Raw genomic sequence first — 91,986 nt, forward strand, 5'->3', positions numbered from 1 at the left:
GATTGGTAGCGGGAGCTGGATTTGAACCAACGACCTTCGGGTTATGAGCCCGACGAGCTACCAGACTGCTCCATCCCGCATCAACAGATTTGCTGCACACACCAACTTATGTTCTGGATTACAAGTTGGTGCGGAAGGGGGGACTTGAACCCCCACGCCCGAAAGCACTACCACCTCAAGGTAGCGTGTCTACCAATTCCACCACCACCGCAGCAGTGACGCATTCTAGACGCATCACCTCAAAAAAGAAAGAGCTAAATAATATTATTCGGCTGTTTTTGGCGCAGTTGGTGAAGTTTCAGCCGATTTAGCAGGCGCTGCCGGCGCAGAAGAAATTGATTTCAGGCTGTATGCATCGGCAGTTTGCTTCTTCGCATAAACAGCCAGCGTTAAGCTGGTTACAAAGAATAATGCAGTTAAAATCGCAGTTAAGCGGGTCAAAAAGTTAGCCGAGCCAGATGCGCCAAATACTGTTGCTGCGCCGCCGCCGCCAAAAGATGCACCTGCGTCCGCCCCTTTGCCATGCTGAACTAAAATCAAAACAATCATCAAAACGGCTAAGATAATATGCACCACCAGCACAAAAGTTTGCATGCTGTACTCCTAATTATTTTGTATTCGCAAATGCTTGGGCAATTTGATAAAAAGCCTCTGCATTTAAAGATGCGCCGCCAACCAATGCACCATTGATGTCTGGGCAGGCTGCTAACTCTACTGCATTTTCAGGTTTTACACTACCGCCATATAAAATCGCGATGCCTTTGCCGGCAGGCGTAATTTGGCTGAGCCCTTCACGGATTTTCGCATGCATTGCCTGGGCGTCTTCCGGCGAAGCTGTTTTGCCCGTGCCAATCGCCCAAATTGGTTCATAAGCCATAATGATATTGCTCCATTGCTCACTCTGGACCACCGCTGCAATGTCACAGATTTGCTGCAGCACGGTGTGCTCAGCTTGACCATTTTCACGCTGCGCAAGGCTTTCACCTACACAATAAATCACTGTTAAGCCAGCGTTTAAAGCATTTTTGATTTTTTCATTAATTACCGCTGGGCTGTCGCCAAAAATTTCACGCCGTTCAGAGTGGCCAATCAGCACATATTCAATTTTACTGTCTTTCAGTAATTCGGCACTGATTTCGCCTGTATAAGCGCCCGTGCCGGCAACACGGGATAAATCTTGCGCAAAGATGCTGACCGCACGGCTGCAATCTGAAAACTGCGTTTGAACAGTTTCCAGCGCAAGCGCAACCGGCGCCACGCCAATATGACATTTAGATTCTTCAATATTTTGATTTTGAAGCAATTGTTTTAATTCTTGAACCAGCTGTTTGGCATCTGCCCGCATTGGGTTCATTTTCCAATTGCCAACAACCCAAGGTGTAATCGCCGAACCCGACATAAATAACCTGCAGAAACTTTAGATGAAAACGGGCACATTCTACACGCAATTGAAAATTTTGATGATAATTTTCAGCTTACAATTTTAGCTAAAAAATAAGAAATACAATTTTCAGCACAATTTTCCCAAAAAAAAGCAGCGATTTAAGGACTGGTTCAAAGTTTTGATCAATACTTAGGTAGTGACAACACTTTAAGATATGGTATTTTTAAATAACAAAAGTATAATTTTCAAATACCAATTATAAACAAACTGAAGTATAGGCCTATTCAAGCATGACAGCACTACAGGGATCTCCAAGATTTACAGGGTTTATTCGGCGCCTGGTCGAAGAAGGACACGTATCTGCAGAAAAAATGCGTGAAGCGCTCTTAAGCGCCCAAAAAGCCAATCAGGACATTGTCGCGTACCTGACCAAAGAACTGAACATTCCGTCATTGACTGTGGCGGAAACCATTTCAGCAGAATTTGGCGAACCGATTTTTGACATTTCCGCTTATGATGCCAATCTGATTATCCGCGAAGATATTGACGAGAAGCTGATCACGCGCTACCGCGTGCTGCCGATTTACAAACATGCCAGCACACTGTATGTGGCAACCAGCAATCCGACCAACATTGAAGCTGTGGATGCAATCCGCTTCAGCAGCAAAATGAACACGGAAACCATTATTGTTGAGCACCATAAGCTGGAAAAGCTGATTGAGCAGCAATTCGCGGAAGAAAGCACTTTTGATTTTGATGATGATTTCGATCTTGATATTGCGACAGATGCCCCTGACCAGAACACCGATGATGAAGAAGAAGAAAAAGGCGAAGAAGCGCCTATTGTTAAATACATCAATAAGCTGCTGGTCGATGCCATCCGCATGGGCGCTTCGGATTTGCACTTTGAACCCTATGAAAAATCTTACCGTGTCCGCTACCGCGTCGATGGCGTGCTGAGATCAATTGCCAACCCGCCCTTGCAGCTGGCGAATCGCTTAGCATCCCGCCTCAAAGTAATGTCGCAAATGGACATTTCTGAAAAGCGCGTTCCGCAAGACGGCCGCATTAAGCTGAAATTATCCAAAAGCAAGGCGATCGACTTCCGTGTAAACTCACTGCCTACGCTGTTCGGTGAAAAACTGGTGCTGCGTATTCTGGATCCATCCAGCGCCATGCTCGGGATTGATGCGCTGGGTTATGAACCTGATCAAAAAGAACTGTTTATGCAGGCTTTAGAAAAACCCCAAGGCATGCTGCTGATTACTGGTCCAACGGGTTCAGGTAAAACGGTATCTTTATATACTGGCCTGAATATTTTAAACCGGGAAGACACCAATATATCCACCGCAGAAGACCCGGTAGAGATTAATTTGGAAGGAATCAATCAAGTCAATGTCAACAATAAAGTGGGCTTAACCTTCTCCGCCGCATTAAAATCTTTCCTGCGCCAGGATCCGGATATTGTCATGGTTGGTGAGATTCGTGATTTAGAAACGGCTGAAATTGCCATTAAAGCGGCGCAGACAGGCCATATGGTAATGTCGACGCTGCATACCAACAGCGCGCCTGAAACGTTGACGCGTCTGCGCAATATGGGTGTGCCTTCATTCAATATCGCAACTTCAGTCAATCTGGTGATTGCACAGCGCTTAGCGCGCCGCCTGTGCTCGCAATGTAAAGAAGCAGTGGAAATTCCACAGCAAAGCCTGCTGGAAATGGGCTTTACAGAAGATGATCTGAAAAACCCAGACTTTCAAGTTTACCAGCCTGTCGGCTGTCCAGAATGCCGTGAAGGCTATAAAGGCCGTGTCGGTATTTATGAAGTAATGAAAGTGACGCCGGAGATTTCACGCATTATTATGGAAGACGGCAACGCGCTTCTTATTGCAGAGGCTGCAAATCAAGCAGGATTTAACAATTTGCGCCGTTCAGGCTTAGTTAAGGTTATGCAGGGGGTGACTTCTCTTCAGGAAGTCAATCGCGTAACCAGTGAATAATGGCTGTTTTTAATATTTAAAATAAGGATAAATTCATGGCTGTCAAAAAAGCGCAGATGATGCCAACCTTCAGTTATGAAGGGATTGACCGTAAAGGGGCCAAACTCAAGGGGGAACTGCCGGCGCGCAACATGGCGCTGGCAAAAGTGACGTTGCGCAAGCAAGGCATTACCATTAAGAATATTCGGGAGAAGCGCAAGAACATTCTCGAAGGATTGATGAAAAAGAAAGTGTCTACACTGGACATCACTATTTTTACCCGCCAGCTTGCGACGATGATGAAAGCCGGTGTTCCTTTGGTGCAGGGTTTTGAAATTGTTGCTGAAGGCCTTGAAAACCCATCTATGCGTGAAGTTGTCTTAGGGATTAAAGGCGAAGTGGAAGGCGGCAATACTTTTGCCGGCGCACTGCGTAAATATCCGCAGTATTTTGATAACCTATTCTGTTCTCTAGTTGAATCAGGCGAACAGTCCGGCGCACTGGAAACCATGCTGGACCGTGTAGCGATTTACAAAGAAAAAAGTGAACTGCTGAAGCAAAAAATTAAAAAAGCCATGAAGTATCCTGCAACAGTTCTTGTTGTCGCAGCTATTGTCACGATTATCCTCATGGTCAAGGTAGTTCCTGTATTCCAAGGGCTTTTTTCATCTTTCGGTGCAGAACTTCCCGCATTTACGCAAATGGTTGTTGCCATGTCCAACTGGTTCCAGCAATATTGGTTTATCTTTATTATCGCTGTCGCTGCGGTCATTGCCTGTTTCTTAGAAGCCAAAAAACGCAGCAAAAAATTTCGAGATTTTCTGGATAAAGCTGCGCTGAAAGCGCCGATTTTTGGAGACTTGGTATATAAAGCGATTATCGCACGCTACAGCCGCACGCTGGCAACCACCTTTGCTGCCGGCGTACCGCTGATTGATGCACTGGAATCCACGGCAGGCGCAACCAACAACGTCGTCTATGAAACTGCGGTCATGAAGATCCGTGAAGACGTGGCAACCGGCCAGCAGCTGCAGTTTGCCATGCGGGTGACTGATAAATTTCCTTCTATGGCGGTACAGATGGTGGCCATTGGTGAAGAGTCTGGCGCTCTGGATGCCATGCTGGATAAAGTGGCAACGCATTATGAAAATGAAGTCGACAATGCCGTTGACGGCTTAACCTCTATGATGGAGCCTTTAATTATGGCCATTCTGGGTGTGCTGGTTGGCGGCTTAGTGATTGCCATGTACCTGCCAATCTTCCAGATGGGTTCTGTGGTTAGTTAAATCTAAAAAGGCTTAAATTAAAATTGTTCTCCAATATTATTTCCTATTTTATCGAAAATCCAACAGCGCTTTATATTGCTGTTGGCCTATTCAGCCTGTGCATAGGCAGTTTTTTGAATGTGGTTATTTACCGCACGCCAAAAATGATGGAACAGGAGTGGCGCACTGATTGCCAGTTTCTGCTGCATCCTGAACAGCCGATTATTGATGAAAGCAAAATCACGCTGAGCAAACCCGCTTCAACCTGTCCAAAGTGCCACAGTCCGATTCGGTGGTATCAAAATATTCCTGTGATCAGCTGGCTGATATTGCGCGGTAAATGCGGCGCCTGCCAAAACCCGATCAGCATCCGTTATCCGCTGATTGAACTGCTGACCGCAGGATGTTCATTGATTGTCGTCACCGTCTTTGGCCCAACGCTGCAAATGCTGTTCGGCTTGCTGTTCACGTGGGTCTTAATCGCCCTGACATTTATTGATTTTGATACTCAGCTGCTTCCTGACCGCTATACGCTCCCTTTGGCGGCTTTAGGCTTAGGCATCAATAGCTTCGCTATCTATACTTCTCCGGTATCATCGATTTGGGGGTATATCATTGGCTTCCTTTGCCTTTGGATTGTCTATTACCTCTTTAAAATTGTGACCGGCAAAGAAGGCATGGGCTACGGAGATTTTAAACTTCTGGCAGCGCTAGGCGCATGGATGGGGCCGCTGATGCTGCCGCTGATTGTGCTCTTATCATCCTTAGTCGGCGCAATTATCGGCATTATCCTACTGAAAATCCGCAAGGAAAATCAGCCTTTTGCTTTTGGCCCCTATATTGCCATTGCCGGCTGGATCGCCTTTCTCTGGGGTGAGCAGATTATGAAAATTTATTTGGGTCAATAAGGAATAGGCATGGCTTTTGTGGTGGGATTAACAGGCGGCATCGGCAGCGGAAAATCGGCGGCCAGCGCTTGGTTTGAATCTCAATGCATCGTTGTGGTAGATGCCGATATCGTCGCGCGTGAAATAGTGCAAAAAGGCCAGCCCGCCTTAAAGGATATCCATCAAGCTTTCGGCGATTGGGTTTTGCAGGCAGATGGTGAACTCAACCGCCGCGCATTGCGTGAACATATCTTTAAAGCACCTGAAGCACGCAAAGTATTAGAGCAAATCACTCATCCAGCCATCCGAAACTCCATTATTCAGCAGCTGGCGCAAGCAGACAGCCCATATGCCATCTTGGTTTCTCCCCTGCTGTTTGAAACCAATCAGCATGAGCTGACTCAGCGCACTTTGCTGATTGATGCATCTGAAGAACTGCAGATTCTGCGCGCATCGCAGCGCGATGGGCAAAATGAGGAGCAGATCAAAAAAATCATTGCGGCGCAAATGCCCCGCCTCCGCAAGCAGCAGATTGCAGATGATATTGTGCTGAATGATGGCCATCTAGATCATTTATATCAGCATCTGCAGCCAATGCATGAAAAATATCTCGCCATGGCATTAAAAAAGCAGTCCTAATCTGGCTGCTTTTTTTGTTCGTTCAATTGCTGCTGGAGCGGATCTTGATGAACCAGCCAGCGCCACGGCTGCAGTGCGCCAATCCCCATCCCCGCCAATCCGCAGACAATCGCGATATTCAATGGCTCATTCAGCAAAGGCACCGCAATAATAGCCGCAATAAAAGGCGCCAAAGTCACAATACTGCCCGTCTTAAATGCACCTAAGCGCTTAATGGCCTCAACATAGGTCAAGGTCGCAATAATCACCACAAAAATGCCATGAAAGAGCACCTGCGAAATTAAATGCACGGGATCTGGCTCAGTAAGATGCTTCGGCAGAAACAGCAGATAGATCGGCACATAAATGATCGCTGACCAAACCGCAACACCGGCCATGGCATGCCATGCCGATAATTTCCACTGACGCAGCAATACAGTGAAAATCCCCCACCAAATGGCGCTGAGGAAAAACAGCAGATCGCCCAAGCCAAATGCCTGCCCTGTTTGCAGATACATCAGGAAGCTCATGGCGCCTAAAGAAATCACCATGATGGCAAGGCTGATCCATGTGTGGCGGTCAAACGACTGCTGAAACAATACATATGCCGCCACGGCAGTGCATAGCGGGATGCAGCCGTTCAAAAAAATAGCCGCATGCGCTGCCGGGGCATAATGAAAAGCGCTGTAAGCCGTTAAGCAGTAAATCACGCCGCCCAGCATCGCTAAAATAAACGGCTCCTTTTTGCATAAAAATGCCGTATCTTTCTTGTAGATCAAGATCGGCATTAAGATGATAAAGGCCAGCACAAAACGCAAGGCGGTTAAATCCCAAGCGCTGATTCCCCAATTTGCGCTCAAGCGCGCCGTGAGGGTAAAACCGCCCCAAATGCACATCGTAATCAGAACGTATAGATAACCTTGCCTTTTCGGGGACATTGCTCTCAGCTTTTTTTGGTTAGATCAATCAGTGATTGCGCTGGCGGCAGGCTTCATACAGCGCCATGCCTGTTGCAACACTCACATTGAGACTTTGCAAATTCCCCGCCATCGGGATATAGACTTTTTGATCGCACTGCGCTTGGGTAATAGGACGTAAGCCTGTATCCTCCGCGCCCATCACCACACATACGGCAGCGCCGGTAAAGTCAAACTGATGAATCGGCAATGCCTGCTCATCCAGCATGGTGCCGACCACCTGAACATTAAACTGCTCTTTGATTTGCCCTAAGGTGCGCGCCAAGTTAGTCACCTGAATGAATTTCACTTTTTCCGCTCCGCCGGCTGCGACTTTACGCGCCGTTGGCGTTAAGCTTGCTGAACGGTCACGCGGCACAATCACCGCTTCAACGCCCATCGCGGCCGCAGTACGGATGCACGCGCCCAAATTGTGCGGATCTGTGATTTGGTCCAAAGCCAGCAATAAAGGCTGTTTGGATACCGTCAGCAAGTCTTCTAAATCTTTTTCATTTAACGTGGGATGCGGGCGCACAGCTGCCACGACACCCTGATGGTACGGCAAGCCCGCCAATTTTTCCAAGGTGTCCCGGCTGGCTTTTTGAATGCTGACGCCAAAGGGTTCCGCCAATTCAAAAATACGCTGCAGGCGCTGATCTTCACGGCCTTTCAAAGCGAATAAAGTTAAAACACGCTCAGGTTCAAGCTCCAGCAATGACTCTACAGAATGTACGCCATAATAATATTCAGGTTTCGCCATGAACGGCCTCTAACTTTAATTGATCATTCAAAAGAAAAATCCTGTAAAGCAAACTTTACAGGATTTATGCTTAATGCGTAGTTTAACTGATTTAGACTGAAATTTCTTAACCTAAGTCAGTTCAGCGCCCAGAATAAATCAGCCTTCTAAATGGCAAACATAATCCAGCACTTCGTCTGTTTCTATTTTAAAGCGGCTATTGCCCGGCACATAAAATGACTGGCCTGCGCGGAATAATTCGCTTTCTTCGCCGTCAGCAATCTGCACGCGGCATTCACCAGAAATAATTTCCATGCGCTCAGGAACATGCGTTTCAAAAGTTAACGCCTGTTCAGTCGGCAAAATCACCCCCAGTGTTTTTTTGGTGCCATCTTCAAATTGCACAGTGTGGCTAATGCAGAGACCGCCAAAATAGACATTTGATTTTTTGATGACTGATACATGATCAAACTGAGCTGACATGCTTATTTTCTCCAGATAAAGCATATTTATAGTATTTGCTAACAGCAGTTTAATGGCGCTGTCTGCACGAATCAATCCATCTTTGATACAGATCGACCAAAGAATTAGATGCCGCCTGCCCGCACTCGATTGCATGCATTGCAGGCGATTTTACCCCAATGGGTATTGAGTCTAAAACAAGTCATTCCGCAGTACAAATTTCTTTTTCCATGCTGCCCTGCAAACTCCCGCCTGCTTCAGATCCAAGCGCGCTTTTGAGGGATAGCGCTGCAATTGATCTGAAAACTGAGCTGCCGACTGGCATGCCATATCAATGAAATGGCCCAGCCAAGCCCAAGCCGTACACACTGGGCTGGAATTTTCCGATGCTTATTTTCAAGCCGGTGTTTTAAAGCAGGCCTGCACATTTTTGCGCTGTATGAGATGATTTACCCGAGGATCATACTGAATGTGTATTTTTATTTTGAAATTAATATAGAATTACGAGGTTTACGGTGATTTAAAAATAAAATCCGTCTTGTGACAAAAACAAAACTTGTCTATCTTAAACTCGAACTTCTCGCAGCTTGGATGCGTTTATGCTGACACATTTAACTCTGATCAATTTTGCTTTAGCCGAACATTTAGCCATTGATATTGAACAAGGTTTCAACGTCTTAACCGGTGAAACCGGCGCAGGAAAGTCTTTGCTGCTGGATGCGCTTTCGGCTTGCTTAGGTGAACGCACAGATACCAATTATGTGCGCTTTGGATCAGATAAAGCGGATGTGACAGCAACCTTCAGCTATCAGCCGGATTCGCCTGAAGCGCTGTGGCTCAAAGAACAGGAACTGGATGATGAATCTGGCGAACTGCTGCTGCGGCGTGTAGTTTTCGCCACTGGCCGCAGCAAAGCATGGATCAATGGCCGCCCGAGCAGTTTAGCAGAGTTAAAAGAAATCGGCCGCTTGCTGGTTCAGCTATATAGCCAGCACAGCCAGCAGCAGCTGCTGGAACCGCCCTACCCTAAACACTGGATAGACCGCTACAGCAATTTTTACGCGCCGGCACAAACAGTACGTGATGCCTATAGCAAATGGCAAAAAGATATCCGCCAGCATCAGGCAGCGCTGGATGCGCAAGCGACCCGAAAACAGCGTATCGACACATTGGAACTGCAGCTGGAAGAGCTCGAACCGATGGTTCAGATGGATTATAAAGACATCGAGCAGGAATTCGACCGCCTGAGCCATCATGAACATATTATGCAAGACTGCAGCTATAGCCTCGCTGCGCTGGATGATGCCGAACAGAATATCAATCAGGAAATTTCATCTATTTTAAGGCGCATTGAGCCTCATGCGGGGCGCAGCGAACAGCTGGCTGAAATTTATGCTTCCATGCTGAATGCACAAAGCGAATTGGAAGATGCAACAGCAAACTTGCGCCAATTTATGGACCGCCAGAGCTTTGATCCGGAACGCATGGAAGAGCTGAATTCACAGCTGGAAATTTTCCACCGCCTCGCGCGCAAGTACCGCGCACAGCCTGAACTGCTGAAAACAGAATATGCAGCATGGCAGGCTGAACTGCAGCAGCTGCATGAGCTGGAAGATCCGGAAACCTTGGCGGAACAAGTTGAAATTTCACATCAGGATTTCTTAGCCAAAGCGCAGCATTTAGATGCCATCCGCCGTGAGGCCGCCGCGCCGCTTGCCAAACAGCTGACAGAGCAGGTAAAACAGCTGGCGCTGCCTGAAGCGCATTTTGAATTTAAATTTGAGCCTCTTGATGATGCATCCAGCGAAGGCCTCAGCTTTATTCAGCTGCTGTTTACCGCCAACAAAGGCATTCCTGCACAGCCACTGGCGCGCGTTGCGTCTGGCGGGGAACTTTCCCGTATCGCCTTAGTTATGCAGGTGATGAATGCTGAAAAAACTGATGCTGAAGTGATTGTTTTTGATGAAATTGATGTCGGAATCAGCGGCGGAACCGCGGAAATTGTCGGTCGTTTGCTGGCTGGCTTGGCGGAACATGTGCAGATTCTGTGCATCACCCATCAGGCGCAGGTGGCCGCGCAGTCCGATCAGCATCTGCTGGTAAAAAAACAGCAGACGGATCCCGCCAGCAGCACCATCTTTGAACTTGGGGAAGATGGCCGCATCCAAGAACTGGCCCGTATGACTGGCGGTGTGGAAATTAATGAAACCACCCTGCAGCACGCCCGCCAATTGCGCCAGCTGAAATTTCAGCACAGTTAAATGCAGTGAAACAGGCGCCTCAACCAATTCGTAAAAGCCTTTGAGACCTTCGAAGGCTTTTTTATGGCATCTTTATTGCACAATGCCTGTATAGCGGCAGCCGGTTTTCTCCAGACTGCACCGCAAGGATTACAGCATACCGGGCAGCCGTACAGCAGGTATGCCGGCAGCATAAAACCCAGAATTCATACAAAAATTCATTGTTGAACCTGACTTAGTCTAGTATGTTGATAAATACATAATTATTAACATTCATCTGATCGAGATAAGGAGAAAGGCCTAGGTGTCTAAACAATATCTGACGCATCGCTGCCTGATTGCTCCGCCAGATATGCAGGATGACTTCTTTGCAAATACAGTCATTTACTTGGCCCGCCATGACCATGACGGCGCTCAAGGCATTATCATTAACCGGCCTTCAGGCATCCAAATTAAAGAATTGCTGAATGACCTTGAAATTGATGCGGATAATGTCAATCCGCATGCAGTACTGCAAGGCGGCCCCTTGCGCCCAGAAGCAGGCTTTGTCCTGCATACGGGCCAGCCGACTTGGCATTCCTCTATTGCCGTCGGTGAAAATGTCTGCATTACCACCTCAAAAGATATTTTGGATGCGATTGCGCACAATGAAGGCGTTGGCCGCTATCAAATTGCGCTGGGCTATGCCAGCTGGGACAAAAATCAGCTGGAAGCGGAAATTTCACGCGGCGATTGGCTGATTTGCGATGCAGACATGGATTTGATTTTTAATTTGCCTTACGATGCGCGCTGGGATGCCGCCTATAAAAAAATGGGGGTAGACCGCATTTGGTTATCTTCAGAGATTGGACATGCCTGATTTAAATACACCGAACATGATTATGGCGTTTGACTTCGGCACACAGAAAATGGGCATGGCGGTGGGCCAGTCCATGATTGAAAGCGCGAACCCTTTGGCGCTGTTTCCCATGAAAGACGGCATTCCCAATTGGGATGAACTGCTGAAAATCATCCGGCAGTATCAGCCGAATTTATTCTTAGTCGGCCTGCCGCTGAATATGGATGATACAGAATCTGAACTGTCTGTCCGTTCCCGCAAGTTTGCCCGCAGGCTGCGCCATCAAACCAATATTGAAACACTGATGGTGGATGAACGGCTGACGACCCGTGAAGCGCGCGGAGAACTGGAACATTATCAAGCGCAAGGCCGCGGCAAAAAATTGGCGGCCGACAGCATTGCGGCGGCGTTATTTATAGAAAGCTGGTACCGCAATCCAGAAGGACTAACGCCGTAAAGGGCTGAGTGCTGAAAAACAAAAAAGCGTCCTTTCGGATGCTTTTTTGTTTTTGAAATGCTGAACTGGCCTTATTTGACAGCAGCATCAATATGCACCGTCGCAGTACGCCCTGCAACAAAAGCCAGCTGATTCTCCGGCATTTCATCCAAAGCGATTTTCACTGGCACCCGCTGCGCCAAACGCACCCAGCTGAACGTTGGATTCACATTGGCCAGCAGTCCTGTCGTTGAAGTCCGTTCGCGGTCTTCAATCCCGCTCGCAATCCCCTGTACATGGCCTTTGATTTTTTTGGAATCCCCCATCAGCTGGATAGTCGCAGGCGCGCCAATGTAGATTTTATCCAATTTGGTTTCTTCAAAATATCCAACAATGTACAGTTTTTGCCGATCCAGCAGCGCAGCGACTGCCTGACCGACTTTGACATAATTGCCTTCCTGCAGTTCAAAATTGGAGAGCGTTCCGTCTGCCGGCGCTAACACTTCAGAACGGTTTAAGTTCAGTTGCGCTAAATGCAGATTGCTGGCGGCTGCCTGAATCAGGGCTTTTTGCTGCACAATATTGGCTTGCGCCTGTTCGATGGCTGCGACCATTTGCTGATGTTCCGCATGAGATTCATCCCGCGCAGCAAAAATTTGATCCTGTTCCTGTTTGGAAATCGCGCCATCCATCAGGCTGGAATAGCGGGCTGCATTTTTATCCGCCAGGTTGATATTCGCCTGTGACTTGACCAGATTGGCTTTGGATTGCGCCAGTGCCGCTTCAGCCTCTGCCAAACCGGCTTTGGCTTTATACAGTTCCGATTTGGCCTGCTCTACATCTAGCGCTTGACGCGCCACATCAATTTTAAACAGCACTTGGCCTTTTTTAACCGACTGGTTATCCTGCACCAGCACTTCCGTCACTAAACCGGAAACATCAGAAGACACCTGAATGACGTCTCCGCGCACACGGCCATCCCGTGTCCACGGTTCAGAATTATAATAATTCCAAATATGGCGCACGACCAGCAAAGCCGTCACTGCAGCTGCCAGCAAGAGAACGGGCCGCACATATTTACGCACATTCACAGACGTCATTTTTTCACCTCAATATTTCAATTTTTTTTACAGCACAGCAGCACAGAGCCAATGCCCGCAGCCCAGCAGAATGATGTACAGGCACAGATAAAACACGCTCGGCATGGCAATCCAGCCCTGTTCGGCCCATTTATCTAACAACAGAATCAGCAGGCGCAGCACGGCATAGGCCGCAGTAGCCTGTATCAGCAGCATGGGGACATATACCCCGTAAATATTCATCTCACCCATGCTGAACTCCTGCAGGCTCGGTATCTAATTCGGAGGACGCAGCTTTCGATGGGTTGCCCGAAGCATGGCACAGGACATGGCATAAACTGCTTTGGATATTGTTCAGCGACACCAGCAGGCGCTCTGCTATTTCACGGCTGTTTAATTCCTTGCTGCGCTGCTTCAAGAGCGCAATTTTCTGTAACACCTTATCTTTCAGCAGCAATTCAGGGCGCATCAATTCTTTTGTCCTGAAGTAATCATCCAGCAGCTGAATCAAGTCTTCCAAGCCGGCTGCCAGTTCATGTTCAGCGGGAAATTCCTGCATCAGCTCCTGCAGGCGCGTTAAATCGACCACAGCGCTGGCCTCAATCAAAGCTAAATTAATATCGCGCTTTAAAGCCTCAGACTGCACAGCTTTGGTATTTAGGATGCCAATCCGGTCAAGCATCGTGCGCAAATGGATGCGGAACGGCACGCCATAAGGGATGTACAGCGCTTGGCGGATCGCTTTGTAATGCATAGACAATATCCGCTGCACTGTCATTTCAGGCGACATTGCGCGCACCAAATGAATCACATAAACCGAAATAATCGGCCCGATGACCGTGCCTATAGAGGCATCGAAAAATAAAACCTGATCTAAACTGTAGCGGTTCTGCAAATTCAGCCCCATAACAGTACCCATCAGCATCGGCAGCCCAATGCCGACTAAAGGCGGATGCGGAAATAAAAGCAGGCAGAAGATCACAAACGGCGCCAGCACCGCTGCCAGCTGCCAAAATGCAGTGACATGCGGAAAAATACCGTAGGCATAAATAAAAACGGCAACCGCTGCATAAATATTGCCGCGGATAAACATTTTTAAAGCAGGCACCGGGTTATCCATTGCCGTTAAGATGCAGGCGCTGATCGCCGCCATTTCCGCCAGCATGAATCCTGTTTTCCAACCGCTGAGAATCCAGAAACCAGTTCCAAGGATAATAATGATAAAAGCTGAAATTCCGCCGCGTACCGCGACGCCATGGTCGCGGTGCAAGTTGGGATAATTTGTCGTCAAGGCGGTTACAGATTCCGGCAATACCGCATCGCCGCAGTTAATGCGCTGCCAGATCAGCTGAATCGCCCGGATATTCTGAATATAGTGCCGAACATCCATTTTCAGACCCGCCAGAATAATCTGCTGTTCATCCGGCGCCGATTGCATCAGCCGATGAAAATCCGGTTCAAATTCCGCCGGCAGCAGGTTTAAATCCTGTTCCTGAATTTCCCGATCATTCTGCATAAACATCTGAATATGCGCATGAATAGAAGCCATTTCTTGCTGAAAATGCTCATCTTTAAACGGCTCATCCAGCTGATTCATCCGTTCCGACATGGCGACTAAATTGCTTAGCAGCATCGTCATCTGATTCAGCATTTCCTGCAGCGGTTTGGTCATGCCTTTGAGCGTTGACTTTTCATAGCTCAGATGCACCGCCATGCCATGAATATCGGCAATATCGCGGGCAAGGCTGCCTAAAGATTCGGCATAATGGCTTTGATGTTTTTCATTCAGTAAAATCTTATTGAAAATATTCTGCGTATCTTGAACGGTTTTATTGACCCGCACTTTCACAGCTGGGCCAATGTGCATCGGAAAAATCGTCGTCGTCACAATAGCGCTGCACACCACCCCAACCGTAATTTCTAAAAAACGGCCGATCGCCATATCAAAAATTGAAATGCTGTCAATGTAATACACAGCGTTATAGGCAATAATGACCGTGGTATAGCCTGCCAGCATAAACACATAGCTTCGCGGTGTTCTGTCCAGCAATGAAAAATACAGGCACCATCCGACCCACGCGGCCAAAAAGAAAGTGAAGAGCCATGGCGTGTTGATCAGTGCCGGCGTCGCAATGACTGAAACAATGGCGCCGATCAGCGTCCCCAAAACCCGGTAAATGCTTTTTGATGAGGTCATGCCGGAATAAGGATTGGCGATCACAAACACCGTACCGATCGCCCAGATGGGATAGGCCAGATTCAGCTCAAATGCGGCATACAGCGCCAGCAGTCCGGCTGCAAACGTTTTAAACGCAAAAATCCAATCCATTTTATTTGGACGAAATGCGAGTAAAGGTTTAATCAGCAGCATATGGATTCTCATCAGTGAATGAAGGCTTATTTTTGAGATGGCTTCATCGCGCCATTTCAATTAATCAAAATGACGTATCCGCTGCCCAAAAGGCAAAGATAGGAAAAATGCATTCAAAATAAGGGCAATGCGTGCTGGAAAACAGAAGACCTGTTTCAGCATTCAGCAAAGAAAAACAGCCAAAAAAGAAACGCCCCCAAGAAAAGGAAAGATCAATTGTTCATCATTGGATATTTTGCATGTTAATTTTTTCAAAAAATAGCATTAATGTCAAATATAATATCTTAATTTGATAATCTAATGATTAATTTTGCGTAAAAATGATCAATTTTACTCCTTTTTATCAGTCTTCTTATGCAGTGCATTGAATGATGAGAATTGCCGCACTGCGCGCATAAAAGTCCTGCAGAATCTTCAGCATTTTGTTATAAAGTAACTGTATATCTCAATTTCTGACTTTCAGTTTAACCAAGCAGGTTCATATGGCGCTCTCCAGTTTTGGTAAAATTCTCACTGTGCTCGATTTATTTTCAGTATCACGCCCAGTGATCAATGTAGACACCATCAGTGCAGAATTGGGCCTTTCCAAACCCACCAGCTACCGCTATCTCAAAGAGCTGGTTTCCGCAGAGCTGCTGCAGCGGCTGAGCGGAACTTCAGGCGATTACACGCTGGGCTCCAAAATTGCCGTTTTAGATTATATTTCCCGCACCACAGACCCGCTGGTGCAGATCAGCATTCCGTTTATGCATGAAATTGTTGAGCGCACCGAATTTTCTTGCCTGCTGACACTGCTGAATCATGATTCCTGTATCGACCTGCATGATGAAGTCTTCAAGAATACCCTGCTGCTGTCCTATGGACGCGGCTGTCCGCGCCCTGTCTTTGTCGGGTCTTCAGCCAAAGTAATGATGTCATATCTGCCGAAGCAGCAGATTCTGGATTACTATCAGCGTTATTCAGCCCAGCTTTCAGAAGTAGGCTTTGCCGATGGCGAAGATGATTTCCTCAATAAAATGAAGAAGATTAAAAAGCAAGGCTATTATTTTTCGAGTGGTGAACTCGACCCGAATGTTGCGGGATTATCTGTTCCGGTTAAGTTTTCCAGTAAAGAGCCGCCTTTAGCACTGACCCTGCTGGCATCAAAAAACCGCTTTGAATTTGTTAATTTGCAAAAACTCATTGAAATTTTGCAGGAAAATGCAGCCTTAATTGAAAAGAAGTTTATGACACTGTCAGATCAGCAGGATATCTGATCATTTCAATAATCCATCCAGCTTTAATAAACAAATACATTGTATTTTTAACATAGTTCTCATAATATGATTATTGTTCTTCACAACCATTATGTTCCATGACATGCTGGCAACGACATGAAGACATCCCTCAGAAGCAAGAAGCTCATGATATTCATGGGCTTTTTTCTTGCCAGAAATTTCCGTCGCTCATCCCGGGAAAAAATAGCGGAACGTTAGGTTAATCCTCGGATCCAGCACCTTGGCTGTTTTGCTGATGCAATGCTTCCAATATTTTTGCGTTTGTCCGCGCATCACAATCAATTGCCCGCTTTGCAGCAGCACATCAATATGTTCAGGCTGAACTTTATGTTTAAAGCGCATCTTGCGCGTAGCGCCAAAACTTAAGGATGCAATCACGGTTTCATGCCCTGCTTTCGACACCAAAGAGGGTTCATCATCGCTGTGCCAGCCCACAGCCTGCTGGCCATGCTCATACAAATTGGCAAGGCATGAATTGAAAGGATGGCCTATCAGGCCTTCTATGTGCTGTTTCAGCCGGAAAAGCCCCGAATTCCATGCCTGCGCCTGCTTTAAGCTGCCGGAATAACGGTATTGATAATGTTCATCGCCATACCAGACGACTTTACGGCCGGTAATATAATGCTGCCCATGCAGGACCACTTCATCCCGCTGCCAAGCCAGATGGTGCAGAAAGTAGCGCAGATACTGATCGCTCTGCGCTTGATTTAAAATTAAGCCATAATCTTCAACAATGCCGTCACGCGGCAAAATATTGCCTCGCCGCTCTGGTTCAAATAATTCCAGCGTCATGGCCCGCACCCAGTCCCTGCATTTCAATCCATAGTGTACTGAAAAATGCCGCTTCACAAATTAATACAAAGTCACAGCTTGTCGCTTTAAATGTTCAGGCTTAGACTCAGCAACAGGATTCACAATAAAAATAACTGCTTATGAATTTATGGCATTTGTTTCAAAAACTTCGGCCTTTTGTCCAGCCTTATCGGGTGCTGGTTATTGCCACCCTTATTTTGACTTTAATTGGCTCTCTCACCGCTCAGGTCAATGCGCTGACGCTGCAATATGCTGTCGACAGCATCAATAAACTGGTAGAAGCCGGCCAAGGCCTAGCAGCTGGCTGGCACATTCTGATCACCATTTCAGCGATTTTGCTGGGCAAGGAAATTTTGAATGCCTTTGTGCAATTTGGGCAAAAATTTTATGGGGAAAAACTGCGGATTTTTGTCTCTCAGGATTTAGCGCAGGGCATCATTGAAAAATTCCTCACCTACCAATTGTCCTTTTTCAATCAAGAAAATAATCAAGCCGGCAAACTGCAGACCCGTATTGACCGCGGCATCGGTTCTCTGACCCGCTTGGTGCAAATCTTCTTTATTGATATTTTACCGTTGTTCACCAGCGCAATCGTGGCGCTGGGCCTCATGTTTTACGCCAATTTTTATGTCGGCTTGGTTGCGCTCAGCATTGTGCCGGTTTATTTTTGGCTGACGTATAAACAGGCGCAGAAATTGGGCGGCTGGCGCCGGAATTTACGCGATGGCCGTGAGAAAAAAAGCCAAGGGATTTTAGGCATCATCAACTCGATTACGGTCATCAAATCCTTTAACCGTGAAAGCATTGAATCAGAAAAACAGCTGAAACTGCAAAAAGAACTGACTGACAATCAAATGCAGACGCGTCAAGTCAGTTTTTTGTTTGATGGCCTGAAAACCTTTATTGAACAGATCGGTATTGTGCTGATTATCATCTTGACTGCTTATTTTGTTTTAGACGGCCAGATGAGCATTGGCATGATCATGTATCACGTCTTGCTGTTCAATAACGTATCTGCCCCGATCCGTTCACTGCACCGTATTTATGACGAAGTCAATGATGCCATGATTTACTCTGAAAGCTTCTTTAAAATACTGGAAGCCGACGATGAAATTGAATCGACTGGCCAGCAAAAACCGGCAATAAAAGGTAAATTTCAGCTGGAAAATGTCGATTTTTATTATCCCAATGGCCATCATGCGCTTAAAAATATCAACATGACCATACAACCGAATAAAATCACAGCACTGGTCGGTTTATCCGGTGCAGGAAAATCCACCCTCATCAGCCTGCTGGATAAATTCTATCAGCCAGACAGCGGGACAATTAAACTTGACGGTATTGATATTCAGGACATAGATACGCATTACCTGCGGGAGCATATTGGATTAGTCCTGCAGAAAAATCATATTTTTCAAGGATCTATTTTTGAAAATATCCGTTACGGCAAAACCAATGCCCGTTTAGAAGATGTGGTTGCCGCGGCCAAAAAAGCCTCGATTCATGAGCAGATTCTGCAATTGCCGCATGGCTATGAAGCGGATGCCCTCATGCTTTCCGGCGGACAGCAGCAGCGGATTGCCCTCGCCCGCATGTTCTTAAAAAATCCGCCGATTATTTTTTTGGATGAACCGACCGCGAGCTTGGATGCGATTGCCACTGAGCAGATTAAGCACAGCTTAGATGAAATCAAGCAAGGCCGTACCGTGATTATGATCTCGCACAGCCTGTCGCAAATTATTGATGCGGATTATACCTATGTGATGAAAGAAGGCTATATTGCTGAACACGGCGAACATGATGCGCTGTACCATCAGGAAGGCGTGTATAAAGAAATTTTTGATGCGATGGCCAAAAGCCTGAATATTGAGAAAATTGCCAAAACCTTTGAAGATGATGCCGAAGAAGAAACCCACAGCTGAAGTCAACAGAGAGATTTCACCTGCAAGCGCCGCCCGAATAAAATCATCAATGCGCGCAAAAGAAAAAAAGCCTATCGATGGATAGGCTTTTTTATATCTCTCAGCTTAACGCTGCACTTTCTGCTCAATTTCTTCGACACTGGTATGGCGCACATCAAAGCCTTTCACCATATAGATCACCTGCTCAGAAATATTGCGCGCATGATCGCCGATGCGCTCTAAAGAACGCAGCACCCACAACACATTGATCACGCGGCTAATATGGCGCGGATCTTCAATCATATAGGTCATTAGAGTACGGGTAGCTGACTGGTATTCACGGTCAATGTCCGCATCCGCCAGCAGCACTTTCAGCGCCTGATCAACATCCAGGCGCGCAAATGCATCTAAAGCGTCATGAATCATCACGCGGACCTGATTGCCAATGTGGCGGGTTTCCATATAGCCGCGCGGCGAGCCACCTTCTTCGCATAGGCTCTGCGCAATGCGGGCAATTTTCGCCGCTTCATCGCCAATGCGCTCTAAATCGGTATTGGCTTTTGACATCGCTATCACCATGCGCAAATCAATGGCGGCCGGATGGCGGCGCGCAAGGATCAGCGTCAAAGCCTCATCAATTTCAGTTTCATAGCGGTTGACTGTATTGTCCTGAAACTGGACATCAACCGCCATGGCGGCATCTGTATCCAGCAGCGCATGAATTGCATTCGCCACTTGCTGTTCGACCAAACCGCCCATGGTCATGAATTTGGTGTTCACATCCTGTAAATCTTCATTAAATTGTGAAGAAATATGGTGATTCAACACAGGATTATTTGGCAAGGGATGTTCTCCACAGCAGCTGAATTGAGACAGATTTTTAAGCCGATATTAAAGCATAATCATTGTTAAAGTTTTATGACGGCTGGCTATTTCTTTACAGCAGCTTCTGCAGGACTGACCAGCCATGCGTTCATTTCAGCTAAATCTTTATCGCCCAGACGCCCGACTGAAGCTTTCAGCTGCAGGACGTGCAGCAGGTAATCATATTTCGAGTTCAGATAGTCCTGCTTGGCAGAGAATGCGTTGCGCTGCGCCAAAAGCACATCCACCATGGTTTTCAGCCCTTCCTGATACTGCGCTTGCGAAGCTTTAGACACAATGGCGGAAGAATCCATGGCCGCTTTGCGCGCCTGAAGCTTGGCCTGATCAGTTTCCACCTGCAAATAGGATTTTTTTACATCCGTTGCCGCCTTCCGCACCGCGGCATCAAGCAGCGCCTCGCTCTTCTGCACATTGATGGCTGCCTGCTTAATGGATTTTTGCGTGCGCCCGCCATTGTATATGTTCCAGTTCATCTCGACGCCTACCTGATCAAACTGGCCGTCTTGCGACATGATGGATTCGGGGCTCTGCTTGCTGTAGCCATAGGTACCGACCGCTTCAACCTGCGGGTAAAGCGCTGCTTTTTCCACACGCTTTGCATCTTCAGCATAGCGGCGCTGGGTTTTGGCCTGCAGTATGCCAAGGTTCTGGCTCATGGCCAGATTTTCCCAGTCTTGCATATTATCCGGCACCGGTTTCTGAAATTGAAAATCCTCACGCAGCACCGCCAAATGATCGCGGTATGACCCAACCAGCTGCTGCAGCTGTTCTTGCGCCAAAATCAGCTGCACATGGGTCGCCATGCGGTTGGCGCGCGCATTTTGATATTGCGCATTGGCTTCGCTGACATCACTTTTAGCAACTAAACCTTCGTTCAGCTTGGCATTCATCATTTTCAGCTGTTCTGACAGCGCCTGCTCTTCCTGTAAATTTGCCGCCGTCAGCGCCTGCTGGCGCAGCACATTAAAATAGGCATCCGCCACTTGCAGAATATGATCCTGTTGCTGCAAGCGCAAATTGATTTCACTCAGGTCAATCGATGTTTTGACTTGCTTCAAGCCTTCCCATGCATCCCAGCGGAAAATCGGCTGGCGTGCCGTCAAAGCAAGCTGCCTGGCGGTGCTGCTGTCCGGCAGGGACAGCCCCATGGCTGCGCCGCTTTGATTGGCATTTTGATTTTTTCGGGTGATATTGCCTGAGAGCGTTACTGTCGGCAGCAGGTTGCCATTGGCAATGCCTAAATTCAATTTATCCGCTTCATATTGCAGCTGATTTGCCTGCCAATTCGGATCCGCCAGCTTTGCACGGTCATAAGCGTCCACCAAATCCATAGCCAGCAATGGGGAACTTGCACAAAGCAGGCAAGCGCTGAATAGAAAACATATCTTCATTTTTTTTCGTAAATCCATCACAGCCAGCCATCTTACGGCAAGGCACTGAATATCAATCTTAAGCAAATCCTAAATTGTTTTACGCTATTTCCAGTATGATTTTTATTAATTTTTATACATTTTTTTCTAACTCTGCCACATTTTTCTGCAATAAATGCTCATACACACGGCGCTGTAACAAACAACTTCACAATACTACACAGTATGATGCAATTTCAGCTATAAAATATCGGCATTCTATCGGACAAATGTATTTTCAACTTTCCTCATTGGGTGCCTGTGCCAAAGCGTTGTTTAACCGCAGCAAAGCGGATCTTTGCATGTTCCTGCATATTCTTGCTGGCGGGCTGTGAGCAGCAGCCTGAACCGCAGCCGTTAAAAGAACCGCTGGAAAATTCGCATGCACGGCATGATGCTGTTGACTTGTCCGCATTATGCCAAAATCTTGAAAAAAACATGAAGGAAATCAACAATCAGCGCACCACTTTTGCATTAGAACAAGTCAATCATGATTTAAAAGTCTGCTTGCCGCTGCAGCCTTTGGCCAAACAGCAGCAGATGCTCCAGCGCTCAAATGAAATGTACCGCAACTTTCTGCAGGTCAGCCGCACAGCGCCTCAGCAAATGGCTTTTGAGCAATATGCCTTTGACATCGCGCAGCACCCAACGATTCATCAAAGCCACTTTGAACAGCTGACAATCCGCGATCAGTATTTGCTGAAACATCAAGGCCAGGCCTATGTGGAGCTGGCGGATTCAGCATCTTCCAATGTGCATTACCGCCGCAGCCCATATTATCTCGCCAAAATTTTTTCGCCCTACATGCCGGAAGCCGAGCGGGTATTTATTGAAAACTTAGCGCTGCAAAATATTGAACCCGCATTCGCCAATCAGTCGCTAAGGATTGAACCTTTTGAAATTGCCCGGCGCGCGCTGTTTTGGGAAGATTATATTCGCACATATCCTCAAAGCACTTACCGGAAGGATGCACAGCACCTGCTGTATCAGTATAAACTCTTCCTGTTCAAAGGCTTAAAAAAAACACCCGTGTCCAGCAATTATGCCGACCCGCAGGATGTGCAGGCCAGCACGATTGAAGAGCTGCATAAAATGTCCAGCCTCCAGCATTCTGAGCTGACCCGCCAAGCCAGCCGTTTCCTGCAATTTTTAGACATGAATGGCGAACAGCGCATTCAGTCCGCTGGCGGTCAAACCGGGTTAAGCCCTTGGCAGCAGCTGGAGCTGTATCTGAATTTGCGCAATCCTGCCCCTCATTATAAACAGGACTGTTTTTCAGACGCCATTTGCCTTTAGCGTCCCTGTCTACAGCAGCAGAGCAATTTATCTGCTTATTGCACAAGTTCAAGCGGCCTGACTATTTTTTATCATCAGACTGCGCTAAAATTTGCCCATCGCTTGACGGAGCGCGAGTAATCCCTCGCTGAGATCACTTAAAAGCATTTGATGTTTTTGAGAGTGAGTACCGTTGAACCTGATCAGGTTAAAACCTGCGTAGGAATCAAGCCAGTCTAAAAACTAAAGCCCGCATTTCACTGTTTCAGAGGCATAGGTCGAAATACCTGTATTCACAGCAAAACCATGCTGGATACACCTTGAAAAGGACGAAATCGCCAGCGTTTTTGGTCGTGCTTGATTCGTTGATGTCATTCATAAGGATCATTGCAATGAACCAGTTAACGAATCTATCCCCCGCTGATCAATTGGCTCAACACGAGCAAGAAGCCAAAGATCTGACCCGCATATTGCCCGCATCGAAAAAAGTCTATATCCAAGGCTCACGCCCAGACCTTCAAGTGCCGATGCGTGAAATTGCACTCACCGATACACCAACCGGCTTAGGCGGTGAAAAAAATCTGCCTATCATGGTCTATGACACATCAGGCGTGTATACCGACCCGAATGTGCAGATTGACCTGAACAAAGGCCTGCCCAATGTCCGTGAAGCCTGGATTGCTGAACGTGGCGATACTGAACATTTGGACACCCTCACCTCAAAGTTCGGACAAGAACGCCTGAAAGACATCCGTACCGCCGGCATCCGTTTCGCCCATATCCAAAAACCGCGCCGCGCCAAAACAGGCCGCAACGTCTCGCAAATGCACTATGCCAAACAAGGCATCATCACGCCTGAGATGGAATACATTGCGATTCGTGAAAATCAGCGCCAGCATGAAGGCGTGGATATGCGCCAGCATGCAGGGCAAAACTTTGGCGCACGCAACCTCATGGAAATCACCCCTGAATTTGTGCGTAAAGAAGTGGCTGAAGGCCGCGCCATCATCCCTGCCAATATCAATCATCCTGAATGCGAGCCGATGATCATTGGACGCAACTTCCTGGTGAAAATTAATGCCAACATCGGCAACTCTGCATTAGGTTCTTCGATTGATGAAGAAGTGTCAAAGATGACCTGGGCAACCCGCTGGGGTGCAGACACCATCATGGACTTGTCTACGGGTAAAAATATTCATGAAACCCGTGAATGGATTATCCGCAATTCACCGGTTCCGATTGGCACGGTACCGATTTATCAGGCTTTGGAAAAAGTGGATGGCGTGGCTGAAGATTTAACCTGGGAAATTTTCAAAGACACGCTGATTGAACAAGCCGAACAAGGCGTGGATTACTTCACCATTCACGCAGGCGTGCTATTGCGCTATGTGCCGATGACCGCGAATCGCCTGACAGGCATTGTGTCCCGCGGGGGCTCAATCATGGCGCAATGGTGCTTAGCGCATCATACCGAAAACTTCCTGTATACCCATTTCGATGAAATCTGTGAAATCATGAAAGCCTATGATGTCTCTTTCAGTCTAGGCGATGGATTACGCCCGGGCTGCATTCAGGATGCCAATGATGAAGCGCAGTTCAGCGAGCTGCGCACCTTAGGCGAACTCACTCACCGCGCATGGAAACATGATGTGCAGGTGATGATTGAAGGTCCGGGGCATGTGCCAATGCACATGGTGAAGGAAAATATGGATTTGCAGCTTGAGGTCTGCCAGGAAGCGCCTTTCTATACGCTTGGGCCACTGACCACTGATATTGCCCCCGGTTATGACCACATTACGTCTGCCATTGGCGCAGCCATGATTGGCTGGTACGGCACAGCCATGCTCTGTTATGTGACACCGAAAGAGCATTTGGGCCTGCCCAATAAGAAAGATGTCAAAGACGGCATTATTACGTATAAAATCGCAGCCCATGCAGCAGACCTTGCCAAAGGGCATCCCGGCGCGCAGGTGCGCGATAATGCCCTGTCTAAAGCGCGTTTTGAGTTCCGCTGGGAAGATCAGTTCAATTTGAGCTTAGACCCTGATACAGCGCGCTCAATGCACGATGAAACCATGCCGAAAGAGGCGCATAAATCAGCGCATTTCTGTTCTATGTGCGGGCCAAAGTTCTGCTCGATGAAAATCACGCAAAATGTCAGGGATTACGCGCAAAATCAACAAAATACCAGACCGGCTGCTGAAAGCCCCGCAACCATTGATGCAGGCATGCAGGCCATGAAAACGGCCTACCATGAACATGGTCAAAAATTGTACCACAAACTGTAACTGCGTAAAAAAAAATTGGTGTTCTTTTAAATCTCAGTTAGGATGAAAACAGCCGTTTTCATCCTTTTGCATTTTTTAAGCATATGAATATTATTAAACAAGCTTCATATAACAAAAAAGATTTCACTGTTGAAGGGCGTGAATATCAATTCAAAGGCTTTATTGAAGTTGAAAAAGTCAGCCTCCGGCACCGCCTGTTCGGGCAAGATCAGTTCACTGCGGTCATTCACAGAGAGCTGATTCACCGTCCGGAAGCTGCCGGCGTACTGATTTATCATGACCGCCAGGAAAAATTTGCCTTAATTGAGCAATTCCGCATCGGCGCAATCGATGATGCCGAATCGCCTTGGCAGCTGGAAATTATTGCCGGCGTATTGGATGGCGATGAATCTGCTGAAAACTGCATCCGCAGGGAAAGCTTAGAAGAATCGGGCTGTGAACTGGATGCGCTGCAGCATCTGTTCAGCTTTTATCCTTCGGCGGGCGCGTGTTCAGAACTGTTCCACTTATATGCCGCGCAGGCGGAATTGCCTGAACATGGCGGCATTTTCGGCATGCCGGACGAAGGCGAAAATATTCAGCTGCATATTTTTAATTATGCAGACCTGCCTGAGCTGCTTGCCAGCGGTCGGTTAAAGAATGCTCCCGTCATTATGGCCTTGCAATGGCTGCAGCAGAAAATTCATACTATAAAGAGTGTCTAAGGGGAAGGACATGCCTTTATCAAATCACACAGATTCATCTTCAGGCTGGACGATTGTCCAAATTTCAGATACGCATCTCATGGATCAGGATGATCTAGAATTTGCAGCCATGAATCCTGAACAAAGCTTTCATGCTGTCATTCAGCATATGAAACAGCACCTGCCCGATATTGACGCCATCATTCATACTGGCGATTTAGCGCAAGTGCCGGTCTCAGAAACCTATGACCGCTATTTACGCTTTATGCAGACGCTGAATCTGCCGCATTTTCAAATTCCGGGGAATCATGACGATACGGCCATTTTCCCTTTTCACCGCCAGCAAGACCGCGCGCACATGCTGAGTTTTGGCAATTGGCGCCTCATTCTGCTGAACAGCGCTGTTGAAGGGAAAGTCGATGGCTGGGTTGCTCAAGAACAGCTGGAGCAGCTGGATCAAATGCTGTCAGAACAGGCGGATCAGCATATCATCATTGCCTGCCATCACCACCCCTTTGCCATGCAGTCCTTCTGGATTGATCAGCATAAGCTGAAAAATGCAGATCATTTGCTGGATGTGATCGCCAAGCATCAAAATGTTAAAGCTGTACTGTACGGCCATGTGCATCAAGATTCCCGCAATGAGCGCCACGGCGTGCAGTTTTTATCCACGCCGTCAACCAGTGTTCAGTTCAAGCCGCATAGCGATTCTTTCGCGCTGGATGAGTCTATGCCGGGTTACCGTGTGCTGAATTTAAAAGAAAATGGTGAATTTTCGACGCACGTGATTCGCGTAAAAATCAATCAGCCCAAAATTAATGTTGAAATTTCAGGTTATTAACTTTTCATTTTGTTTCTTTTGCATTAAGTTATTGCATCTGATGGAAAAGTGATAGTTAGAAACCCGACATCTAAGACTATCAAAATCGAAAAAAAGTCTATATGATGACGACCCCTGCAGGAGGAATCTCCCAAAAGGGTCGATAAAAACTTGCATATCACCATATTTTTTGCGTATAGATAATATGCATATGATGAGGAATGCCCTATATGGCGAATGACAACCAAAATCAAGTCTTAGACGCACAAACTGATACAGCAGATGAAAAATCTGTAAAACGCGTCCGCAAAGCGAAGCCAAAGGCATCTGAAGGTGGTTCTACTGCTAGCTTATTTGGTATTGAACCTTATCAGCCTAAGAAAAATGAAGAATACATGTCTGAAGGGCAGCTTGAGCACTTCCGGCGTATCCTGCTGGCATGGAAAGCTGAGCTGATGTCTGAAGTGGACCGTACTTTAAACACCATGCAGGATGAAAATACAGCGCTTCCAGACGTCAACGACCGCGCAACGCAGGAAGAAGAATTTGCGATTGAATTGCGTACGCGTGACCGTGAACGCAAATTAATCCGTAAAATTGAGCAGTCAATTGAAGCTATCAAAAATGATGACTACGGTTTCTGTGAAACTTGCGGTATTGAAATTGGCTTGCGCCGTTTGGAAGCCCGTCCAACTGCCACTCTATGTATTGACTGCAAAACACTGGCAGAAATCAAAGAGAAGCAAAACAACGGTTAAGCATGCTATTGAATAATCCTCCCCTAGCCCCTTCTTTACCAAAGGAGGGGGACAGCAGGATGGCTTATGTGGGCCGGTTTGCGCCATCGCCAACCGGCCCTTTGCATTTTGGATCTTTAATTACCGCAGTCGCCAGCTATTGCGACGCCCGCGCACATCATGGCCAATGGCTGGTGCGTATTGAAGATACCGACATTCCGCGCATCTACCCCGGCAGTGAAGATCACATTCTTCGTTCAATTGATGCTTTTCAGTTTGACCCTGATGCCGACATCATCTTTCAAAAAAACCGCCTGAATCTCTATGAGTCTGCCATTGAGCAGCTGCATCAGCACGGCTTGGTGTATGCCTGCCAATGCACCCGGAAAATGCTCGGCTCGAATCATATTTACCAGGGCACCTGCCGCAATCTGAACTTGGCTTTAAAAGATCAGGCCATTCGGGTCAAAGTCAGCGATCAGGAGATCTGCTTTACTGACCGCCTGCAGGGAAGACACTGCTCAAACCTGCAGCATGATCTTGGCGATTTCGTGCTCAAACGCCGCGACGGCATTATTAATTATCAGCTGGCAGTGGTGGTGGATGATTATCTGCAGGGCATGACGCATGTCGTGCGCGGCGCAGACCTCTTAGACAATACTGAACGGCAGATTTGGCTGGGTCGGCTGCTGGGTTATCCGCAGCTGCAGTATATGCATTTGCCTTTAGCGATGAATGATCAGGGGCAGAAACTGTCTAAGCAGAATATGGCGCAGGCGCTGGATTTAACACAGGCGCCGAAGCTTTTACAGCAGGCCTTACGCGCTTTGCGCCAGCCGGAAGTCGAGTTAAACAGCCCAGCTCAAATGCTTCAGCAGGCTGTCGCGCAGTGGAATACAGACTTGATCCCGCACAGCACAGAACTGCGCGGCATCTATTTGTAAAGGCAGCCAGCAATACCCCCTGACAGCCGTGCAAAAGATCCGCTGATATCTCTGCTTCCAGACTGCTGTTCAATCAACCCGTCTGCTCAATAAAAAAAACCGGACACCGCCTTTACGCTGTCCGGCCAGAATCTTGCCCATCAATCATTTAAAAGCTGGATTCTTCTTTGCTTGGGTTGGTCTGGCAAGTGGTGGCTTCAATTTTGAGAATCAGGCTGATCATCACCGCGCACATAATCAAAGATGAGCCGCCATAACTGATAAAGGGCAATGTTAAGCCTTTGGTTGGCAGCATGCCCATGTTCATGCCGGCATTCACTAAAATCTGCAGCAGAAAAATAATACTGATGCCATACGCCAAATAGCCTGCGCGCAGGTACTGGTTTTTCAGCGCGCGGTGGCCGATTTTAATGCAGCACACCACCATGGTGAATGACAGCACCAGAACCGTCGTAATGCCAAAAAAGCCGAATTCCTCACCTAAAATAGCCAGCATGAAGTCGGTATGCGCTTCCGGCAGATAGGACATTTTTTGAATGCTATGGCCAAGCCCCACGCCAAACCACTCACCGCGGCCAAACGCCATTAAGGCATTCGACAGCTGGTAACCGGTCCCTAACGGATCTGCCCAAGGGTTAGTGAACGACAGCGCGCGCTGCAGGCGGTAAGGCTCGAACACAATCGCAATCACCAAGCCGGCAATAATAAACGCCATGAAAGCGATAAACTGAATTGCCGGTGCGCCTGCAAGGAAAAACACCCCGAGGATCATTAAGACAATGACAGCGGTCGCGCCTAAGTCTGGCTCCGCCAGAATCAAGCCCACGGTAATAATCATCACCACGCCCAGCCGCACAAGGCCAGAAACACTGGTCCGCACTTCTTCGGCCCTGCGCACGACATAATCTGCAGTAAAAATCGCCATCATGACTTTAGCGACTTCAGAGGCCTGCAGGGTAAAACCGGCTATCCGAATCCAGCGCGTTGAACCATTGACCTCGGTTCCCGCCACCAGCACCACCGCCAGCAGCAGAATCGTCAGCAGCCACAGCGGGAAGGTATTGTTGAACCAGACATTCATCGGCACTTTATAGGCCAAGAATGCCGCAACACCGGCCACAAGAATTGAAATCCCGTGCCGTGTAATATAGTGAAATGCATTTTCATGCAGACGGTCTGCATACGGCATTGATGCCGAAGCCACCATAATGGAGCCTAAACACAACAGCGCCAGCACGCAAAAAATCAGCACATTGCGCATGTTGACTTCGGCAGGCAGCCGAGGCGCCCACCGGTCATAGGCTTCATTTATCTTACTGATGGTCGTCTGAGCTAACCCAGCCATACAACGTTCCTTATCATTCTTTTAAGCCAGTGAATTCACGCAGTCAACAAACTGATGACCGCGTTCGCTGTAACCTTTAAACATATCAAAACTTGCGCATGCAGGTGACAATAGCACGACATCATTGGCCTGCGCATGCTGCTGGCAAATTTCCACCGCTTCTTTCAGCGTTGCCGCATGCAGCAGCGCTGTTGTTCCCGCAATCGCTTTCTCAATGATTGGGCGGTCTTCACCAATCAGCACCGCCACTTTAGCGTATTTGTTGAGCGAGTCACGCAGCGCTGTGAAATCCTGCCCCTTGCCTTGCCCGCCCAAGATAATCGCCACTTTGCCGCCTTGGGCTTCAATGGCAGCGCCTAAGCCATCAATCGCAGCCAGTGTCGCGCCAATGTTGGTGCCTTTCGAGTCATTGTAGTAACGCACACCCGCCAATTCTTTCACGAATTCACAGCGGTGCTCGAGGCCTTTAAACGTCTTCAGGGTATTCAGCATGCTGTCTAAAGGCAGGCCGATCGCTTCACCCAGCGCCAGGCAAGCCAAAGCATTCGCCACATTGTGCGTGCCTTGAATATACATATCCGAGCTTTTCAGCAGGCGCTCACGCCCGCGCGCCAGCCAAATTGTGCCGTCATCATCCCGCAAGATGCCAAATTGATTCATATCCGGCGCATTCAATCCGAAGCTTTGCATCGGCGTTGCGTCCGGCACCAGCGGGCGGGTTAAAGAATCATCACGGTTAAACACCACTTTTTTCACAGCTTGGAAGATGCGGTGCTTCGCAGTGTGATAGCCCATCATGTCGCCGTGGCGGTCTAAATGATCTTCACTCATATTCAATACAACAGCAACTTCCGCCGCTAAATTGGAGGTCGCTTCCAGCTGGAAGCTGGAGAGTTCAAGCACATACAGTTCTGGATCATCTTTGGTTAAATCCAGTGCAGGACGCCCTAAGTTGCCGCCCACAGCGACTTTTTTCCCAGCTTCTTTCGCCATTAAGCCCAGCAGCGTGGTCACGGTGCTTTTGGCATTAGATCCGGTAATGGCGACAATCGGCTTATCTGTTGCCCGGCGCAGAATCTGAATTTCACTGACAATCGGAATGCCTTTGGCGGCTGCGGCCTGAATTTCCGGCAGTTTTGGATCCAGCCCTGGGCTGATGACAATTTCTTCAGCCTGAAGCAGCAGCTCTTCATCTAATTGGCCAAAGCTGGCTTGCACTGCAGCAGGAATCTGGTCATGGCCTGGCGGGGTAGCTCTTGAATCTGTAACAGCAACGCGGTAACCGTGTTCATGTAAAAAATTAACCGCGGCGACACCTGAAATTCCAAGTCCAGCAACGACCTTTAAACCACCACGCTGTATTAACATTTTTGCCCCATTTTATGGTTTGTTTTTAAAACTGACAAAATGTTAGCACTTTGCTGTTTTGAATGCTTTTTCAGTTTTGACTTTCTGGCGGTTTTTTTGTGTCAGCGCGTAAAAAAACCGTCATAAAAATGACGGTTTTTCTATTTTGCTAAAAAGCGCTTTCAGCAATCTGAACTTATTTCCATTTTACAGCCTGCACTTCCGGTTTTTTTTCAGCAGGCGTGTCCGATGCAGAGCATCCACAGCTGCCGCCGCAGCCTGCAACCATGGCAGGCTTTAAGCGTTTCGCCACAGCCGTCCAGCCCTGCTTTTGAGCCACATTCGATAAAGACAGAAAGAACGCGTACGCTGTTTTCGGAAAAACTTTCTTAAACACCACGACAGCACTCCAAATCACCAATGCAGCCACGATTAGAACTTCAATCATTTTAGTCTCCTCTCACGTCGCCTCGAAAACCTAGCCGAAGTAATGTGATGCAATTTGATAGGTTAGAAAGGCCATGAAGTAAGCCAAACCAAACAGATAAACCGTCATAAAGCCGACCGTTTTCCATGAACCTGTTTCACGCTTAACGGTGGCCAATGTTGCCAAGCAATGCGGCGCATAAACAAACCACACCAGCAAAGACAGGCCTGTCGCCAATGACCAGCCTAAATCTCCGCTGCTGATCAATGTCGATAAGCCCTGGGCCACAGCATCATCATCCGCCGCGGATAAGGCATATACGGTGCCCAATGCCGCCACCACCACTTCACGGGCAGCCATCGCAGGGATCAAGGCGATACAGATCTGCCAGTTAAAGCCAATCGGCGCAAAAATCGGCTGCATTAAATGACCCAGCATGCCGGCAAAAGAATAATCAATCGCTGGCAATGCCGCATTTTCTGGCGCCTGCGGGAAAGTGCACAGGAACCACAGCAGAATTGACAGCGCAAAGATAATGCCGCCAACGCGCTTCATAAAGATCTTGGCGCGGTCCAGCAGGCCGATCCAGATGCTTTTAATATCAGGAAAGCGGTAGCTTGGCAGCTCCATCAGCAGCGCATGCTGAGACTTATCTTTTTGGAAAAATTTCAGTATGGTCGCTACGATTAAAGCGCTGACTATGCCCGCCATGTATAAGGCAAACAGCACAAGACCTTGTAAATTAAACACGCCCCACACCATTTTTGCAGGAATAAACGCTGAAATCAGCAGCGCATAGACAGGCAAACGCGCAGAACAGGTCATTAATGGCGCAACCAAAATGGTCACCAGACGATCACGCGGATCACTGATGCTGCGGGTCGCCATCACACCTGGCACAGCGCAGGCAAAACTGGACAGCAATGGAATAAACGCACGCCCGCTCAATCCGGCTTTGAACATCAGCTTATCCAGCAGGAAAGCCGCGCGCGGCAAATAGCCCGATTCTTCCAGTACCAAAATAAAAAAGAACAAAATCAAAATCTGCGGCAGGAACACCACGACACCGCCCGCCCCGGCAATAATTCCATCCACCACCAAACTGTTCAGCAGCGGATGCGAAATATGCTGTCCGATAAATTCACCCAGCCAGCCGAAGAAGGTTTCAATGCCGTCCATAAATGGCGCAGCCCAAGCAAAGACCGCCTGGAAGATAATAAACATCATGACCGCCAGGCTGACTAAGCCCAGCACAGGATGCAGGAATATTTTATCTAGAAAGTCGGAACGCTTATCTTCATGGTCTACAAAATGAACGACATCGTTCAGAATCGTATCAATCTTTTGATGAGTGTCACCCGTCAGGCCGCTGAGTTCGGTATGCGGCGCAGCAAACTTCTCCTGATCAAGCGCACTCATCAGGCTTTCAATGCCTGCATTGCGCACAGCAACCGTTTCCACGACGGGAATGCCTAAACGCTCTGACAGCTTTTGCGTGTTGACCTGCATGCCCCGGCGGCGCGCCTCGTCCATCATGTTCAACACCAGCAGCATTGGACGCCCCAGCGCAATCATCTCCATCACCAAGCCCAGATGCAGTTTGAGGTTTGTGGCATCCACCACGCACAGGAAAGCATCCTGATGGCCTTCCTCAGCAATTTTGCCTTGCACCACATCGCGGGTGATCTCCTCATCCGGACTGGTCGCGTTGAGGCTGTATGTCCCCGGCAAATCCAGCACACGCACAGGCTTGCCTGACGGCAGTACAAATTGGCCGACTTTACGTTCAACCGTTACCCCTGCATAGTTGGCAACTTTTTGCCGGGTCCCTGTTAAATGGTTGAATAATGATGTTTTACCGCAGTTAGGGTTACCAACAAGGGCAATACGCAGCGCATCACTCATGCAGGCGCTCCTTCAATTTCAATTTTCTGCGCTTCCGCTTTACGCAATGCGAACCGGGTAAAGCCAATCTGAATTAAAATCGGGTCCCCGCCAAAAATTCCTTTAGTAATGACTTGCACTTTTGTACCTGGAATAAAGCCTAATGTTTCCAAACGGCCCGCCACCAGATCAGCTTGGGAGCGCTCATCTTCAATACGGTGAACCTTTTGAATGATGGCAGATTGTTTGACTTTCAAATCAGATAAACGCACGCATCTAATCCTAAAAAATTTTGAATATTATACAAGCAAATGAGAATAATTACCAAATCAGATTTGATTTCAATTCTCATTTCCAAACAGCGCATCGACAGGAAAAGCAAATTGCATTACATTGCAGAAAGCCCGCCAGTTGAGGGCGTAGCGCCGATAAGTTGAAAATAGCATGTTAAATAAAAAACCGCGCGTCCCTGCGCCCGTTACAATTCCTGAACAGTTAGGGTTCTTGCAGGGTTTCCGGGATTTCCTGATCGCTCAGACCGTCAGCCCGCATACACGCAATGCCTACCTCTCTGATTTAATTCAATGCAGCGAATGCTGTCAGGCCGCTATGCCGCAGTGGAGCAGCGATGATATTGCCGATGTGCTGCTAAACCTCACTAAGCAAGGCAAGAGCCCGCGTTCCATTGCCCGCTCGCTGTCTGCCCTGCGCTCTTTTTTTAAATTCCTGCAGGAGCAGAAGCTGCGCGATGACAACCCTGTCAGCATGCACAAAACGCCAAAATTAGGACGGGCGCTGCCCAAAGATTTGTCTGAAGCCGATGTTGAAGCCCTGATTCAAGCGCCGGAAACTGCAACCGCCCTAGGCCTGCGTGACCGGGCCATGCTTGAAGTGCTGTACGCTTGCGGCTTGCGGGTGACCGAACTGCTGAATTTACGGCTTGACCTGATCAATTTAAAGCAAGGGTATTTGCGCATTGTCGGCAAAGGCAATAAAGAGCGCCTCGTGCCTTTAGGGCAAATCGCCTGCGAATGGGTGGAGAAATATCTGTCCGAAGCCCGGCCTGCATTGTATAAAACCTCAACCGATTATTTATTTCTAACCCAGCACGGCGGCATCATGAGCCGGCAGAATTTTTGGTATGCCATTAAGCGCTATGCGCTGCAGGCCAATATCCAGTCGGAACTCTCACCGCATACCTTAAGGCATGCGTTTGCCACTCATTTGCTGAATCACGGCGCAGACCTGCGTGTGGTGCAAATGCTGCTCGGCCACAGCGATTTGTCCACCACGCAAATTTATACCCATGTCGCGCAGGTGCGCATGCAGCAGCTGCATGCGGCGCACCATCCTCGTGCATAAAACGCAGCGCGATAAGACGAAGAAATTTTATTGCTCTGCGTTTTTTTTGCTATGCTAATCCACCAGTTTTATAAAGCTAAAAGAAAAAGGGTTGTTTATGTTATTTACCCGTTCAACATTTTTTATTGCATGCACGCTTGCCGCAGGCATGGGGCTAAGCGCGTGTTCAAAATCCAATAATGAAGAAAAACAAGCGCCCTTGACCGCCAGCACCCCCGCAACAGGTGAAGCCTCTACATTGACTGAACGCAATGCGCAGCAGCGCCTGATCAGCACGCTGCAGGACGGCCTGAAAAAAGCCAATATCAATGCCAAAATTACCGATGCGCAGCCGACTGAAGTGCCCAACCTGTATTGGATCAGCTTCGAAGGCATGCCTTCTGTTTATGCGACAGCTGACGGTAAATATATTCTGCAGGGTGAAATTGTGCGCCTAGGCGGCAAAGAACTGCATAATGTCAGCCAGAATCTGCAGGCCGCTAATGCCAAAAAACTCTTTGATCAACTGAAAACTGAAGATTTAATTGTTTATCCAGCCAAAGGCAAAACCAAGCACGTGGTATATGTCTTTACTGATGCCAGCTGCCCGTATTGCCATAAACTGCATGAGCATATGGATGAAATCAACAGCAAAGGCATCGAAGTCCGCTATATCGCATGGCCGCGCGGCGAACAGTTCATTCCGGCAATGGAAAGCGTCTGGTGCAGCAAAGACCGCCAACTGGCGTTCAATCAAGCCATTTCTGGCGCGCAGCTGCCGCCAGCGGCCTGCAAAAATCCAGTGCGCGACATGTATCAAATGGGCCTGAATATTGGCGTAAACGGCACGCCTGCCATCTACAGCACAGACGGTGTTTATTTGGGCGGCTACATGGAGCCGAATGAATTGGCTGAGCGTTTAAATAAATAAATTTTATTGATTAAATTACTGTTTTTTATAGATGGATAGAAAGTTGTGAATCTCCTAGAGTCATGGCATTTTTTTAGCTATGATCTAGGTTCGCTTAATGTTGATGAATATTTGGAGTGTGACGTGAAACCAGTTCGTCTGGCAATCCTCGGTCTTGGTACTGTGGGTGGTGGTGCCCTTAAACTATTAAAAGAAAATGCTGCTGAGATTAAACGTCGCACCGGTCGTGAAATTGAAATTACCCATGTCGGCACACGCCGTCCGCGCCCAGATTTAGATCTGCCTGCATCAGTCAAGCAAAGCTCTGACTTGATGGACATCGTGCGTCAGCCGGATGTTGATGTGGTGGTTGAAGTCATGGGCGGCATTCATCCTGCCTATGAAGTCATTCAGGAAGCGATCAAGCACGGCAAGCAAGTCGTGACTGCCAATAAAGCGCTTTTAGCCGAATACGGCAATGAATTGTTTAAGCTTGCGGATGATCATCACGTACAAATTGCGTATGAAGCCGCAGTTGCCGGCGGCATTCCCATTATTAAAGTCATGCGCGAAGGCCTGGCTGCCAATAAAATTGACTGGCTGGCGGGCATCATCAACGGCACAGGCAACTTTATTTTGACTGAAATGCGCGAAAAAGGCCGCGCATTTGCAGACGTGCTGAAAGAAGCGCAGGAACTGGGCTATGCAGAAGCAGACCCAACCTTTGACGTTGAAGGCATTGATGCTGCGCATAAGCTGACCCTGTTAGCCTCAATCGCATTCGGTATTCCGCTGCAGTTTGACAAAGTTTTCACTGAAGGCATCAGTAAAATTACAGCGCAGGATGTGAAATATGCTGAAGACTTAGGTTTCCGCATCAAGCATTTAGGCATTGCGCGCCGCGCAGAAACAGGCATTGAGCTTCGCGTGCATCCAACACTGATTCCAGAAGATCAGCTGATTGCCAATGTCAACGGTGTGAAAAATGCAGTCTTGGTTCAAGCCAATGCCGTTGGCCCTACCCTTTACTACGGCGCAGGCGCAGGCGCAGGCCCAACAGCATCTGCAGTCGTTGCTGACGTTGTCGATATTGTCCGCGACATTTCATATACCGAAGACGGCGCAGGCACTATTCCGCAATTGGCATTTGAAGCATTAACCGATTTGCCGATTCTGCCGCGCGAAGAAATGACCACAGGCTACTACATCCGCATTAATGCAGAAGATCAAACTGGCGTACTTGCCGATGTGACGACTATTTTAAGCCGTGCCGGCATCAGCATTGACGCCATCATGCAGCAGCCGCGCTTAAAAGACCTTATCCCTATCGTGATTCTGACCGATCCAGTGAAAGAATCAAAAATGGATGAAGCCCTTCAGCAAATTCAAGCATTGCCTGTCATTCATGGCGAAATTGTGCGAATTCGTTTAGAATCGCTTGATAATTAATCACCGGGTCGAGGGGAATATTTTCAATTCCTCTCGCCAAGCTCTACACACAATTGGAACATCATCATGTCGAATGCCAATCGTTATACTGGTTTAGTTGACCGCTATCGCGACCGTTTACCAGTGTCTGCAACCACTCGCGCAATTTCATTAGGCGAGGGCAACACGCCACTGATTAAACTTGAGAACATTCCACGTTTAACCGGCAAAAATGTTGAAATTTATGTGAAGTACGAGGGCTTAAACCCGACTGGTTCATTTAAAGACCGCGGTATGACTATGGCGGTAACAAAAGCAGTCGAAGAAGGCTCTAAAGCCATCATCTGCGCGTCTACAGGCAATACTTCCGCTGCTGCTGCTGCCTATGCTGCGCGTGCCGGCATCAAAGCGTTCGTATTAATCCCAGAAGGCAAAATTGCCATGGGTAAAATGGCGCAAGCCATGATGTACGGCGCGATCACTATGCAAATCCGCGGCAACTTCGATGACGGCATGCGCCTTGTTAAGGAAGTCGCTGACCAAGCGCCAGTGACGATTGTCAACTCAATCAACCCATACCGCCTGCAAGGCCAAAAAACCATTGCCTATGAAATTGTTGAAGCATTGGGCCGTGCGCCAGACTACCACTGCCTGCCTGTCGGCAATGCAGGCAACATTACTGCGCACTGGATGGGTTATACAGAAGCGGTTGCAAACCAATCGAAAGATGAGTTTGAACAAGTGGTTTATGACGCTGAGACTGACCAATTCACAGGCCCTAAACCAGCCGGCTTGCCAATTATGGCGGGCTACCAAGCTGCAGGCGCTGCGCCATTCCTTCGCGGTGCACCAGTAGCTAACCCTGAAACAGTAGCGACGGCCATCCGTATTGGCAACCCGCAAAGCTGGAACCATGCCAAAGCAGTTGTACGTGATTCACAAGGCTGGTTTGACGAACTCACTGATGCTGAAATCTTAGATGCGCAGCGCCTGCTTTCGATGTACGAAGGCGTATTCGTAGAGCCTGCTTCTGCTGCCTCTGTTGGTGGCGCAATCCGTGACATCAAGTCTGGCAAAATCAAAGAAGGTTCGGTGATTGTTTGTACTGTAACTGGCAACGGCCTGAAAGATCCTGATACGGCCATCAAGCAATGCCAAGATGCCGTGATGCTGTCTATTGATGCCACCATGGATCAGGTTAAAGACTCGATTCTGTCAAATATGTAATTCATATTCAGACTGAAAAAGCCCTGCAATTGCAGGGCTTTTTTATGGCTGGCGCGCATTGGCCGCCGAAATAAAAATGCCTGAACATGTAATGTTCAGGCATTCAGTCAAGTGAATTCCATGTACGGTATCAAATGAATGCGCTTAAATGCGTTTTGGAAGCTGAGAAACCCAGGTCATGAGACGGGTCGCATCATTGGTACGCGCTGCCGAAGAATCAGCGCCCAGCAATACAACCACTGCAGGGCGGTTATTCAACGTCGTATGCATCACCACGCAGCGGCCAGCTTCACTAATATAGCCGGTTTTTGAAATATTGATATTCCACCCGCCGTTACGCACCAGTGCATTGGTATTATTGGATTTCAGAACACGGTAGCCTAAATTGAAATCGTAGCTTGGCGTAGTCGAAAATTGGCGGATCAAGCCGTATTGTGAAGCCGTATTCACCAAAATGCCTAAATCGCGCGCAGAAGACACATTGCCTGGGTGCAAGCCTGTTGACTCTACATAACGGGTCGAATGCATGCCCAAAGACTTGGCTTTAGCATTCATGGCAGCAAAGAATGCGGGACGCCCGCCTGGATAAGTGCGCGCCAAAGCCGAAGCGGCTGGATTTTCAGATTTCATCAATGCAAACAGCAAGGCTTCTGCACGGTTCATGCTGTCGCCGGCACGCAGTGTTGAACTGGAACTTTTACAGCCCGAACAAGAAAAATCCCCCTGCTGTAAAGTAATTTTTTCTGACATATTCAAGCGAGAATCTGCAATCACCACCGCTGTCATCAATTTAGTAATGGATGCAATAGGCAAAGCGGTATTGCTGTTTTTGCTGTACAGCACTTCCCCAGTCTGTCCATCCATGACCAGAGCGGCGCGGGCATTTACCGAAGGCTGATGCGCATTGACGCTGGTATCAAAAATCTGCACCGTTTTAGACGGCGCAGACTGCACTGCGCCATTTGAACTGCGTATAGACGTACTGACTTTGGTTGAGCCTTGCGGTGAAGGTTCGTCTGCCAGCTCAGCAGATGCGGATACGTCAGCATTCAGCAGCTGATTGGCTTCTTCTGAAGACCAGCTGAGGTTTGCCTGATTGGGATTTGAATTCATTACGATGTCTGCAAAACTCACCGAGCTCATGCCAAACAGAAATGAAATTCCCAGCGCGCGCATTAGAAATTTATTTGAAGTCTTCACCATATTTACTCAACTCAATAAGGCAATAATTGCCTATTGCCTCTAATATGCCGTACATTGACGCAATAGAGAACAAATTACGTTCAAAGAAAGTTTAATAAGTTCTCCATTTTTGATAAGAATAGCATTGCTAATTTTGTCGTTTCATTGCAAGCTTATTTTGCTTTATGTAACAAAAAAAACGATTTTCAGACAGGGAGAGTACAGGTGATCACAGTTTTAGTTGTAGATGACCATGAATTGGTACGCACAGGGATTTGCAGAATGCTCGAAGACCATGCAGAAATTCAGGTTATTGGCCAAGCTGAATCTGGTGAAGAAGCAATTTCCTTAGTCCGCCAGCACCACCCGAATGTCGTGCTGCTGGATGTCAATATGCCGGGGATTGGCGGTGTAGAAACGACACGCCGTTTGCTGCAGACTGCGCCAGAAACCAAAGTGCTGGCGGTCAGCGGCTTAGCAGAAGAGCCTTACCCATCCTTATTGCTGAAAGCGGGCGCCAAAGGCTACATTACCAAAGGCGCTCCGGTCACTGAAATGGTGCGCGCCATCAATAAAGTCATGCAGGGCGGAAAATATTTCAGTGCGGATATTGCCGAGCAGTTGGCCAGCTCTTATTTGTCGGATACACAGCAATCCCCTTTTGACGCTTTGTCGGAACGTGAAATGCAAGTTGCGATGATGGTGGTGAATTGCATCAGCGCGCAGGAAATTGCGGACAAGCTGTTTGTCAGCGTAAAAACCGTCAACACTTACCGATACCGTATTTTTGAAAAGCTGAATCTTGACAGTGATGTCAAATTGACACATTTAGCCATTCGTTATGGACTCATTAAACCTTAATTCATTACTTTGCAGGTCACATGAGTCAGCGCCCCAATCTTTCAGAACTTAATCAATATCATCTGGGCATTTGGTACAGCGCTTACCGTTTTATTATCAGCAGCTGCCTGCTGATTATTTTTTTATTTACCTATAACCAGCTCAATAATCAGTATCAGTATCCTAAGCTTTATCTCTATGTGTTAACGATTTATGTCATCGTGAACAGCCTGCAATTTTTTGCACTGAATAAAATCAAAACCGCCATCCCGAAGCAGATGATCTTGATTTTTTTTGCCGATGTTACAGCATTAAGCCTGCTGACTTTGGCATTGGATGGCCCTAACCTGCATATCAGCCTGCTGTTTGTCATCACCATTTTCGCCGCATCAATTCTGCTGGATGCGAGAAAAGCGCTGGTGATTACCCTGATTGCTGTGATCAGTGTGATTTATCAGCTCTTTTTAGGCTCTATTTTAGACTTTGCCTCACTGCGCAATATTGGCAACAGCGCCCTGCTGGCCTTCTTATTCTTTGTGGTGTACGGATGCGGGCAAATTGCCGTGCGGCGCTTCCAGATTCTGGAAAATTTGAACTTTTCACAGTCGATCGAATTGCACCAGCTGCAAAATATCAACCGCTATATTTTGGAACAGATTGAAACCGGCTACCTGGTCTTGGACGAAAACTGCCATGTGGTGCTCAGCAACCCTGCCGCCTGCCATTTGCTTGGCATCTCTGCAGCCTACAGCGCAGATAAATATCCCCTGTATATGACTCAGCCTGATTTATTCGAATTGCTGAAATTTGAAGACCTCAAAGATGGCGAAAAGTTTCAGTTTGAATCTCAGCAAAGCCTTTACCATATTCATGTCCATGTGAAGAAACTGATTGTGCCGCATCAGCTGCTGACGCTTTTGGTGCTGCAGGATGCGCAAAAGCTGAACCAGCAGGTGCAGCAGCTGAAGCTGGCCGCTCTGGGCCAGCTGTCCGCCAGCATTGCCCATGAAATCCGCAACCCTTTGGCGGCTATTGTCCAGGCTAATGAACTGCAAAACGGCAGCGGCCCTGCCCAGCAGCAGATGCTCAGCAAAATGATCAGCAAGCAGGCGCAGCGCATTGACAGCATTGTGCAGGATACGCTGAATATGGTGAAAAACCGTGAAACCCATGCTGTGCAGCTCTGCTTGAACCGCTTTATACCGCAGCTGATTCAGGAGGATTTAGCGGATGTGCAAAAGAAAATTCAGCTGAATATACAAAAAGACTGCCTGATTTCTTTTGATGAAGCGCAATTGCGTCAAGTGCTGATTAACCTCATCAGAAATGCAATCCGCCACAATGACGCAGATGCGCCTTTTATTGAGCTCAATATTTATCCGCATGAGAAGATTATCAGGCTGGATGTGCGGGATTTTGGCCGCGGCGTTGCTGTTCAGCACCGCACTTCGCTATTTCAGCCTTTTTTCAGTACCGAAATTACAGGAACTGGTTTAGGATTGTATCTTGCGCACAGCTTCTGTGAAGCCAATCAGGCTCAGCTGGCTTATGTAGAACAACAACGGGGCGCCTGCTTTAGGCTGATTTGCCAGCGTGCAGCGATTTAATTTTTTTGGGGTGAAATTGTGGAAAAACGGCCACTGGTCTTACTGGTAGACGATGAAGAAGACTTGTGTCTGCTCATGCAGATGTCTCTGTCACGCATGGGTATTGATACGCACAGCGCGCATTGCCTCAGCGATGCCAAAAAATGTCTGGCTGAACATGCCTATGACGCCTGCTTAACCGATCTGAATTTGCCGGATGGCAACGGCCTGCAGCTATTGGAATGGATCAATGAACATGGTCCAAGCCTGCCTGTTGCAGTATTGACCGCTTATGGCAATATGGAAATCGCTATCGCAGCCTTAAAAGCAGGCGCATTTGATTTTGTCAGCAAACCGGTGAACCCGAAGCATCTGGAGCAGCTGCTGCAAAAAGCGCTGAACAAGCCTGCTGAGCCTAGACAGCTGCAAACCGATGCGCTGGAGCACAAAATGCTGATCGGGCAGTCACAGCCGATGCAGCAGCTGCGGGTCACGCTGAAAAAGATCGCCCGCTCGCAGGCGCCTGTCTTTATTACAGGCGAGTCCGGCACAGGCAAAGAAGTGGTTGCCAATTTAGTGCACCGGCTAAGCAACCGCAATGAAGGCCCGTTCATTGCCATTAACTGCGGCGCGATTCCCACTGAATTGATGGAAAGCGAACTCTTCGGCCATAAAAAAGGCAGTTTTACCGGCGCCACTCAAGACAAGCAGGGCTTAATTCAGTCCGCACACGGCGGCAGTTTATTTTTAGATGAAATTGCTGAATTGCCGCTCAGCATGCAAGTCAAACTGCTGCGCGCGGTGCAGGAAAAGCGCATCCGCCCTGTCGGTTCAGATGCTGAAATTGATGTCGATTTCCGCGTCATCAGCGCCAGCCACCAAGATTTGGAAGCTTTGGTACAGCAAGGCAAGTTCCGTCAGGATCTGTTCTTCCGCATTCATGTCATGGACTTGATCTTGCCGCCGCTGCGTGAGCGCGGTGAAGATATCTTGCTTCTGGCGCAGCATTTTATTCACAAAATCAGTTCAGAATGGGACATCCCGGCCAAGCAGCTGACCGCCCGCGCAAAAGAGTTTCTGACGGGGCAGTATTACCCGGGAAATGTGCGTGAATTGCGCAATATCATTGAACGCGCCATAACCCTAAGCGATGACGGCAATATCGATTTGCCTCAGCTGCAAAGCGCGCCGCAGCGTCAAATGGCGCAGCTGTTTGCATCATCTGCAGAACCTTCCTTGCACAATGGCTTGACTGATCCGCCTCAGAACGCCAAAAAACTGCCCGAAGAAGGTTTAGAAATTTTTCTGGAAAAAATTGAAAAAGAAATTTTGCTGAATGCGCTGAATTTAACACATTGGAATAGAACTGTCGCCGCCAAAAAACTCGGCATGACGTTCCGGTCTTTGCGTTACCGTTTAAAGAAATTCGGCCTGGATACAGATGAGGACTAAACCCTCATCCGCTTTATTTCTGAAGCAGCAGCAAATCTGCAACATGTTCAATATAGCTCTCCTCCCGCATATCATGCGGGATCGGATAGCTCAGATTGGGCTGAATGCCAGTGCCTTCAATCATGCGCCCATTTGGCGTATAGTACTGCGAAACCGTCATCTGCAGCGCTGCGCCGTTGCTCAGTGGAAATAATTTCTGAACCACACCTTTGCCGTAGCTTTTTTCGCCGGCCACCCATGCGCGCCCATGCTCTTTCATCGCCGCTGTAAACACTTCCGCGGCAGATGCTGAACGGCTGTTAATTAAAATCCCTACTTTCAAATTTTGAAATTCAAAGCTGGGCAAAGCCTGAAACTGCTGATCGCCTTCGGAACGGCTTTTGGTCGACACAATGACGCCTTGATTTAAAAATAAATCGGCCGATTCCACTGCCGCTGACAGCAAACCGCCAGGGTTATTGCGCAGGTCAAACAGCACCGCTTTTAATTTGGATGACGCATGGCTTTCAATCAAGCGCTTCACTTCATTGGCGGTGTCCTGCTGAAACACTTTAATATGCAGCACCAGCACCTGATTATTCAGCAACCGGGACTCAATATCCGTTTCAATTTTAGTATTGCGCACCAAATTCATCGGCAAACTGTTGGCGGACAGCTGCAGGCTGAGCGTCGAGCCAATTGCGCCATCTAAAACATGCTTTACCTGATCCTGATTCAGCTTCTTCAGTTCCTGATCTTCAACTTTATACACCGTCACGCCATTTTTCAGGCCCAGCTTAGCCGAGTCCGCATCCGGCTTTAAATTATGAATCACCCAATGCTGCAGCGCCGCATCAAAGCGCAGATCAAAATCAACCGTGGCTAAATCGCCCTCCGTATATTGCAGGAGCTGTTTATAGTCTTCTGGCGACAAATATCTGGAATAGCGGTCTAAGCCGCTCAATAAGCCTTTGATGGCTTGCTGGAACAGTTCATCGTCATTTTTTTCTTTGACATAATTATCTTTGACGATGCCGTAAATTTGCACAAACTGCTGAATGGATTCGACAGGAACCTCTTGGTAAGTTGCCTCGAACTCCCCGTCAAAATCATCTGAAGCAGGCGCTTTGCCTGCTCCCCATGTCAAATGGCCCGCGCACATCAGTGTGGTAAAAAGTACCGCAGACCGCCAATGCGCTTTCGCCATTCCTCTATCCTTGCATATGCTTAATGCTTAAGCCTTCACGTGTATTAAATTGCGCCCCTGCATTTCTGCTGGAACCGGCACATTCATTAAGCTCAGCAATGTCGGCGCGACATCCGCCAGCACACCGCCTTCATCAATTTCTGCAGCATTTGGCCCGACATAAATAAACGGCACCAGCTCAGTGGTATGCTGCGTATGCACCTGACCGCTGACATAATCCTGCATCTGCTCCACATTACCATGGTCAGCAGTAATAATCATGTGGCCTTTGTTTGCCATGACCGCGTCATAGACCCGGCCAAGGCAAGTGTCTACCGCTTCAACCGCTTTCACAGCAGCATCAAATACGCCTGTATGGCCAACCATGTCGCCATTGGCATAGTTGACCACCAGCAGGTCAAATTCACCTGAATTAATGGCAGCCACCAGCTTATCCGTCACTTCGTATGCGCTCATTTCCGGCTTCAAATCATAGGTTGCCACGCTTGGAGAAGGAATCAAAATACGCTTTTCGCCTGGATATTCTTCTTCACGGCCGCCGCTGAAGAAGAAGGTGACATGCGCATATTTCTCTGTTTCAGCTATGCGCAGCTGCGTTTTCCCCAAGCCCGACAAGTACTCGCCAATCGAATTCACCAGCGCTTCCGGCATATAGGCTACAGGCGCATCAATGGTTGCTTGATAACGGGTCAGCATGACAAATTTAGACAAAGCTGGGACAGTTTTACGCTCAAAGCCAGCGAAGTCTTTTTCCACAAATGCTTTGGTAATTTCACGCGCGCGGTCTGCACGGAAGTTCATGAAGACAACGCTGTCGCCATCTTGAATTTTCGCAACATCGCCAATGCGGGTCGCTTTCACGAATTCATCAGATTCTTCAGCCGCATACGCCTGTTCCAGGCCTTCAACAGCTGTTGCAGCCGTGCGCAGCGCTTCGCCTTCTGTCAGCAGGCGGTAAGCCTGTTCTACACGGTCCCAGCGGTTATCACGATCCATGGCAAAATAGCGGCCAATCATCGTTGCAATACGGCCTTGGCCAGGATATTGCGCAAACAGCGCATCCAATTTTTCTAAAGACGGCTGCGCGCTTTTTGGCGGCGTATCACGGCCATCCAAGAATGCATGCAGATAGACCTTCGCGCCGCGTTTCAGCGCCAGCTCCGCCATCGCCGCAATGTGGTCTTCATGTGAATGCACGCCGCCTTGCGACAGCAGGCCCATAATATGCACTGCGCCATTGGCTGCTTTGGCTTTTTCTACAGCATCCACCAGCACTTCGTGTTCAAAGAATGCGCCGGTACGGATGTCTTTGGTAATGCGGGTAAAGTCCTGATACAGCACGCGCCCTGCGCCGAGGTTCATGTGCCCCACTTCAGAGTTGCCCATCTGACCATCCGGCAAGCCGACGTCTTCGCCAGAACCTGAAATTAAACCATGCGGATGCTTTGCTTCCATCGCTGTCAAATTAGGGCGTTTCGCCGCTAAGAAGGCATTATCTTTCTCTTCAACACGATGTCCCACACCATCCATAATCACTAAAACGTGAGGGATTTTTTTAGCAGATGCATCCGACATAATTGCACACTCTTCAGGTCTATAAATTAATCACGCTATCTTACCGAATTTTCGGTCAAGACTCTATGATCCCGGCACGGTTAATCCTGTTCAGGAACATAGCTTTCCCCGATACTGACCGCTTATCTTGCGCGGTGCAGCAGGTAGCCGCCAGCTGCAAAAATCAGCGCAATCGGCACAAAAACAAACCATGCAGGCGACGGCGAATAAACCAAACTGGCATAGCCGAGGAAATCCTGCAGATAGAAAAAGCCCAAACCGATGAACAAGGCAATCACCAAGCGGAAGCCCATCGACTGCTGGCGCAGCGGCCCGAAAATAAAGGAACAGGCGATCACCACCAAGGCGATCAGCGCCAGCGGCGAAGCGGCTTTTTGCCAAAATGCCAATTGATAGGTTTTAGGCACTTGGCTGTATTCATTCAAATAGCTCATGAAGCTGACCAGCTGGCTTGGCGACAAATCTTCAGGATCCAGCGTCACCATATGCACATATTTCGGCTGCAGCGCCAAAGACAATGGCAGTTTCGCGCTTTGTTCAAGCACTGCATCGCCGGTTTTCAAAATATCCACTTGCTTGGCATTCTGCAATGTCCAGCTGCCGTCTTTGACAAATTGCCCCAGCTCCGCTTCCAGCGTGCCGCGCAGCCGGTAACTGTCATCAAAATCGACCACTTGAACATTTTTTAACTGGCCTTGCGAATTGGCATAGTCGATATAGATAAAGCGCTGCCCTTCACGCGACCAATAGCCTTTGACTTCACCCAGTTCAGCGGCCGTCCGGTGGCTTTTGATGCTTTCTGATTTCTCATTGGTATAGGGAATCACCCATTCGCTCAAAGCAAAAGATAAAATCACCAAAATGAGTGCAGAACGCATAACCCAACCCACGATGCGCCACAGGCTGATCCCGACAGAGCGCATCACAATCAACTCACTGTTCGACGCCAGCGTACCCAGCCCCAGCACAGCGCCGATCAGCGCCGAAATGGGTAAAATTTCATACAGCGCATGCGGTGCGCCCCACAGCACATACAGGAATGCATCCCATGCGCCATAGCCTTCTGTCAATGAACCTAATTCACCTAAATAAGTAAACAGCACCTGCAGGCTGGACAAGACCGCTGTTGCCCCCATCATCGCGAGCGCGGTGGTTTGGGTCACATGTTTGGCAATAATACGGCGCGCTAACATTGTTAAGACCTCACTCGCTGAATTTGCTTCTTAATTTTCGGCGCGAGTTTTTGCTTGCGCGAGAACAGCGCTGCCGCAACGGCATACGCCAATAAAATCACCGGATAGATCCAGATATCCATCTCACCTTTGGAAATTCGGGTTTTGACGGCCATTAAAGCCACAATCAAGCTGGCGAAAATCAATAACGCCGGGAACAGCTTTAAGTAGCGGCCCTGACGCGGACTGACCTCAGACAAGGCAACAGACAGCATCAGCGCCACCACAATAGAAAATGGCACAAAAATACGCCAGCCCAGCTCGCTGGCAACCACGGGATCCTGACGGTTCTTCCATAATTTTGAGGTTGGCAGCGCTTCTACTTCCGCGCTTTCAAACTTGGCTTCAGCATCATTTTCTAAACGCAGGCGGTAGCTTTGAAATTCAGCCTGCGAATAGCGGGCTTTGCCGGGATAAATTTCGTAACGGCGGCCTTCAGTCAAGTCCACTACACTGGCGGCATCATTTTGCATTTCAACACGGGTGGCTTCCTTCGCCAAAATAATCACATCCGGCTTGCCTTCTTTTTCCGCCCGCTGATAAAAGAAAATATCTTTTAAGTTTCTGCGGTCATCCGATAAATCACCGGCATAAATGGTATAAGGGCCTGAGGAAATAAATTCCTTCGGCCGCACCAAGTCGAAGCCCGTGCGCACCGCCTGGCTGGTGGTCAGCGCTTCAAACTGGCGCAGCCCCCATGGCGATGCCCACATCATCAAAAAAGACTGTATTGCTAAGAAGATGACCGTCATTGGAATCAGCAGGCGCGCCAGCTGATGGCGGCTGATTCCGCTGCCGTTCATCACCGCCATTTCATGGTCGACATACATGCGGCCAAAGACCAGCATCAGGCCAATAAAAAATCCCAGCGGAAAAATTAACGTTAAAAACTCCGGCAGGCGGTAGCCAATGATGCTGAACAGAATGCTTGCATCTAAACGGCCTTGCGCCGCCACGCCAAAGTACTTGATCAGCCGGCCACCCATCATGATCAAGGTCAATAAGGCAATCACAACCAAAGATGTCGAAACAACTTGCTTGACCAGATAACGCCGAATAATCAAATTAATTCTTCCAAAAAGATAAGCGGATAAAACTAGCCCTAGTTTACCCGAATGCTGAAAATAAAAAACCTTTCCCTATGTTGCGCATTGAAACTCTGTTCAGGAAAATGTTTCAATGGTTTAATGGTTTGCAAATTTAAAAAGGCACGAATACCGTCTATGAAACTAACGATTAATACGTCATTCCAAGCGAATGCGTCTAGCCAGTCTTTGTTGATATTAGTAGATTCTGAACACGTTCAAAATGCTGCCGACTCATATCAAATCAATGATTTAAATAAAATAATGGAAGCCGTTCAATATAAAGCGGGCTTCAATGAAACTTTAGCGCTAATCGGTTCAGTCAAAGCCTGCCTCAGCACGGCCCTGATCGGAATTGGCAAAGCGGCAGAACTGCAGCCGGCAAAATTAGCGAAAATTGCACAAACAATTATCAAATCTTCACAAAAAAAATTCCAGCACATCAGCATTGATATTTCAGCGCTTCCGCAAGAATTGCATTATTTATTCGCATTAAGCCTGACGCAGGCCGCTTATGCTTTTGATGAGTACAAATCGAAAAAGAATGAAGGCACCCTTGAGCAGATTCATTTGATTGCTGCGCAAACAGCGCTGACAGAACAGCAGTTAGCCCTGATTGCGGCGATTCAGAATGGCCAGAACTTTACCCGCGACTTGGGCAACCGCCCGGGCAATATCTGTTTCCCTGAATATTTGGCCGAACAGGCGCAGGCTTTGGCGGCGGAATTCCCGGACCTGCTGAAAGTGACCGTGCTGAACGAACAGCAGATGGCTGATTTAGGCATGGGCGCATTCCTTGCCGTCAGCAAGGGGTCAGACCGCCCGGGGCGCATCATTACCCTTGAATATCAAGCCAGCCGTCCGGAAGCGCCTGTTGTCTTAGTCGGCAAAGGCGTGACGTTTGATACCGGCGGCATCTCATTGAAACCTGGCGCCGGCATGGATGAAATGAAATTCGACATGTGCGGCTCGGCTTCTGTACTGGGCACGATCCGCGCATTATGTGAATCTGGGCTGCCGATTCATGTGGTTGGCGCAATCGCTGCTGCGGAAAATATGCCGTCTGGCCATGCAACCCGCCCGGGCGATATTGTGACCACCATGAGCGGTCAAACCGTTGAAATTCTGAATACCGATGCTGAAGGCCGTTTGGTGCTGTGCGACACCTTGACCTATATCAAGCGTTTCAACCCTGCCCTGGTTATTGATATTGCGACCTTGACGGGCGCCTGTGTTGTGGCATTAGGTTCAGTGCTCACCGGCATGTTCACACCGGATGATGAACTGGCGGCGGAAATTTCAGCAGCCGGTCAAACCTCATTTGACCGCGTATGGCGCATGCCGGTCATTGACGACTATCAGGAGCAGCTGGATTCGCCTTTTGCCGACATTGCCAACATTGGCGGGCCTAAAGCAGGCGCAGTAACCGCGGCCTGTTTCCTGCAGCGCTTCACACAGGACTACCGCTGGGCGCATTTGGATATTGCAGGCACAGCATGGAATTCAGGCGCCAATAAAGGCGCAACTGGGCGTCCAGTACCTTTACTGATGCAATTCCTGATCAACCGTACTCAAGCCAATGGCTAAAGTCAGCTTTTATCTGTTTGAAAAAAGCCCCGAACGGCAAGTCGAAAGCGCTTGCCGTTTATGCCGTAAGATTCTGCGTCAATCCGCGCGGATTTGGCTATTGAGCCAAGATGCAGAATTGCGGCAGCAGCTGGATGAACGCCTGTGGAGCTTTGATGCGGCAGGCTTCATTCCGCACGGCATCAATCAGCAGGATGCGCCGGTATGCATTTCAGAGCATCTGCCTGAACAGCAGGATTGGATTGTGTTTAATTTTAACGATCAAGCACTTGAACAATATGCAAATTTTAGTCACATTATTGAAATTATTGAAAACAATGAATCGGCTAAAATTGTAGGCCGTGAAAAATTCAAAAAATACCGCCACTTAGGGATTGAACCGCAGACGTTCAAGCTTTAACTGGTGTTCAATTATCAATTTGAGGAGATGCTGCAGTGGCATTAAATGTTGGTCCAGATTTTAAGCAGCGCTGGTTAAATGTGCCTGAAGCTGTGCGTCAGACCTTTATTGATGACCTTGGACGCATCTGTGATGTACTTCAGCCCGACAGCAATGTCCAGCAATGGCTGGAGCATGATCAAAAAAGGCAAGCGCTGTCTTTTGAACGCATTGAAACAGCATATGCGGAACGCAAAGCGCGGCTGATTGAAGAAGCGCGCATCCGCAAACAGCAGGCACTGGAACGTTCGCTGAAAAAAAAGCGCGACGAACAGCAGGCCTATGCGGAACGGCTGCAGCAGGATGAACTGCGCCAATTTGCAGCGCAGGCGCAAACTCTAGCGCTCATCCGCCAAACAATCGACCGCGATACCCAGACGTATACCTCGCGCTATCATAAAAACCCTGAAAGCGCGCCTTTCAATTTTGCCAAAGGCCTGTCGGTTTCTGATCAAGAAATGCTGTCCGAACTGGAAAGTGTGCGGCTGCGCTTAGAATTGGAAGCCGAAACGCAAATTGAGCAGGCTGTTGCCGCTTTCCGCGCCAAACTGCAGGCGGCAGCGCAGGAAGAAATTGAATATATTTTGAAAAACTCTAATTTTTCAAATGAAATTCCAAAAAGTTAATATTAATTATCATATCAATAACTTTATGTCATTAAATTGACATATTTTTGCAGCACGATGTTCATGCACTCAGCAGAATCTTCTTCTGCATGCCTTTAATCAGCGGACGCACCGCTTTGATCAGGACAGGTAAATGGACATTTTGGACCGCATTTCCAGAACAATTGAAGCCCTCCCTGCTGGAGGGCAATGGACTGTCACCGCACAGGAGCTCTGGATGAGCCGCAGCGATTTTCAATCCATTTCAGCATTTTTAACGCTTGAAGCTCGAAAAGGCCATTTCAGCCTTGCGGCAGCGGATGAACCCTCCATGCGCTTAGGCAGCACGGCCCTGCTGGTGACCAAGCATTAACCAACAGCTCGTTTGATACAGCCCGCTTCTTCGGGCTTTATTGAATTATATCAACCCGTGTTGATTTTAGAATGAATCCGCAACCGCATTGACCGTATGGCCCAAGCCATAGCCGACCCCCAGCAGCAAGCCCAGCCAGAACAAGCTGCCCACCACATTATAAAACGTAAAAACAGCGAAATTCATGCGCGCAGACCCTGCGGCAAAAGGCGCGAAAGAGCGGACAAAAGGGACAAAACGCGCCATTAAAATGGTCTTTCCGCCATGCTTCATAAAATAAGCATTGGTTTTAACCATATATGCAGGCTTGAAATAACGCGAATGCTGATTGAAAAATTTCAGCCCCAGCACACTGCCGGTATAGTAATTAACGGTATATCCCAGCACTGAAGCAATAAACAGCAGGCTGAACATATAATGCAGATGCACCGCGTCTGTAGTAGAACATAAGGCACCAATCGCCAGCAGCAGGCTGTCTCCCGGCAAGAAGAACATGAAAACCGAACCCGTTTCTGCAAAAATCACCAGAAACAAAATGGCGTAAATCCATACACCATATTGGTCCAGCAGCATTGGCAGCCATTGTTCAATATTCATTAAAAAATCAATCATCTACACCTGTCCAAGCGATGTTTCAAGCTATTCCGATCAACATTATGACCCAAAAATACGGCTAAAAACAAAAAAACAGTCTAATTTTTCAACCAGACTGTTTTTATTTTCAGTATTCAGCTTATTTCATGAAGCCATTTTCCGCAAGAAATTCCATGCTGATTCTGGACTGCTGCGGCGCTTGCGCGGCTTTATCCCCCAGCAATAAGCGTTCGATATAGCGCGCTAAAACATCGACTTCTAAATTCACTTTTACACCCGCTTTCCATGTGCCGATATTGGTGCGTTCGGCTGTATGCGGGATCAAATTCAGGCTCAAAATGTTGCCGCGCAGGTGATTGATGGTCAAACTGACGCCATCAACGGTAATCGAGCCTTTCTCAGCAAGATATTTGGCAATTTCGGCCGGCGCAGCCACTTCAAAATAAAGAGAGCGCGCATCTTCACGCACCACGGTAATTTCACCGACCGCATCGACATGGCCGCTGACAATGTGGCCGCCAAAGCGGGTGGTCGGCAGCATGGCTTTTTCCACATTGACAGGATGCCCCGCTTTCCAGCTGCCCAGCGTCGTGCGGTTCAGGCTTTCACGGGAAACGTCTGCAGCATACCAGCTATCGCCCCAGTCAATCACCGTCAGACAGATGCCGTTGGTCGCAATGGAGTCGCCCAAATGCACATCAGACATATCCAGATCGGTTTCTATGCGTAGGCGCACATCGCCGCCCACATTTTGCACACTGGCAACTTTGCCTAAACTTTCAATAATGCCTGTAAACATAGCGTACTCAATTTTTTAAATGGGTTACCACAAGTCCAGCTGAGTGCTGACACCGGAAGTGTCAACACCGCCCAGCTCTGCAAAATGATGCAGCTGGCCGAGCAGCTGGCGGATCGGCGGGCCTGATTTAGCATGGGTATCGGTAATCACAATAAATTCCAATACCCGCGCGCGTTCAGACTGGCGCTGCTTGCTGACGCGGTAGCGCGGCACATCTTGCGTTAACAAAGTCACACGCCCGCGCTTTAAGTTGGCCTGCAGCAGATCGGCCGCTTCAATATTGCCGTCTGTAGAATAGCTGGTCAGAATAAAGCGCGCATTAATTGTTTCCAATAATTTTTCATACGCTTCTTTAGCATGCTTAGACGAGTTATAGGGGCTCGGGCGCTCTTTGCGCCATGCGCGGTCAATCCCGCTCTTAAAGCCTTTGGTATCCGGCGTCGGCAAGTCCACCTGATCCCACAATGTCAGCGCATTCAGCACATGATAGTTGCTGCTGTATGCATGCTGGTTATACGGCGGATCAAGATACGCCACATCCACTTCAAAACTGCTCATTTGGCTGGCCAAATGCTGCGCATCTACACACCACATTTCCGCAGCAGGACGTTTTGGATCGCCAATTTCACAAAAACGGCTCGGCGTCAGCCACAGCAGTGATTCAATCCGCTCCAGCGCAGTTTGAGTTTTGCCGCCCCAGCCATGGTGAAAACTTTTAAATACCCCGCTGGTATTGCTGACGAAGCTAGCCGAATACAGCAGCGGCGCCAGCAAAGCGCTCATTTCCACATCGTCAATCGCACCCTGCGCCTGCCATGCGGCAATTTGCTGGCGGATGGCATCAATACGCATGCCGTTGCGGCGTTTAAAGAACAGGCGGTCGCGCGCCGGATCATAAATTTCATCATTGCGCGGACACAAGTTATGCGTTACCCAGCCCTTCACTTCAGGCAAGCGGTTCAAATAATCAATAGCTTTCTGATAGCCGCCCAGCTCTTTAAACGCAGGCGCATCGACACAGGATAAAATCGCGCTGTTTAAGGCGTGGCTATACGGCTCCCAGTCATTGGCAATGACCCGGTAGCCATTTTGACGGGCAAGGCGCGATACGACCCCAGAACCGGCAAAAAAGTCGGCAAATATCGGCGCCCGGCCATCTTCACGGTTCAGCGTTCCCGTACTTTCCAGCGCTTCTAAAATCAGATGCAGCAAGCGGCGCTTGTTGCCTAAATAAGGAACCAGCTGATGGAAAAGATATTCATCGGTAGTGCGTGCCGCGTGACGGCGTTTGTGATAAACCGCAGACTCTGAGTTCATAGTGTCTCTTGTGAAGGAATAAGCATTAAGCGGATGTCGTTACCCACTTGGGCAATATCCATCAGCTTAAAGCGGAGCTGCTCTGCCATGCGGTCAAATTCCGCATTGAACATCGCGCGTGCTGAACGGCCTAAAAATACCGGCGCAACATAGCTGATCAGTTCATCAACTAATTTTTCCTGCAAAAATGCAGTCGATAGCGTCGCTCCGGCTTCCACCAGCACATCATATATCTGGTACTGCTGGGATAAGCTCTGCAGCAGTGTGTTTAAAGGCTGCACGCTTAATTGCGTGACGCCTAAATCTGCCAGTTCCTGACGGAATGGCCCCATAACCATCAGCATTTCAGGCTGCATCAGTATTTTAGCATTCAAAGGCAGACGCCCCTGACGGTCTAAGACCAGCCGTTTCGGCTGCACAACGCCGCTTAAGTCTTCAGTGTCTTTAAGCTGGCGCACATTCAGCTGGCAGTCATCCGCCAATACCGTTTCAATGCCGGTAATCACGACACCGGAAATGGCGCGCCAATGCTGCACATCCAAACGCGCTTCAGCACCCGTAATCCATTTGGATTCACCGGATGCCATGGCCGTGCGGCCGTCTAAACTGGAGGCGATTTTCAAGCGGACATACGGCATTCCCGTCGCAATGGCTTTTAAAAAGCCTCTGTTTTGCGCCGCGGCCTGCGCTTCACCAATGCCCTGTACGACTTCAATGCCAGCATCTTTTAAAATCTGTACGCCTTTGCCTGCAACCAATGGATTGGGATCTGCACAGGCAATGACGACCCGCGCAATCCCCGATTCCACCAGCCCTTTAGCGCAGGGCGGAGTGCGTCCGTAATGCGCGCACGGCTCTAGAGTCACATAGGCGGTTGCGCCGCGGGCTTGCTCACCCGCTTGCCTGAGGGCAAAAACTTCGGCATGCGGCCCGCCCACCGGCGCTGTTGCGCCGCGCCCAATGATTTGATTATTTTTGACAATTACGCAGCCCACTGCAGGGTTTGGCCGTGTCCGGTAAAGAGCCGAAGCGGCTTCCGTCAATGCAAATTGCATCCAGTCCTGATCAGACTTGGTTTCAGACATGTTGATATCTCATTTGAATTTGCTTACTGGCCACGATGCTGCATTTGCTCAATTTGGCGGCGGAACGCTTCGACATCCTGAAAATCCTGATACACCGAAGCAAAACGCACATAGGCCACATGATCCAGCGCAAACAGTGACTGCATGACAATTTCACCAATGGTCAATGAGCGCACATCACGCTCACCCAAACGGCGAATCTGCAATTGAATATCGCTCAGCACTGTTTCAATCTGTTCTTGCGTAACGGGACGCTTCTGCAGCGCGTGCATCAGCGAGCGGCGCAGTTTAGCTTCATCAAAAGGCTCACTCTTGCCGTCTGACTTGATCACGCGGGGCATCACGACTTCGTAGCTTTCAAAAGTCGTAAACCGCTCGCCGCAGCACACGCATTCACGGCGCCGGCGAATTTGACAGCCTTCAGCCGCCAAACGCGAGTCGATTACTTTACTGTCTGCAGCGTTGCAAAATGGACAATGCATAGCGGTTTAATTGAACAAATCCTGATGGATTTAAAGTGTAGCAAAAATTATGAGTTTTGTAGAGCATTACGCAATATATGGAAAAAAAACAGCCCTTTCGGGCTGTTTTACACAATATATTGATATTTTATATGAATTGTTGCGCTGAATTATTATTCTACACGTTCGCCGTGCTGGCTCAAGTCCAGACCCATGCGTTCATCATCAGATTCAACACGGATGCCAATGGCCAAATCAATCACTTTCAGGATGATAAATGTCAAGACTGCAGAATAAGCAATTGTTGCCAATACACCCTCGACTTGCACCCATAATTGATGCATTACGTCTGTTGGCGCTTTGTCACCCATAATGAACGGGCTGGCAAAGAATGCAGTTAAGATCGCGCCCACAATACCGCCAACGCCATGCAGGCCAAAAGCGTCCAAAGAGTCATCGGCTTTCAATGCGCGTTTCAGTGCAGTAATGCCCCAGAAGCAGACGACACCGCCGATTAAGCCCATCGCCATTGCGCCGCCCACCGTCACAAAACCGGCTGCCGGAGTAATCACCACCAAGCCAGCTACCGCGCCAGACGCGCCGCCCAATACTGATGATTTGCCGCGCACCACTTTTTCAGTAATCAGCCATGCTACCGCAGCCGCAGCCGCCGCTACTTGAGTCGCCACAAGCGCATAACCAGCAGAACCATTTGCCCCCAAAGCGGATCCGCCGTTGAAACCGAACCAGCCGACCCATACCAGGCTTGCGCCGATAACAGTTAAAGCCAGATTGTGCGGCGCCATCGATTCGCGGCCCAAGCCCATACGCTTGCCCAGCATATACGCAGCCACTAAGCCTGCAACACCCGAGTTGATATGCACCACGGTACCGCCTGCAAAGTCCAGCGCGCCATCACTGCCTAACCAGCCGCCGCCCCACACCCAATGCGTGATTGGCGCGTAGACAACAATGGACCAAACGGTGATGAAAGCCACAAAAGCGCCGAATTTCATCCGTTCTGCAATAGAACCGGTAATGATGGCAACCGTAATAATGGCAAAGGTCATTTGGAAAATAACAAAGAGAATTTCAGGAATGGTTCCCGTCAGCGCAGCGGTCGTAATGCCGGACAGCATCAGTTTATCCAAACCGCCAATAAAGGCATTGCCTGAACCAAACGCCAGCGTATAGCCAATCACGACCCAAGTGATGCTGACGATAGCCGCAGCGACGAAGCTATGCGCCATGGTGCTGAGCACGTTTTTCTTGCGGACCATGCCGCCGTAGAACAGCGCCAAACCGGGAATCGTCATCAGCAGCACCAGCGCTGTTGAAACTAAAATCCAGGCGGTATCGCCTGTGTCCAGTTTTGGCCCTTCTTCTGCAGGTGCCGGCGCAGGCGGCGCTGCCGGAACTTCTGCAGCTGCAGGCGCAACCGCTGTTTCAGCTGCTGAAGCGGCTGCCGTTTCTGAAGAAGCAGGTGCTGTTACGGCCTCTTCAGCCCACGCAACAGAACCGCCTAAGAGTGCGCCAGACAGACTGAGCGCGAGTAGCATTTTTTTCATTCGTATCCCCCGACCTATTTTGTGAGTTATTAGGTACTCAGCAAACTTCGTGCCAATTTTTTAGACAGCGTCAGCACCAGTTTCACCAGTACGAATACGGATAACTTGTTCTAAATTGGTAACGAAGATCTTACCGTCGCCAATTTTTCCTGTGCTTGCAACACGTGTAATAGATTCGATCACTGAATCCACCATTTCATCGCTGATTGCGATTTCAATTTTTACTTTAGGCAAGAAATCAACAACATATTCCGCGCCGCGGTATAGTTCTGTATGACCTTTTTGACGGCCAAATCCTTTCACTTCAGTGACAGTGATCCCTTGAACACCAATTTCAGACAGCGCTTCACGCACATCATCTAATTTAAAGGGTTTTACAATTGCAGTTACGAGCTTCATGTGTGGTTTCCTTCGGCTTCTTTCACCAGTAAGGTTTTATGTTCAATTTTCATGCCAAAAGTTCCAAGGTCGGGGAAAATAGAAGCTTCCGGCATGAGTTTTATTTATAACCTATTTTAGGCTTCGAATGCTGCTTTAGACGCGAAAATTAGACATATTTATCATAAGAATGATCATATTACCCATCGGAAGCAGCCTTATTTTTAGTTCAAATACTATAGTCTGCAGCAAGGCAATGCTACACTGCCCGCTCATCTGCATCAGACGGAGATCAAAAATGTTTGAAACTTTACTTCAAGCCATTATGGAACAGCTGGATCAGCCCAAAAAAGATCTGGAACATAATGTACGCGCACTGCTGAACGAAGCGGTCAGCAAGATGGATTTAGTGTCTAAGGAAGAAATTGAACGTCAGCGCACCGCTTTGGATAATGCAAATTTGCGTTTGAATGAGCTGCTGAAACAAGTGGAATCACTCGAATTGAAAATACAGAACAAAAAATAAGCACTTTTTTAGTGCAGCATAAGACGCATAACGATTAAAAAAAATGCACTATAACGGAACAATAATATGTCTTTTGCCAAAATTTATAGCCGCGGGCTATTGGGCCTGCATGCCCCTTTAATAGAAGTTGAAGTCCATCTCAGCCAAGGCTTGCCCTCCTTAACCATTGTTGGACTGGCGGAAGCGGCTGTTCGGGAAAGTAAAGACCGGGTCAGATCAGCCATTATCAACAGCGGATTTCAATTTCCCACCAAACGCTTAACCATTAATTTGGCGCCTGCTGATTTGCCCAAAGATGGCTCACGCTTAGACCTCGCCATCGCTTTAGGCATTTTGATCGCATCTGGCCAATTGCCTGAAAACGCCGCAGAACAGCTGGAATTTATTGGCGAGCTGGCATTAGATGGCTATTTGCGCCCGACCACCGGCACTTTAAGCATCGCCATTGCCTGCCAGCAGGCGAAGCATCAGCTGATTTTGCCGGAGCAGAATGCGCAGGAAGCTTCTCAATTGCCTAATTTTGAAGTTTTTGCGGCCACCCATTTAAAAGATGTTTGCGATCATTTGAATCAAATCGCGCCTTTACTGCAATTTAATGCAGTGAAGCCGGCATCTTCCTCCAGCTATCAATTTGATTTGGCTGATGTCAAAGGCCAGCTGCGGCCGCGCCGCGCATTGGAAATTGCCGCAGCCGGCGGGCACTCACTGCTGTTCCGCGGCCCGCCCGGAACAGGAAAAACGCTGCTGGCTTCACGCTTATCCAGCATTCTGCCGCCATTGAATTTGCAGGAAAATCTGGAAGTCGCCAGCATCTATTCGATTGCCAGCGCAAAGCATGAATTTGGCCACCGCCCCTTCCGCGCACCGCATCATACGGCGTCCGCCATTGCCCTGGTAGGCGGCGGCTCCAACCCCAAACCCGGTGAAATCACCTTAGCGCATTTAGGCGTGCTGTTTTTAGATGAACTGCCGGAATTTGACCGGAAAGTGCTGGAAGTTTTACGCCAGCCGCTGGAATCCAGAGAAATTATTATCTCACGCGCATCGCGGCAGATTACGTTTCCAGCCAACTTTCAGCTGATTGCCGCCATGAACCCCTGCCCTTGCGGCTATGCATTCAATCAGGATGCCCGCTGCCAGTGTTCCCCAGATGCGATTAAGCGCTATCAGAACCGGATTTCAGGGCCCTTATTGGACAGGATTGATTTGCATATTGATGTCCCGCCGCTGCAGGCATCTGAACTGCAGGATAAACAGCCCACTGAAACCTCCGCCCAAGTGCGCGAACGGGTGTTAAAAGCCTATCAGCAGCAAATCGAACGGCAAAACTTCGCCAATATGGCGCTCAGTCCCAAACAGCTGGAACAGCATGCTGTTCTGGACAGCACAGCGCAGAACATGATGAATATGGCGCAGCAGCGCCTGAATCTGTCTGCCCGAGCCTACCACCGTGTACTGCGGGTGGCGCGCACCATTGCTGATTTGGCTTTAGAAGAGCGCATTCAAACACAGCATCTTTCAGAGGCCTTGTCGTACAGGGGGCAAGTGCCATAGTGCGGATGCGCAAAAGCCGCACAGCCCAGAGATAAGCATAAAAAAGCCCTGGATGCATCAGCATCCAGGGCTTTTTCAGCACATGCTAAATTAGAAAGTTTTGGTTAAAGTAAAAACTGCGCCTGTTTCCACAGCGCGTGAAGATGGCTCATAGATGCCATCCGTATCCATATTGGTGCCTATGGCTGCCAATTCAGCTGTTGCGCCTGGAATTGATTTAAAGCCGTAAGTCACACCGACTTTCCAGTCAATATAGTTATCATCGCCATTAAATCCATATTTGTTTTCATCATCTACAACGGTATAACCTAAGCCTGCCACTCCGCCAAAGCCTGATGAACCAAATGGAACTGAATAGCCTGCATTGATGTTCCAGCTGCTGGTATCCGCACCTGCGTAGTCATTGGTATAGTTAATGTTGGTTAACAGGCTGTCACCTGAGGCAAGAACCTCTTTAAATGTCAGCTTCCCATACAGTTCTGCCCAGTTTAAGTCGCTCGCGCTTGGGTAATTGTAATACACCACACCTACATCAAGTACTGGCTTGCTGCTGAAGCTTTCTAAAGTTTTCGCATAACCAATTGACGGGTCTAATTCCAGACTTGGCGTGCCTGAACCAAAATTCACATTTGAGCCCCAAAGGCCAAAATACAAACCTGAAGAATGTCCTAATGTAAAACCGGCCTGTACCGCTGGGTCATTTTGAGTTTGCGTCACACCGCGAAAACGGTAATCAGTGGTCACCGCAGCGCTGCCGCTAAAGGTTAAGCCAAATGGCATTGCTGGCGCATCTTCAGCAAATACAGCGCCTGATGCAGCAGTTAAAGCAGTCACAGCAAGTAATTTTTTTAACATTTTGGAATCCCCAGAAGATTTTTGAAACTCACTGAGAAGTAGCAAACGCTGTGCCAACTTTTCAAAACAGCTGGATAAAAAATTCATGGCCGTTTTATAAGCCCCTAATCCAAGACATTACCCTCTTGTTTTTTAATTATTTAATTTTTAATCACGGCAATGCTTAAGCGCATGATTCTTTGGTGCACCGTAAAGCATCTCCACAATGCATGCTGAAAGCCATGCAAAGAGGCAACTTGTAACCAATTATAAAAAATGCCTCTTTTTGAGTACATTTTTTCACCACACCATTCAAAAGTGCTTAAAAAAAGTGCATAAATTTGCATGTATACACTTTTAGAGGATCTATCCGGATTGCGATATCAATTTAGAAGCTGTAATTCAATCCAATCAATGTCTGATCTTCCAGTGATTCACCCATGCGGTCCTGGCCGCCCCAGACATATTCCAGCACCGCTTCAGCGCCTGTCTTGCCCAAGGCCTTTGCCAAGCCAATACGCGCCTCGGAAAATACAGCATGTTCCGCCGTTTCAACAATGCCATCATCGCGGCGGTCATTATAGATAAACCCGCCAACAGAAGTTCTTAAGGCAAAATCCTGCGGCAACGCATGCTCATATGCCGCGCTTAAATAGATATCGCCGGCATTGCTGTAATTGACATCGGCCAGCATGACCGCCAGCCCCACGCTTAAGTTTTTATAATCCAGATTATTCAGCAGCTCTACACCTGTGGTACGGCGCTTTTCACTGCTATCTTCATTATAAACCGCGCCGCCATTTTGGTAGACATAAGCGGTTAGCTGAGTTCTGTAGCTCCAGTCCTCATTCAGCGTACGGCCATAGCCCAGATAAAAATCATGCTCAAAACCCGAGTCTTTGCTTTCATCTGTTGCATCATAATCTAAGGTCGATCCCCAATAGCCGGCAAATGCGCCGCTGCTATGCGCATATTCTAAACCCGCCTGCAAAGCCGCATCATCATTTTCCACACCGCCGCGGTAAATATACTTGCTTAAAATAGACACGCTGCCGGTGAGCGCTCTAGACGCCTCTGCATTGTCTGCAGCGAACGCATGAAATGAAGTCAAAGCCAGCAATAGCGCCATTGCTGTCCGGTGTGAAAATGCAGGCATGATTCCCCTATATGCATATTTGCAAAATTGTTTTTCCCGAAGCTGGATTTTAATTATTTTTATAACTTTTGGTAAACTTATATTTCAGATATGATGAAACTTTAAGCTTGACCGCGCATCTATTGATTTTCACTTTCAGCAGATTCCGGACAGGAAAAATTCAAAATTTAGCTCAATTAATCAACAATATTGATATACTTTTCACGAGAATATTTTAAACACCAGTCAGCAGCTTCAATTTTGCAGAACACCCTATTTTGAGCGCTCACACGGCAAAAAAAGCAATCTGTCAGCCACCGCTTTTAAGCGTTCTGAATTTTGCACTGCTGATACAGCCTCAAGAAAATCAAAGCTGCATCGTGAAATAGCCATTCTGCTTTAAAATAAATATATCTCTATGTTTCTAATTAAAATTAAAAAATAATCTTAGAAATATTTAGTTTTTGTTAGCAGATTTTTTTATACACTTTATCGAAAATATGCGTAACTTTAGTGTAATAAGAACAATAAAAATGATCTTTTTTTATAGAAAACTTATACAATCTATGAACTCTTTAACTATATATTTTCTGCATAAGGCTTTATCCCAATGCTCAAATCAAAACAGCTTACACTGGCGCTGCTTGTTAACGCGGCTTTAATTTCAACAGCGTTTGCAAGCGAACAAAGCGAATCAAAAGGATTTGTAGAAGATGCCGAAGGATCGGTGCTTTTCCGCACGGGTTTTATTGACCGTGATAAGAAAAATGTAGTGCCGGGGAAAGATACTCGCTCTTCAGCACAGTCTGCAATTTTTGATTTAGAGTCTGGATACACTAAAGGTGTTGTTGGCTTTGGTGTAGGTATTGTCGGTGATGCATCCTTCAAGCTGGGTGACAACAAGCATGCCGGCAACAACATGATTCCCCGTGAAACATTAAATGGCAAGAAACAGGCCGGTGATACATATGACCACTGGGCACGCGGCGGCGCCAATGTGAAAGCGCGCATTTCAAATACTGAAGTGCGCTACGGTACACAAGTTCTAGACTTGCCTGTGCTTGCCAGCAATACTGGCCGCATGGTGCCTGAATATTTCGAAGGTGTTTTAGCGACAAGCCGCGAAATCAATGGCCTGGAATTGACTGCCGGTAAATTCACTAAAAACCAAATGTCTGAACAAATCAATACCGACGGCAATCACCTGGAAAGCGCAGTCGTCTGGGGCGCAAAATATAAATTCAGCGATGCCCTGAATGCCTCATACTATGGCTTAGACAGTAAAAATAAATTAGACCGCCACTATGTAAATGCCAACTATAAGCAAGCTTTAGAAAATGGCAGCTCTTTGACATATGACTTCAGCGGCTACCACACTAAATTTGATAAAAATGCTGTAACTTATTCTGCGACGGGTGAATTAGCATCAAATTACACTGATACTGGCGTTGCCGGCGTAGAAAAAACCAATAATATTTGGGCGATCTCAGGCACTTATAATACTGGCGCGCACAACCTCATGCTGGCGTACCAGCAAAATACCGGTAATGTCGGCTATGATTATGGCCAAAATGCGGACGGCTTCCAAAGCATTTACTTGCCGAACTCATACCTGTCTGACTTTATCGGCAACCATGAAAAATCAGTGCAAGTACAGTACAACTTAGATTTCGGAAAATTAGGCGTTCCAGGCTTAAACTGGACAACCGCTTATGTTTATGGCTGGGATATTAATGTTGCCGGCACAGCAGACGAAGGGAAAGAAAACGAATTCTTTAACCAAGTGAAATATACTGTGCAAAGCGGTTTTGCCAAAGATGCCAGCCTGCGCCTGCGCAACTCAATCTACCGCGCAAACAGCGCATATGAAGGCGCTTATATTGGCGATACCAATGAATGGCGCATTTTCTTGGATATCCCTGTGAAATTATTCTAATTCACACGATCTTCAAGCCAATAAAAAAACCTGCACAATGTGCAGGTTTTTTTATTGGGGCTGGATGCATCCGCCCAATGCAAAGCAATTATTTATTTGCTTCTTTATACGCTTCGATAGAGCTGAGCACTTCCTGCTTAGCAACTTCAGAACCTTCCCAGCCGCTGAGTTTAACCCATTTGCCAGCTTCTAAATCTTTATAGTGAGCAAAGAAGTGCTCAACTTGCTTGATCAGCAATTCTGGAAGGTCTGTATATTCTTTGACATCTTTATAAAGCGGTGTCAATTTGTCATGCGGTACAGCGATTAATTTTGCATCTACGCCGCCGTCATCTTCCATGTTCAATTTGCCGACTGGACGGCAGCGGATGACAGAACCCGGCTCTACTGGATGCGGTGTAACAACCAGCACGTCTAGCGGATCGCCATCCAGTGACAACGTGTTCGGCACATAACCGTAGTTCGCTGGGTAGAACATTGCTGTACCCATGAAACGGTCAACAAAAAGCGCATCAGAATCTTTGTCGATTTCGTATTTGATTGGCGCTGCATTTGCAGGAATTTCAATAATTACATAGATGTCATTTGGCGCATCTTTACCCGCTGGGATATTGCTGTAGCTCATAGCATTGCTCTTTAACAAGTTAAATCTTTTAAACCGCGTCAATTATAACGGTTTTTCGGTATTTTTTTTTGATTTTGCCTTTGCGCATTAAAATTTTCATCTAAATGCGATTGGGCTTAAACAATTTTAATAATAATCAGCAGCAGGCATACAGGACACAGCATGGACAGCGTCCAAATAATGGAACGCAAAGTTGCCCAATTGGCCAAATAGCAGATGCCGTAAATAATGCGCAGCACAATATAGGCGATCCCCAAGGTCATAATAAAGCTTTGCGGAATCACCATATATTCAGCCATCAGCACAGCGCCGATAAATAAAGGCAGGCTTTCAAAGCTGTTTTGCTGGACCGCATTGGCGCGGGCGCTAATGCCTGTGGCTTTAGCCAAAGCTTCTCTTGGATTTTGATGGTCTTTTGCTGTCAGGCCTGACGTTTTTTTTGCAATAAAGGTAAAAACATAAGGGAGCAGACAAGCGCCCAAAATGAGATAAATGATCCCACTTATGCTTTGCATGTGTTTTTTCTCTTGATGAATTTATAAGTGCCATCATAGCATGGCAATTCGTCAATAAATTTTGTTAAATAGAGTGTTTTCTTTAATTGTGTATAGGTTGAATATGGTCAGTCCGGATCAAAAAGAAATGTTCGAGGTGCTGGAAAAGCAGCGCCAGAACCAGCTGCAGGTAGACCGCGTTTTAAAGATTGTAACTCCTGTTACAGCTTTTCTGCTGACTGTAATCTGCGCCAATATGAATGTTTGGTCGACCGTCTTTACCTTCATCATGCTTTGGACGGCATTTTACGCGGTATCCATTAAGCAATGGCCGTTATGGCATTGGGCTATTGCCATTCTTGTGTATTGCATCATTGACAATGTGCTGAGCCACGGCACCTTCAAGCAGAGCCAATTCAGCCTGCAGTTTGGCGCCATGTTTATTTTTCTCGGCATTTTTGGCGTTGGACGCCGCTACTTTGACCGCTGGCTGATGAAAAAATAAAAGCGCAGCACTAAAAAAAGCGCCTGAAGGCGCTTTTTTTATGGTGCAGATTAAGCCGTTTTACGCAAATCTTTACGCAGGATTTTACCCACATTCGATTTTGGCAATTCATCCATAAACTCAACATAACGCGGACGCTTATAGCCGGTTAAGTTTTCTTTTGCGAAGGCTAAAACTTCTTCAGTCGTTAAAGACGGATCTTTTTTCACAACGAACAGCTTTGGCACTTCACCAGATTTTTCATCCGGCACGCCAATCGCCGCCACTTCAAGCACTTTTGGATGCTTAGAAACAACTTCTTCAATTTCAGAAGGATAGACGTTAAAGCCAGACACCAGAATCATGTCTTTTTTGCGGTCAACAATTTTAATATAACCGCGGGAATCCATCACACCGATATCGCCGGTACGGAAGAAGCCATTGCTCATGACTTTTTCAGTTTCGTCCGGACGGTTCCAGTAGCCCTTCATCACTTGAGGGCCGCGGATTGAAATTTCACCCTGCTCGCCTAATGCAACTTCATTGCCGTCATCATCAAGAATAGCAACTTCGGTTAATGGCAATGGAATGCCAATCGTGCCGCTGAATTCCATAGATGATGGCGGATTCGCCGTCGCAACCGGTGAAGTTTCCGACAGGCCGTAGCCTTCGATAATATTCGTGCCAGTGACTTTCTTCCATGCCGCCGCTGTGGATGGCAGAACCGCCATGCCGCCGCCCATCGCCATTTTCATTTTGCTGTGATCCAGCTGCTTAAATTCTTCATTGTTGACCAATGCATTAAACAAAGTGTTCACTGCCGGGAAGAAGGTCGGCTGGTATTTGCGCAGCTCTTTAATTACAGCCGGCAAATCACGCGGGTTTGGAATCAGTACATTCGCTTGGCCTTTGTACATGCCGTACAGCGCGCAGACCATGAAGGCAAAAATATGATACAGCGGCAATGCGCAGAAAATACGGTCATCCGGCTGGCCGTCTTGCTGGCCAAACTTGCTTTGGAAAATGCCGTCACACTGAAGCATATTCGCAACAAGGTTGCGGTGGGTTAATTCTGCACCTTTAGAAACGCCCGTCGTACCGCCGGTATACTGCAGTACAGCGGTATCGCTTAAGGTTAAGCTTGGGCGCTTATAGTTGCTTGCACTGACCTTGGACATCGCGGCATTAAAGCGGATATGGCCTGGAATGTCCCAAGCCGGAATTTGCTTGCGCACAGAACGCAATACAAAGTTCACGAGAGTGCCCTTCAATGCGCCCAGCATATCGCCAACGGAAGCCACAACCACATGCTTCACAGGCGTTTTACCCAGAATCGCCTGATAGACCGAGGCAAAGTTTTCAACAATGACCAGCACTTCTGCGCCTGAATCATTAAGCTGATGTTCCAGCTCACGCGAGGTATACAGCGGATTAACGTTGACCAAAACCAAACCAGCGCGGAACACCCCCAAGGCCACGACTGGATACTGCAGAACGTTCGGCATCATGACCGCAACACGCGAACCTTTTGCCAGACCTAAACTTTGTAAATAGGTCGCAAATTTACGGCTTGCCTCATCCAGCTCGCTGAATGTCAGGACTTTGTCCATAAAAATAAAGGCATCACGCGAACCGAATTTCTGAAAATTATGTTCAAAAATATCATTCAGTGATGTGTTTTCCGGCGGTAATTCTACAGTTTCTGGAATACCCGTCTTTTGGTATTCTGCGAACCAAATCTTTTCCATAACGCCCGATTCTCCTGTCAGTAATCCTTAATAATTCAACTGTTTTTCTCAATATTAAGCCGCTCATTATTTAACTTGTGTGAGCCTAATATTGCATCCATTTCACGAATACTTTGCATATATAACGTATTTCGATCCATGGATGCTAGTATTATCTTTGAATGCACAGTTTATTTGCTTTTTGATATCCGCGCGGCAGGGTCACGCCTTTCGAAGCACGCTTGCCCATATATTTCTGCAGATCATCGCCTTTTAATTTTAATTGCTGCTGACCTGCAACCACTTGAATTACATCATCTAAAGTCAACGCTATCATAGATGCGAGCTGATCCTTAGCCTCGAGTTGTATCAATTTATTACCTTTGCCTTTATTCAGGCTTGGCAATTCCGCCAAATCGATGACCAGCAAACGGCCCGCTGAACTGAGCAGCGCAAGATGCGTCGCCTGTTCAATCATCTGCAGGTTCATCGGCTGGGCATCATCAGACAGGCTCAGGAAGGCCTTGCCGGCTTTGGCATTGGTGTCCAGCTGTTTCGCCTGCGTTTTAAAGCCGTAGCCTTTTGTGCTGATGGCCAGCAGTTCAGCGTCATCTTCGGCAATCAGCACTTGTTTAAAGCCCACTCCGCTGGCTGGAGATAATTTTGAACTCAGCGGTTCTCCCAATCCGCGTGCAGACGGCAAGGAATTAATGGCCAGCGCATAGCTGCGGCCTGCATCATCCAGAACATAGACCCGCTGATTGGATTTGCCCTGCGCATGGCTGAGGTATTGATCGCCGGCACGGAAGTTCAGGTTTTCGGCATCAACTTCATGGCCTTTGGCGGAACGGATCCAGCCGGCTTCTGACAGCACCACAGTCACAGGATCTGCCGGCAGCATGTCCTGTTCATTGATGGCCTGCGCATCTTCACGGCGCACAATTGGCGAACGGCGGTCATCGCCGAATTTCTTCGCGTCGTCTTTCAGTTCATTGATGATCAGATTTTTCAGCGACTCAGGATTGGCCAGCTGCTCACGGATAATGGCGGCTTTAGCTTCCAATTCATCCTGTTCACGGCGCATTTCCATTTCTTCAAGCTTGGCCAAATGGCGCAATTTGAGCTCTAAAATAGCTTCGGCCTGAATTTCATCAATATTAAAGCGCAGCATCAGCACCGGCTTCGGCTGATCTTCTTCACGGATAATCTTGATCACTTCATCAATATTTAAATAGGCAATAATCAAACCGCCCAAAATATGCAGGCGCTTTTCAATTTTATTTAAATGGTACTGCAGGCGGCGGGTCACCGTATTTTTACGGATTTCAATCCATTCCAGCAAGATGCGGCGGATGGATTTCACTTGCGGACGGCCGTCTGCGCCAATCATGTTCATGTTGACGCGGTAGCTGGATTCTAAATCGGTGGTGGCAAATAAATGGCTCATCACCGATTCTGCATCAATGCGGTTGGAACGCAGCACAATCACCAGGCGGGTTGGGTTTTTATGATCTGATTCATCACGTAAATCGCTGACCAGCGGCAATTTCTTCGCCTGCATCTGGTCGGCGATTTGGGTAATCACTTTGGAGCCAGAGACTTGATATGGCAGCTCAGTGATGATGATTTCATTTTTCTCAATGCTGTAAACCGCACGGGTGCGGTAGCTTCCGCGGCCTGTGGTCTGCAGTTTCAGCAATTCATCCGGCGCAGTAATAATTTCCGCTCTGGTCGGCGTATCTGGACCCGGAATATACTCAGCAACTTTTTCATCGGTTAAATTCGGGTTGCGGATCAGTGCAATTGTGCCCTTCACCACCTCACGCAGGTTATGCGGCGGAATATCCGTCGCCATGCCCACGGCAATACCGGTGGTGCCGTTTAACAGAATATTTGGCACACGCGCCGGCAGGTTCACTGGCTCCTTCATGGAACCGTCAAAGTTGTCCTGCCAGTCACAGGTGCCTTGCCCCAGTTCTGACAGCAGCAAGTCGCTGTAAGGCGACAATTTGGCTTCGGTATAACGCATGGCCGCAAAGGATTTTGGATCGTCCGGCGAACCCCAGTTGCCCTGGCCTTCAATAAAAGGATAGCGGTAGCTGAACGGCTGCGCCATCAGCACCATCGCTTCATAGCAGGCAGAGTCGCCATGCGGATGGTATTTACCCAGCACATCACCCACCGTCCGCGCCGATTTTTTCGGCTTGCCGCTGGGCTTGAGGCCCAATTCACTCATCGCATACACGATACGGCGCTGCACAGGCTTCAAGCCGTCACTGATATGCGGCAATGCACGGTCCATAATCACGTACATGGCGTAGTTGAGGTAGGCTTGTTCGGTAAATTCCGCTACGGAACGGTTTTCTGTCGCATGATGCGCAAGGCTTGTCATAACAACCTGTAATCCTAATAAATTCGTTTTTATATCTGGGTTCTTATGCTATGTCGCAGCTGGCGCATACACAAGGGTATGTTCTTCAACACAGCGACAAATCGTGTCTTATGATCGATCTATTGCCGTAAAATTATCCATTTTTTTTAAAATGAGCAACTTCTAATTTCCATTTGGCCTGTGGATTTCATCTGAATTCATCACTTCAGCGCGCTATTTCAAAGCAGCATCAGCCAATGGATTATTTCCATTCAGCAAAATCAGCTGAAAATGCTTGTTCAAAAAGCAAAAAAGCGCAGCAGGCTTTTCACCGTGCTGCGCTTTTGCCGCCACATCAATTTTATAAACCCATGGACTCTAAGGTCTTGCCTTTGGTTTCTTCACCCAACACTACAATCACAAAAGCCACGGCCAGCAGCACGGCAGTAAACATGCTGAAGACATAGCTGAAGCCGTTATTCATAACCATCATATGCGTCACCGCCAACGGCGCCACAATGCCGCCCATGCGCCCAACCGCTGCAGCCCAGCCCGAACCGAAGGCGCGGATATTGGCTGGATACTGTTCCGGCGTATAGGTATACAGCACGCCCCATGCGCCTAAATTAAAGAAAGACATCAGGCAGCCGCAGACCACAATCATGGTCACCGTTTCGGCTTGGCCAAAGAAGTAGGCGGAAACCGCACAGCAGCCGATAAAGCCTGCAAGCGTCGCTTTGCGCCCCAGTTTCTCCACCAGCCATGCGGCTGCAATGTAGCCCGGCAGCTGCGCCAGGATCATCACCAAAACATATTCAAAAGACTGCACAATGGTATAGCCCTGCTTCACCAGCAGGCTGGGCAGCCACGTAAAAATGCCATAGTACGAATACACAATGCCGAACCAGATCAGCCACAGCATCAATGTTCTGCGCGCAAATATGCCTGACCACAGCTGTCTGAATGAGGTATTTTGCTTTTCCGCCACAGGTTTGACTTCAAAGATCTCCAGCACCTGCACACCGCATTTGGCCTCAATTTTTTTCACCAGCGCATGCGCTTCTTCAAAACGGCCGCGGTTGATAAGATACGGAACCGACTCCGGCACCATTTTCCAAATGACAATGGCATACAGCGCCGGCAAGCCGCCGACTAAAAAGGCGGCATGCCAGTTGTAATGCGGAATGATAAAATAAGAAATCAGCGCGGCGCACAGCCAGCCCAGCCCCCAAAAGCTTTCCAGCAGCACTATAAAGCGGCCGCGCACGTGCGCAGGAATATATTCACTGACCAGCGTCACCGCCACAGGCAATTGGCCGCCTAAGCCTAAACCGACAATAAATCGGCACACCAGCAGCCAGGTTAAATCCGGCGCAAATGCGCAGGCTGCCGTGGCCAAGCTGTATATGACCAATGTCGATGCAAATACCGTTTTACGCCCCACCCGGTCTGCCAGCGCCCCGGAAAAGACTGCGCCAATCGCCATGCCGACAAAGCCGATCGACACCACCCAGCCTTTTTCAGCCGGGCTCATGGCCCAGTCTTCCGCCATTTTCGCCAAGATAAAGGAGATTAGCCCTGTATCCATCGCGTCAAACATCCAGCCCAGTCCAATGACCCATAGCAATGTGTAGTGAAACTTGCCTATCGGCAAGCGCTGTATCCGTGAGACTAAGTCCATAACAAGATCTCTGATGAGGTGAAAGGGTGCATGCTGCCTTCACAACAGGATTTTATGATTGTGCTCTTTTTAATATGATGCGCAAAACTGCCCCAATGACGCATTTTCCATTGAGGCTTTGCGCTTAATTGCGCAATTTAAGACGGGTCTTTGGAAGAGGCCGACTGCTCATCATGATCCTTATAGATAAATTTCGGCATTTCTAAGCCAAAATAAATCGCGATGCAGCGCAGGGAAAAGCCAAACACCAAGGTTGAGATAACGGTAATTTCCAGCGACAGTCCAAAGTCAATGCAGAACCAGTAGAAGATTACGGCGACAAAAGAAATTGAAGCATACAGCTCACGGCGGAACACCAGAGGCACGTCATTACACAGAATATCCCGCAAAATGCCGCCAGAGACACCCGTGAGCACGCCGGCAACGGCTGAAACCACAAAACCGTGCCCCATTTGCAAGGCAATTTGACAGCCAATAATGGTAAAGCCAATGAGGCCCAAAGCATCTAAAAGCAGGAAAATGGAATGCAAATGCTTCATCCATTTGGCAATGATAATTGTGAACAGCGCGGCGCAGCAGGTCAACACCAGATATTCAGGATGCTTGACCCACGTCAGCGGATAATGACCCAGCAGCACATCGCGCACAGAACCGCCGCCTAATGCCGTCACACAGGCGATTAAAATCACCCCAAACCAGTCCATGCTCCGCCGTCCCGCGGACAGTGCGCCCGTCATGGCTTCTGCCGTAATTGCAATAATGTAAATAACGGTGAGTAACATGGCCCTTCATCCACTGATGGGTAACAGATGCGCGCTATTTTAAGGCATCTTCAGAAAAAAACTACAGATATTGCGCGCAGCAGTGTTTAAATTTTTTGCCTGAACCGCAAATGCACGGCTGTTTCAGGGTGACATGCTGCTCTACCGTCGGGTCGAGGAAAAACCATGCGCCGTTTTGCTTCACAAAATGCGACACTTCATGGTGCACATGCGCCTGCTTGCCGTCATGATAATGCGCTTTAAATTCCACTTGCGCATGGCTTTTATCCAGCTTTTCATTGGCCTGCACCACGTCCAGCTGCAGCCATTGATTGGATCTGCTCCAGTCTGCAATGGCAGGCACATCCAAGGCTGCCTGCTGCCCCGCTGCTGTGGTTTTCACGATGTAATCAATTTCATGCTGGGCAAATGCGCTGTAGCGCGAACGCATCAGCTGTTCTGCACTTTGCGCTTTTTCTTTGCCCGCATGCAGCGGCTGGCAGCATTGGGCGTACCCGCCCTGACCGCAAGGACATTGCTTTTCTGTCATGTGCATCTCAAATAAAAAAATAGCCTGCAATGCAGGCTATTTTAACGGAAGACGGCTCTGAATTCAGAATCTATCTTTCCTTATCATGCAGATTATGGGCAATTGCAGTGACATGCACTTTTTCAATCTTATGGCCATCCATGGTCACCACTTCAAAAATGTGCCCATCGGCTGTGAGTTTTTCACCATTTTCAGGCAAACGGCCCAAATGAAATAAGATATAGCCCGACAACGTAGAATACTGTTCTGAATCATCCACCAAATCGCGGTTCAACAGTAAAGAAACATGGCGGATATCGGTTGAGCCTTCCAGAATCAGCGAACCATCTTCCAAACTTGCAGCTGCCGTTTCCAGTTCGTCTTCATCCGGAAATTCACCCGCTATCGCTTCCAGCACGTCAATAGGCGTTGCAATGCCTTCAATGGAGCCGTATTCGTTCAGCACCAGCGCCATTTGCAGCGGCGCCTGACGCAGCTGCTCCATCACCATCAGCACTTGCGCATTTTCATGCACAATCACAGGCTCGCGCAGGTGCTTTTCAAAGTTCAGCACGCCGGTTTCAATGTATTCATTCATGACCTTATGCGTCAGCACCACACCGGCAATGTTGTCCAGCTCACCGCGGGAAACAATCAGGCGCGAATGCGTCATGCTCAGCAGCTGGTGTTTAATGGACGCTTCGTCTTCTTCCAAATCAATCCATTCCAGCTCCGGGCGCGGCGTCATCACCGACTTCACAGGGCGTTCGGATAAGCCCAGCACCCCCTGCACCATCACACTGTGATATGCCCCGTTGTCTTCATCAAAGACATCATCGGCAAAAGCGCGGGTTGCCAGCACATCTTCATGCTCATCTTTTTGCATTTCTGAACCGCTTTTACCGCCCAGCATGCGCATCACCGCAGAGGCTGTCCGGTATCGCAGATCGGTTGTCGTGACGGTTTTTTCCTGATTGTGGCGCATAGTCTGGTTCAGGAATTCAATCAGCACAGAGAAGCCGATGGCAGCGTACAGGTAGCCTTTCGGAATATGGAAGCCGAACCCTTCGACCAGCAAGGAGAAGCCGATCATCATCAGGAAACACAGGCACAGAATCACCACCGTCGGATGGCGGTTGACGAAGTTCATCAGCGGTTTAGACACCCACAGCATAATGCCGACCGCAATCACTACGGCAATCATCATGACCGGCAGATGTTTCACCATGCCGACCGCAGTAATCACACTGTCTAAGGAGAACACCGCGTCCAGCACCACAATCTGAATGATCACCATCCAGAACGTTGCATGCACGGGATTTTCTTCTTTCAGCATCGGCTTGTTTTCAAGGCGCTCACGCAATTCCATCGTGCCTTTGAACAGCAGGAATACCCCGCCGAACAGCAGAATCAAATCGCGTCCGGAGAACGGATGGCCAAAGACGTGAAACAGCGGCGCAACCAGCGTCATAACCCAGGCAATGGAAGCCAGCAGCACCAAGCGCATGCACAGCGCCAGCAATAAGCCCACAATCCGCGCGGCATTGCGCTGTTCCGGCGGCAATTTTTCCGCCAGAATCGCAATAAAGACCAGGTTGTCGATACCCAATACAATTTCTAGAATCACGAGGGTCAGCAAACCGACCCATGCTGAAGGATCTGACATCCACTCAAAGATCATGCAGTCATCTCCTGAGCAGAATGCCGTCTTGCATCAATGTTTGGCATATTCGAATTGAAAAAGGTGCGCGCTTCAGCACCAAGGTGATTAATTTTTAAGAAATTTTTTTTTGCGGAGCGACAACAACCACTGCCCATGACGATTCATTTGTGGAAAAACAAGGAATCAGTATAGCAAGCTGGGACAGAATTTCATCTTTTTTTGCAGCAGTGCACCGCCGCAGCGTGAAATTTTGCTGCGCAATGCAAAGGCTGCATCTTGCTGTCATATTTCCGCACTATGCTAGAGCGATAAAAAATAAAGTGATAAGGTGAATAAAACGAAATGAATAGCGTATTAAAAATGACAGAATCATTGAGTCTCTCTTCTCCTCAAACTACGCAGCCGCTGATTGCCCTGTATTGCGGTTCGCGCTCGGGCAACAATCCAATTTATCAAGAAAAGGCCATTGCTTTGGCCAAAGGCATTGCTGATGCAGGTTTTGGCTTGGTCTACGGCGGCGCCAGCATTGGCCTGATGGGGCAAGTGGCGGATGCCGTGGTGCAAAATGGCGGTGAGGCCGTCGGGGTCATTCCTGAATTTATGCTGGACTATGAAATTTCCCATAATGGCTTAACGGAACTGCATGTGGTTCAAACCATGCATGAGCGCAAAGCCATGATGGCGGAACGTGCCAGCGCCTTTGTAGCCTTGCCGGGCGGCTTAGGCACTTTTGAAGAAATTTTGGAAATTGCCACTTGGGGGCAGCTGAACCAGCATCAAAAACCAATGATGCTGTATAACGTGAATGGCTTTTACAATGCATTGATTGCACAGCTGGACCATGCTGTGCAGGAAGGATTCTTGCCGCCGCAGCACCGCGCCAAGCTGATTGTCTGCAACTCATCAAAGCAAATTTTCAGCGCGTTGAGAAATTTGGATTCCCCGGAACACTTTGTGGTTTAAGCACGCCTAAGCGTAAAAAGCGGACTGCACCGTCCGCTTTTTACGCTTTAAAATTTGAACTGAAGGCTTATCTGCCGGACACCGCGTGATAAAACCACGGCAAAGTTGTGGCCAGGAAAATACTGATCACTAAGCCGAACATTAATTTCATGGCATCTTTACTGACATTGCGGGAAGTTTTGTATTTATTGACCTCATGCAGATGCATGGCCATGGCAAACTCGCGCCCTGCCAGCAAGCCCAAAAACACCCACGTGGTGCTCATGGGAATATTGCTCCACTCCTTAAATACCAGCAGAATTGTGGCGTAAATGAAGTCAATAATGGTCGCTGAACGAATGTCCGCCACCCCTGTCTTAGTATCAATAATGTTTTGAATCGCGCCGCCGCGCCGGTACAGAATAATCCCCAGCAAAATGACAAAAACACTGATGGCGAAGAGCAAGAACCACAGCGGTACGGCGCGCGGCACATAGACAAAAATATTCGCCAAGTCCTGAATCAGCCATTGGCTCCATAAAAATGCCGTAGAAACCCACTGCAGGCCCACCCAAATACGGGAATGCGGTTCATGGCGGGTTTTGCTGAAATGGATGGAAATCTGCTTGATGACAAACCGGTAAACCACAATAGCGACAAGAAACGCCACCGCGTAGCCCATCATCGATTTGGTCAGCATGGAACCCAGGCTGCTGGGCGAGAAAATGGTCAGCACTAAAAAAGTGGTGCTGACTGGAATGCCGTATTTCGTCAATATAATCAGCAGAATCGGCGGGACTATATACAGCCATGTGACGCCGTCTTTCGGAAATGGAATCGTGTTCAGCCGTCCATAGGACGCATCCCCCACCCCAGACGCAAACCAGCCGTACAGCAGCACAGCGGTTAAAATTGAACTGACATACAGCCACAGCAGCCACCAGGGGCGGTGCGCATTGGATGAAATAAATGTGCCCAGCGTTTGCGGCACATCATTGCCGACAATGGAATAAGCCGCTAAACAGAAACCAATGACCATTAAAATTTCAATTGTCATCGTATTGCAAAGACCTGAATCAAAAAAGCCCCCATCCTGCAGCCAAGGCATCTCAAAAAGTGAGCCCATGATATTTCATTTGCCTTGCGCTGGGGGAATATTTCTTTTTGCCTGATCCGTTTTTGCCCTGCCAAAAAACGGATGATTTTATGAAACTGCAAGGAAAAGACTGCAGTATTGCAACAGCCGCCGCACTGAATTTCAGCTAAACTGCTTAAAACTCTAAATTTTAAAATACTATGAATGCCACGCCCTCGCATCAGGCCTTGCAGCCTGAATTCAGACTTTTGGTTCTGCTGGTATCGATTGGCTTTTTTATGCAGGGGCTGGATACCACCATTGTCAATACCGCCATTCCCTCCATGGCGGCGCATCTAAATGAAGACCCGCTCAATATGCATAGTGTGGTGGTGGCCTATGTGCTGTCTGTAGCGGCCTGCATCCCGTTAAGCGGCTGGCTGGCTGACCGCTTCGGGGTGCGCAATACGTACTTCAGCGCGATTATTATTTTTACTTTGGCGTCCTTGGGCTGCGGCCAGTCTGACAGTTTAAATGAACTGCTGGCTTACCGCGTGCTGCAAGGCATTGGCGGCGCATTGCTGCTGCCGGTTGGCCGTTTAGCCATGCTGAAAGTCATTCCGCGCGCGCAGTTTCTGTCCGCTATGAGCCTGATGAGCCTGGCAGGCTTGATCGGCCCGCTGATTGGCCCAACACTGGGCGGCTGGCTGGCCGAAGCGGCCACATGGCACTGGATTTTCCTGATCAACATTCCCATGGGGATTTTAGGCTGCCTGATCACCTTTAAGGCCATGCCGAATGTCACGGAACCAAGTGTGCAGCGCTTTGATTTATGGGGCTTCCTGCTGCTGGTCATTGCCATGGCTGGCCTGTCACTCGGGATTGAAAACTTTGCCAGCACCTCGCTGTCTTTGTATTGGAGCCTTGGCCTGATTTGCGCAGGACTGGCCGCTGCGGTGCTGTATGCCCTGCACTCGCATACTCATCAAAATGCGCTGTTCCGCAGCAAGCTGTTTAATAACCGGGTTTACGCTATCGGCATCATCGGCAACTTCTTTGCCCGCCTCGGCGGAAATGCGATGCCCTTTCTGATTCCGCTGATGCTGCAGGTGGCATTCGGCTTTGAACCGTTTGTCACAGGCCTGATGATGATTCCAACCGTGCTGGGCTCACTGGCGTCCAAACCGATTATCCGCCCGATTATTCAGCGCTTTGGCTACCGCAATGTGCTTTTGCTCAATACCCTGCTGGTTGGCGCCTGTATTGCCAGCTTTGCCCTAAGCGGCGCCGATACGCCGCTCTGGCTGCGCGCCCTGCATTTTTTCATTTTCGGCGTGCTGAATTCAGTGCAATTCGTGTCCATGAATACCCTGACGCTGAAAGACCTCCCGCAGCAGGATGCCAGCAGCGGCAACAGCTTTCTGTCCATGATCATGATGGTATCCATGAGTATCGGCGTGGCTTTGGCAGGCACGCTAGTCAATGTGTTCAGCGCTTTTTTTGAGGCTGCGCAGATAACTTCCGCCTTTCATGCAACCCTGATTTGCCTGGGCTGCATCAATTTAATTACCGCCATGATATTCTGGCGCATTCCAAAAGATACGGCGGTTTAAAGCATGCTCCGCAGAAAGCGCATAGTGTCCAAACCCGCATCGCGGTATGATGTCCATCTAATATCGGCATGAATCCGCTGCACATGAAAAAACGCAAATCCGCCGCATCCGCACTGCAAACCTACCGCCGGCCGGCGCTGGGACTGTTGGGCTTTGCAGTCACGGCATTGCTGGCCTATGCGCTGATCATGCCGCACCGCTTTGCCTCTGCAGAAGCATATCCCGTGAAAGGTTTTGATATTTCGCACCATCAAGGCGATGTGCAGTGGACAAAAATTTCGCCGCGCGCTTATCAATTTGTCTATTTAAAAGCCACGGAAGGCGGCGACTTTAAAGACACCAAATTTCAGGAGAATTGGCTGCAGGCCCGTGAACAGGGCTTTCATGTCGGCGCCTATCATTTTTACCGCCTGTGCCGGGACGGCAGCATTCAGGCGCAAAACTTCATTGAAACCGTGCCGAAAAAAGAGGATGCGCTGCCGCCGGTCATTGATTTGGAATATGACAGCCAATGCATCAACACTTACAGCAAAGAACAGCTGCTGAAAGAAATCCAGCTCATGCACGACCGGCTCATGCGCCACTATGGCAAACAGCCGATTTTCTATATTTCCAAAACGTTCTATAACATAGTACTGGCCGGCGAATTTAAAGAAACACCGCTGTGGGTGCGGGAGTACCAAGGCAAACCTGAGTTAAAAAACAATCCGGACTGGCTGTTCTGGCAGCACACCAATCTGGGGCAAATTCAAGGGATTCCCAAAACGGTCGATTTAAATGTCTTTAATGGCACACAAAAGCAATGGAATGCTTTTTTACTGAAAAACGGCTTAAAAATTAATGAGGCCGTTGCAAAACAAGCGGAAAAATAACAAGATGCGGAATCGCCTGAGCGTTGATGCCGCCAGCTAAATAATAAAAATATGCAAAGGAACTTGCAACGCATGTCTAAAACGCAAAAGCGGCTGACCGGATTAGCAGCGGTGATTATTCTGCTGAGCCTAAGCATCGCCTATCTGCTGCAGCCTTCGGGCCAGCTGCGCAATTTTCAGCAGTGGCAATCTCAGCCCCTCAGCGGCGCCGCGCATGATTCAAAATTAACCGTCAAATTTTTTGGCGTCTCAACCCTACTGTTTGATGATGGACAGGAACAAATCCTGATTGACGGATTTTTCAGCCGGCCGTCATTAAGCCAGGTTTTACTGCAGCCGATTCAAAGCAATTCAGAGCTGATTGAACAGATGATTCGGGAGCAGCATCTGCAGCGCGCCAAAGCCTTGCTGGTCACCCATTCCCATTATGATCATGCGCTGGATGTTGCTGCGCTGGGCCAGCGCTTGCCAAAGCTTCAAATTATCGGTTCCGGCAGCACTTTAAATATCGCACGCGGCGGGCATGTGCCTGAACAGCAGCTGGTTCCAGTCCAGCCTTGGAAAGCTCTGCAGATTGGCCATTTCAGCATTACTGCCATTCCTTCTCTGCATACTCCGCCCACAGCGGTAAATAACGACTTAGGCCAAGAAATTGCGCGCCCGTTGCCGCTGCCTGCGCGCTTTTCTGAGTTTAAAGAAGGCCACAGTTTTGATTACCTGATCGAGCATCATGGCTGCCGCATACTGGTTAAAGCCAGTACCGGCGCCATCGCCAACCAGTTCAAAAACATCCGCGCCGATGTTTTATTTTTAGGCATTGCGCAGCTGTCCAGACAAACGCCCGGCTATCAGCAGCGCTATGTGATGCAAACATTGGGCACATTAAAACCGGAAATTGTGGTGCCGATTCATTGGGATGATTTTTTCCAGCCCCTGCATCAGCCGCTGCAGTTTTTGCCCCGCGCAGCAGACAATACTGCGCGCAGCATGCAGATTCTGATTGATGCGGCCGCAAAGCAGAAAACACAGGTCGTTTTACTGAGTCAACCTGTGTCGTACAGTCTGCCTTAAGCGCTACCTGCTGCCGGCCAGCTATGCGATACTCAGTCATCGGTCTATTTCCAGCGATGCGGCTTGCGTGAGAAAAATCATTCATATCGATATGGATGCCTTTTTTGCATCTGTAGAACTTCTTGAACGCCCTGAGCTGCGCCATTTACCCGTGGTGGTGTCTTCACACCATCCGCGGGCGGTCATTTGCGCAGCCTCCTATCCCGCGCGCGAGTTTGGCTTGCGTTCCGCCATGCCGATGAGCCAAGCCCGCAAACTGTGTCCGCAGGTCATTGTTATCGAACCTGATTTTGAAAAATACCGCACGGTTTCGGCGCAGATTCACCAAATTTTCCAGCGCTATACCGCACTCATTGAGCCGCTGTCGCTGGATGAAGCCTATTTGGATGTGACGGATAATCTGCAAAATATTTCCAGCGCCACCGAAGTGGCCATGCGCATCCGCGCAGAGATTTTTCAGGCCACCGGCTTAACGGCATCAGCAGGCGTCGCGCCCAATAAATTTCTTGCTAAAGTCGCTTCCGACTGGAACAAGCCCAATGGCATATGCATTATTAAGCCCTCAAAAGTTAAGGCTTTTATTCATGATCTGCCATTAAAAAAAATTCCAGGGGTCGGCAAAGTCACGCAGGAAAAACTCAAAAGCATGCAGCTGGAAACCTTGGGCGATTTACAGGAAATTGAAGAAGCGCTGCTGGTGCAGCATTTCGGCAAATACGGCAAACAGCTGTTTTTATATGCGCAAGGCATTGATGAACGCCTTGTGCAGGCCGAACGTGAACGGCAGCAGATCTCCAAAGAAACCACCTTTGATGATGACCTGACTTTAGCGCAGTGCCTGCCTTACTGGCCCCTATTGATTGATCAAGTCTGGCGCAGCCTAGAGCGCAAGCAGCTGAATGCGCGCGGCGTATCCGCCAAGCTGAAACTGAAAAACTTCCAAGTGCTGCAGCACAGCAAGAGTTTTAAAACACCGCTCAGTTCACAGGCAGATTTAGAACGCGTGCTGATTCAGCTGCTGGAAGAAATGCATCTGCCTGAAAATTTTCAATTTCGGCTGATTGGCATTGGCGTTTATCAGCTGGCAGCCCTGCAGGAAGAAGCACAGCTGTCACTGCTTTAAAACGCCATTGCTGTGCAAGTTTTGCACAGAAGAATAAAAATAAAGCAAATTGCGCTTCACTTTCAGCAAATTTGGGGTAATCTAATGGCGCGATGCATTTATCCATGTATGCGCCGAGATGCTGAAAATCACCTTTACTTTCAGCATAATGTCCTGTAATTGGCGTGACGATCCAATCCGAATATTGCAGGGCGCTCATACATCCCCATCGCACTATCTCCGCTCAAAACCTGTTCTGTTCCTTTCCAAATAAATTCATACATCCAGTACAAAGTTCACCTAAACTTCATTTAAATCATTCGCCTAAAGATTGCAATTTCAGTACACTCAAACTCAGCCGGATGTTTTTTCAAAAGAAGTTTGAACCGCAATGAAGAATAAAAAGCAGATTTTATGCGTAGAAGATGATGCCGCCATTCTGATGCCTTTGCGTTACGCGCTTGAACGTGAAGGCTGGCAAGTGACTTGGGCCAATACCGGACGGCAGGCCATTGATTCTATTCAACAGCAAAGCTTTGATTTTATTATTCTCGATGTCGGCCTGCCTGATTTGAACGGCTTTGAAGTCTGTAAAAAAATCCGCCTTTTGCATCATACTCCGCTGCTTTTTTTAACCGCACGGGATGATGAAATCGACCGAATCGTCGGCTTGGAAATAGGCGCAGATGATTACTGCACCAAACCCTTTAGTTCGCGTGAAATTGTGTCAAGAATCAAAGCCATTTGGCGCAGAATGGACATCCAAAGCCAATTGCAAAGCAGCGCTCAACTGATTGTTCAGCCTGAAAAATCAGATTCTAAAACTTGGCAATGCCATGATGCATCCCTGCAAATTCAATATTTGAATACTGCGCTTCAACTGACGCGCTATGAATACCGGCTGCTCAAATTACTGATTGACCGTCCTGAGCAAGTGTTTAGCCGGCAGCAGCTGATGGACCATGTCTGGGAACATCCTGAACACAGCCTAGAACGGACCGTCGACACCCATATCAAAAGTATCCGCAATAAACTCAAGCAGATATCGCCGGATCAAGACCCGATTGAAACCCATCGCGGTTTTGGCTACAGCTTGAAAAGAAGCTGATTTTAAATGGATAAAAAATGAATATCGACTTGATCAAGATTGGGCTGATTATTTTAATTCCAGCTCTATTCATCATGATTATTTGTTTGTTATTCATTATCCCTGACGCATATAGCGAAGAATGGCATTTTGAAGATGAAGAAACTCTACCTCCAACACCTAAAGAAAAATTGATTGAATACTGCTTTAAATGGAGTCTCTATGCTTGCTGCTTCAGTGCCTATATATTTGCTTTCGCTTTTTATTTTAAGACGTTCTATTTACTTTCAATATTTTTAGCCTTAGCCCCGATATGGGTGTTTTGGGATAGAAAATAACGCGATGCATTTAACCATGATCTATAGTTTAAACCGTTCTATATTTGAATTGTTTCAAGGCTAGGAATAATACTCGATGTCCATTTTTATCCGCATTTGGTTCTTCTTCGGGCTGATTATCCTGCTGGGTTTGTGGTTTATGTCCTATACCTTCAACCAGCAAGTGAAACCGAATGTGAGGCAGGTCGTTGAAGACACGCTTGCGGAAAATGCCAATATCATTGCGATGCTCGTCGCTGAAGACGTTTATGAAAATAAAGTCACTACACCGCAATTTGATGAAAAAATTCAAAAAGCGCTCAACCGAAAACTGAATGCAAAAATTTGGCAATTTAATAAAAAAGAAATCAATCAGCAGATTTATATTACCAATGGCCAAGGCATGGTGATCTATGATTCACAAGGGATGGCAACGGGGCAAGACTATTCACAATGGAATGATGTATATCTGACATTGAGAGGAAAATACGGCGTTCGCTCCACCCGCAATTACGATGCAAAGGGCAATGATCTTGGCAGCAACAACAGCACCATGTTTATTGCAGCCCCGATTTATTATCCAATTAACCAAAAGCCAAAACTCATTGGTGTCGTCAGTATCGGCAAACCGAATATTTCGGTGCAGCCGTATATCCAACGCGCTGAAAATCAGCTGATCCGCCAAGCCGCTTGGATTGCCTTACTCAGCCTATTCCTAGCCAGTCTGGTGGCCTATTGGCTCAAACACAGCATTGACCGGGTGCGAAAATATGCCCAAGCGCTGGCGCCCGTCAATCAAACACCGCATTTCCGTTCAGCCAAAGAACTCAATCTTGTGGCGCAAGCGGTTGAAAATATGCGTGAAAAACTGGAAGACCGCGCTTATGTCGAACACTATGTCAACACGCTGACCCATGAGTTAAAAAGCCCGCTCACCGCAATTCAAGCCAGTGCGGAACTGCTTAAAGAAGACTTGCCGCTGAAGGACCAGCAGCAATTTGCTGCACATATTCATGAGCAGAGTCATCGCCTGCGCAGCTTGATCGATCGGATGCTTTTACTGACCCGTTTAGAAAAATCCAAACATCAAATTGAAATTCAAAGTTTTAATTTATCTGAATTGATTCAGCAGATTTTAGACCAGCACGCCAGCCAGATTCAGGCCAAAAAAATCCAATGCTTATTGGATCTTGAACCGAATTGCATGATTCGCGCAGACCGCTTTTGGATGCAGCAAACCATTGCCAATCTTTTAGATAATGCTTTAGATTTTTCAGCCGATACGGCGAAAATTTTGATTCAGCTGCATCGTTCACATCATCTGCAAAACAAGCAGCACATTGAGTTGAATCTTTTTAATGAGGGGGAATGGATTCCTGACTATGCCCTTTCCCAAGTCTTTGATACCTACTTTTCTTTGCCCCGCCCGGTGAGCCAGCAGCGCAGTTCAGGCATTGGTCTAAGCATTGTCAAACAAGTGATTGAGCAGCATCATGGACTCATCCAAATTCAAAATATCCGCGAGAATGCAATTTCAATTCTTCAACCGCATCGACAAGGTGTGTTGGTGAAAATCCAATTGCCGTAATTGCTGCTTCACCCAAACTTCACATAAAACACAAGCCCAGCTCAAACAAAGCACATTTCAATTTCGCACACTGACCACTGACAAAAACAACCGCTCAGGAAATCAGTGATGCGATCCAGCTTCCTCACACTTAAAATCATCGCCATCGTGATTTTAGTGGCTATATTTTGGATAGGTTTATTCTTTATCAGCAGCCTTGTTTCTGAACGGCAAGGCTACCAAAAGGCATTTCTTCAAGAAATTACCCAAAACAATATCAGCCCGCAAACCATTATCTCACCCTATATACGCGTGCCTTACCAAGAACAAACCACCTGCTTAGATGAACAAAAAGTTGCCTACTCATGTACCCAAGAAAACTGGATGTACCTCAGTGCGGACAGTACCCAATGGCAGGCCAACTTTGACGTCAATAAAGATATTGCACGCACCATTTACAAAGCCATCAGCTACCAAGCCAATTTAACCGCCAAAGGCATCTTTCAAAAACCCGCATTGGAAAATAAAAATTACCAATGGGACAAAGCTGAAATCCTTTTCCCTGTACATGATCCGCGCGGGCTGGACGCGCCAGCGGCACTCCGTATGCTGAATAAAAACTACGTCTTTGAAATGAACTCTCAAGGGAGTGAGAACGCAGGCTTTGATTTTATGCGCATTTCTGCTCAAAAATATCCTGAACTGATTCCAGCGATACAAAATGGCTTTAATTTTAATCTGACTGCCAGTATCAGAGGGTTAGGAAAATTCACCCTGATTCCAACCAGCCGCAGCGTGAGCTATCATGCCAAAGGTAATTGGGCAGACACCAAATATTCAGGGCAAAATCTGCCTGTAAATAATGACAGTAGCCCGAAACAATTCACGGCTGAATGGAAAAATATTGCACTGGGTCATCAAAACATCAGCAAATTGATTCAATGTGAAAATAACGAATGTATTCGCCAATTCAGCAATGGCTACATTGCAAAAAATACAGCATATGAAACTGAAAATAATCAGAAAATTGGTTTAAGCACTGAATTCTTAGATTCGGTGAATGTCTATACCCAAACAGACCGCGCAATTAAATACGGGATCGTCATTATCATCATAACCTTTGGCTGCTTCTTCCTGTTTGAAGTGCTGAAAAGCCTGCGTATTCACCCAATTCAATACTCTTTGGTGGCCATGGCGCAGGGCATTTTCTTTGTCCTGCTGCTTTCAATCAGTGAATACTATGCCTTTGCATGGGCATATGCGGTGGCTTGCATCGCCTGCGTGGGCCTGATGACATGGTACTTATTCTTCGTCATGAAAGGTGTTAAGCCTGCGATTTTATTTGGGATTATTCTCAGCACACTCTACGCCATCATGTATATGCTATTGCAGTCTTCAGGCAAAACTTTCCTGATCGGCTCTGTGATCTCCTTCATTGTGCTTGCTGTGGTGATGTTTATTACCCGGCATATCGACTGGTATCAAATCAGCAACAGGCCGGAGCGCGAACTGAAATCCTACACCCCGCCTCAATAATTCACCTCAGCGCTGTGGATGGGGCAATACCATCCACTTTTTAACGGTTTTTTAAGCCAAAATTTTTATTCAATCAATAGGTTCTAAAATGAATATTGCCACCATTCAAAAACAGCCAAATATCGAAAGTATCCAGCAGCTTTGCCCGCTCCAATGCTCCATGGCCTTATGCTTAAACCAATTGCGGACTGCAAAAATACAATTTTTAAACCTCGGCAATTTAATTGTCTGCCCTGCGCAAAACTGCCTGATTATTTTTAAATACAAAACCTTGGTTCGCATTGCCGCACTCACCAACACATAACACAAAGTCTGGAAAAGCAGATTTGCAGAATGGCAATGTTCACGTAAACTTTAAAAGATAAACAAGATTTGAGAATGATCATGACTGTACAACGCCTGCATGTTGCAAAACGCTTTTCTGAAGTTGCCATTTCAGGAAATTTAGTTCATTTGGCAGGTCAACTGGCCAGTGATTTCAGCTTAGACATCAAAGGCCAAACCCAACAGACGCTTGATATCATTGATCAATTTTTAGCAGATGCAGGCACAGACAAAAGCCATATCATGTCTGTGACCATCTATTTAAAAGATATTGAAAAAAATTATGCAGCGTTTAATGAAGTTTGGGATGCATGGGTTTCAGACATTGAAGCATTGCCGCGCACGTGTGTAGAAGCCAAGCTTTATGATCCCAATGTCTTGGTTGAGCTGACCGTGGTTGCGGTTAAAGCGGCATAAATCCCGAACAAGCCTGCATTGATAATAAAAAAGCATGCGTTTTAGGGCATGCTTTTTTATTGGCTTCAGCTCAGCGCTTTCAGCTTCTTGCGTTCCAAATCCGAATACAGATGATATTTTTTCAGGCCGCTCACCGGCGCTATTGGCTTAAATCGCGCATGCCCATTCAAAAAATCATCCCTCAGCTGAGCATACTCCGGCACATCATCATAGCGGATCACACGGTAGCCAGCCATTTGCAGCAAAGCATCCTGATATTGTGAACGCTGTATGCGCTTTAATATCATAGGATCATCCAAAGCAATAATCGCCTTTATCTGCTGGCTTTCATCCAGCACAACAAAATCTGCAACCATATTCCGGTACTTATTGCGCGTCCGGTAGTACTTGGTTGTCAGCAGTGCATCAAAAGAAACATGCGCCAAAATAGTATGATTTGGCAGAATTTCCTTGAGACGCGTATAGGTCAGCTGCTCATTAATATTGAAAATAGCGCGCTGTTTCAATGCACTATCTTGCTGCTTGGCATTATTTTCTAGACTTTTCCAAGCCATTATGAGCATGCAGCCGAGCAATATGCTCGCGATCACAATATAAATTGCCATCTCTCATAATCCTTTACATTTTTTATAATCGTTTTAAGCTACAGCGTGTTCATTCAACTCAGTCTGCAACGGGTCTTATTGTTAAAATTGCGATTTAAAAATTTCTCACCAAGCTTAATTATCCACTAAAACGGATCAACAGCTGTGTCACTTATTTGTAACTGCACATGCTTATTTATATGAGAAATATAGCCCATCACCGGCTAATCTTCTTACTGTATGCTATTTCAGGAAAATCTGGCAAGACTGTTTTAGATGATTGTCTAACAATTCCGATAAACTGATTTTTACCAAAGACTAAGGGCGCCGCAGCGCCCTTAGTCTTTAATCAGTTAAGCCTTGGATTTGGCTTTTGCTTTGCTCTTTGTTCCGCCAAACGGCTTTTTATCGCCTGTTTCACGCGGCGGCAAGCCCGTATGCTGTGTCAAAATCTGACCGCGTTCAGGGCGCTTTTTCGTATTCGATGGACGGCTTTGACCTTGTGCCGCTTTTCCACGATTTCCTTGTTCACCGGTACGTTTCTGTGAATCCCCTGCTACGCTCGAGTTTTTCTTACGTGCAGATTTATATTCACCTTCAATACTTGCAGGCTGATAGGTTGGAATCAAATGCTGTTTCGAGTTGCCAATCAAGTCCTGACGGCCCATTTCTCTCAGGGCATCGCGCAGCAGCGGCCAGTTGTTTGGATCATGGTAACGCAAGAATGCTTTATGCAGGCGGCGGCGCTTCTCACCTTTAACAATATCCACATCTTCGGTATAACGCGCGACTTTCGCCAGCGGGTTTTTCCCTGTGTAGTACATGGTCGTTGCAGTTGCCATTGGCGACGGATAGAAGGTCTGCACCTGATCGGCACGGAAACCGTTCTTCTTCAGCCAAATGGCCAAATTCATCATGTCATAATCTGTGGTGCCCGGGTGCGCTGCGATAAAGTACGGAATTAAATACTGTTCCTTGCCGGCTTCCTTACTGAACCGCTCAAACATCTGCTTGAAGCGGTCATAAGTCCCAATCCCCGGTTTCATCATCTTCGACAATGGGCCTTTTTCAGTATGTTCAGGGGCAATTTTTAAATAGCCGCCGACATGGTGCTGCACCAGTTCTTTGACATATTCAGGGTTCAATACTGCAAGGTCATAACGCAAACCTGAACCAATCAAAATCTTTTTAATGCCCTTAATCGCACGCGCCTTACGGTACAGCTGGGTTAATGGCGCATGATCGGTATGCAAGTTCTGACATACTCCAGGGAAGACACATGACGGCTTACGGCAGTTCTTTTCAATTTCAGGATCTTTACATGCCAGACGGTACATATTGGCGGTTGGGCCGCCCAAGTCTGAAATAATGCCGGTAAAGCCCGGCGCGGTATCACGGATTTTTTCCACTTCGCGCAGAATCGATTCTTCAGAACGGTTCTGAATAATACGGCCTTCATGTTCCGTAATCGAACAGAAGGTACAGCCGCCAAAACAGCCGCGCATGATATTCACAGAGAATTTAATCATGTCAAAGGCAGGGAAACGCGCTTCACCATAGGCAGGATGCGGCAGACGCGCATAAGGCAGGTCAAACACATAGTCCATTTCTTCGGTGGTCAGCGGAATCGGCGGCGCATTCAGCCACACATCGCGCTCGCCATGCTTTTGCACCATGGCGCGCGCATTGCCTGGATTGGTTTCCAGATGCAAGATCCGGTTGGCATGCGCATATAAAACCGGATCATCTGCCACCGCTTCAAATGCAGGCAAGCGAATCACCGCCAATTCACGCGGCGGCAACTTATGTTTAATCGCTTTCGATGCAGGCTGCAGCTGCACAATCTGGGTATTTTCATCCAAATTATCGCCTTCGCGAACAATTTGATTCGTAACGATTTCTTTTTGGAAATTTTGGTATTGCGTTAAAGAATTGCCCTTGCCCTGCTCAATTTCACAACCGTCCAGATCCTCAGTCATCACATAAGGATTGATGATTGGATCGACACGGCCAATCGCATCGACATCATTGGAAGCAATTTCCACGAACTTCGCTTTAGAGGCGCGGTTATGTTTATTGACAATAAATGCGGTACCGCGAACATCCGTAATGTCCGTGATCTTTTCACCGCGAGCCAGACGATGCATGACTTCAGTGATCGAACGTTCACCATTGCCGTACATCAGCAAATCGGCTTTGGAATCCATCAGCACAGAACGGCGTACTTTGTCTGACCAATAGTCATAATGGGCAATTCGGCGCAATGAAGCTTCAATCCCGCCTAACAATACAGGCACATCCGGATAGGCTTCACGCACACGCTGACAATACACCGTTGCGGCACGGTCTGGACGTTTATTGGGCTGATTATCAGGAGAATAGGCATCATCTGAACGGATTTTACGGTCAGCCGTATAACGGTTGATCATCGAATCCATGTTGCCTGCAGTGACACCCCAGGCAATATTCGGCTTGCCTAAAACTTTAAATGCTTCAGCCGAAGTCCAGTCAGGCTGTGCAATGATCCCGACACGGAAACCCTGTGCTTCCAAGGTACGCCCGATGATGCCTGAACAGAAAGACGGGTGGTCAATATACGCATCGCCGCAGACCAAAATAAAATCACAGCTGTCCCAACCGAGTTGATCCATTTCCTCGCGCGACATCGGCAAAAATGGCGCAGGATCAAAACACGACGCCCAATATTTGTCGTAATCAAACAGCGCTTTCGGCGCGGTCTGCATGGTATAAGCAGTAGACATGGCTAGCAATTCTCGGCTGGCAGATGAAAGACCTGAAGATCAGATCAAAGATGAAAGCCGATCATTTTAACATGAATTCCATTCATCTTGCTTGACTATAATTTATACAAAACACCTCGATTGATAATCAAAAAAAAGCATCCTTGCGGATGCTGAAAACCTAGACCGATTACAATCCAAAACTTACTGCGCCATATTCCGCGCTGCATATTGGCTTGAATGGGCTTTGGTGGCTAGAACCTGTTCATATCTTGCCCGCATCTCCGGCAAATATTTTTCAATGTTTGCGATGCGTTTTGCATATAGCGCATCATTCATCAGCGGCTTTATATCAAAAGCTTTGCGGCGGTTGCTTTCATTCTGAAATTTTGCCCAAAAGTCTACAGCTGCTTTGGGGTTATAGCCGGCACGGGACATAATATCCAAACCAATCACATCTGCTTCAACTTCTAAATTCCAGCCTTTCGGAATCAAAGCCGCTTGGCTGGTGACACTGGCGGCTGCCGAAGCAATTGCGCCTGCACCTGCTGTAGCAGTTAATATGGCAAGATTGCTGGCCAGCAGCATCGATGCTTTTTCCCGATTATGATCCCGCAGCGAATGCGCCATTTCATGCGCTACAACAAAAGCCAGCTCATCTTGATTCAGCTTCAGACCCCAATATAGGCCGGTATTTACAATAATTTTTCCGCCAGGCAAGCTATGTGCATTTAATTCACCATTTAAATTGCCTTTAATATCCCACTTCCACTGCTCTGATCCTCTGCGGAATGCATCTGCTTCAGTACGAAGCTGTTCCATAACTTGATTCAGCTTTGCATCAATGACCAAAACCTGCTGATCTTTTGCCCTATTCACAAACCGTGTATAGGATCGCTCTGATTGGGCGGTCCATGCTTTTTCAGGAATGACCATAAATTGTTTACGGTCTGCGCCAGCGGTACCCATATTGGTTGTACTCATACATCCAGAAAATAATAAACAGCCTGATGTCATTATTGAAAATATAATATTCTTCATAAATCACCTTGGCCATTAAAATAATCGCTTCATAATTATTAAAGATAAATTAATAATAAAAATCAAAGCCATTTATCGGAAGGTATAAAACAAAGAAAATTAAAAAAAATATCATTATTTATCAAAACATTATAGATTTTCAAAAAAGCTGGCATTAATCGATAAATTGATTAAATTAAGTCAATTTTTTCAATTATTTTCAAAGAATCACATATCAATTCATATTATTCACATTTCTATGAAATTCTATAAATAAAATAGAGATAAACAAATACAAAGTCTCATTTTTAATATTTAGTGTCGATTTCGAGATTCAATAATTCGACTTTAGCCGCATTAAAAGAACTTACTGAAACTAAGTAAAATACGGCTTATTCAAGTGGCGAAATCACTTCCTAAGCGATAATCAATACCGTAAAAATTGTCAATGCGGCGGCGAAATTCAGCAATCTGATCATCAATATTAGGCTCCGCACCGCACTGAAGCATGCACGCAGGCAGCTAAATTCTATTGAAACAGCAGATTAACCTTATGCTGGCTTTCTGACTCTGCCCGTCCTTCCGCTTTATCCTTCCTATTTTTATTTAATGCATAAAAAAACACCCCTAACTGCTTGAGTTAGGGGTGTTTTCGAATAATGAGCTGGCGATGACTTACTCTCACATGGGTAACCCCACACTACCATCAGCGCTAAGAGGTTTCACTTCTGAGTTCGGGAAGGGATCAGGTGGTTCACTCTTGCTATTGTCGCCAGCACAACTGTTATGACTTTGCATTTGGTCTTATCTTTTCAGTGCCGTTGCTTGGTCAAATGAGTTATTAACAGAAGTACTTGAGTTCATTTAATTTGTTCATTGTATCTAGCTTTTTAACTAAATCAAGTTTGATTGATTATATGTGAATCAATTGAAGCATGATATACAGCTGCTTGGGCGTTGTATAGTCAAGCCTCACGAGCAATTAGTACTGGTCAGCTTCATGCGTCACCGCACTTCCACATCCAGCCTATCAACGTCGTAGTCTTCAACGGCTCTTTAGAGGACATAAAGTCCTAGGGAAATCTTATCTTGAGGTAGGCTTCCCGCTTAGATGCTTTCAGCGGTTATCCCTTCCGAACATAGCTACCCGGCGATGCGACTGGCGTCACAACCGGTACACCAGAGGTTCGTCCACTCTGGTCCTCTCGTACTAGGAGCAGATCCTCTCAAATTTCCAGCGCCCACGGTAGATAGGGACCGAACTGTCTCACGACGTTCTAAACCCAGCTCGCGTACCTCTTTAAATGGCGAACAGCCATACCCTTGGGACCTGCTTCAGCCCCAGGATGAGATGAGCCGACATCGAGGTGCCAAACACCGCCGTCGATATGAACTCTTGGGCGGTATCAGCCTGTTATCCCCAGAGTACCTTTTATCCGTTGAGCGATGGCCCTTCCATACAGAACCACCGGATCACTAAGACCTACTTTCGTACCTGCTCGACTTGTGGGTCTCGCAGTTAAGCGCGCTTTTGCCTTTATACTCTACGCGTGATTTCCGACCACGCTGAGCGCACCTTCGTACTCCTCCGTTACTCTTTAGGAGGAGACCGCCCCAGTCAAACTACCCACCAGACATGGTCCTCGCTCCAGATTATGGAGCAGAGTTAGAACCTCAATATTACCAGGGTGGTATTTCAAGATTGGCTCCACCGCAACTAGCGTCGCGGTTTCAAAGCCTCCCACCTATCCTACACAAGTAAGATCAAAGTTCAATGTCAAGCTGCAGTAAAGGTTCACGGGGTCTTTCCGTCTAGCCGCGGGTACACCGCATCTTCACGGCGATTTCGATTTCACTGA

The 91,986-nt window shown here is 47.8% G+C and carries 83 protein-coding genes, 2 tRNA genes, 2 rRNA genes and 1 riboswitch; of the genes, 41 read left to right on the plus strand and 46 right to left on the minus strand.

Annotated features, from left to right (window positions below; all coding sequences use genetic code 11):
- Positions 1 to 3 precede the first annotated feature (3 nt).
- From F941_RS15615 to tpiA, 4 genes are all read right to left on the minus strand, one after another.
- Positions 4 to 80 (minus strand) — tRNA-Met (locus F941_RS15615).
- A gap of 46 nt (positions 81 to 126) precedes the next feature.
- Positions 127 to 211 (minus strand) — tRNA-Leu (locus F941_RS15620).
- 53 nt (positions 212 to 264) lie between these two features.
- On the minus strand, positions 265 to 594 hold the full coding sequence (secG, locus tag F941_RS15625) for a preprotein translocase subunit SecG (RefSeq protein WP_005013290.1): 330 nt from the start codon (positions 592 to 594) through the stop codon (positions 265 to 267).
- Between the two features lie 13 nt (positions 595 to 607).
- Positions 608 to 1,399, minus strand: a complete 792-nt coding sequence (tpiA, locus tag F941_RS15630) for a triose-phosphate isomerase (RefSeq protein ID WP_005013292.1) — start codon at positions 1,397 to 1,399, stop codon at positions 608 to 610.
- 275 nt (positions 1,400 to 1,674) lie between these two features.
- On the opposite strand from tpiA, the gene pilB reads away from it, so the two are divergent.
- Genes pilB through coaE form a run of 4 tightly spaced genes read left to right on the plus strand, consistent with a single transcriptional unit; the run spans position 1,675 to position 6,154 of the window.
- Entirely contained in the window at positions 1,675 to 3,384 is a 1,710-nt protein-coding gene (pilB, locus tag F941_RS15635) for a type IV-A pilus assembly ATPase PilB (RefSeq protein ID WP_005013293.1), read from the plus strand.
- A 35-nt stretch (positions 3,385 to 3,419) separates the two neighbouring features.
- On the plus strand, positions 3,420 to 4,649 hold the full coding sequence (locus tag F941_RS15640; RefSeq protein ID WP_005013295.1) for a type II secretion system F family protein: 1,230 nt from the start codon (positions 3,420 to 3,422) through the stop codon (positions 4,647 to 4,649).
- A 23-nt stretch (positions 4,650 to 4,672) separates the two neighbouring features.
- Positions 4,673 to 5,536, plus strand: coding sequence for a prepilin peptidase (locus tag F941_RS16835; RefSeq protein ID WP_005013298.1), 864 nt, complete (start codon positions 4,673 to 4,675; stop codon positions 5,534 to 5,536).
- Positions 5,537 to 5,545: 9 nt separating this feature from the next.
- Entirely contained in the window at positions 5,546 to 6,154 is a 609-nt protein-coding gene (gene coaE / locus F941_RS15650) for a dephospho-CoA kinase (protein ID WP_005013302.1), read from the plus strand.
- Here the strand turns inward: coaE and F941_RS15655 are convergent.
- The 3 genes from F941_RS15655 to ppnP form a co-directional block, all read right to left on the minus strand.
- Entirely contained in the window at positions 6,151 to 7,071 is a 921-nt protein-coding gene (locus F941_RS15655; RefSeq protein WP_005013303.1) for a DMT family transporter, read from the minus strand. The genes coaE and F941_RS15655 overlap by 4 nt on opposite strands.
- 28 nt (positions 7,072 to 7,099) lie before the next feature.
- Positions 7,100 to 7,849 carry a 23S rRNA (guanosine(2251)-2'-O)-methyltransferase RlmB gene (gene rlmB, locus F941_RS15660; RefSeq protein ID WP_005013305.1) on the minus strand — a complete coding sequence of 250 codons (750 nt, stop codon included), beginning with the start codon at positions 7,847 to 7,849 and terminating at the stop codon, positions 7,100 to 7,102.
- Between the two features lie 138 nt (positions 7,850 to 7,987).
- Positions 7,988 to 8,311, minus strand: a complete 324-nt coding sequence (gene ppnP, locus F941_RS15665; RefSeq protein ID WP_005013307.1) for a pyrimidine/purine nucleoside phosphorylase — start codon at positions 8,309 to 8,311, stop codon at positions 7,988 to 7,990.
- Positions 8,312 to 8,889: 578 nt separating this feature from the next.
- On the opposite strand from ppnP, the gene recN reads away from it, so the two are divergent.
- The 3 genes from recN to ruvX all read left to right on the plus strand — a co-directional run bounded on the left by recN (position 8,890) and on the right by ruvX (position 11,825).
- Positions 8,890 to 10,551: a DNA repair protein RecN gene (gene recN / locus F941_RS15670; protein ID WP_005013309.1), complete on the plus strand. Its 1,662-nt coding sequence runs from the start codon at positions 8,890 to 8,892 to the stop codon at positions 10,549 to 10,551.
- A gap of 283 nt (positions 10,552 to 10,834) precedes the next feature.
- Positions 10,835 to 11,389: a YqgE/AlgH family protein gene (locus F941_RS15675; RefSeq protein ID WP_005013310.1), complete on the plus strand. Its 555-nt coding sequence runs from the start codon at positions 10,835 to 10,837 to the stop codon at positions 11,387 to 11,389.
- Positions 11,382 to 11,825, plus strand: coding sequence for a Holliday junction resolvase RuvX (gene ruvX / locus F941_RS15680; RefSeq protein ID WP_005013312.1), 444 nt, complete (start codon positions 11,382 to 11,384; stop codon positions 11,823 to 11,825). Before F941_RS15675 ends, ruvX begins: the two co-directional genes overlap by 8 nt.
- 71 nt (positions 11,826 to 11,896) lie before the next feature.
- Here the strand turns inward: ruvX and F941_RS15685 are convergent, their stop codons facing one another.
- From F941_RS15685 to F941_RS15695, 3 genes are read right to left on the minus strand one after another with little or no spacing between them, the layout of a single operon-like run.
- On the minus strand, positions 11,897 to 12,904 hold the full coding sequence (locus F941_RS15685) for an HlyD family secretion protein (protein ID WP_005013313.1): 1,008 nt from the start codon (positions 12,902 to 12,904) through the stop codon (positions 11,897 to 11,899).
- A gap of 27 nt (positions 12,905 to 12,931) precedes the next feature.
- Positions 12,932 to 13,135 carry a DUF1656 domain-containing protein gene (locus F941_RS15690; RefSeq protein WP_005013316.1) on the minus strand — a complete coding sequence of 68 codons (204 nt, stop codon included), beginning with the start codon at positions 13,133 to 13,135 and terminating at the stop codon, positions 12,932 to 12,934.
- Positions 13,128 to 15,254 carry an FUSC family protein gene (locus F941_RS15695; RefSeq protein ID WP_005013317.1) on the minus strand — a complete coding sequence of 709 codons (2,127 nt, stop codon included), beginning with the start codon at positions 15,252 to 15,254 and terminating at the stop codon, positions 13,128 to 13,130. Before F941_RS15695 ends, F941_RS15690 begins: the two co-directional genes overlap by 8 nt.
- 482 nt (positions 15,255 to 15,736) lie before the next feature.
- Between F941_RS15695 and F941_RS15700 the strand changes: the two genes are divergently transcribed.
- A complete protein-coding gene (locus F941_RS15700; RefSeq protein WP_005013322.1) occupies positions 15,737 to 16,510 on the plus strand; it encodes an IclR family transcriptional regulator in 774 nt (257 codons plus the stop codon).
- Positions 16,511 to 16,699: 189 nt separating this feature from the next.
- On the opposite strand, the gene F941_RS15705 is transcribed toward F941_RS15700, so the two are convergent.
- Positions 16,700 to 17,323: an alpha-ketoglutarate-dependent dioxygenase AlkB family protein gene (locus F941_RS15705; protein ID WP_005013324.1), complete on the minus strand. Its 624-nt coding sequence runs from the start codon at positions 17,321 to 17,323 to the stop codon at positions 16,700 to 16,702.
- A 140-nt stretch (positions 17,324 to 17,463) separates the two neighbouring features.
- Between F941_RS15705 and F941_RS15710 the strand changes: the two genes are divergently transcribed.
- A complete protein-coding gene (locus tag F941_RS15710) occupies positions 17,464 to 19,266 on the plus strand; it encodes an ABC transporter ATP-binding protein (protein ID WP_005013325.1) in 1,803 nt (600 codons plus the stop codon).
- A gap of 105 nt (positions 19,267 to 19,371) precedes the next feature.
- On the opposite strand, the gene phoU is transcribed toward F941_RS15710, so the two are convergent.
- Positions 19,372 to 20,088, minus strand: a complete 717-nt coding sequence (gene phoU, locus F941_RS15715; RefSeq protein WP_005013328.1) for a phosphate signaling complex protein PhoU — start codon at positions 20,086 to 20,088, stop codon at positions 19,372 to 19,374.
- 86 nt (positions 20,089 to 20,174) lie between these two features.
- Positions 20,175 to 21,521 (minus strand): multidrug efflux outer membrane protein AbuO, encoded by a 1,347-nt coding sequence (abuO, locus tag F941_RS15720; protein ID WP_026253398.1) that lies wholly within the window; start codon positions 21,519 to 21,521, stop codon positions 20,175 to 20,177.
- A gap of 273 nt (positions 21,522 to 21,794) precedes the next feature.
- Between abuO and F941_RS15725 the strand changes: the two genes are divergently transcribed.
- From F941_RS15725 to gluQRS, 6 genes are all read left to right on the plus strand, one after another.
- The gene (locus F941_RS15725; protein ID WP_005013334.1) at positions 21,795 to 22,835 is read left to right on the plus strand and encodes a hypothetical protein; all 1,041 of its coding nucleotides are present in this window, start codon (positions 21,795 to 21,797) and stop codon (positions 22,833 to 22,835) included.
- 96 nt (positions 22,836 to 22,931) lie between these two features.
- A riboswitch (TPP riboswitch) is annotated at positions 22,932 to 23,057 on the plus strand.
- A 149-nt stretch (positions 23,058 to 23,206) separates the two neighbouring features.
- Entirely contained in the window at positions 23,207 to 25,102 is a 1,896-nt protein-coding gene (gene thiC / locus F941_RS15730; RefSeq protein ID WP_005013336.1) for a phosphomethylpyrimidine synthase ThiC, read from the plus strand.
- Positions 25,103 to 25,185: 83 nt separating this feature from the next.
- Positions 25,186 to 25,806, plus strand: coding sequence for an NUDIX domain-containing protein (locus tag F941_RS15735; RefSeq protein WP_005013339.1), 621 nt, complete (start codon positions 25,186 to 25,188; stop codon positions 25,804 to 25,806).
- Positions 25,807 to 25,816: 10 nt separating this feature from the next.
- The gene (cpdA, locus tag F941_RS15740; protein ID WP_005013343.1) at positions 25,817 to 26,626 is read left to right on the plus strand and encodes a 3',5'-cyclic-AMP phosphodiesterase; all 810 of its coding nucleotides are present in this window, start codon (positions 25,817 to 25,819) and stop codon (positions 26,624 to 26,626) included.
- Between the two features lie 209 nt (positions 26,627 to 26,835).
- On the plus strand, positions 26,836 to 27,363 hold the full coding sequence (gene dksA / locus F941_RS15745) for an RNA polymerase-binding protein DksA (protein ID WP_005013354.1): 528 nt from the start codon (positions 26,836 to 26,838) through the stop codon (positions 27,361 to 27,363).
- 2 nt (positions 27,364 to 27,365) lie between these two features.
- Positions 27,366 to 28,286: a tRNA glutamyl-Q(34) synthetase GluQRS gene (gene gluQRS / locus F941_RS15750; RefSeq protein ID WP_026253400.1), complete on the plus strand. Its 921-nt coding sequence runs from the start codon at positions 27,366 to 27,368 to the stop codon at positions 28,284 to 28,286.
- A gap of 148 nt (positions 28,287 to 28,434) precedes the next feature.
- Here the strand turns inward: gluQRS and ftsW are convergent, their stop codons facing one another.
- The 5 genes from ftsW to F941_RS15775 all read right to left on the minus strand — a co-directional run bounded on the left by ftsW (position 28,435) and on the right by F941_RS15775 (position 33,561).
- Positions 28,435 to 29,631: a putative lipid II flippase FtsW gene (gene ftsW, locus F941_RS15755; RefSeq protein WP_005013359.1), complete on the minus strand. Its 1,197-nt coding sequence runs from the start codon at positions 29,629 to 29,631 to the stop codon at positions 28,435 to 28,437.
- A 21-nt stretch (positions 29,632 to 29,652) separates the two neighbouring features.
- Positions 29,653 to 30,999, minus strand: a complete 1,347-nt coding sequence (gene murD / locus F941_RS15760; protein ID WP_005013365.1) for a UDP-N-acetylmuramoyl-L-alanine--D-glutamate ligase — start codon at positions 30,997 to 30,999, stop codon at positions 29,653 to 29,655.
- Positions 31,000 to 31,174: 175 nt separating this feature from the next.
- Positions 31,175 to 31,426 (minus strand): DUF6587 family protein, encoded by a 252-nt coding sequence (locus tag F941_RS15765; protein ID WP_005013369.1) that lies wholly within the window; start codon positions 31,424 to 31,426, stop codon positions 31,175 to 31,177.
- 30 nt (positions 31,427 to 31,456) lie between these two features.
- A complete protein-coding gene (feoB, locus tag F941_RS15770) occupies positions 31,457 to 33,310 on the minus strand; it encodes a ferrous iron transporter B (RefSeq protein ID WP_005013372.1) in 1,854 nt (617 codons plus the stop codon).
- Positions 33,307 to 33,561 (minus strand): FeoA family protein, encoded by a 255-nt coding sequence (locus F941_RS15775; RefSeq protein WP_005013373.1) that lies wholly within the window; start codon positions 33,559 to 33,561, stop codon positions 33,307 to 33,309. Before F941_RS15775 ends, feoB begins: the two co-directional genes overlap by 4 nt.
- Before the next feature lie 172 nt (positions 33,562 to 33,733).
- Between F941_RS15775 and xerD the strand changes: the two genes are divergently transcribed.
- The 4 genes from xerD to thrC all read left to right on the plus strand — a co-directional run bounded on the left by xerD (position 33,734) and on the right by thrC (position 38,195).
- Positions 33,734 to 34,651 carry a site-specific tyrosine recombinase XerD gene (xerD, locus tag F941_RS15780; RefSeq protein WP_005013375.1) on the plus strand — a complete coding sequence of 306 codons (918 nt, stop codon included), beginning with the start codon at positions 33,734 to 33,736 and terminating at the stop codon, positions 34,649 to 34,651.
- A gap of 97 nt (positions 34,652 to 34,748) precedes the next feature.
- Entirely contained in the window at positions 34,749 to 35,561 is an 813-nt protein-coding gene (locus F941_RS15785) for a DsbC family protein (RefSeq protein WP_005013376.1), read from the plus strand.
- A gap of 123 nt (positions 35,562 to 35,684) precedes the next feature.
- Complete coding sequence (locus tag F941_RS15790; RefSeq protein ID WP_026253401.1) at positions 35,685 to 36,989, plus strand: homoserine dehydrogenase; 1,305 nt, start codon at positions 35,685 to 35,687, stop codon at positions 36,987 to 36,989.
- 66 nt (positions 36,990 to 37,055) lie between these two features.
- Complete coding sequence (gene thrC / locus F941_RS15795) at positions 37,056 to 38,195, plus strand: threonine synthase (RefSeq protein WP_005013380.1); 1,140 nt, start codon at positions 37,056 to 37,058, stop codon at positions 38,193 to 38,195.
- 144 nt (positions 38,196 to 38,339) lie between these two features.
- Here thrC and F941_RS15800 read toward each other — a convergent pair whose 3' ends face one another.
- Positions 38,340 to 39,395 carry a serine hydrolase gene (locus F941_RS15800; protein WP_026253402.1) on the minus strand — a complete coding sequence of 352 codons (1,056 nt, stop codon included), beginning with the start codon at positions 39,393 to 39,395 and terminating at the stop codon, positions 38,340 to 38,342.
- Between the two features lie 207 nt (positions 39,396 to 39,602).
- Between F941_RS15800 and gacA the strand changes: the two genes are divergently transcribed.
- Genes gacA through F941_RS15815 form a run of 3 tightly spaced genes read left to right on the plus strand, consistent with a single transcriptional unit; the run spans position 39,603 to position 43,255 of the window.
- Positions 39,603 to 40,238: a response regulator transcription factor GacA gene (gene gacA, locus F941_RS15805; protein ID WP_005013391.1), complete on the plus strand. Its 636-nt coding sequence runs from the start codon at positions 39,603 to 39,605 to the stop codon at positions 40,236 to 40,238.
- Between the two features lie 20 nt (positions 40,239 to 40,258).
- Positions 40,259 to 41,824, plus strand: a complete 1,566-nt coding sequence (locus F941_RS15810; protein ID WP_005013394.1) for a sensor histidine kinase — start codon at positions 40,259 to 40,261, stop codon at positions 41,822 to 41,824.
- An 18-nt stretch (positions 41,825 to 41,842) separates the two neighbouring features.
- The gene (locus F941_RS15815) at positions 41,843 to 43,255 is read left to right on the plus strand and encodes a sigma-54-dependent transcriptional regulator (protein ID WP_005013400.1); all 1,413 of its coding nucleotides are present in this window, start codon (positions 41,843 to 41,845) and stop codon (positions 43,253 to 43,255) included.
- A gap of 13 nt (positions 43,256 to 43,268) precedes the next feature.
- Here the strand turns inward: F941_RS15815 and F941_RS15820 are convergent, their stop codons facing one another.
- The 4 genes from F941_RS15820 to lptF form a co-directional block, all read right to left on the minus strand.
- Positions 43,269 to 44,441, minus strand: a complete 1,173-nt coding sequence (locus F941_RS15820; protein WP_005013404.1) for a S41 family peptidase — start codon at positions 44,439 to 44,441, stop codon at positions 43,269 to 43,271.
- A gap of 27 nt (positions 44,442 to 44,468) precedes the next feature.
- Positions 44,469 to 46,016, minus strand: a complete 1,548-nt coding sequence (gpmI, locus tag F941_RS15825) for a 2,3-bisphosphoglycerate-independent phosphoglycerate mutase (RefSeq protein WP_005013407.1) — start codon at positions 46,014 to 46,016, stop codon at positions 44,469 to 44,471.
- Positions 46,017 to 46,138: 122 nt separating this feature from the next.
- Positions 46,139 to 47,209: an LPS export ABC transporter permease LptG gene (lptG, locus tag F941_RS15830; protein WP_005013410.1), complete on the minus strand. Its 1,071-nt coding sequence runs from the start codon at positions 47,207 to 47,209 to the stop codon at positions 46,139 to 46,141.
- Between the two features lie 2 nt (positions 47,210 to 47,211).
- The gene (gene lptF, locus F941_RS15835) at positions 47,212 to 48,312 is read right to left on the minus strand and encodes an LPS export ABC transporter permease LptF (protein WP_005013411.1); all 1,101 of its coding nucleotides are present in this window, start codon (positions 48,310 to 48,312) and stop codon (positions 47,212 to 47,214) included.
- Positions 48,313 to 48,471: 159 nt separating this feature from the next.
- On the opposite strand from lptF, the gene F941_RS15840 reads away from it, so the two are divergent.
- From F941_RS15840 to F941_RS15855, 4 genes are all read left to right on the plus strand, one after another.
- Positions 48,472 to 49,920 (plus strand): leucyl aminopeptidase, encoded by a 1,449-nt coding sequence (locus F941_RS15840; protein ID WP_005013413.1) that lies wholly within the window; start codon positions 48,472 to 48,474, stop codon positions 49,918 to 49,920.
- Entirely contained in the window at positions 49,913 to 50,320 is a 408-nt protein-coding gene (locus F941_RS15845) for a DNA polymerase III subunit chi (protein ID WP_005013416.1), read from the plus strand. Before F941_RS15840 ends, F941_RS15845 begins: the two co-directional genes overlap by 8 nt.
- A gap of 35 nt (positions 50,321 to 50,355) precedes the next feature.
- A complete protein-coding gene (gene blhA / locus F941_RS15850) occupies positions 50,356 to 50,985 on the plus strand; it encodes a cell division protein BlhA (RefSeq protein WP_005013417.1) in 630 nt (209 codons plus the stop codon).
- A 133-nt stretch (positions 50,986 to 51,118) separates the two neighbouring features.
- Positions 51,119 to 51,337 carry a hypothetical protein gene (locus F941_RS15855; RefSeq protein WP_005013419.1) on the plus strand — a complete coding sequence of 73 codons (219 nt, stop codon included), beginning with the start codon at positions 51,119 to 51,121 and terminating at the stop codon, positions 51,335 to 51,337.
- Between the two features lie 66 nt (positions 51,338 to 51,403).
- Here F941_RS15855 and F941_RS15860 read toward each other — a convergent pair whose 3' ends face one another.
- The 7 genes from F941_RS15860 to glnK form a co-directional block, all read right to left on the minus strand.
- On the minus strand, positions 51,404 to 51,949 hold the full coding sequence (locus F941_RS15860; RefSeq protein WP_005013422.1) for a VTT domain-containing protein: 546 nt from the start codon (positions 51,947 to 51,949) through the stop codon (positions 51,404 to 51,406).
- A 121-nt stretch (positions 51,950 to 52,070) separates the two neighbouring features.
- Positions 52,071 to 52,730, minus strand: a complete 660-nt coding sequence (locus tag F941_RS15865) for a riboflavin synthase (protein WP_005013424.1) — start codon at positions 52,728 to 52,730, stop codon at positions 52,071 to 52,073.
- Positions 52,731 to 52,754: 24 nt separating this feature from the next.
- The gene (locus F941_RS15870) at positions 52,755 to 54,047 is read right to left on the minus strand and encodes a DNA adenine methylase (protein WP_005013427.1); all 1,293 of its coding nucleotides are present in this window, start codon (positions 54,045 to 54,047) and stop codon (positions 52,755 to 52,757) included.
- Entirely contained in the window at positions 54,044 to 55,132 is a 1,089-nt protein-coding gene (gene ribD, locus F941_RS15875; protein ID WP_005013428.1) for a bifunctional diaminohydroxyphosphoribosylaminopyrimidine deaminase/5-amino-6-(5-phosphoribosylamino)uracil reductase RibD, read from the minus strand. Before ribD ends, F941_RS15870 begins: the two co-directional genes overlap by 4 nt.
- Positions 55,133 to 55,155: 23 nt before the next feature.
- Positions 55,156 to 55,614 carry a transcriptional regulator NrdR gene (gene nrdR, locus F941_RS15880; RefSeq protein WP_005013430.1) on the minus strand — a complete coding sequence of 153 codons (459 nt, stop codon included), beginning with the start codon at positions 55,612 to 55,614 and terminating at the stop codon, positions 55,156 to 55,158.
- 152 nt (positions 55,615 to 55,766) lie between these two features.
- Positions 55,767 to 57,161 (minus strand): ammonium transporter, encoded by a 1,395-nt coding sequence (locus F941_RS15885; RefSeq protein ID WP_005013432.1) that lies wholly within the window; start codon positions 57,159 to 57,161, stop codon positions 55,767 to 55,769.
- A 60-nt stretch (positions 57,162 to 57,221) separates the two neighbouring features.
- The gene (gene glnK / locus F941_RS15890; RefSeq protein ID WP_004650081.1) at positions 57,222 to 57,560 is read right to left on the minus strand and encodes a P-II family nitrogen regulator; all 339 of its coding nucleotides are present in this window, start codon (positions 57,558 to 57,560) and stop codon (positions 57,222 to 57,224) included.
- 277 nt (positions 57,561 to 57,837) lie between these two features.
- On the opposite strand from glnK, the gene F941_RS15895 reads away from it, so the two are divergent.
- Both F941_RS15895 and F941_RS15900 read left to right on the plus strand, forming a co-directional pair.
- Positions 57,838 to 58,065 carry an accessory factor UbiK family protein gene (locus F941_RS15895; protein ID WP_005013434.1) on the plus strand — a complete coding sequence of 76 codons (228 nt, stop codon included), beginning with the start codon at positions 57,838 to 57,840 and terminating at the stop codon, positions 58,063 to 58,065.
- 66 nt (positions 58,066 to 58,131) lie between these two features.
- Positions 58,132 to 59,619, plus strand: coding sequence for a YifB family Mg chelatase-like AAA ATPase (locus F941_RS15900; protein WP_005013437.1), 1,488 nt, complete (start codon positions 58,132 to 58,134; stop codon positions 59,617 to 59,619).
- Positions 59,620 to 59,709: 90 nt separating this feature from the next.
- On the opposite strand, the gene F941_RS15905 is transcribed toward F941_RS15900, so the two are convergent.
- A complete protein-coding gene (locus F941_RS15905) occupies positions 59,710 to 60,474 on the minus strand; it encodes a TorF family putative porin (RefSeq protein ID WP_005013438.1) in 765 nt (254 codons plus the stop codon).
- A gap of 367 nt (positions 60,475 to 60,841) precedes the next feature.
- Positions 60,842 to 61,609, minus strand: coding sequence for a TorF family putative porin (locus tag F941_RS15915; RefSeq protein ID WP_005013439.1), 768 nt, complete (start codon positions 61,607 to 61,609; stop codon positions 60,842 to 60,844).
- Between the two features lie 589 nt (positions 61,610 to 62,198).
- Between F941_RS15915 and F941_RS15920 the strand changes: the two genes are divergently transcribed.
- A complete protein-coding gene (locus F941_RS15920; RefSeq protein ID WP_005013442.1) occupies positions 62,199 to 63,524 on the plus strand; it encodes an OprD family outer membrane porin in 1,326 nt (441 codons plus the stop codon).
- A gap of 88 nt (positions 63,525 to 63,612) precedes the next feature.
- On the opposite strand, the gene ppa is transcribed toward F941_RS15920, so the two are convergent.
- On the minus strand, positions 63,613 to 64,149 hold the full coding sequence (gene ppa / locus F941_RS15925; RefSeq protein WP_005013444.1) for an inorganic diphosphatase: 537 nt from the start codon (positions 64,147 to 64,149) through the stop codon (positions 63,613 to 63,615).
- 116 nt (positions 64,150 to 64,265) lie between these two features.
- A complete protein-coding gene (locus F941_RS15930) occupies positions 64,266 to 64,664 on the minus strand; it encodes an MAPEG family protein (RefSeq protein WP_005013446.1) in 399 nt (132 codons plus the stop codon).
- 103 nt (positions 64,665 to 64,767) lie between these two features.
- Between F941_RS15930 and F941_RS15935 the strand changes: the two genes are divergently transcribed.
- Positions 64,768 to 65,148, plus strand: coding sequence for a hypothetical protein (locus F941_RS15935; RefSeq protein ID WP_005013450.1), 381 nt, complete (start codon positions 64,768 to 64,770; stop codon positions 65,146 to 65,148).
- A 50-nt stretch (positions 65,149 to 65,198) separates the two neighbouring features.
- On the opposite strand, the gene F941_RS15940 is transcribed toward F941_RS15935, so the two are convergent.
- From F941_RS15940 to F941_RS15965, 6 genes are all read right to left on the minus strand, one after another.
- Entirely contained in the window at positions 65,199 to 66,875 is a 1,677-nt protein-coding gene (locus tag F941_RS15940) for a long-chain-fatty-acid--CoA ligase (protein WP_005013456.1), read from the minus strand.
- A gap of 151 nt (positions 66,876 to 67,026) precedes the next feature.
- The gene (parC, locus tag F941_RS15945) at positions 67,027 to 69,246 is read right to left on the minus strand and encodes a DNA topoisomerase IV subunit A (protein WP_005013457.1); all 2,220 of its coding nucleotides are present in this window, start codon (positions 69,244 to 69,246) and stop codon (positions 67,027 to 67,029) included.
- A 340-nt stretch (positions 69,247 to 69,586) separates the two neighbouring features.
- Positions 69,587 to 70,906, minus strand: coding sequence for a niacin transporter NiaP (gene niaP / locus F941_RS15950; protein WP_005013458.1), 1,320 nt, complete (start codon positions 70,904 to 70,906; stop codon positions 69,587 to 69,589).
- A 137-nt stretch (positions 70,907 to 71,043) separates the two neighbouring features.
- Positions 71,044 to 71,688, minus strand: coding sequence for a trimeric intracellular cation channel family protein (locus F941_RS15955; protein WP_005013464.1), 645 nt, complete (start codon positions 71,686 to 71,688; stop codon positions 71,044 to 71,046).
- A 61-nt stretch (positions 71,689 to 71,749) separates the two neighbouring features.
- Complete coding sequence (locus tag F941_RS15960) at positions 71,750 to 72,217, minus strand: YchJ family protein (RefSeq protein ID WP_005013465.1); 468 nt, start codon at positions 72,215 to 72,217, stop codon at positions 71,750 to 71,752.
- A gap of 70 nt (positions 72,218 to 72,287) precedes the next feature.
- Positions 72,288 to 73,877 carry a TerC family protein gene (locus tag F941_RS15965; protein ID WP_005013467.1) on the minus strand — a complete coding sequence of 530 codons (1,590 nt, stop codon included), beginning with the start codon at positions 73,875 to 73,877 and terminating at the stop codon, positions 72,288 to 72,290.
- A 324-nt stretch (positions 73,878 to 74,201) separates the two neighbouring features.
- On the opposite strand from F941_RS15965, the gene F941_RS15970 reads away from it, so the two are divergent.
- Positions 74,202 to 74,822 carry an LOG family protein gene (locus F941_RS15970; RefSeq protein ID WP_005013470.1) on the plus strand — a complete coding sequence of 207 codons (621 nt, stop codon included), beginning with the start codon at positions 74,202 to 74,204 and terminating at the stop codon, positions 74,820 to 74,822.
- 67 nt (positions 74,823 to 74,889) lie between these two features.
- On the opposite strand, the gene F941_RS15975 is transcribed toward F941_RS15970, so the two are convergent.
- The gene (locus F941_RS15975; RefSeq protein ID WP_026253403.1) at positions 74,890 to 75,858 is read right to left on the minus strand and encodes a hypothetical protein; all 969 of its coding nucleotides are present in this window, start codon (positions 75,856 to 75,858) and stop codon (positions 74,890 to 74,892) included.
- 239 nt (positions 75,859 to 76,097) lie between these two features.
- Here F941_RS15975 and mdtD point away from each other — a divergent pair, with 239 nt between their 5' ends.
- From mdtD to F941_RS16025, 10 genes are all read left to right on the plus strand, one after another.
- Entirely contained in the window at positions 76,098 to 77,489 is a 1,392-nt protein-coding gene (mdtD, locus tag F941_RS15980) for a multidrug transporter subunit MdtD (protein ID WP_005013480.1), read from the plus strand.
- Positions 77,490 to 77,572: 83 nt separating this feature from the next.
- Positions 77,573 to 78,361 carry a glycoside hydrolase family 25 protein gene (locus F941_RS15985; RefSeq protein ID WP_005013482.1) on the plus strand — a complete coding sequence of 263 codons (789 nt, stop codon included), beginning with the start codon at positions 77,573 to 77,575 and terminating at the stop codon, positions 78,359 to 78,361.
- Positions 78,362 to 78,433: 72 nt separating this feature from the next.
- Entirely contained in the window at positions 78,434 to 79,432 is a 999-nt protein-coding gene (locus F941_RS15990; RefSeq protein ID WP_005013484.1) for an MBL fold metallo-hydrolase, read from the plus strand.
- A 67-nt stretch (positions 79,433 to 79,499) separates the two neighbouring features.
- Positions 79,500 to 80,555 carry a DNA polymerase IV gene (dinB, locus tag F941_RS15995; protein WP_026253404.1) on the plus strand — a complete coding sequence of 352 codons (1,056 nt, stop codon included), beginning with the start codon at positions 79,500 to 79,502 and terminating at the stop codon, positions 80,553 to 80,555.
- A gap of 370 nt (positions 80,556 to 80,925) precedes the next feature.
- Complete coding sequence (gene creB, locus F941_RS16000; protein ID WP_005013489.1) at positions 80,926 to 81,642, plus strand: two-component system response regulator CreB; 717 nt, start codon at positions 80,926 to 80,928, stop codon at positions 81,640 to 81,642.
- Between the two features lie 17 nt (positions 81,643 to 81,659).
- On the plus strand, positions 81,660 to 81,959 hold the full coding sequence (locus F941_RS16005; protein WP_005013491.1) for a hypothetical protein: 300 nt from the start codon (positions 81,660 to 81,662) through the stop codon (positions 81,957 to 81,959).
- A gap of 76 nt (positions 81,960 to 82,035) precedes the next feature.
- The gene (gene creC / locus F941_RS16010; protein ID WP_005013493.1) at positions 82,036 to 83,526 is read left to right on the plus strand and encodes a two-component system sensor histidine kinase CreC; all 1,491 of its coding nucleotides are present in this window, start codon (positions 82,036 to 82,038) and stop codon (positions 83,524 to 83,526) included.
- A 108-nt stretch (positions 83,527 to 83,634) separates the two neighbouring features.
- A complete protein-coding gene (creD, locus tag F941_RS16015; RefSeq protein WP_005013499.1) occupies positions 83,635 to 85,041 on the plus strand; it encodes a cell envelope integrity protein CreD in 1,407 nt (468 codons plus the stop codon).
- A gap of 88 nt (positions 85,042 to 85,129) precedes the next feature.
- Positions 85,130 to 85,345, plus strand: coding sequence for a hypothetical protein (locus F941_RS16020; RefSeq protein ID WP_005013500.1), 216 nt, complete (start codon positions 85,130 to 85,132; stop codon positions 85,343 to 85,345).
- An 80-nt stretch (positions 85,346 to 85,425) separates the two neighbouring features.
- On the plus strand, positions 85,426 to 85,782 hold the full coding sequence (locus F941_RS16025) for a RidA family protein (RefSeq protein ID WP_005013502.1): 357 nt from the start codon (positions 85,426 to 85,428) through the stop codon (positions 85,780 to 85,782).
- A 65-nt stretch (positions 85,783 to 85,847) separates the two neighbouring features.
- Here the strand turns inward: F941_RS16025 and F941_RS16030 are convergent, their stop codons facing one another.
- The 5 genes from F941_RS16030 to F941_RS16050 form a co-directional block, all read right to left on the minus strand.
- The gene (locus tag F941_RS16030; RefSeq protein ID WP_005013504.1) at positions 85,848 to 86,387 is read right to left on the minus strand and encodes a DUF2726 domain-containing protein; all 540 of its coding nucleotides are present in this window, start codon (positions 86,385 to 86,387) and stop codon (positions 85,848 to 85,850) included.
- A gap of 332 nt (positions 86,388 to 86,719) precedes the next feature.
- A complete protein-coding gene (locus F941_RS16035; RefSeq protein ID WP_005013505.1) occupies positions 86,720 to 89,128 on the minus strand; it encodes a YgiQ family radical SAM protein in 2,409 nt (802 codons plus the stop codon).
- Between the two features lie 183 nt (positions 89,129 to 89,311).
- Positions 89,312 to 90,091: a M48 family metallopeptidase gene (locus F941_RS16040; RefSeq protein WP_167571635.1), complete on the minus strand. Its 780-nt coding sequence runs from the start codon at positions 90,089 to 90,091 to the stop codon at positions 89,312 to 89,314.
- Between the two features lie 698 nt (positions 90,092 to 90,789).
- A 5S ribosomal RNA gene (rrf, locus tag F941_RS16045) occupies positions 90,790 to 90,904 on the minus strand.
- Between the two features lie 184 nt (positions 90,905 to 91,088).
- Positions 91,089 to 91,986: ribosomal RNA gene (locus F941_RS16050) — 23S ribosomal RNA — on the minus strand; the annotation flags it as partial.

This window comes from Acinetobacter bouvetii DSM 14964 = CIP 107468 (assembly GCF_000368865.1).
In the GTDB taxonomy this organism is placed as follows: domain Bacteria; phylum Pseudomonadota; class Gammaproteobacteria; order Pseudomonadales; family Moraxellaceae; genus Acinetobacter; species Acinetobacter bouvetii.

What these genes read in the sequence shown, in the direction of transcription:
- secG (WP_005013290.1), bottom strand. Translation starts at nt 594, where the DNA reads ATGCAAACTTTTGTGCTGGTGGTGCATATTATCTTAGCCGTTTTGATG.
- tpiA (WP_005013292.1), bottom strand. Translation starts at nt 1,399, where the DNA reads ATGTCGGGTTCGGCGATTACACCTTGGGTTGTTGGCAATTGGAAAATG.
- pilB (WP_005013293.1), top strand. Translation starts at nt 1,675, where the DNA reads ATGACAGCACTACAGGGATCTCCAAGATTTACAGGGTTTATTCGGCGC.
- F941_RS15640 (WP_005013295.1), top strand. Translation starts at nt 3,420, where the DNA reads ATGGCTGTCAAAAAAGCGCAGATGATGCCAACCTTCAGTTATGAAGGG.
- coaE (WP_005013302.1), top strand. Translation starts at nt 5,546, where the DNA reads ATGGCTTTTGTGGTGGGATTAACAGGCGGCATCGGCAGCGGAAAATCG.
- F941_RS15655 (WP_005013303.1), bottom strand. Translation starts at nt 7,071, where the DNA reads ATGTCCCCGAAAAGGCAAGGTTATCTATACGTTCTGATTACGATGTGC.
- rlmB (WP_005013305.1), bottom strand. Translation starts at nt 7,849, where the DNA reads ATGGCGAAACCTGAATATTATTATGGCGTACATTCTGTAGAGTCATTG.
- ppnP (WP_005013307.1), bottom strand. Translation starts at nt 8,311, where the DNA reads ATGTCAGCTCAGTTTGATCATGTATCAGTCATCAAAAAATCAAATGTC.
- recN (WP_005013309.1), top strand. Translation starts at nt 8,890, where the DNA reads ATGCTGACACATTTAACTCTGATCAATTTTGCTTTAGCCGAACATTTA.
- ruvX (WP_005013312.1), top strand. Translation starts at nt 11,382, where the DNA reads ATGCCTGATTTAAATACACCGAACATGATTATGGCGTTTGACTTCGGC.
- F941_RS15685 (WP_005013313.1), bottom strand. Translation starts at nt 12,904, where the DNA reads ATGACGTCTGTGAATGTGCGTAAATATGTGCGGCCCGTTCTCTTGCTG.
- F941_RS15690 (WP_005013316.1), bottom strand. Translation starts at nt 13,135, where the DNA reads ATGGGTGAGATGAATATTTACGGGGTATATGTCCCCATGCTGCTGATA.
- F941_RS15695 (WP_005013317.1), bottom strand. Translation starts at nt 15,254, where the DNA reads ATGCTGCTGATTAAACCTTTACTCGCATTTCGTCCAAATAAAATGGAT.
- F941_RS15700 (WP_005013322.1), top strand. Translation starts at nt 15,737, where the DNA reads ATGGCGCTCTCCAGTTTTGGTAAAATTCTCACTGTGCTCGATTTATTT.
- F941_RS15705 (WP_005013324.1), bottom strand. Translation starts at nt 17,323, where the DNA reads ATGACGCTGGAATTATTTGAACCAGAGCGGCGAGGCAATATTTTGCCG.
- F941_RS15710 (WP_005013325.1), top strand. Translation starts at nt 17,464, where the DNA reads ATGAATTTATGGCATTTGTTTCAAAAACTTCGGCCTTTTGTCCAGCCT.
- abuO (WP_026253398.1), bottom strand. Translation starts at nt 21,521, where the DNA reads ATGAAGATATGTTTTCTATTCAGCGCTTGCCTGCTTTGTGCAAGTTCC.
- thiC (WP_005013336.1), top strand. Translation starts at nt 23,207, where the DNA reads ATGAACCAGTTAACGAATCTATCCCCCGCTGATCAATTGGCTCAACAC.
- F941_RS15735 (WP_005013339.1), top strand. Translation starts at nt 25,186, where the DNA reads ATGAATATTATTAAACAAGCTTCATATAACAAAAAAGATTTCACTGTT.
- cpdA (WP_005013343.1), top strand. Translation starts at nt 25,817, where the DNA reads ATGCCTTTATCAAATCACACAGATTCATCTTCAGGCTGGACGATTGTC.
- dksA (WP_005013354.1), top strand. Translation starts at nt 26,836, where the DNA reads ATGGCGAATGACAACCAAAATCAAGTCTTAGACGCACAAACTGATACA.
- gluQRS (WP_026253400.1), top strand. Translation starts at nt 27,366, where the DNA reads ATGCTATTGAATAATCCTCCCCTAGCCCCTTCTTTACCAAAGGAGGGG.
- ftsW (WP_005013359.1), bottom strand. Translation starts at nt 29,631, where the DNA reads ATGGCTGGGTTAGCTCAGACGACCATCAGTAAGATAAATGAAGCCTAT.
- murD (WP_005013365.1), bottom strand. Translation starts at nt 30,999, where the DNA reads ATGTTAATACAGCGTGGTGGTTTAAAGGTCGTTGCTGGACTTGGAATT.
- F941_RS15765 (WP_005013369.1), bottom strand. Translation starts at nt 31,426, where the DNA reads ATGATTGAAGTTCTAATCGTGGCTGCATTGGTGATTTGGAGTGCTGTC.
- feoB (WP_005013372.1), bottom strand. Translation starts at nt 33,310, where the DNA reads ATGAGTGATGCGCTGCGTATTGCCCTTGTTGGTAACCCTAACTGCGGT.
- xerD (WP_005013375.1), top strand. Translation starts at nt 33,734, where the DNA reads ATGTTAAATAAAAAACCGCGCGTCCCTGCGCCCGTTACAATTCCTGAA.
- F941_RS15785 (WP_005013376.1), top strand. Translation starts at nt 34,749, where the DNA reads ATGTTATTTACCCGTTCAACATTTTTTATTGCATGCACGCTTGCCGCA.
- thrC (WP_005013380.1), top strand. Translation starts at nt 37,056, where the DNA reads ATGTCGAATGCCAATCGTTATACTGGTTTAGTTGACCGCTATCGCGAC.
- F941_RS15810 (WP_005013394.1), top strand. Translation starts at nt 40,259, where the DNA reads ATGAGTCAGCGCCCCAATCTTTCAGAACTTAATCAATATCATCTGGGC.
- F941_RS15820 (WP_005013404.1), bottom strand. Translation starts at nt 44,441, where the DNA reads ATGGCGAAAGCGCATTGGCGGTCTGCGGTACTTTTTACCACACTGATG.
- gpmI (WP_005013407.1), bottom strand. Translation starts at nt 46,016, where the DNA reads ATGTCGGATGCATCTGCTAAAAAAATCCCTCACGTTTTAGTGATTATG.
- lptG (WP_005013410.1), bottom strand. Translation starts at nt 47,209, where the DNA reads ATGTTAGCGCGCCGTATTATTGCCAAACATGTGACCCAAACCACCGCG.
- F941_RS15840 (WP_005013413.1), top strand. Translation starts at nt 48,472, where the DNA reads ATGAAACTAACGATTAATACGTCATTCCAAGCGAATGCGTCTAGCCAG.
- F941_RS15845 (WP_005013416.1), top strand. Translation starts at nt 49,913, where the DNA reads ATGGCTAAAGTCAGCTTTTATCTGTTTGAAAAAAGCCCCGAACGGCAA.
- F941_RS15855 (WP_005013419.1), top strand. Translation starts at nt 51,119, where the DNA reads ATGGACATTTTGGACCGCATTTCCAGAACAATTGAAGCCCTCCCTGCT.
- F941_RS15860 (WP_005013422.1), bottom strand. Translation starts at nt 51,949, where the DNA reads ATGATTGATTTTTTAATGAATATTGAACAATGGCTGCCAATGCTGCTG.
- F941_RS15865 (WP_005013424.1), bottom strand. Translation starts at nt 52,730, where the DNA reads ATGTTTACAGGCATTATTGAAAGTTTAGGCAAAGTTGCCAGTGTGCAA.
- F941_RS15870 (WP_005013427.1), bottom strand. Translation starts at nt 54,047, where the DNA reads ATGAACTCAGAGTCTGCGGTTTATCACAAACGCCGTCACGCGGCACGC.
- ribD (WP_005013428.1), bottom strand. Translation starts at nt 55,132, where the DNA reads ATGTCTGAAACCAAGTCTGATCAGGACTGGATGCAATTTGCATTGACG.
- nrdR (WP_005013430.1), bottom strand. Translation starts at nt 55,614, where the DNA reads ATGCATTGTCCATTTTGCAACGCTGCAGACAGTAAAGTAATCGACTCG.
- F941_RS15885 (WP_005013432.1), bottom strand. Translation starts at nt 57,161, where the DNA reads ATGAAAAAAATGCTACTCGCGCTCAGTCTGTCTGGCGCACTCTTAGGC.
- glnK (WP_004650081.1), bottom strand. Translation starts at nt 57,560, where the DNA reads ATGAAGCTCGTAACTGCAATTGTAAAACCCTTTAAATTAGATGATGTG.
- F941_RS15895 (WP_005013434.1), top strand. Translation starts at nt 57,838, where the DNA reads ATGTTTGAAACTTTACTTCAAGCCATTATGGAACAGCTGGATCAGCCC.
- F941_RS15900 (WP_005013437.1), top strand. Translation starts at nt 58,132, where the DNA reads ATGTCTTTTGCCAAAATTTATAGCCGCGGGCTATTGGGCCTGCATGCC.
- F941_RS15905 (WP_005013438.1), bottom strand. Translation starts at nt 60,474, where the DNA reads ATGTTAAAAAAATTACTTGCTGTGACTGCTTTAACTGCTGCATCAGGC.
- F941_RS15915 (WP_005013439.1), bottom strand. Translation starts at nt 61,609, where the DNA reads ATGCCTGCATTTTCACACCGGACAGCAATGGCGCTATTGCTGGCTTTG.
- F941_RS15920 (WP_005013442.1), top strand. Translation starts at nt 62,199, where the DNA reads ATGCTCAAATCAAAACAGCTTACACTGGCGCTGCTTGTTAACGCGGCT.
- ppa (WP_005013444.1), bottom strand. Translation starts at nt 64,149, where the DNA reads ATGAGCTACAGCAATATCCCAGCGGGTAAAGATGCGCCAAATGACATC.
- F941_RS15930 (WP_005013446.1), bottom strand. Translation starts at nt 64,664, where the DNA reads ATGCAAAGCATAAGTGGGATCATTTATCTCATTTTGGGCGCTTGTCTG.
- F941_RS15935 (WP_005013450.1), top strand. Translation starts at nt 64,768, where the DNA reads ATGGTCAGTCCGGATCAAAAAGAAATGTTCGAGGTGCTGGAAAAGCAG.
- F941_RS15940 (WP_005013456.1), bottom strand. Translation starts at nt 66,875, where the DNA reads ATGGAAAAGATTTGGTTCGCAGAATACCAAAAGACGGGTATTCCAGAA.
- parC (WP_005013457.1), bottom strand. Translation starts at nt 69,246, where the DNA reads ATGACAAGCCTTGCGCATCATGCGACAGAAAACCGTTCCGTAGCGGAA.
- niaP (WP_005013458.1), bottom strand. Translation starts at nt 70,906, where the DNA reads ATGGACTTAGTCTCACGGATACAGCGCTTGCCGATAGGCAAGTTTCAC.
- F941_RS15955 (WP_005013464.1), bottom strand. Translation starts at nt 71,688, where the DNA reads ATGTTACTCACCGTTATTTACATTATTGCAATTACGGCAGAAGCCATG.
- F941_RS15960 (WP_005013465.1), bottom strand. Translation starts at nt 72,217, where the DNA reads ATGACAGAAAAGCAATGTCCTTGCGGTCAGGGCGGGTACGCCCAATGC.
- F941_RS15965 (WP_005013467.1), bottom strand. Translation starts at nt 73,877, where the DNA reads ATGATCTTTGAGTGGATGTCAGATCCTTCAGCATGGGTCGGTTTGCTG.
- F941_RS15970 (WP_005013470.1), top strand. Translation starts at nt 74,202, where the DNA reads ATGAATAGCGTATTAAAAATGACAGAATCATTGAGTCTCTCTTCTCCT.
- F941_RS15975 (WP_026253403.1), bottom strand. Translation starts at nt 75,858, where the DNA reads ATGACAATTGAAATTTTAATGGTCATTGGTTTCTGTTTAGCGGCTTAT.
- mdtD (WP_005013480.1), top strand. Translation starts at nt 76,098, where the DNA reads ATGAATGCCACGCCCTCGCATCAGGCCTTGCAGCCTGAATTCAGACTT.
- F941_RS15985 (WP_005013482.1), top strand. Translation starts at nt 77,573, where the DNA reads ATGAAAAAACGCAAATCCGCCGCATCCGCACTGCAAACCTACCGCCGG.
- F941_RS15990 (WP_005013484.1), top strand. Translation starts at nt 78,434, where the DNA reads ATGTCTAAAACGCAAAAGCGGCTGACCGGATTAGCAGCGGTGATTATT.
- creB (WP_005013489.1), top strand. Translation starts at nt 80,926, where the DNA reads ATGAAGAATAAAAAGCAGATTTTATGCGTAGAAGATGATGCCGCCATT.
- F941_RS16005 (WP_005013491.1), top strand. Translation starts at nt 81,660, where the DNA reads ATGAATATCGACTTGATCAAGATTGGGCTGATTATTTTAATTCCAGCT.
- creC (WP_005013493.1), top strand. Translation starts at nt 82,036, where the DNA reads ATGTCCATTTTTATCCGCATTTGGTTCTTCTTCGGGCTGATTATCCTG.
- creD (WP_005013499.1), top strand. Translation starts at nt 83,635, where the DNA reads ATGCGATCCAGCTTCCTCACACTTAAAATCATCGCCATCGTGATTTTA.
- F941_RS16020 (WP_005013500.1), top strand. Translation starts at nt 85,130, where the DNA reads ATGAATATTGCCACCATTCAAAAACAGCCAAATATCGAAAGTATCCAG.
- F941_RS16025 (WP_005013502.1), top strand. Translation starts at nt 85,426, where the DNA reads ATGACTGTACAACGCCTGCATGTTGCAAAACGCTTTTCTGAAGTTGCC.
- F941_RS16030 (WP_005013504.1), bottom strand. Translation starts at nt 86,387, where the DNA reads ATGGCAATTTATATTGTGATCGCGAGCATATTGCTCGGCTGCATGCTC.
- F941_RS16035 (WP_005013505.1), bottom strand. Translation starts at nt 89,128, where the DNA reads ATGTCTACTGCTTATACCATGCAGACCGCGCCGAAAGCGCTGTTTGAT.
- F941_RS16040 (WP_167571635.1), bottom strand. Translation starts at nt 90,091, where the DNA reads ATGAGTACAACCAATATGGGTACCGCTGGCGCAGACCGTAAACAATTT.